Source organism: Streptomyces sp. NPDC006235 (assembly GCF_040613735.1).
Classification (GTDB): Bacteria; Actinomycetota; Actinomycetes; order Streptomycetales; family Streptomycetaceae; genus Streptomyces.
On the sequence record NZ_JBEXSR010000001.1, the window covers coordinates 1 to 110,219 of the forward strand.

General features: G+C 71.6%; 108 protein-coding genes and 5 pseudogenes (1 of these 113 running past the window's edge). 54 read left to right on the forward strand and 59 right to left on the reverse strand.

Annotated elements, in window-relative coordinates; translation table 11 throughout:
- The 5 genes from ABZ192_RS00005 to ABZ192_RS00025 form a co-directional block, all read left to right on the forward strand.
- Window positions 1–1,905, forward strand: a 1,905-nt coding sequence (locus ABZ192_RS00005) for a hypothetical protein (RefSeq protein WP_356922239.1), incomplete at its 5' end; no start/stop codon positions are given.
- A gap of 242 nt (window positions 1,906–2,147) precedes the next feature.
- The gene (locus ABZ192_RS00010) at window positions 2,148–2,708 is read left to right on the forward strand and encodes a TerB family tellurite resistance protein (RefSeq protein WP_356922240.1); all 561 of its coding nucleotides are present in this window, start codon (window positions 2,148–2,150) and stop codon (window positions 2,706–2,708) included.
- Window positions 2,709–2,815: 107 nt separating this feature from the next.
- Window positions 2,816–3,772, forward strand: coding sequence for a class A beta-lactamase (bla, locus tag ABZ192_RS00015; protein ID WP_356922241.1), 957 nt, complete (start codon window positions 2,816–2,818; stop codon window positions 3,770–3,772).
- Between the two features lie 43 nt (window positions 3,773–3,815).
- On the forward strand, window positions 3,816–4,181 hold the full coding sequence (locus tag ABZ192_RS00020) for a DUF952 domain-containing protein (protein WP_356922242.1): 366 nt from the start codon (window positions 3,816–3,818) through the stop codon (window positions 4,179–4,181).
- 21 nt (window positions 4,182–4,202) lie between these two features.
- On the forward strand, window positions 4,203–4,904 hold the full coding sequence (locus ABZ192_RS00025; protein ID WP_356922243.1) for a DUF4328 domain-containing protein: 702 nt from the start codon (window positions 4,203–4,205) through the stop codon (window positions 4,902–4,904).
- Between the two features lie 7 nt (window positions 4,905–4,911).
- Here ABZ192_RS00025 and ABZ192_RS00030 read toward each other — a convergent pair whose 3' ends face one another.
- A complete protein-coding gene (locus tag ABZ192_RS00030) occupies window positions 4,912–5,790 on the reverse strand; it encodes a putative RNA methyltransferase (protein WP_356922244.1) in 879 nt (292 codons plus the stop codon).
- Window positions 5,791–5,982: 192 nt separating this feature from the next.
- Window positions 5,983–7,545 (reverse strand): carbohydrate-binding protein, encoded by a 1,563-nt coding sequence (locus ABZ192_RS00035; RefSeq protein ID WP_356922245.1) that lies wholly within the window; start codon window positions 7,543–7,545, stop codon window positions 5,983–5,985.
- A gap of 169 nt (window positions 7,546–7,714) precedes the next feature.
- Here ABZ192_RS00035 and ABZ192_RS00040 point away from each other — a divergent pair, with 169 nt between their 5' ends.
- Together ABZ192_RS00040 and ABZ192_RS00045 are read left to right on the forward strand one after the other, a co-directional pair.
- The gene (locus ABZ192_RS00040; protein WP_356922246.1) at window positions 7,715–8,734 is read left to right on the forward strand and encodes a cytochrome c oxidase assembly protein; all 1,020 of its coding nucleotides are present in this window, start codon (window positions 7,715–7,717) and stop codon (window positions 8,732–8,734) included.
- The gene (locus ABZ192_RS00045; RefSeq protein ID WP_356922247.1) at window positions 8,721–9,467 is read left to right on the forward strand and encodes a methyltransferase domain-containing protein; all 747 of its coding nucleotides are present in this window, start codon (window positions 8,721–8,723) and stop codon (window positions 9,465–9,467) included. Before ABZ192_RS00040 ends, ABZ192_RS00045 begins: the two co-directional genes overlap by 14 nt.
- On the opposite strand, the gene ABZ192_RS00050 is transcribed toward ABZ192_RS00045, so the two are convergent.
- The 9 genes from ABZ192_RS00050 to ABZ192_RS00090 form a co-directional block, all read right to left on the reverse strand.
- The gene (locus ABZ192_RS00050) at window positions 9,440–9,943 is read right to left on the reverse strand and encodes a hypothetical protein (protein ID WP_356922248.1); all 504 of its coding nucleotides are present in this window, start codon (window positions 9,941–9,943) and stop codon (window positions 9,440–9,442) included. The genes ABZ192_RS00045 and ABZ192_RS00050 overlap by 28 nt on opposite strands.
- On the reverse strand, window positions 9,927–10,418 hold the full coding sequence (locus ABZ192_RS00055; protein WP_356922249.1) for an RNA polymerase sigma factor: 492 nt from the start codon (window positions 10,416–10,418) through the stop codon (window positions 9,927–9,929). Before ABZ192_RS00055 ends, ABZ192_RS00050 begins: the two co-directional genes overlap by 17 nt.
- Window positions 10,415–11,056, reverse strand: a complete 642-nt coding sequence (locus tag ABZ192_RS00060) for a class F sortase (protein ID WP_356922250.1) — start codon at window positions 11,054–11,056, stop codon at window positions 10,415–10,417. Before ABZ192_RS00060 ends, ABZ192_RS00055 begins: the two co-directional genes overlap by 4 nt.
- Entirely contained in the window at window positions 11,053–11,460 is a 408-nt protein-coding gene (locus tag ABZ192_RS00065) for a sortase-dependent protein (protein ID WP_356922251.1), read from the reverse strand. The genes ABZ192_RS00060 and ABZ192_RS00065 overlap by 4 nt, the downstream gene beginning before the upstream one ends.
- A 200-nt stretch (window positions 11,461–11,660) precedes the next feature.
- Entirely contained in the window at window positions 11,661–12,299 is a 639-nt protein-coding gene (locus ABZ192_RS00070; protein WP_356922252.1) for a response regulator transcription factor, read from the reverse strand.
- Window positions 12,296–13,501: a sensor histidine kinase gene (locus ABZ192_RS00075; RefSeq protein WP_356922253.1), complete on the reverse strand. Its 1,206-nt coding sequence runs from the start codon at window positions 13,499–13,501 to the stop codon at window positions 12,296–12,298. The genes ABZ192_RS00070 and ABZ192_RS00075 overlap by 4 nt, the downstream gene beginning before the upstream one ends.
- Before the next feature lie 5 nt (window positions 13,502–13,506).
- Entirely contained in the window at window positions 13,507–15,711 is a 2,205-nt protein-coding gene (locus ABZ192_RS00080; protein ID WP_356922254.1) for an MMPL family transporter, read from the reverse strand.
- Between the two features lie 111 nt (window positions 15,712–15,822).
- Window positions 15,823–17,805, reverse strand: a complete 1,983-nt coding sequence (locus ABZ192_RS00085; protein ID WP_356922255.1) for a glycoside hydrolase family 97 catalytic domain-containing protein — start codon at window positions 17,803–17,805, stop codon at window positions 15,823–15,825.
- Window positions 17,806–17,975: 170 nt separating this feature from the next.
- Window positions 17,976–19,634, reverse strand: a complete 1,659-nt coding sequence (locus ABZ192_RS00090; protein WP_356922256.1) for an alpha/beta hydrolase — start codon at window positions 19,632–19,634, stop codon at window positions 17,976–17,978.
- 711 nt (window positions 19,635–20,345) lie between these two features.
- Here ABZ192_RS00090 and ABZ192_RS00095 point away from each other — a divergent pair.
- The 3 genes and pseudogenes from ABZ192_RS00095 to ABZ192_RS00105 form a co-directional block, all read left to right on the forward strand.
- Window positions 20,346–20,957 (forward strand): annotated as a pseudogene (locus tag ABZ192_RS00095) (transcriptional regulator); the annotation flags it as partial.
- 151 nt (window positions 20,958–21,108) lie between these two features.
- Entirely contained in the window at window positions 21,109–21,627 is a 519-nt protein-coding gene (locus tag ABZ192_RS00100) for a DUF6415 family natural product biosynthesis protein (RefSeq protein ID WP_356922257.1), read from the forward strand.
- Window positions 21,624–22,019 carry a hypothetical protein gene (locus ABZ192_RS00105; protein WP_356922258.1) on the forward strand — a complete coding sequence of 132 codons (396 nt, stop codon included), beginning with the start codon at window positions 21,624–21,626 and terminating at the stop codon, window positions 22,017–22,019. Before ABZ192_RS00100 ends, ABZ192_RS00105 begins: the two co-directional genes overlap by 4 nt.
- 30 nt (window positions 22,020–22,049) lie before the next feature.
- Here ABZ192_RS00105 and ABZ192_RS00110 read toward each other — a convergent pair whose 3' ends face one another.
- Window positions 22,050–23,231: a M20 family metallopeptidase gene (locus tag ABZ192_RS00110; RefSeq protein ID WP_356922259.1), complete on the reverse strand. Its 1,182-nt coding sequence runs from the start codon at window positions 23,229–23,231 to the stop codon at window positions 22,050–22,052.
- 56 nt (window positions 23,232–23,287) lie between these two features.
- Complete coding sequence (locus ABZ192_RS00115) at window positions 23,288–24,841, reverse strand: AbgT family transporter (protein ID WP_356922260.1); 1,554 nt, start codon at window positions 24,839–24,841, stop codon at window positions 23,288–23,290.
- Window positions 24,842–24,955: 114 nt separating this feature from the next.
- Here ABZ192_RS00115 and ABZ192_RS00120 point away from each other — a divergent pair, with 114 nt between their 5' ends.
- Together ABZ192_RS00120 and pip are read left to right on the forward strand one after the other, a co-directional pair.
- Window positions 24,956–25,981 (forward strand): Lrp/AsnC family transcriptional regulator, encoded by a 1,026-nt coding sequence (locus tag ABZ192_RS00120; RefSeq protein WP_356922261.1) that lies wholly within the window; start codon window positions 24,956–24,958, stop codon window positions 25,979–25,981.
- Between the two features lie 39 nt (window positions 25,982–26,020).
- Window positions 26,021–26,989 (forward strand): prolyl aminopeptidase, encoded by a 969-nt coding sequence (gene pip / locus ABZ192_RS00125; RefSeq protein WP_356922262.1) that lies wholly within the window; start codon window positions 26,021–26,023, stop codon window positions 26,987–26,989.
- Between the two features lie 58 nt (window positions 26,990–27,047).
- Here the strand turns inward: pip and ABZ192_RS00130 are convergent, their stop codons facing one another.
- The gene (locus tag ABZ192_RS00130) at window positions 27,048–27,482 is read right to left on the reverse strand and encodes an Rrf2 family transcriptional regulator (RefSeq protein ID WP_356922263.1); all 435 of its coding nucleotides are present in this window, start codon (window positions 27,480–27,482) and stop codon (window positions 27,048–27,050) included.
- A 128-nt stretch (window positions 27,483–27,610) separates the two neighbouring features.
- On the opposite strand from ABZ192_RS00130, the gene ABZ192_RS00135 reads away from it, so the two are divergent.
- Window positions 27,611–28,360 (forward strand): SDR family oxidoreductase, encoded by a 750-nt coding sequence (locus tag ABZ192_RS00135; protein WP_356922264.1) that lies wholly within the window; start codon window positions 27,611–27,613, stop codon window positions 28,358–28,360.
- 67 nt (window positions 28,361–28,427) lie between these two features.
- On the opposite strand, the gene ABZ192_RS00140 is transcribed toward ABZ192_RS00135, so the two are convergent.
- A complete protein-coding gene (locus tag ABZ192_RS00140; protein WP_356922265.1) occupies window positions 28,428–29,780 on the reverse strand; it encodes a BTAD domain-containing putative transcriptional regulator in 1,353 nt (450 codons plus the stop codon).
- A gap of 107 nt (window positions 29,781–29,887) precedes the next feature.
- Here ABZ192_RS00140 and ABZ192_RS00145 point away from each other — a divergent pair, with 107 nt between their 5' ends.
- Complete coding sequence (locus tag ABZ192_RS00145) at window positions 29,888–30,409, forward strand: hypothetical protein (protein WP_356922266.1); 522 nt, start codon at window positions 29,888–29,890, stop codon at window positions 30,407–30,409.
- On the opposite strand, the gene ABZ192_RS00150 is transcribed toward ABZ192_RS00145, so the two are convergent.
- The gene (locus tag ABZ192_RS00150) at window positions 30,406–31,644 is read right to left on the reverse strand and encodes a transposase (RefSeq protein ID WP_356922267.1); all 1,239 of its coding nucleotides are present in this window, start codon (window positions 31,642–31,644) and stop codon (window positions 30,406–30,408) included. The genes ABZ192_RS00145 and ABZ192_RS00150 overlap by 4 nt on opposite strands.
- A gap of 96 nt (window positions 31,645–31,740) precedes the next feature.
- Here ABZ192_RS00150 and ABZ192_RS00155 point away from each other — a divergent pair, with 96 nt between their 5' ends.
- From ABZ192_RS00155 to ABZ192_RS00165, 3 genes are all read left to right on the forward strand, one after another.
- Window positions 31,741–32,127, forward strand: coding sequence for an ATP-binding protein (locus ABZ192_RS00155; RefSeq protein ID WP_356922604.1), 387 nt, complete (start codon window positions 31,741–31,743; stop codon window positions 32,125–32,127).
- A gap of 261 nt (window positions 32,128–32,388) precedes the next feature.
- Entirely contained in the window at window positions 32,389–33,306 is a 918-nt protein-coding gene (locus ABZ192_RS00160) for an amidohydrolase family protein (protein ID WP_356922268.1), read from the forward strand.
- Between the two features lie 196 nt (window positions 33,307–33,502).
- The gene (locus ABZ192_RS00165) at window positions 33,503–34,180 is read left to right on the forward strand and encodes a 2-phosphosulfolactate phosphatase (RefSeq protein WP_356922269.1); all 678 of its coding nucleotides are present in this window, start codon (window positions 33,503–33,505) and stop codon (window positions 34,178–34,180) included.
- A 52-nt stretch (window positions 34,181–34,232) separates the two neighbouring features.
- On the opposite strand, the gene ABZ192_RS00170 is transcribed toward ABZ192_RS00165, so the two are convergent.
- Window positions 34,233–35,405: an epoxide hydrolase family protein gene (locus ABZ192_RS00170; protein ID WP_356922270.1), complete on the reverse strand. Its 1,173-nt coding sequence runs from the start codon at window positions 35,403–35,405 to the stop codon at window positions 34,233–34,235.
- A gap of 103 nt (window positions 35,406–35,508) precedes the next feature.
- Here ABZ192_RS00170 and ABZ192_RS00175 point away from each other — a divergent pair, with 103 nt between their 5' ends.
- Window positions 35,509–36,084, forward strand: a complete 576-nt coding sequence (locus tag ABZ192_RS00175) for a CGNR zinc finger domain-containing protein (protein WP_356922271.1) — start codon at window positions 35,509–35,511, stop codon at window positions 36,082–36,084.
- 3 nt (window positions 36,085–36,087) lie between these two features.
- Here the strand turns inward: ABZ192_RS00175 and ABZ192_RS00180 are convergent, their stop codons facing one another.
- Entirely contained in the window at window positions 36,088–37,116 is a 1,029-nt protein-coding gene (locus ABZ192_RS00180; protein ID WP_356922272.1) for a LacI family DNA-binding transcriptional regulator, read from the reverse strand.
- A 266-nt stretch (window positions 37,117–37,382) separates the two neighbouring features.
- Between ABZ192_RS00180 and ABZ192_RS00185 the strand changes: the two genes are divergently transcribed.
- Window positions 37,383–39,437 (forward strand): glycoside hydrolase, encoded by a 2,055-nt coding sequence (locus tag ABZ192_RS00185; RefSeq protein ID WP_356922273.1) that lies wholly within the window; start codon window positions 37,383–37,385, stop codon window positions 39,435–39,437.
- Window positions 39,438–39,524: 87 nt separating this feature from the next.
- Here the strand turns inward: ABZ192_RS00185 and ABZ192_RS00190 are convergent, their stop codons facing one another.
- Window positions 39,525–40,202, reverse strand: coding sequence for a response regulator transcription factor (locus ABZ192_RS00190; protein ID WP_356922274.1), 678 nt, complete (start codon window positions 40,200–40,202; stop codon window positions 39,525–39,527).
- A complete protein-coding gene (locus ABZ192_RS00195) occupies window positions 40,199–41,446 on the reverse strand; it encodes a histidine kinase (protein ID WP_356922275.1) in 1,248 nt (415 codons plus the stop codon). Before ABZ192_RS00195 ends, ABZ192_RS00190 begins: the two co-directional genes overlap by 4 nt.
- Window positions 41,447–41,635: 189 nt before the next feature.
- Here ABZ192_RS00195 and ABZ192_RS00200 point away from each other — a divergent pair, with 189 nt between their 5' ends.
- Window positions 41,636–42,994: a glycosyltransferase 87 family protein gene (locus ABZ192_RS00200; protein ID WP_356922276.1), complete on the forward strand. Its 1,359-nt coding sequence runs from the start codon at window positions 41,636–41,638 to the stop codon at window positions 42,992–42,994.
- 6 nt (window positions 42,995–43,000) lie between these two features.
- Window positions 43,001–44,137, forward strand: a complete 1,137-nt coding sequence (locus tag ABZ192_RS00205) for a glycosyltransferase family 4 protein (RefSeq protein WP_356922277.1) — start codon at window positions 43,001–43,003, stop codon at window positions 44,135–44,137.
- A gap of 59 nt (window positions 44,138–44,196) precedes the next feature.
- Here ABZ192_RS00205 and ABZ192_RS00210 read toward each other — a convergent pair whose 3' ends face one another.
- Window positions 44,197–44,817: a helix-turn-helix domain-containing protein gene (locus ABZ192_RS00210; protein ID WP_356922278.1), complete on the reverse strand. Its 621-nt coding sequence runs from the start codon at window positions 44,815–44,817 to the stop codon at window positions 44,197–44,199.
- A 157-nt stretch (window positions 44,818–44,974) separates the two neighbouring features.
- Between ABZ192_RS00210 and ABZ192_RS00215 the strand changes: the two genes are divergently transcribed.
- From ABZ192_RS00215 to ABZ192_RS00225, 3 genes are read left to right on the forward strand one after another with little or no spacing between them, the layout of a single operon-like run.
- Complete coding sequence (locus tag ABZ192_RS00215; RefSeq protein ID WP_356922279.1) at window positions 44,975–45,745, forward strand: glucose 1-dehydrogenase; 771 nt, start codon at window positions 44,975–44,977, stop codon at window positions 45,743–45,745.
- 27 nt (window positions 45,746–45,772) lie between these two features.
- Entirely contained in the window at window positions 45,773–47,578 is a 1,806-nt protein-coding gene (locus tag ABZ192_RS00220) for an NAD(P)/FAD-dependent oxidoreductase (RefSeq protein WP_356922280.1), read from the forward strand.
- Between the two features lie 32 nt (window positions 47,579–47,610).
- Window positions 47,611–49,188, forward strand: a complete 1,578-nt coding sequence (locus ABZ192_RS00225; protein ID WP_356922281.1) for a hypothetical protein — start codon at window positions 47,611–47,613, stop codon at window positions 49,186–49,188.
- A 510-nt stretch (window positions 49,189–49,698) separates the two neighbouring features.
- Here the strand turns inward: ABZ192_RS00225 and ABZ192_RS00230 are convergent.
- Together ABZ192_RS00230 and ABZ192_RS00235 are read right to left on the reverse strand one after the other, a co-directional pair.
- Window positions 49,699–51,132: a DEAD/DEAH box helicase gene (locus ABZ192_RS00230; protein WP_356922282.1), complete on the reverse strand. Its 1,434-nt coding sequence runs from the start codon at window positions 51,130–51,132 to the stop codon at window positions 49,699–49,701.
- Window positions 51,133–51,289: 157 nt separating this feature from the next.
- On the reverse strand, window positions 51,290–51,493 hold the full coding sequence (locus ABZ192_RS00235; RefSeq protein WP_010032345.1) for a cold-shock protein: 204 nt from the start codon (window positions 51,491–51,493) through the stop codon (window positions 51,290–51,292).
- Window positions 51,494–51,841: 348 nt separating this feature from the next.
- Here ABZ192_RS00235 and ABZ192_RS00240 point away from each other — a divergent pair, with 348 nt between their 5' ends.
- From ABZ192_RS00240 to ABZ192_RS00250, 3 genes are all read left to right on the forward strand, one after another.
- Entirely contained in the window at window positions 51,842–54,049 is a 2,208-nt protein-coding gene (locus ABZ192_RS00240) for an MMPL family transporter (protein ID WP_356922283.1), read from the forward strand.
- A gap of 108 nt (window positions 54,050–54,157) precedes the next feature.
- Entirely contained in the window at window positions 54,158–55,411 is a 1,254-nt protein-coding gene (locus ABZ192_RS00245) for a sensor histidine kinase (RefSeq protein ID WP_356922284.1), read from the forward strand.
- A complete protein-coding gene (locus tag ABZ192_RS00250; protein ID WP_356922285.1) occupies window positions 55,408–56,088 on the forward strand; it encodes a response regulator transcription factor in 681 nt (226 codons plus the stop codon). Before ABZ192_RS00245 ends, ABZ192_RS00250 begins: the two co-directional genes overlap by 4 nt.
- 6 nt (window positions 56,089–56,094) lie before the next feature.
- Here ABZ192_RS00250 and ABZ192_RS00255 read toward each other — a convergent pair whose 3' ends face one another.
- The 4 genes from ABZ192_RS00255 to ABZ192_RS00270 form a co-directional block, all read right to left on the reverse strand.
- A complete protein-coding gene (locus ABZ192_RS00255; RefSeq protein WP_356922286.1) occupies window positions 56,095–57,267 on the reverse strand; it encodes a serine hydrolase domain-containing protein in 1,173 nt (390 codons plus the stop codon).
- Between the two features lie 97 nt (window positions 57,268–57,364).
- Complete coding sequence (locus ABZ192_RS00260) at window positions 57,365–58,072, reverse strand: response regulator transcription factor (protein ID WP_356922287.1); 708 nt, start codon at window positions 58,070–58,072, stop codon at window positions 57,365–57,367.
- Window positions 58,069–59,250 (reverse strand): histidine kinase, encoded by a 1,182-nt coding sequence (locus ABZ192_RS00265; protein WP_356922288.1) that lies wholly within the window; start codon window positions 59,248–59,250, stop codon window positions 58,069–58,071. The genes ABZ192_RS00260 and ABZ192_RS00265 overlap by 4 nt, the downstream gene beginning before the upstream one ends.
- 62 nt (window positions 59,251–59,312) lie before the next feature.
- Window positions 59,313–59,954: a MerR family transcriptional regulator gene (locus ABZ192_RS00270; protein WP_356922289.1), complete on the reverse strand. Its 642-nt coding sequence runs from the start codon at window positions 59,952–59,954 to the stop codon at window positions 59,313–59,315.
- 191 nt (window positions 59,955–60,145) lie between these two features.
- Between ABZ192_RS00270 and ABZ192_RS00275 the strand changes: the two genes are divergently transcribed.
- Window positions 60,146–61,066 carry a hypothetical protein gene (locus tag ABZ192_RS00275; protein ID WP_356922605.1) on the forward strand — a complete coding sequence of 307 codons (921 nt, stop codon included), beginning with the start codon at window positions 60,146–60,148 and terminating at the stop codon, window positions 61,064–61,066.
- Window positions 61,063–61,215, forward strand: a complete 153-nt coding sequence (locus ABZ192_RS00280) for a hypothetical protein (protein WP_356922290.1) — start codon at window positions 61,063–61,065, stop codon at window positions 61,213–61,215. Before ABZ192_RS00275 ends, ABZ192_RS00280 begins: the two co-directional genes overlap by 4 nt.
- A 16-nt stretch (window positions 61,216–61,231) precedes the next feature.
- Here the strand turns inward: ABZ192_RS00280 and ABZ192_RS00285 are convergent, their stop codons facing one another.
- A complete protein-coding gene (locus tag ABZ192_RS00285; protein ID WP_356922291.1) occupies window positions 61,232–61,669 on the reverse strand; it encodes a hypothetical protein in 438 nt (145 codons plus the stop codon).
- A gap of 175 nt (window positions 61,670–61,844) precedes the next feature.
- Complete coding sequence (locus ABZ192_RS00290; protein WP_356922292.1) at window positions 61,845–62,399, reverse strand: DUF4232 domain-containing protein; 555 nt, start codon at window positions 62,397–62,399, stop codon at window positions 61,845–61,847.
- Window positions 62,400–62,736: 337 nt separating this feature from the next.
- On the opposite strand from ABZ192_RS00290, the gene ABZ192_RS00295 reads away from it, so the two are divergent.
- The 8 genes from ABZ192_RS00295 (at window position 62,737) to ABZ192_RS00330 (ending at window position 69,880) form a co-directional block, all read left to right on the forward strand.
- Complete coding sequence (locus ABZ192_RS00295) at window positions 62,737–63,267, forward strand: GNAT family N-acetyltransferase (protein ID WP_356922293.1); 531 nt, start codon at window positions 62,737–62,739, stop codon at window positions 63,265–63,267.
- An 88-nt stretch (window positions 63,268–63,355) separates the two neighbouring features.
- The gene (locus ABZ192_RS00300; RefSeq protein WP_356922294.1) at window positions 63,356–64,267 is read left to right on the forward strand and encodes a LysR family transcriptional regulator; all 912 of its coding nucleotides are present in this window, start codon (window positions 63,356–63,358) and stop codon (window positions 64,265–64,267) included.
- A 155-nt stretch (window positions 64,268–64,422) separates the two neighbouring features.
- Window positions 64,423–65,604, forward strand: coding sequence for a CoA transferase (locus ABZ192_RS00305; protein ID WP_356922295.1), 1,182 nt, complete (start codon window positions 64,423–64,425; stop codon window positions 65,602–65,604).
- A gap of 19 nt (window positions 65,605–65,623) precedes the next feature.
- Window positions 65,624–66,400 carry a crotonase/enoyl-CoA hydratase family protein gene (locus ABZ192_RS00310; protein WP_356922296.1) on the forward strand — a complete coding sequence of 259 codons (777 nt, stop codon included), beginning with the start codon at window positions 65,624–65,626 and terminating at the stop codon, window positions 66,398–66,400.
- A 6-nt stretch (window positions 66,401–66,406) separates the two neighbouring features.
- Window positions 66,407–67,153, forward strand: a complete 747-nt coding sequence (locus tag ABZ192_RS00315) for an acetoacetate decarboxylase (RefSeq protein ID WP_356922297.1) — start codon at window positions 66,407–66,409, stop codon at window positions 67,151–67,153.
- Window positions 67,150–68,100: a 3-hydroxyacyl-CoA dehydrogenase NAD-binding domain-containing protein gene (locus ABZ192_RS00320; protein WP_356922298.1), complete on the forward strand. Its 951-nt coding sequence runs from the start codon at window positions 67,150–67,152 to the stop codon at window positions 68,098–68,100. Before ABZ192_RS00315 ends, ABZ192_RS00320 begins: the two co-directional genes overlap by 4 nt.
- Before the next feature lies 1 nt (window position 68,101).
- Window positions 68,102–69,295, forward strand: coding sequence for an acyl-CoA dehydrogenase family protein (locus ABZ192_RS00325; RefSeq protein ID WP_356922299.1), 1,194 nt, complete (start codon window positions 68,102–68,104; stop codon window positions 69,293–69,295).
- 162 nt (window positions 69,296–69,457) lie between these two features.
- Entirely contained in the window at window positions 69,458–69,880 is a 423-nt protein-coding gene (locus ABZ192_RS00330; RefSeq protein WP_356922300.1) for a hypothetical protein, read from the forward strand.
- Window positions 69,881–69,914: 34 nt separating this feature from the next.
- Here the strand turns inward: ABZ192_RS00330 and ABZ192_RS00335 are convergent, their stop codons facing one another.
- Entirely contained in the window at window positions 69,915–71,825 is a 1,911-nt protein-coding gene (locus ABZ192_RS00335) for a protein-arginine deiminase domain-containing protein (protein ID WP_356922301.1), read from the reverse strand.
- 480 nt (window positions 71,826–72,305) lie between these two features.
- On the opposite strand from ABZ192_RS00335, the gene ABZ192_RS00340 reads away from it, so the two are divergent.
- From ABZ192_RS00340 to ABZ192_RS00350, 3 genes and pseudogenes are all read left to right on the forward strand, one after another.
- On the forward strand, window positions 72,306–72,767 hold the full coding sequence (locus ABZ192_RS00340; protein WP_356922302.1) for a matrixin family metalloprotease: 462 nt from the start codon (window positions 72,306–72,308) through the stop codon (window positions 72,765–72,767).
- Window positions 72,767–73,423, forward strand: a complete 657-nt coding sequence (locus tag ABZ192_RS00345; protein WP_356922303.1) for a hypothetical protein — start codon at window positions 72,767–72,769, stop codon at window positions 73,421–73,423. The genes ABZ192_RS00340 and ABZ192_RS00345 overlap by 1 nt, the downstream gene beginning before the upstream one ends.
- Before the next feature lie 113 nt (window positions 73,424–73,536).
- Window positions 73,537–73,665 (forward strand): annotated as a pseudogene (locus ABZ192_RS00350) (phosphatase); the annotation flags it as partial.
- 302 nt (window positions 73,666–73,967) lie between these two features.
- Here ABZ192_RS00350 and ABZ192_RS00355 read toward each other — a convergent pair.
- The 4 genes and pseudogenes from ABZ192_RS00355 to ABZ192_RS00370 form a co-directional block, all read right to left on the reverse strand.
- The gene (locus tag ABZ192_RS00355) at window positions 73,968–74,297 is read right to left on the reverse strand and encodes a hypothetical protein (protein ID WP_356922304.1); all 330 of its coding nucleotides are present in this window, start codon (window positions 74,295–74,297) and stop codon (window positions 73,968–73,970) included.
- Window positions 74,298–74,307: 10 nt separating this feature from the next.
- Window positions 74,308–74,826, reverse strand: a complete 519-nt coding sequence (locus tag ABZ192_RS00360) for a hypothetical protein (RefSeq protein WP_356922305.1) — start codon at window positions 74,824–74,826, stop codon at window positions 74,308–74,310.
- 105 nt (window positions 74,827–74,931) lie between these two features.
- Window positions 74,932–75,531, reverse strand: a pseudogene (locus ABZ192_RS00365) (XRE family transcriptional regulator); the annotation flags it as partial.
- A gap of 199 nt (window positions 75,532–75,730) precedes the next feature.
- On the reverse strand, window positions 75,731–77,071 hold the full coding sequence (locus tag ABZ192_RS00370) for a hypothetical protein (RefSeq protein WP_356922306.1): 1,341 nt from the start codon (window positions 77,069–77,071) through the stop codon (window positions 75,731–75,733).
- Between the two features lie 113 nt (window positions 77,072–77,184).
- Between ABZ192_RS00370 and ABZ192_RS00375 the strand changes: the two genes are divergently transcribed.
- A complete protein-coding gene (locus ABZ192_RS00375) occupies window positions 77,185–78,429 on the forward strand; it encodes a molybdopterin-dependent oxidoreductase (RefSeq protein ID WP_356922307.1) in 1,245 nt (414 codons plus the stop codon).
- A gap of 346 nt (window positions 78,430–78,775) precedes the next feature.
- On the opposite strand, the gene ABZ192_RS00380 is transcribed toward ABZ192_RS00375, so the two are convergent.
- The 3 genes from ABZ192_RS00380 to ABZ192_RS00390 are packed head-to-tail and all read right to left on the reverse strand — an operon-like array spanning window position 78,776 to window position 81,017.
- Window positions 78,776–79,540: a class I SAM-dependent methyltransferase gene (locus ABZ192_RS00380; RefSeq protein WP_356922308.1), complete on the reverse strand. Its 765-nt coding sequence runs from the start codon at window positions 79,538–79,540 to the stop codon at window positions 78,776–78,778.
- A complete protein-coding gene (locus ABZ192_RS00385; protein WP_356922606.1) occupies window positions 79,537–80,271 on the reverse strand; it encodes a TIGR04282 family arsenosugar biosynthesis glycosyltransferase in 735 nt (244 codons plus the stop codon). The genes ABZ192_RS00380 and ABZ192_RS00385 overlap by 4 nt, the downstream gene beginning before the upstream one ends.
- Window positions 80,272–80,312: 41 nt before the next feature.
- Window positions 80,313–81,017, reverse strand: coding sequence for a glycosyltransferase family 2 protein (locus ABZ192_RS00390; RefSeq protein ID WP_356922309.1), 705 nt, complete (start codon window positions 81,015–81,017; stop codon window positions 80,313–80,315).
- A 122-nt stretch (window positions 81,018–81,139) separates the two neighbouring features.
- Here ABZ192_RS00390 and ABZ192_RS00395 point away from each other — a divergent pair, with 122 nt between their 5' ends.
- Window positions 81,140–81,880: a response regulator transcription factor gene (locus tag ABZ192_RS00395; RefSeq protein WP_356922310.1), complete on the forward strand. Its 741-nt coding sequence runs from the start codon at window positions 81,140–81,142 to the stop codon at window positions 81,878–81,880.
- On the forward strand, window positions 81,877–82,989 hold the full coding sequence (locus ABZ192_RS00400) for a HAMP domain-containing sensor histidine kinase (RefSeq protein WP_356922311.1): 1,113 nt from the start codon (window positions 81,877–81,879) through the stop codon (window positions 82,987–82,989). Before ABZ192_RS00395 ends, ABZ192_RS00400 begins: the two co-directional genes overlap by 4 nt.
- A 53-nt stretch (window positions 82,990–83,042) precedes the next feature.
- On the opposite strand, the gene ABZ192_RS00405 is transcribed toward ABZ192_RS00400, so the two are convergent.
- The 12 genes from ABZ192_RS00405 to ABZ192_RS00460 form a co-directional block, all read right to left on the reverse strand.
- Window positions 83,043–84,044: an NAD-dependent epimerase/dehydratase family protein gene (locus ABZ192_RS00405; protein ID WP_356922312.1), complete on the reverse strand. Its 1,002-nt coding sequence runs from the start codon at window positions 84,042–84,044 to the stop codon at window positions 83,043–83,045.
- A gap of 96 nt (window positions 84,045–84,140) precedes the next feature.
- Window positions 84,141–84,767 (reverse strand): glyoxalase, encoded by a 627-nt coding sequence (locus ABZ192_RS00410; RefSeq protein WP_356922313.1) that lies wholly within the window; start codon window positions 84,765–84,767, stop codon window positions 84,141–84,143.
- Between the two features lie 83 nt (window positions 84,768–84,850).
- Window positions 84,851–85,021, reverse strand: coding sequence for a hypothetical protein (locus ABZ192_RS00415; RefSeq protein ID WP_356922314.1), 171 nt, complete (start codon window positions 85,019–85,021; stop codon window positions 84,851–84,853).
- 37 nt (window positions 85,022–85,058) lie between these two features.
- The gene (locus ABZ192_RS00420; protein WP_356922315.1) at window positions 85,059–85,415 is read right to left on the reverse strand and encodes a PRC-barrel domain-containing protein; all 357 of its coding nucleotides are present in this window, start codon (window positions 85,413–85,415) and stop codon (window positions 85,059–85,061) included.
- A gap of 348 nt (window positions 85,416–85,763) precedes the next feature.
- On the reverse strand, window positions 85,764–86,117 hold the full coding sequence (locus ABZ192_RS00425; protein ID WP_356922316.1) for a MerR family transcriptional regulator: 354 nt from the start codon (window positions 86,115–86,117) through the stop codon (window positions 85,764–85,766).
- Between the two features lie 455 nt (window positions 86,118–86,572).
- Window positions 86,573–86,884 (reverse strand): SCO5918 family protein, encoded by a 312-nt coding sequence (locus tag ABZ192_RS00430; protein ID WP_356922317.1) that lies wholly within the window; start codon window positions 86,882–86,884, stop codon window positions 86,573–86,575.
- A 46-nt stretch (window positions 86,885–86,930) separates the two neighbouring features.
- Complete coding sequence (locus ABZ192_RS00435; RefSeq protein ID WP_356922318.1) at window positions 86,931–87,233, reverse strand: CBS domain-containing protein; 303 nt, start codon at window positions 87,231–87,233, stop codon at window positions 86,931–86,933.
- Window positions 87,234–87,331: 98 nt separating this feature from the next.
- Complete coding sequence (locus ABZ192_RS00440) at window positions 87,332–88,819, reverse strand: DEAD/DEAH box helicase (RefSeq protein ID WP_356922319.1); 1,488 nt, start codon at window positions 88,817–88,819, stop codon at window positions 87,332–87,334.
- Between the two features lie 198 nt (window positions 88,820–89,017).
- A complete protein-coding gene (locus ABZ192_RS00445) occupies window positions 89,018–89,221 on the reverse strand; it encodes a cold-shock protein (RefSeq protein ID WP_004986771.1) in 204 nt (67 codons plus the stop codon).
- 429 nt (window positions 89,222–89,650) lie between these two features.
- Window positions 89,651–91,195, reverse strand: coding sequence for a fused MFS/spermidine synthase (locus ABZ192_RS00450; RefSeq protein WP_356922320.1), 1,545 nt, complete (start codon window positions 91,193–91,195; stop codon window positions 89,651–89,653).
- Between the two features lie 191 nt (window positions 91,196–91,386).
- A complete protein-coding gene (locus ABZ192_RS00455; RefSeq protein WP_356922321.1) occupies window positions 91,387–91,854 on the reverse strand; it encodes a DUF5990 family protein in 468 nt (155 codons plus the stop codon).
- 29 nt (window positions 91,855–91,883) lie between these two features.
- Complete coding sequence (locus ABZ192_RS00460; RefSeq protein ID WP_356922322.1) at window positions 91,884–92,636, reverse strand: hypothetical protein; 753 nt, start codon at window positions 92,634–92,636, stop codon at window positions 91,884–91,886.
- A 250-nt stretch (window positions 92,637–92,886) separates the two neighbouring features.
- On the opposite strand from ABZ192_RS00460, the gene ABZ192_RS00465 reads away from it, so the two are divergent.
- The 5 genes and pseudogenes from ABZ192_RS00465 to gap all read left to right on the forward strand — a co-directional run bounded on the left by ABZ192_RS00465 (window position 92,887) and on the right by gap (window position 96,043).
- Complete coding sequence (locus tag ABZ192_RS00465; RefSeq protein WP_356922323.1) at window positions 92,887–93,261, forward strand: hypothetical protein; 375 nt, start codon at window positions 92,887–92,889, stop codon at window positions 93,259–93,261.
- A gap of 115 nt (window positions 93,262–93,376) precedes the next feature.
- Window positions 93,377–93,490: pseudogene (locus tag ABZ192_RS00470) on the forward strand (MBL fold metallo-hydrolase); the annotation flags it as partial.
- Window positions 93,491–93,495: 5 nt separating this feature from the next.
- The gene (locus tag ABZ192_RS00475; RefSeq protein ID WP_356922324.1) at window positions 93,496–93,918 is read left to right on the forward strand and encodes a nuclear transport factor 2 family protein; all 423 of its coding nucleotides are present in this window, start codon (window positions 93,496–93,498) and stop codon (window positions 93,916–93,918) included.
- 39 nt (window positions 93,919–93,957) lie between these two features.
- Window positions 93,958–94,914, forward strand: a complete 957-nt coding sequence (locus ABZ192_RS00480; RefSeq protein ID WP_356922325.1) for a helix-turn-helix domain-containing protein — start codon at window positions 93,958–93,960, stop codon at window positions 94,912–94,914.
- Window positions 94,915–95,044: 130 nt separating this feature from the next.
- Complete coding sequence (gene gap, locus ABZ192_RS00485; RefSeq protein ID WP_356922326.1) at window positions 95,045–96,043, forward strand: type I glyceraldehyde-3-phosphate dehydrogenase; 999 nt, start codon at window positions 95,045–95,047, stop codon at window positions 96,041–96,043.
- A 42-nt stretch (window positions 96,044–96,085) separates the two neighbouring features.
- Here the strand turns inward: gap and ABZ192_RS00490 are convergent, their stop codons facing one another.
- The 4 genes from ABZ192_RS00490 to ABZ192_RS00505 are packed head-to-tail and all read right to left on the reverse strand — an operon-like array spanning window position 96,086 to window position 99,791.
- Window positions 96,086–96,952: a sugar phosphate isomerase/epimerase family protein gene (locus tag ABZ192_RS00490; RefSeq protein ID WP_356922327.1), complete on the reverse strand. Its 867-nt coding sequence runs from the start codon at window positions 96,950–96,952 to the stop codon at window positions 96,086–96,088.
- Window positions 96,949–97,785, reverse strand: coding sequence for an alpha/beta hydrolase (locus ABZ192_RS00495; RefSeq protein ID WP_356922328.1), 837 nt, complete (start codon window positions 97,783–97,785; stop codon window positions 96,949–96,951). Before ABZ192_RS00495 ends, ABZ192_RS00490 begins: the two co-directional genes overlap by 4 nt.
- A gap of 43 nt (window positions 97,786–97,828) precedes the next feature.
- Entirely contained in the window at window positions 97,829–98,905 is a 1,077-nt protein-coding gene (locus tag ABZ192_RS00500; RefSeq protein ID WP_356922329.1) for a mannose-6-phosphate isomerase, read from the reverse strand.
- A 43-nt stretch (window positions 98,906–98,948) separates the two neighbouring features.
- Window positions 98,949–99,791 carry an SDR family oxidoreductase gene (locus tag ABZ192_RS00505; protein WP_356922330.1) on the reverse strand — a complete coding sequence of 281 codons (843 nt, stop codon included), beginning with the start codon at window positions 99,789–99,791 and terminating at the stop codon, window positions 98,949–98,951.
- A 198-nt stretch (window positions 99,792–99,989) separates the two neighbouring features.
- On the opposite strand from ABZ192_RS00505, the gene ABZ192_RS00510 reads away from it, so the two are divergent.
- The 4 genes and pseudogenes from ABZ192_RS00510 to ABZ192_RS00525 all read left to right on the forward strand — a co-directional run bounded on the left by ABZ192_RS00510 (window position 99,990) and on the right by ABZ192_RS00525 (window position 104,182).
- The gene (locus ABZ192_RS00510) at window positions 99,990–101,699 is read left to right on the forward strand and encodes an NAD-dependent malic enzyme (protein WP_356922331.1); all 1,710 of its coding nucleotides are present in this window, start codon (window positions 99,990–99,992) and stop codon (window positions 101,697–101,699) included.
- A 75-nt stretch (window positions 101,700–101,774) separates the two neighbouring features.
- Entirely contained in the window at window positions 101,775–103,055 is a 1,281-nt protein-coding gene (locus tag ABZ192_RS00515; protein WP_356922332.1) for a Shedu anti-phage system protein SduA domain-containing protein, read from the forward strand.
- A gap of 580 nt (window positions 103,056–103,635) precedes the next feature.
- A complete protein-coding gene (locus tag ABZ192_RS00520) occupies window positions 103,636–103,986 on the forward strand; it encodes a hypothetical protein (RefSeq protein ID WP_356922333.1) in 351 nt (116 codons plus the stop codon).
- Window positions 103,987–104,021: 35 nt separating this feature from the next.
- Window positions 104,022–104,182, forward strand: a pseudogene (locus tag ABZ192_RS00525) (DUF4839 domain-containing protein).
- A gap of 405 nt (window positions 104,183–104,587) precedes the next feature.
- Here ABZ192_RS00525 and ABZ192_RS00530 read toward each other — a convergent pair.
- Window positions 104,588–105,433: a DUF4394 domain-containing protein gene (locus ABZ192_RS00530; protein ID WP_356922334.1), complete on the reverse strand. Its 846-nt coding sequence runs from the start codon at window positions 105,431–105,433 to the stop codon at window positions 104,588–104,590.
- Between the two features lie 365 nt (window positions 105,434–105,798).
- Between ABZ192_RS00530 and ABZ192_RS00535 the strand changes: the two genes are divergently transcribed.
- The gene (locus tag ABZ192_RS00535; protein ID WP_356922335.1) at window positions 105,799–107,052 is read left to right on the forward strand and encodes a helix-turn-helix domain-containing protein; all 1,254 of its coding nucleotides are present in this window, start codon (window positions 105,799–105,801) and stop codon (window positions 107,050–107,052) included.
- A gap of 491 nt (window positions 107,053–107,543) precedes the next feature.
- On the opposite strand, the gene ABZ192_RS00540 is transcribed toward ABZ192_RS00535, so the two are convergent.
- From ABZ192_RS00540 to ABZ192_RS00560, 5 genes are read right to left on the reverse strand one after another with little or no spacing between them, the layout of a single operon-like run.
- Window positions 107,544–108,008 carry a DUF5994 family protein gene (locus ABZ192_RS00540; RefSeq protein ID WP_356922336.1) on the reverse strand — a complete coding sequence of 155 codons (465 nt, stop codon included), beginning with the start codon at window positions 108,006–108,008 and terminating at the stop codon, window positions 107,544–107,546.
- Between the two features lie 52 nt (window positions 108,009–108,060).
- Window positions 108,061–108,468 (reverse strand): DUF5994 family protein, encoded by a 408-nt coding sequence (locus ABZ192_RS00545; protein ID WP_356922337.1) that lies wholly within the window; start codon window positions 108,466–108,468, stop codon window positions 108,061–108,063.
- Window positions 108,469–108,507: 39 nt separating this feature from the next.
- On the reverse strand, window positions 108,508–108,846 hold the full coding sequence (locus ABZ192_RS00550) for a DUF5994 family protein (protein WP_356922338.1): 339 nt from the start codon (window positions 108,844–108,846) through the stop codon (window positions 108,508–108,510).
- Between the two features lie 59 nt (window positions 108,847–108,905).
- The gene (locus ABZ192_RS00555; RefSeq protein ID WP_356922339.1) at window positions 108,906–109,292 is read right to left on the reverse strand and encodes a hypothetical protein; all 387 of its coding nucleotides are present in this window, start codon (window positions 109,290–109,292) and stop codon (window positions 108,906–108,908) included.
- Window positions 109,293–109,299: 7 nt separating this feature from the next.
- Window positions 109,300–109,602: a hypothetical protein gene (locus ABZ192_RS00560; RefSeq protein ID WP_356922607.1), complete on the reverse strand. Its 303-nt coding sequence runs from the start codon at window positions 109,600–109,602 to the stop codon at window positions 109,300–109,302.
- 543 nt (window positions 109,603–110,145) lie between these two features.
- Here ABZ192_RS00560 and ABZ192_RS00565 point away from each other — a divergent pair.
- A protein-coding gene (locus ABZ192_RS00565; RefSeq protein ID WP_356922340.1) for a hypothetical protein crosses the window boundary here: on the forward strand, window positions 110,146–110,219 show its start. 601 nt of this gene lie beyond the right edge of the window; 74 of the gene's 675 nt are visible here — the first part of the coding sequence; its start codon is at window positions 110,146–110,148; the stop codon falls past the right edge of the window.

The following is a 110,219-nucleotide window of genomic DNA, read 5'->3' on the forward strand; positions in this document are numbered from 1 at the left end:
GTGCTGTATTCGAAGAGCACCGCTGACGACGCGACGGCGTCGGGCGACAGCCCGGTGGGCGCAGCGGCCCTGAGCTTCGTGGCGTTGACCGCCGGCACCGCCCTGACGGGCGTGCCGGCCGCCACGGCCGCCGGCAGCGCGGTCCTCGCCGGGAAGACGTGCACGCCGACGGAGGGCTTCTCCGGCTGCCGGCTGTTCGATCCGACCGGTGCCCGGGAGGAGTTCCAGGTCCCGGCCGGCGTCACGGCGCTGGACGTGCGGGCCTGGGGCCAGGGCGGCGAGGGGACTCCCTTCGCCGGCGGCGGCGCGGGCGGCTACACCGCGGGCACCCTCAGTGTCACGCCCGGGGAGCGGCTGTCCCTCGCCGTCGGCGGCCGGCGCTTCGGTGACGCGCTCGGCGGCGCGGGTGGCGACAAGCACGGCGCGGTCGGCGGCAACAGCAGCGGCGTCCGCACCGGTGACGGCACGCCGCTGCTCATCGCCGCCGGTGGCGGCGGCGGTGGCTACGGCGGCACGGCCGCCGGCCAGGGCGGCCCCGGTGGCGGCGAGCGCGGCCAGGACGACACCGGGTCCGAGCGCGGCGGCAAGGGTGCGGCCGGGACCACCGGCGGAACGGGCGGTGGCAACGGCTCCTCCGGCGCCGACGCGTCCGGGAGCGGCAAGGGCGGTGCGGGCGGCTCCGGTTCGGTTGGTGCGGGCGGAGGCGGCGGCGCCGGTTACGCGGGCGGTGGCGGTGGCGGCGGCACGGACGACGACCGGGGCGCCGTCGGCAGCGGTGCGGGCGGCAGCAGCTACGTCGACGCGGACCGGGTGACCGGCGCGCGGCTGCTCAGCGGCGACCGCACGGTGGCCCCCGCCAAGACGGACCCCTTCTGGCAGCCCGCCGATGAGCGGGTGCGCGGCGGCATCGCCGAGGGCGGCGTGAACACCGAACGCTCCGGCGACGGGCGCATCGTCTTCCAGTGGAAGACCCCCGCGATCGCGGAGGTGACCCAGGCTTCCGGGGCCGGCCAGACCATCCAGCCGGGCGGCGACGCGGATCCGGTGGCCGTGGTGGTCGAGGACAAGGCCGGCAACCCGGTCGGGAACGCCTCCGTCACCTTCACGGTCGAGGACCCGGACAAGCTCGGCGCCTCGTTCTCCATCAAGGACGGCGCCGACACCACCGAGCTGGCCGTGCCGACCGACGCGCGGGGCCGTGCCCGTTCCGCGCCGCTCAGGACGGGTCTCGGCAAGGAGGGCGAGTTCACGGTCCGCGCCGAGGCCGGTGGTGCCTCCACGGTCTTCACCGTGAAGGTGAAGAAGTCGGCCTACACGGTGAGCGTCGCGGGCGGTGACGACCAGCGCGCCGAACAGGGCGAGGCCTTCGAGGAGGCCCTCCAGGCCCGCGTGGTCAGGTCGGGCGTCACGGCACCGGCCGGCACGGAGGTGGAGTTCCGGGTCGAGGACGACAGCGACGACGCCCCCCGCTTCGAGGACGGCGAGCAGGTCGTCCGCGTGAAGACCGACGACTCGGGCAAGGCCACGGCCCCGACCCTGACCGCCGGTGAGGGCACGGGCACGTACACGGTCGCCGCGTCGGTCGGCGACGCCATGGCCCAGTTCGCGGTCGAGGTCGTCGCCGGTCAGGCGTCCGGCTCTCCGTCCCCGAGTCCCTCGACCGATCCGAGCGCCTCGGCCGACCCCAGCCCGTCGCCGAGCGCGAGCGCGTCGGGCACGACCGGCGGCACCGGCTCCTCGACCACGGGCGGCACGTCGACGGACCTCGACAGCGGCAGCCTCGCCTCGACCGGCGCCGGAGGCATCGGCATCCTCCTCGGGGCGGCCGCGGCCCTGGCCACGGCGGGCTTCGTGGCCTTCCGCTTCGGCCCGCGCCTGAAGCTCCGCTCGCGCGACAGCGCGTGACGCGGCGGGGATGCGGCGGTGACAGCGCCTTGACGCGACGTCACAGCGTCTGACAGCACATCACCGCGGCTGCCCGCACCCGATCACCGGGTGCGGGCAGCCGCCGTTCCGGTGGCGAATGAAGCAGACGGTGAGAGAGGGGCGCGTTTTGCGGAACCTTTGCCCGGGGGTCGGGCGTTGATCCGGTGAGCGCGCGGGAGCGGGTTCGCGAGATGACTTCCGACGATTACCGAGGTGACTCCATGGCAGTCTGGGACAAGCTCAAGGACCAGGCCAAGGCTCTCCAGCAGAATCAGGGCGGGCGTGGCGCCACCGCCGGCCACAGCGGCGGGCCCAGTGGGGGGACGCGGTCCGGCGGTGGCAGCAAGGCCCAGCTGATCGGCGTGCTGAAGACGCAGCTCGGCTCGCTGAAGACCGAGCTGAAGAGCGGTGCGTACCGGGACGCGAGCATGGCGGTCTGCGCGCTGGTCGCGGCGGCCGACGGACAGGTGGACCCGGCCGAGCGGCAGCAGGTCGAGTCGATGATCCTGAGCAACGACGTGCTGCAGAACTTCCCGCCGGAGCAGCTGCGGCAGCGCTTCAACAAGCACGTGGACCAGCTGACGATGAACTTCCAGCACGGCAAGGCCGAGGCCATGCAGGAGATCGCCAAGACCGCCAAGAAGCCCACGGAGGCCAGGGCCGTGATCCAGACCGGCATGGTCATCGCCGGTGCCGACGGCCACTTCTCCCAGGCCGAGGCGCAGGTCCTGCGCGAGGCCTGCGCGGCGCTGGGTCTGTCCCCGGCGGAGTTCCAGCTCTGAGTTCCAGCTTTGAGTCCCGGCTCTGATCGGCGACCCGGCTCACCGAACAGGCGGCGGCTCGACCGGGCCGGTCGTCCGCCGCCTGTTCGGTGAGAGGAGCACCACGCATGTCCGTCGACGGGCCCGTCTCGTCCCGCCGCGCCGTGCTGGCCGCCGTGGCGTTACTTCCCCTGGCCGGCTGCGGCACGGGAGGCCGGGAAACCGACCGCGCCGACCGAGCCGCCACGACCAGCCGGCCCGCCCCGGAGCGGAGCAGCCGCACCCCCGCCCCGCCCGTCCGCCGCCCGCGCCTCGCGGACCTGGAGCGCGAGTACGGCGCCCGCGTCGGCGTCTACGCCCTCGCGACCGGCACCGGCGCGACGGCGGTCCACCGAGCCGACGAGCGCTTCGCGTTCTGCTCGGTCTTCAAGGCCCTGGCCGCGGCGGCGGTCCTGCACCACCGCTCCCTCGACGGCTTGGAGCGGCGCGTCACCTACACGCGCGCCGACCTCAAGTCCACGTCGCCGATCACCGGACGGCACGTCGCGACCGGCATGACCCTGCGCGAACTCTGCGACGCCGCCGTCCGCTACAGCGACGGCACGGCCGGCAACCTGCTCATGCGCGACCTCGGCGGCCCCGCGAAGCTCACCGCCTATCTGCGCGGACTGGGCGACAGCGTCAGCCGCATGGACCACTTCGAGCCAGAACTGCACGAGGTTCGCCCTGAGGACCCCGGCGACACCACCACCCCCCGCGCCGTCGCCACCGACTTCCGCGAGCTGCTCCTGGGCAAGGCTCTGCCCGCCGGGGAACGCACCCTGCTGACGGACTGGGTCTCGCACAACGCCACCGCGGTCGGCGCCCGGCGCATCCGGGCCGGGCTGCCCAAGGGCTGGCAGGTGGCCGACAAGACCGGCACGGGCAACTGGGGCAGGGCCAACGACATCGCGATCGTCCGCCCGCCCCGCACCGCCCCGCTCGTCCTGGCCGTCATGACCGACCGGCCCGGCTACGATGCCGAACCCTCCGACGCCCTGATCGCGGAAGTCACCGCACGCACCGTCACGGCCCTGGGGTTCTAGAGCCCCCGGGCCACCCGGACCCCGGGTGGCCTATAACGGGGCCATGATCTACCACTCCGTACCGCTCACCGACTGGCAGGCCGCTCCCGACGGGCCGTACGCACCCGCCTCCCTCGCCGAGGAGGGCTTCGTGCACTGCTCACCGGACGAGCCGACCACGCTCGCCGTCGTCAACGCCTTCTACCGGGACGCGCCCCGGCCCCTGCTGGTGCTCGCCCTCGACGAGACCCGTCTCACCGCGCGGGTGGAGTGGGAGGCGGCGGACCCCGCCCCGCCGCCCGGGGTCGACGCCGGCACCCGCTTCCCGCACGTGTACGGCCCCCTCGACCGGGACGCCGTCGACCACGTCCTGGAGGTGCGGTGGGACGAGCAGGGCCGGGCCGTAGGGCTCGGGGACACGAACGGGTGAGCGGTACGACAGGATGACCCGGTGAGCGATCAGGAACCACCCATCACCGACAAGACCCCCGCCCCCACCCCGGGCCCCGCCCTGCGCCCGGTCCGTGGCGCGGCCCGCTGTGCCGTCGCCGCGCTCGGCCTCGCCGCGCTGGCATGGGTGGCCCGGGCGGTCTGGCACATCCGGCTCGCCCTGACCGGGCAGCCGGCCTCCGGCCCGCCGGACCAGGGCGGCGGCACCCACCGCCCGCTGACCGCCCTGGAGGACTCCTACCATCTGGTCAGCTCCGTGGGCGCCGCCGTCACGGTGGTCTGCGCGCTCGTGTTCCTGAACTGGCTGGACCGCGTGCGCGACAACGCCCGTGCCCTGTCGGGCACGGAGCCGCGGTACGGGTCTCTCTGGCTCCTCCTGGGCTGGATCGTCCCCGTGGTGAACCTGTGGATACCCCGGGGCATCGTCGCGGACGCCCACCGGTCCGTCTTCCCCGACCGTCCGCTGCCGGCCGTCGTGAACTGGTGGTGGGGCCTGTGGCTGGTCGGTCTGGCCGGTGGCATGGGCCTCCTCTACGCCGACTCCACGGACGAGGTCATCGCCCGCGCCTACACCGACGTCCTGCCCCTGCTCGCCGCCGACGCGGTGATCGTGGCGGCGGCCGGGACCGCCGCCCTGATGATCCGCACGCTCACCACGGCACAGCAGCAGCGCCTGGACGAAGCCGCAGGCACCGCCGCTTGAGCGGCTCCTAACGTTCCCGAGGCCGGTACACCGACACGACGAACGAGGCGGTCACCCGCATCGGCACCGCCAACTCCCCGACTCGTCGCCGTAGTTCCGCCTCCCGGACGTGATGCGCGGCCGGACTCATCATCACCAGACCGGCGACGTCCCCGGCGCCGAGGCTCATGACGTACTCCAGCGACTCGGCGCGCTCGTGCCGGAAGCGGTCCGCCAGAGTCCGGCGCAGGCGCTCCTCCTTCCTGGGGTCGACGTCCAGCAGCCCCACGAAGCCGCGCAGTTCGCGCAGATGCCGGTCGCTGGGCGTGACGACGAGCAGCGCGCCGTCCGGCCGCAGGACACGGTGGAACTCCGGCCCGTTGCGGGGCGCGAACACATTGAGCACGAGATGGGCACAGCCGGAGCGGACCGGCCACGGCTGCCAGACGTCCCAGCCGACGGCCTCGGCGCGGGCGTGGGCGCGGGCCGCGGCGCGCAGGGCGTGCGCCGAGCTGTCCAGCCCGAGCCCCATGGCCCCGGGGAGCGCGTCCAGCACCGGCGCGAGGTAGCGGCCGGTGCCCGCCCCGGCGTCCAGCACGACGGCGTCGGGCGGGGCGAGTTCCGTGGCGAGCCGGGCGAGGGTACGGGCGAGCGGGTCGTAGTGCCCGGCCCGGAGGAACGCGCCGCGGCACCTGACCATGTCGGCGGAGTCGGCGCTCGCGGCCCGCCGGTGGCCGGTCAGCAGACTGACGTAGCCGTGGCGGGCGATGTCGAAGGTGTGCCGGGCCGCGCACCGCAGCGCGCCGTCGGCGCGTTCCAGGCCCGAGGGGCACAGGGGGCAGGTCAGGACGGTCAGCAGCCGGTCGGACGGGCGGTGTCGGCCGGTTCCCGCAGGGGTGGTCGGCATGGATGCTCCTCGACAGCTCGGCGGGACAAGAGGCCTCGGCCGGGCTGGATACAGGCGGTGGACGGAGAGTCGTCGGCGCCCGCGAAAACGGCGGGCACGCCGAGGACGGCGACGTGATCGATTCACGTCGCCGTCCTCACCGCGGTGTCAGAGGAAGCAGTGCGGAATGCCGGTGCATGCCATACGGCCAGGCTACCGGCTGCCGCCGAACGTCACGACGAGCCGTCCGTCCGAGCCGAACGACCAGCGCAGGGCCCCGGCGTAGGAGGAGCAGCGGGAGCCGTTCGAGCCGGACCAGAACTGGTTCGAGCTGTCGGAGTTTCCGATGATCCGGTCGTTCGACCCGCTGTCGCAGGAGGTGTTGTTCCGGAACACCGACGTGCTGCCCGAGTCGAAGTTGAAGTTGCGCTGCTCGTTGCCGACGCTCACGTTGTCCGAGATCTGCATCGCGCCGGTGTTGCTGTTGTAGGTGAAGCCGTGTTTGCCGTTCTGGTAGGCGATGCTGCGCCGGACGACGTGGTTGACGCCGATGTCGTCGCCGCCGAGCTTGTAGCCGTTGCGGTCGCCGTTGCCGGCCTGGGAACCGTCGCTGAGGGTGCCGTTGTCGTAGGCGAGGGAGTCCTCGATGGTCACGGCGCCGATGGGGCCGGTGTCCGTCTTGGTGTAGAGGTCGTAGCCGTCGTCGATGTTGTTGTGGGCGACGGTGTAGCGGAAGACGTTGCCGGGGCCGACGGTGAGCTTCGGGGCGAAGCCGTCGGCGTCCTCGCCGTCGGAGTCGACGTTGTCGTGCGACTCCGCGCTGAGGATCAGGTTGTTGGACGGCCACTGGTCCTTGGGCGTGCTGGACAGCGCCCGCGAGAGCTGGAGCCCCGAGTCGCGGTTGAAGCGGGTCACCGTGCGCTCGATGACGTTGTTGCTGCCGCTGAGGAAGATGCCGTTGTCGCCGGCCCGTTCGACGACGACGCCCTTGACGTGCCAGTACGACGCGTTGACGGCGAGACCGCGGTTGGCCGGGTCCTCGCTCTGGGCGGAGAAGTTCAGTACGGGGGTCTCGCCCGGGTAGGCGAACAGTTCCGTGCGGTCGCCGGACGTGCCGTTCCTGCCCGCCGGGATGGTGACGGTCTGGGAGTAGCGGTACGTGCCGCCGCGCAGGTAGATCGTGCCGCCCGCGGAGATGCGGCTGATCGCCGAGGTGAGGGTCGTCGGGTTCGACTCCGTACCGGCCGCGCCGTCCGTGCCGCCCGGGGACACGTACAGGACCGGGCCGGTGGGCTGCGGGTCGCTGCCGCTCGTCTCGACGTCGGCGTAGTCGATGTTGGGCAGGCCGGCGGAGGTGGTCGGGGCGAGCCGGACGGTGTTGCCGCCCGACCGCAGCGGCACGGTGAGCGTCTTGGTCGCCCAGGTGTTCCAGGCGCCGGTGCCCTCGAAGGACGTGGTGGTGACCGTCGTGCCGTTGACCACGACGTTCGCGGCGCGTGCGGAGGTCGTGCCGTTGGCGAAGCGGACCTTCAGGGTCGCCGTGCCGGCGGTGGACGCGGTCACGGTGAACTGGGCGTAGCCGCCCGTTCCGTTGTCGCCGTTGCAGAAGCCGGTGCCGGAGTATCCGGCCCAGTTCGCTTCGATGGCGCCGGCGCAGACGGCCGGCGACGTCTCGGCCTCGTACCGGACGGTCGCCGCCTGTGCCGTGTTCCCGGACAGTGCGACGAGGCTGCCGGCCAGGAGGCCGACGGACGCGATCACTGGTCTCAGGTGCATCTTCGTCTCCAGAGGGTGAGAGCGGACGCAGGGGACTGGCTGGAGTAAGCGCTTTCTGGGAACGTAGAAGCCTGCCGTGAACGCGTCAATAGACGTGTACATGATTCTCATTCATATTCATGAACTCTGGGCCGTCGGTCCCCTTACCTTCGACGGCTACCGTCCGCCCGTGAGCGAACTGTCGGCCGTGTACTTGCCGGAGCTGACCGCCGGGCGGCTGCTGGGCTCCTGGCGGCTGGACGTGCCCGCGCTGCTGCTGGTGGTCCTCCTGGGCGCGCTCTACGGCCTCGGTGTCGCGCGCGTCCGCGGCCGCGGCGGCTCCTGGTCGCTCGCGCGCCTCGCCGCGTTCGTCCTGCTCGGGCTGGGCACGATCGTCGTGGCCACGATGTCCGGGCTGGCCGTCTACGACCGTGAACTGTTCTGGCCCGCCGCCGTGCAGAACGTCGCCCTCGACCTGCTCGCGCCCCTGGGCCTCGCCCTCGGCGACCCGCTGCGGCTCGTGGTCGAGGCGCTGCCGGAGGGCGGTGCGGAACGGGTGCGGCGGGCCATGACCGGCCGGCTGGTCAGGACACTGACGTTCCCCCTGGTCAGCACGGTCCTGGTACTGGCCACGGAACTGACCGTCTACTTCACGCCGTACTTCGCGACCGCGCTGCGCGTCGGCTGGCTGCACGAGCTGATGTATCTCCATCTGCTGGCCGCCGGCTGCCTGTTCGTCCTGCCGGTGCTCACCCGCGAACAGGCCCTGCCCGCCTGGTGCACCCACCCCGTCCGGGCGGCCCTGGTCTTCCTGGACGGCATCGTCGACGCCCTCCCCGGGCTGGTCGTCATGACGCACGGCACCCTGATCGCGGGCGCCTGGTACCTGCACCACGCCCCGCCCTGGTCCCCCGACGTCCACCACGACCAGCAGATCGGCGGCGGCGCCATGCTGGGCATCGCCGAACTGGCCGCCCTGCCCTTCCTGCTGACGATCCTCGCCCAGTGGTCCCGCGCCGAACGCGCCCAGTCGGCGGCACTGGACCGCCGGCTGGACGGCGAACTCACCCCGGCCGCCCCGGAGTCCGGGGACGGACCGGCTCCCGAACTCGTGCGCCCCTGGTGGGAGACCGAGGAGAGCGAAGTGGCGGAAAGGGTGCGACGGCAGGGACGGGGCGCCGGGCAGGCTGACCCGTATGGCGACCTATGACACGCTCGGCACGGCCTACTCCCGGACACGGCGGCCCGACCCGCGGATCGCCGCGCGCATCCACGCCGCGCTCGGCGACGGCATCACGGACGTCCTGAACGTCGGAGCGGGCACCGGCTCGTACGAACCACCCCAGACGGCCCTCGCGGTCGAACCCAGCCGGGTCATGCTCGACCAGCGGCCGCCGGGAGCCGCACCCGGTGTGCGGGCCGTCGCGGAACACCTGCCGCTGCGGGACGACGCCGTCGACGCCGTGATGGCGCTGCTGACCGTCCACCACTGGTCCGACCTCGAGGCCGGGATCAGGGAGCTGCGCCGGGTGGCCCGCCGCCGTGTCGTCGTCCTGACCTGGGATCATGAGGTCTTCCGGGAACGCTTCTGGCTGCTGCGGGAGTACCTCCCCGAGGCGGCCGCGTTCGACGACACCCGTGCCGTGCCCGCCGCCCGGCTGGCCGAGCTGCTCGGCGGCGCACGGCAGGAGACGGTCCCCGTCCCCCACGACTGCACCGACGGGTTCGCCGCCGCGTACTGGCGCCGCCCCCACGCCTACCTCGACTTGCGGGTGCGGGCGGGGATCTCCCTGTTCGCCCAGACCGGCGAGGACGTCATCGCGCCCGGCCTGGCCCGGCTCGCGGACGACCTGACGAGCGGCCGCTGGCACACCCGGCACGCCGGGTTGCTCGCGCTCGACAGCGTGGACGTGGGCTACCGGCTCCTGGTGGCCGACCTCTGATCCGTGTCCGGGGGAGCCGCCGACGGGATCGGCCGGGCCGGGGTCGGTGTCGACGACGTGGTGTGGGGCGCGGCCGTCGGGCGGGCCGCCTCGCCGGGGGCGCCGGGGCGGGTCGTGGCCGGGGCCGGGGCCTCGGACGGAGGCGCCGACGACGGTGAAGGCGACGGCGTCGACGCCGGGGGAGAAGGAGTCGGTGCCGTGCTCGCGGGGGGCGCCATCGGGACCGTCGGGGAGCGGGCGGGCTCCGAGGCCGTGAAGCGGAGGGGGAGGGCGATGAGGGCCGCCGCCGCGCAGCACAGGCCCGCCCCGGCGGCGACGCGCAGCACCCGCCGTCGGGTCGCCCTGCGGCGGACCACCTCGTACTGGCCGGGGGGCGCGCCCAGGTAGTCGGGGGAGGAGGGCCGCAGGATCACCGCGAGCGGGTCGTCGAGGCCGGACTCCCGGTCCTCCGGATCGTCGTCAAGGCGTGTGGTCAAGGCTTCTCCTCAGGTGGGCGCGGAGCAGTTCCCGGGCCGCGTGCAGGTCGGCCTTGACGGTTCCTTCCTTGCGCCCGGTCAGTACGGACACCTCCCGGATCGGCATGTCAGCGTAGTAGTGGAGCAGGATCGGGACGCGGAGTCGTTCCGGGAGCGACTGCACGAGCAGCCGCACCGACGGGTCGGTCTGCTCGGGGTGGGGCCGTACGGCGGCTTCCGAGGTGACGCGGTGCATGGCCCTGCGCTCGCGCTCCAGTTTGCGCCAGTGGTCCCGGACGAGGTTGGCCGCGGTGACGTAGAGGAAACCGCGGGGCTCCTCCACCTTCGTCCAGCGGGCCCAGAGCCGGGTGAACGCCTCCGAGGCGATCTCGTGCGCCGTCTCGTCGTCGTCGACGAGCCGGCGGCACCAGCCGGCCAGGCGCGGGTAGAGGGCGGCGAACAACTCGGACGCGGCCTTCTCACGGGACCGTTTCAACGCTCTCCAGGGGTGTCGGTCTCGGTGCCGCTCAGCGCGGCGAACACGATCACGTTGTCCGCGTATCCGTCGCCGGTACGCGCGCCGCCGCACGTGATCAGCCGCAGCTCCGGGCGGTCCACGTTCCCGTAGACGTCGTCCACCGGAAATCGGGTTCTGGGGACGGTCCGTACCTCCGTGACGGCGAACTCCGCCGCCGTGCCGTTCTCCAGGCGCGCCACGATCCGGTCGCCGCGGCGCAGCTCGGTGAGGCGGCGGAAGACGCCGGCGCCGTACCTGCCGACCGTGACGTGCCCGAGGATCACCGACGGGCCGGTCTGGCCGGGTGTCGGCGAGTGCCGGTACCAGCCCGCCCGGTCGTCCGCCGTCACCGGCGGCACCCGCACCGTGCCGTCCGGGGCCAGGCCCAGCCGGATGACCGGGGTGTCGACGCCGATGGCCGGGACCAGCAGCCGGACCGGGACCGAACGGGCCAGGGGGCGCGCCTGCCCGGCCGGGACCGTCCGGTGCGGGGACCGCGGCCGTGGTGCGGTGGTCCCGGAGTCCGGCGCCGTCCCCTTGGACCCCTGGCCCGCGCAGGCCGTGAGCAGGGACGCCAGCGCCGCCGTGGTGAACGCGCGCCTGGAGAACGCGGTCATGCCCCGGTCGCCCGGCGACGCCGCACGACGACGAACGTCCCGCCGCCCAGGGCGAGCACCGCGGCGGCGCCCGCGCCGATCGCCGTGCCGCCGACGCCGGAATCCGAGGACGCCTCGGTCACACCGGTGTCGGGCGCGCCGCTCGGGACGACGGAGACCTGGTCGTCGCCATCGGCCGGTGCGGGAGTCGGCGCGGCGCTCTCCGCCGGGCGGGCGCCGCTCTGGTCGCGCGTCGGCTCGGCGGGGGCGGCCGTCGGCGCGGCGCTCTCCGCCGGCTCGGGGGTGTGCGCGGCGGCCGTCGGGACCGGGCTCGGGGTCGTCGCCTCGCTCGCGAACGCGGGGCCGGTGCCCAGGAGTACGGCGGTGCCCGCGAGGGCCAGGGCGGTGAGGACGGTTCGGCGCATGGGAACGCTCTCCTTCGTCGGTCCCGCCCGGTGGAGGGCGGGGTGCGTGACGGGTCGAGCGGAGAGACGAGGCGGCCGGGGGGCGGGTTGTAAAGAGCTGGCAAAGTCCGCGAAGCCCCAGGCACGCTGTGCCGGGCCGAGGGCATCCCCGCTGACGGGCGGCATCGGGCCATGACGGCTCGGCAGCTGGACGGCGACGGCTAAGGCCTGTGCAGCAGCCCCCGTTCCATCGCCACTACCACTGCCCTCGTGCGGTCGTTGACGTCGAGCTTGGCGAACAGGCGGAGCAGATGGGTCTTCACCGTGGCCTCGGCGATGACGAGGCGGCGGCCGATCTCGGCGTTGGTGAGGCCGTCCGCGACCGCGTTCAGGACGTCCGCCTCCCGGGCGGTGAGCGGGATCTGGGCGGGCTGGCGCATGCGGGCGACCAGGCGTTCGGCGACCCGGGGCGCGAGCACCGTCTCCCCGCGTGCCGCCGCGTGGATCGCGTCGGCCAGTTGCTCACGGGTGGTGTCCTTCAGGAGGTAGCCGATCGCCCCGGCCTCCACCGCGCGCTCGATCTCCGCGTCCGTGTCGTACGTCGTCAGGATCAGCACCCGGGTGCGGGGGAAGCGCGTCACGATCTCGGTCGTGGTGTCCACGCCGTCCAGGACCGGCATCCGCAGGTCGACCAGGGCGACATCGGGCTCGTGGCGCTCGACGAGGGCGAGGGCCGCGCGGCCGTCGCCGGCCTCGCCGACGATCTCGATGCCGGTCTCGGAGGCCAGCAGGGCCACCACTCCGGCCCGCATGACGGTGTGGTCGTCCACGACGATGATGCGCAGTGGGCTGTCCGTCACGCCGTCGCCCCGTTCTTGGAGGCGGTCGGCGGTATCAGCGCCAGCACCCGCGTCCCGTCGCCCACCGAACTCGTCACCGTCAGTCTCCCGCCCAGCTCCGCCAGCCGTTTGCGCATGCCGTCCAGGCCGAAGCCCGACGACGACTCCACCACGAACCCGGTCCCGTCGTCAGTGATCTCGAGCTCCACGCCGTACGGCTGCCGGGCCAGCACCACCCCGACGGTGGAGGCGCGGGCGTGCTTGCGCACGTTGGCCAGGGACTCCTGCGTGCAGCGCAGCAGCGCGATCCGGGTCTGCTGGTCGCACTCCAGGTCCTCCAGGTCGGCGTCGACGGTGAGGCCGGTGTCCTCCGCGAAACGGTCCAGGGTCCGGCGCAGGGTCTGCGCCACCGAACCGACGGCCGCCTGCCCGGGGCGCCGGGGCGAGCCGACCAGCTCCCGGGCCTCGGCGAGGTTCTCCCGGGCCGTCGACTCGATCGACCGCAACTGCTGGGCGCTGCGCGCCGGTTCGGAGTCGAGCCCGGCCCGGGCCGCCTCGGCCAGCACGATGATCGAGGCGAAGCCCTGCGCGAGGGTGTCGTGGATCTCGCGGGCCATCCGCTCCCGTTCGTCCGCCGCGCCCTGCCGCTGGTGCGCCTCCGACAACTCGGCCTGTGCCTGCTCCAGTTCGGTGATCAGCCGCGCCCGCTCGGCGCTCTGCCCGACCACCGAATGGGCCCACAGTCCGATCAGCGCCCCCACGGCGACGACGAGCACCGTGGACACGAGCGTCTCGGTGAAGAACTCCACGGTCCAGCCGTCCTGCCGCAGCACGGTCGCGGCCAGCGTGGCGGCCGCGGCCAGCCCCAGGAACGTCATCGAGGCCTTCGGCGTCCGCCCGAACATCCAGTAGTGCGGCAGCGTCACCATGAACAGCGCCGCGTAGTTGCCCCGCAGATACGCCAGCCCGCCGAGCGCGACCACCAGCACCGACAGATAGACGTGCGGCCGTACGACCGGATTGGCCGGGAAGCGGTCCAGGACCGCGTACGACAGCACCACCCCGCCCAGCAGGACCAGCGCCACGTACTTGCTCTCGCCGGGCCGGTCGATGGCGACGAGCCCGGCGGCCATCACGGCGAACAGCAGCCAGCACACCGTGTTCCAGCGGCGCAGTGACGTGGCCCAGAGGGCGTCGGGGGTGTCCCCGGCGAGAGCGGTCATGCCGATCAACGTACGTCGACCGCCGGACGGGAGGGAGACCTTTTCTCCGGGGCGGCGGCCGCCCGCCGCCCCGGGCGCGAAGGCCACCAACTCGCCTCGCCCAGCAGCAGCATCGCCGCCGGCAGCACCATCACCCGGACCACGAACGCGTCGATCAGCACGGCCGCCGCCAGGACGAAGCCCATCTGCTTCATCTCGATGATGTGGAGGAAGACGAAGCTGGCGAACACCGTCGTCATCACCACCGCCGCGCTGGTCACCACGCTCGCCGAGGAGCGGATCCCGTCCAGCACGGCCTGCCGCGTGGGCACGCCCGCGAGTGCCGCCTCCCGGATGCGGCTCACGACGAACACCTGGTAGTCCATCGACAGCCCGAACAGGATCACGAAGAGGAACAGCGGCACACGGGACCCGATCGACCCGGTGGACTCGAAGTCCAGCAGCCCCTCGGCCCACGTCCCCTGGAAGACCAGCACGAGCAGACCGAGCGCCGCCGCCGCGGACAGCAGGTTCAGGGCGACGCCGAGCAGCCCGAGCACCACCGAACGGAAGGCGTACACGGTCATCGCGAACGTCACCAGCAGCAACGCGCCCAGCACCAGGGGCAGTTTGCCGTTCTGGTGGGCGGGATAGTCGGCGTAGCGGGCGACGTCCCCGGACACGCCGTACTCGGCGCCGGTGATGCGGCCGACGGTCGCGGGCAGGAAGCCGTCCCGCAGCCGGTCCAGGGAGTCGTACGCCTCGTCCGAGTTGCCGAGGTACGGCACCTTCAGTTCGAGGGTGTGGGTGCGGTCGTCGGCGGAGGCGCGGACCGGCGAGGCGCCGCTGAACAGCGGGTCGGCCTCGGCCCGCCCGGCCACCTCGCGCAGCGCGTCGGAGATCTCCCCCGACCGCGAGGCGTCGGCCCGCACGACGACCTGGTGGGTCACCCGCCTTTCCGGGAACGCCTCGTTGAGCCGGTCGTAGACCTGCATCGCGGGGATGTCGCGGGAGTGTGTGTCCCGGCTCATCTCGGTGATCTTCAGTCCGGCCAGCGGGACGACGAGGGCGAGGAGCGCGAGGACCGAGACGCACAGGGTCGCCAGGGGGTGCCGGGCGGCGGGCCGCAGCAGAGCACTCCACACCCGGCCGCCGCTGGTCCCACCGCGCACGAGGCGTACGGGCTTGCCGCGCTCGGCCCGCCGCAGTGCCCGGTGTTCCGCCCGCCGTCCGAGCTTGACGAGCAGCGCGGGCAGGGCCGTCAGCGAACTGGCCACCGAGACCAGGACGACCACGATGGTGCCGGTCGCGAGGGAGGAGAAGATCACGTCGGAGGCCAGGTACAGCGTCGCCGTGGAGGCGACCACCGCCAACCCGGAGACGACGACCGCGCGGCCCGAGGTCGCGGCGGCCAGCTCCACCAGCGCCTCCGAGGAGAGCCGCCCGCCGGAGCGGGCCCGTTCCTCCCGCTCCCGCTTGAGGTAGAAGAGCGTGTAGTCGACGCCGACCGCGAGGCCGATCATCAGGATGACGTTGGTGCCGACCCCGGCGTCGGGCGACACGTGCGAGACGACCATGGAGAGCCCGACCGCCGCCGCGATCGACGACAGCGCCAGCAGCAGCGGCACCCCGGCCATGGTCACCGACCCGAACACCACCAGCAGCGTGACCAGGGTGACGGGAAGGGTGATCGCTTCCGAGAGCGCCAGGTCGTCACTGCGCTGCTTGTCGACTCCCTTGCTGACGGAAGGGCTTCCGGTCTCCTCCAGCAGCAGCGCGGGGTGGCCCTTCTGCACCGCAGAGGTCTGCGCCACGAGCGCGTCGACCTTGTCCTTCGCGTCCCGCTCCTCGCCCTTCAGCGCCACCTCGACCATCAGGGTGCGTCTGTCCTCGGACAGCAACGGGTCGGCCACGCCCGCCACGTCGGGCAGCCGCCGCATCCGGTCGGTCAGATCGTCCGCCGCGGCCCGGGCGGCGCCCTCGTCGAGAGCACCGCCCGTGCGGGAGGAGATCAGCACCTGCTCGGCGGCCCTGCGCTCCAGGTGCGCCTCGGCCGCCAGGGCCTCGGCGCGGCCGGCCTCGCCGACCCGGTAGTCCGCCGTCGTCGCACTGTTCGTGCCGACGGCACTGCCGGCCCCCAGACACAGGGCCACGAACACCAGCCAGCCGGCGATCGCCCGCCAGGGGTGCCGGGCACTCCAGCGCGCCACCCGCACAGTCAATGAGTTCATGCCCGAAAGCCTGGCTGAGCTGGGCAGTTGCCGGACAGAGGCACTCGGTTGAACCTGCCGTCCACCGGCCGGTGGACGGCGGCCCTGGGGAAAACCCCACCTTCTCCCGGATCAGCTCGGGGCCAGGACGACCGCCTGGCCACCCGCCGGGGCCATCGCCACGTCGAGCGTGTCGGCGGCGGTGACGGTCCGGGTGCCGACCACGACCGGGGTCCGGAAGGGGCTGGTACCCGGGGTGCCGTCGGCGTAGACCGTCGCCGTGTAGGTGCCGCTGCCGAGGAAGGACAGGGGCAGGGGCAGCGTCCTGGACGACTCGTTGGTCATCGCGCCCAGGTACCAGGTGGCGCCGCTGCGGCGGGCGACCGCGATGTACTCGCCGATCGCGCCGGCCAGGGTGCGGCTCTCGTCCCAGGTCACCGGCACGGCGTTGAACCACGGCAGGCCGGGCCAGTTGGCCGGGTTGGCGTACTTGGACGGCTTGTCGTACCAGAAGAGGAAGTTGAGGGGCTGGTAGTAGACGGCGGCCATCGCCATCTGGTGGGCGTTGGTCGTCTTGTCGCGTGACTGGCCGTAGCAGATGGTGTAGTCCATCGGGCCGCCGATGTTGCGGGCGAACGGCAGCGTCACGTTGTGGGTGGCGGTCGGGAACTGCTCGTTGCCGCGCACGCCTTCCAGGCTGATCCAGTTCGGGTACGTCCGCTCGTAGCCGAACGGCCGGACGTCGTCGTGCATGTCGATCAGCAGCTCGTACTTGGCGGCCGTCTTCGCCCAGTCGGTGATCTGGTTGGTCATGGACTGGGTGCCGTCGTTGATGAAGCCGAGCTTGATGCCCCGCACGCCCCAGCTCTTGTAGAGGCCGAAGAGGGAGTCGGCGTCGGTCAGCGCGAGCCGGTTGACGTAGAGGAAGACGCCGATGCCCTTGCTCGTGGCGTACGAGATGACCGACGGCAGGTCGATCGCGGGGATCGGCTTCGTCGCGTCCGGAGTGGTGAACTCCGGGCCGTACCAGCCGGCGTCGTACTCGATGTACTCAAGGCCCCGGTCCACGGCGAAGTCGACGCCCGCCAGGCCGGCGGCGGTCGAGAGCTCGCAGCGGAAGACCTTGCCGGGCTTGATCCAGGAGGTGTCGGTCAGGGCGTTCGGCGGCGCCAGGTTGAGCACCAGCTCGGCGTTGTCGACGAGTTCGGCGTGGGTGGCCCCGATCACCACCGCGCGCCAGGGTGTGGTGAAGGGCGTGGTGACGGTGGAGGTCGTCTCCACCGGGCCGGTGCCGCGGGCGGTGTGCTCCATCAGGAAGGCGGCGAGGGTGTGGGGCTCACCGGCCACGGAACCCAGCATCAGCCGCGGGTAGTCGAGGCGCGAGGACTCGCAGACGCAGGCGATGAGCCCGCCCGTGAGGGTGGCGGTGAGCGGAAGGTCGGTGAGCGGGCCGTTGTCCGTGGTGGATGTGCCGGTGACGGGTATGGAGCCCGGCGCGACCGGCTCGTAGGCGTTCTCGTCGCGGGCGCTGTAGACGGTGGTGCCGGCGGGGAAGACGAACGTGGTCAGCTCGTCGGCGACGGTGGCGGTGCCCTCGCCGAGGAGGAGGTAGCGCAGGGCGACGCCGGTCCGGTACGCGCGGACCTGGACGCCGAAGCGGGTGCCCGAGGCGCGGTCCTCCAGGTCCCAGCGCTGTTCCTGGTAGTGGTCGGTGACGGTCGCGTTGCGGCCGTAGACCGGGGTCCAGGTGGTGCGGTGGGTGCCGTACCGCTCCCGGACCACCCGGACGTCGGCGCCGAGGACGGTGCCGTCGCCGAGCCTGAGGCCCAGGGCCGAGGTGTCGATCACCGTGCGGCCGTTGCGGCGGGCGGACCAGTGCAGGGCGCCGTCCACCAGGGACAGGGTGACGGCGGTGCCGCCCATCCGGGCGGTGACGCTCTCCGGGCGGCCCGGCTGGTCGTCCTCGGCCCAGGCGGGCCGGGTCGTGGCGATCCCGGCCGCGGCCAGCCCGGCGGTGACGGCCGCGCCCTTGAGCACGACCCGGCGGGAGGCGGCCGTCGGCTGACCGGCCGTTCTGTCCGCGGCGGGCTCTTCCCGGTCTCCAGAGGCTCTCATCGTGGGGACCTTCCCTTGCGGTAAGTGGTAGTAACCGGTTTCTGCGAGTGCAGTTCTACGTGCCCGCGCGAGAGGGGGTCAAGACTCGCGAGGCACCGGAAACGCGCACACCCCGGGTCCGGGCCCGGTGAGGCCCGGCACCCGGGGTGCCGCAGTGGGTTCTCGGTCGGTCAGCGCAGGGAGCCGAGGCGGTCCAGGCGGTCGTTCACACCGTTGCGCAGTTCGCCGAGGGTTGTGCCCGGAGGGGCCACCTTCGGTGTGGCGGACGGCGGCTGGGTCTCGTCCGCGCAGGTCGTGCCGCGCGCCGGGACCTTCAGGTCCACCAGGTAGCCGGTGACGGCGTCCGTCGCACAGACGCTGCGCCCGAAGGCGGTGTGGCCCTCGGCCTGGAAGGTGAGCAGCCGGCCGTTGTCGAGCGTGCGGGACAGGGCCACCGCGTCCCGGTACGGGGTGTCCGGGTCACCGGTCGTGCCGAGCACGAGGATCGGCGCGGAGCCCTTCGCCCGGAAGGAACCGTCGTAGCGGCTGGGCTTCTCGCCGGTCCACTGGGCGCACGTGGTGGCGTGCTGGTGGTCGTAGAGCGGCGGGCCGTAGGCCATGGCCGGGCCGAGCAGCGGGGCCAGCTCGGCATTGGTGGTGACCTGCCGCTTCAGCAGGGCCGGGCTGCGCGGGTAGTCCTTGTCGACGCACTCGACCACGATGTTCGGGTTGAGGAAGTCGAAGCTGGCCGGGGACGGCGGCCGGAGCAGGAACGAGGTGGTGTCGCGCTGCTGGGCCTTGCGCAGGGCCTGGCCGAGGGAGGGCCAGATGACCTTGCCCTCGTTGATGTTGAACATGAGGCGGTAGACGACGGTGTAGCCGTTCGCCTGACCGCCGTTCGCGGTCGGTACGGGGTTGGCGTCGAGGTCGGCCTTGAGCTTCTCGAACGCGGCCCGGGGGGCGCCGTCCCCGAACCCGCACGTCTCCTGGTCCGCCTCGCACCAGTCGAGGAAGCGGCTCATCGCGCCGTCCAGGGCCAGGTACTGGGGCCGGTCGTAGGCGTACGGGTGGTTCGCGTAGTGCTCGGGGTCGTATGCGCCGTCGAGGACGAGGGCGCGCACCCGCTCGGGGAACATCGCGGCGTAGACGGTCCCGATGTAACTCCCGAACGACCGCCCGTAGTACGTCAGTTGCTCCTCGCCGAGGGCCTGACGAAGCAGATCGATGTCACGGGCGACGTACCCGGTGCCCACGTACGGCGCCAGCTCGCCCGCGTTGTCCTTGCAGGCCTGGTCGAACGCGGCGCCCTGGCGGACGGCGGTCTCGTAGGCGTCCGGGCCGGGGGCGCCCTTGGCGGCGGTGACGGCCTGCGTGTACGTCGGGTCGTCCCAGCAGGTGACCGCCGAACTGCGCGCGACGCCGCGTACGTCGTATCCGAAGACGTCGAAGGAGTCGCGCAGGGCGGCGGGCAGGCCGGCGTAGTTGCCCCGTACGAAGTCCACGCCGGAGTTGCCGGGCCCGCCGGGCTGGAGGAAGAGCGTGCCCTTCTTCTTGGCCTGGTCCGGGGCCTTCTTGCGGATGACCGCCAGGGTGATGGTCTTGCCCTGCGGGTCGCGGTAGTCCAACGGCACGTCGGCGTTGGCGCATTCGAAGCCGCCCTGGCAGTCGGACCAGGACAGGGACGGCACGGCCGGCTGCCCGTCACCGGGTTCGGGCTGGGTGGCGATCGCCTGGGCGGCGGTTCCGGCGACGGTGAAGGAGACGGCGGCGGCGAGGGCGATCCTCAGACGCGGGAAGCGTCTGCCTGCGCGGGTGCCGGACCTTCTCGGTCCATGGGCTTGCTCGGTCACTGTGGTGGTTCCCCCTCGGGCGCGGCGCGTGTGCCGTCTCCTGTGGTGCGGCTGGGTCGTTGAAGTTTCTAGCTCAACTGGAGGGGTAAGGGAACGGCGATCACTCTTGTGGCCCGCCTTCCACGTGACCTCCCCACTACCCGGCGGTAGTTGCGATCCCGTTCACTTGCGGAACGGTGGAGGGTACGCGGTGCCGCGCCGCCTGGGACCCGCTGCGTACCCTGAGGGCATCCCCGGTCAAGTGCCGGTGCCGGGCAGCCGGTTCACCTACGCGAATTCCTCCCCCACCGAAGGATCGTCCAACGTGTCGCTGTCGAAATCACCCTGGGCATCCTCCCTGCTGCAGCACGGCTGAGCATGTTTCCGGTCCCGGGCTTCGGCATCTACGGCGACGGGGACACGGTCAACGTGGAACTCGTCTCCTCCGAGGTGGACATCACTGACGTGAAGGGGGTCGCCCTTCACCAGAAAGCGTTCGTTTTGCTGCGTGAGAAAACTGCCTACGGTGACGCGGCAAAGGAATTGATGCGGAAGGCCCGGTCTTTCTGGGACGGCGCTTAAGGATTGCCCCGTAACTCGTCAATTCGTGAACGATGGTCGCGTGGGCCGAGCCAGGGCCGGACCGAGGCGAGAGCCGGCCAGTGCCCTGATCGTGTTGACCGCCCCGGCAGGCAGTGCTGGAGGCAGCAGGTGGACAGCATCCCCGCCCACCTGTCGACCGTTGCCCTGGACCGCATGGCCTGGGCCGCCGAGCGTGCCTCGGATCCGTGCCTGGGCGCCGTCCGCCAGTACATGCGTGCGCTCGTCTATTTCCGCGAGGGCGAGTACACGATCGGGCAGCGCCTCGTCACCTCCGGGCACGGCATCGTCAGCCAGGCCGAGGTAACCCGGGAGTCGCTCGCTGTCGCAGGGCAATTGCACCTCGGTGCGTCCGTCATCTCCGCTCGCGCCGAGGACGAGGCGGCTGTCGATCAGCACATCACCGAGGCCGGCGGGATCGCGGAACGCATCGGCGACGCCTCCGATGTGCACTGGCTCTCCTTCGGTCCTGCGAACGTGGCCATGCACCGTATGTCCGCGGCAATCGAGATGGGTCAGTACGACGATGCCCCGAAGCAGGCGCGCAAGATCCGTCTTCCCTCGGCGATCGCAGCATCCCGACGCGCGCACTTCCTCATCGACCGGGCCCGCACGGAGGTGGAGACCGGGCACACCGACAAGGCGTTGGAGCACCTCTTGAAGGCTCCCATCCGTGTCCTGGTCCATCTGTCTCGTCGCACGCCCGACACGCTGAGTCACATGGCCGCGTGGATCGGGCTGTAGGCCTGCGACAACTCTCACCGATCTGTGAGAGTTCCTCACTCACTGTACCCATATGGTCGGTAGTGTGAGACGGATCACCTCGACCGTGGAGGCCCCACCCATGTCCGCGAACGAGCGAGAGCGAGACCAGGACCCACCAGACCTCGCGACCATGCGAGAGACCGCCCGGCGGCTTCTGGGCCCCGACTCCGGGCCGGACGCCCTCCCGCCCGCCGACGCGGAGCTGGGCACACTCATCGCCCAACTGCGCGGCCACCTAGAACTACTGATGCCCGAGGTCGAGCAGGCGGCCGGGCGGCTGCCGACCAACAGCCCGGCCCGCCACGGCGCCTTGACCTGTGCCGGAGAGGCCCGCCGCAAGATCCGCGTCCCCGAACCGAGCCGTGCCCGGCTGAGCGGCAGCGTGATGTACGCCCGTAGGCTCGCCCGCGTCCTGGTCACCCTGTGCGAGCACTACGAGATCGTCAGCGCGGGAGTGGCCGAGACGCCCGAGCAGACCGCGTTCGTGCGCCTGGGGGACCACTGCCTGACGTGTCCGACCTGCCGGGCGATGGACGAGGAGGGCGCGAACCTCGGGCTCCCCTGCGAGATCCACGATCGGCTGTACGACGAGTACCGGGAAGCCCGGGCCCGGGGCCGCCGCCGTCGCGCTGTGGAGGCTCCGGCGTGACCACCGGCGAGACCATGATGCCCGACGCCGGGTTCCGAGAGCTGTGCGAGCAGCTGGTGCGTACTGCGACGTCGCCCCTCGACCGGGCGGCCGTCCAGGCACTGGTCGAGGAGCGGACGATCCTGGAAGTGGCCGCCGTACGGCACGCCCTGATCGTCGACAGCGAGCACGGTCCGACGGCTCACTTCGAAGGGCTGTCCGGGTGGCAGCACACGCTCGGCTTCGACGAGGAGCAGCGCTCGTTCCTCGGCCTGGTCCTGTCGATGGTGGGCATCGGGCTCACCACCGTCGCGTCCGTGCAGGACCTCGACGAACGCCGCCTGCCGATCATCCTGCGGGCGATCCTGCGACTCGCGGGCAACGACACCATCGCCGTCGGCACCCGTATGTAGTCCACCGAGTCGCCCAGTTGACGCCATGCCTCAGCCCCGCAACGGCCCGGCCAATCGCGCCAGCAGGCCCGCGACCAGGGCCGTCTGGGTGGGCACCGTGTCGGGATGGATGAACTCGCCCCGGGCGTGGGCGCCGTCGCCGATCGCGCCCATGCCGCACAGGACGGGCAGGCCGAGGGCGGAGATGAAGTTGGCGTCGCTGGCACCGCCGACCGCGGCGTTGGGCAGGTCGTCGCGGCCCTGGGCGCGGGCGACCTCCCGGGCGAGGCCGAGCAGGGGGGCGGACGCGGCGTTGAGGGTCATCGGCGGCCGGTTCCAGGCGTGGTCGATGTGGAGGCGGACGCGGGGGTCGCTGACCTCGATGGCGTCCAGTTCGGCGTCGACCCGTGCCTGTTCGGCCTCGCTGCTGACCCGGATGTCGACGCGGGCGGTGGCCTGCCCCGCTACGACGTTGGTGGCCGAGCCGCCCTCGATGAGCCCGGTGTTGATGGTGGTGCCCCGGTCGGGGCGGGCGACGGCCGCGGCGGCGACCACGAACTCGGACATCGCGGTGATCGCGCTGGCCCCGTCCTCGGGCGCCAGCCCGGCGTGCGCTTCGACGCCGGTGGCCGTGACCCGGAAGATCCCGGAGCCCTTGCGGGCGGTCTTGACCGCGCCGTGGGCGGTGGGTTCCAGCACGAGCGTGGTGTCGGCCTTCCGCGCGACCTCCTCGATCACCGGCCGCGAGGACAGGGAGCCGATCTCCTCGTCGCCGTTGAAGAGGAACGTGACGGTGGGCACGGGGCCGCCGTACTCCCGGGCCAGCTTCAGGGCCCAGATGCCTTGGGCCAGGCCGGTCTTCATGTCGAAGATGCCCGGCGCGCTGAGCTTCTCCCGGCCGTCGTCGGACGCCTCCGGCTGCTCCCATCCGGCGAGGGTGCCGGTCGGCCACACGGTGTCGTAGTGGCCGACGAGTGCGACGTGCCCGCAGCCGGTGCCGGCGTAGGTGAGGGTGAGGGTGTCGCCGCATGCGCCGCCGGGGTGACGCTGTTCGCGGTCGGGGCGGCCGAGCCGGTGGACGGTCAGTTCGCGCAGGAGGTCCAGGCCGGCGGCGAGGGCGGGCAGGTCGTGGCTGCTGGTCTCGTGGCGGACGAGGGTCAGGATGTCGGTGACGATCTCCGGCGCTACGTCCTGGGCGCGGGCGGTGAGGGCGGCAGCGGGTGTTGCGGTCATGGTCTGCTTTCTCGTACGGAGGCGGGGGCGGCGTTCCTCGGCGGAAGGTGGGGGCGTCAGTTGATGCCGAACGGGATGCCCAGCAGGTACCAGGCCACGAAGAACGCGATCCAGACGACCCAGACGACGGCGGCGATCGGGATCGTGAAGGAGGCGAGCGTGCCGATGCCGGCGGACTTGCGGTGCTGCTGGATGAAGCCCAGCGCCATGACGAAGTACGGGCTCATCGGGGTGACGCAGTTGGTGACCGAGTCCGCGACGCGGTAGACGGCCTGGGTGGTCTCCGGCTCGATGCCGATGAGCATCAGCATGGGCACGAGGACGGGGGCGGCCAGCGCCCACAGGGCGGAGCCGCTGGTGATGACGAGGTTCATGAACGTGATCAGCACGGCGATGCCGACCAGCACGGCCCAGCCGTGCAGGTGCAGGTCGCGCAGTGTCTCCGCGCCTGTGACGGCGAGGATGTCGCCGATGTTCGTCCACTTGAAGTAGGCGAGGAACTGGGAGATCGCGAAGAACAGGACGAGGATCGGCGCCATCGACCGGGTGCCGTCGACCATCGCGGCGATGATGTCGCGTGGGGCGGAGAAGCTGCCGGTCATCCGGCCGTAGACGGTGCCGAGCACGGCGAAGAACACGCCCAGCACGAGTGCCATCCCGCCGATCAGCGGGGAGTCGACGATGCCGCCGTCCTCGCCGCGCAGGGGTGAGGACGCGGGGACCATGGCCAGGGCCGGGAACGCGAGGAAGCCGACAGCGACCAGCCCGGTCACGCGCAGCGCGCGGCGCTGCTCCCCGGTGACCTCGATCGCCTCCAGTTCGCCGGCGTCGAGCGCGGTGACCGGCTCGTCGGGCTGGAGGTCCGAGCGGCGGGCGAGGACCTTGTCGACGACGAGCGTGATCACCAGCGCCACGAGGACGGACGAGCCGAGCCCGAAGAAGTAGTTGGCGACCGGGGTGACGACGTAGTGCGCGTCGATGGTGTGGGCAGCGGCGGTGGAGATCGACGACAGCAGGACATCGGTGGTGGTGAGCGACGGGGAGGCGTCGTAGCCGGCGGATATGGAGACGTAGGCGACGATGCAGCCGAGCACCGGGCTGCGGCCCGCGGCGCGGAATATGAGGGCGCCGAGCGGGATGAGGGTGACGTAGGCGGCGTCGCCGGCGACATGGCTGACCATGGCCGTCATCGACAGGGCGAAGGTGAGGTACCGGCCCGACACCCGCGCGACCATGCGGCGCAGCAGGGCGGAGAACAGTCCGCTCCGCTCGGCGACGGCGATGCCGAACATCACGGTGAGGATGGTGGCCAGCGGAGGGAACGCCGCGAAGTTGTCGACGGCCCCCTCGACGGCCATGGTGAGGCCGTCCTTGCTGAGCAGGCTCTCCACCCTGATGGTCTCGTGCGTGCCGGGATGCACGGCGCTGACGCCGACCGCCGCCAGGACGGCGCTGAGGACGGCGACGACCCCCGCGAGGATCCAGAACAGCCAGAACGGGTTGGGGAGTTTGTTGCCGACCTTCTCGATCGCCGCGAGAACGCGGAACGCGGTGCGCAGGAGTCTCGACTGCGGCTCGGTCGGCTGAGGCTGGGCGGAGGTGGCACTCATCGGTAACCCTTCGTGCTTTCGAGGGATGTTCCTGCGAATAATGGCAGCGGAGTGAGAGATTCTCTAGACCCTGGCTGTAACGGTGGGATTAATCGGCGGTCTAAGGTGGGCGCCATGACCCGCCCTCTCCTCGACGAGCTCGACCGGCGCCTCATCGGAGCGCTGCATCTGGCACCCCGGGCCACCTGGGACGACATCGGCGGGATCCTGTCCGCCGACGCCAGCACCCTCAAACGCCGTTACGACCGGCTGCACGAGGCCCGGATGATCCGCGTGATCGGGCAGGCCGACTGGGGCATGCACACCACGGCGATGCCGGTCCACGTTTTCCTGGACATTACTGGCGAAACGCCGCTTGCCGTCCTGGACCGGCTCCGTGACCTGCCCCACCTTCAGCTCCTGGCGCAGATCTCCGGCGACTATCCGCTCTACGCCGTCGTCCACGCCCCCTCCGAGGCGGCCACCAGCGAGGCGATCGACCGGATGTTCTCCGTCCCGGGTGTCCGCCGCGTCAACGCCCTGCCCGCGCTCAGCACCCTGCGCCGGGGCATCACCTGGGACCCGCAGTTCCTGACCGACACCGAACGGGCTGCCCTGCTCGAACTCACGGGCGCCCATCCCGAGGGCGCCGCCACCGCGACACCCCCGGCCAAACCCCTCAGCGAGGCCGAGCGCACCGTCGTCGCCTTGCTGATCCAGGACAGCCGGGCCTCCGCCGCGAGCATCGGCCGGGCCGCGGGCCTGGCCACCTCCACCGCGCACCGGGTCGTCCGCCGGGTCCTCGACGAGGGGTGGGTCAAACCGCGCCTGGAGATCGTGTCGGAATGGCTCGGCTTCCAGACCCCCTTCATGCTTCGCCTGCGCGTCGCCCCTGGTGAGACCCCCGACGTCATGCACCGCATCGACCGGCTCCCCCAGACCCGGCTCGTCGCCCACGTCGCCAGCGACATGTCCGTCCTCGCCACCGGCCTGGTCACCGACCGCTCCGCCGTGGCGCTCTTCGTCGACCGCGAACTCGCCCGGATCCCCGGCATCCTCACCGTCAGCGTCGACGTGATGCTCGCCGAACCCCGCCGCTACTGGCTGGACCGGGACCTGACCTCAGGGCTCGGCGAGTTCCACGCGCCGCCGCTGCTGTGAACCGCACTGCTGTCATATCCAGGACGAGGAGGTGGGTACATGACCGGGCTCCATCCGCCCATCGAGCCGTACGAGCACGGCATGCTCGACGTCGGCGACGGCAACCGCGTCTACTGGGAGAGCTGCGGGAACCCGGCCGGCAAGCCCGCCCTCGTCCTGCACGGCGGGCCCGGCTCCGGCGCGGGGCCGTTCTGGCGTCGGCTGTTCGACCCGGCGGCGTACCGCGTCGTGCTCTTCGACCAGCGCGGGTGCGGGCGCAGCACACCCGACGCCGCCGATCCGCGGACCTCGCTCGACACCAACACGACCCCTCATCTGATCGCCGACATCGAACTGCTCCGGCAGCACCTCGGCATCGGGGAGTGGCTCGTCCTCGGCGGCTCCTGGGGCGTGACCCTCGCGCTGGCCTACGCCGAGCAGTACCCGGGGCGCGTATCCGAGCTGGTCCTCTTCAGCGTCACCAACACCACCCGCCGCGAGGTCGAGTGGGTCACGCGGGACATGGGACGGATCTTCCCCGAGGAGTGGGCCCGGTTTTGTGACACCGTCCCCGAGGCCGAGCGCGACGGCAGCCTGGTGGACGCGTACGCCCGGATGCTCGCCGACCCGGATCCGGCCGTACGGGAGCGGGCCGCGCGGGAGTGGTGCCGGTGGGAGGACGTGCACGTGTCGACGCACCCCGGGCACCGGCCCGACCCCCGTTTCGAGGACCCGCGCTTCCGGCTGCGCTTCGCCCGTCTCGTCACGCACTACTGGCGGCACGCCGGCTTCCTGGAGGACGGGGTGCTGCTGCGCGACGCCGGGAAACTGGCGGGCATCCCCGGCGTGCTGATCCACGGACGGATGGACATCAGCGGCCCTCCGGACGTGGCGTGGCGGCTGGCCCAGGTGTGGCCGGACGCGCAGCTCGTGCTGATCGGCGCGGAGGGGCACGGGCTGTCGGGCGACGCGACGGCGGAGGCGGTGCTGGCGGCGACGGACCGGTTCCGGCCGGTCGGCACCCCATAGGACATGCTTCCGCCGCTGCGGTGCGCCTCCGCCAACTGGAAGGCGCAGGCGGGGGAGGCTAGCGAGGTGCCGCGAGTACGTCCCGGAGTACGTCCTCGAGCGTGACGCGGGACAGCTCGCGTCTCAGGGTCTCCTCGATGCCCTCGTAGATGCTCTGCATCGCCGGCTGGATGCCGTAACCCACCACGCATCCCTGGTCCGGGGTGGTGCGGTGCATCGCGAACAGCGGGCCGGGTTCCACTGCCTCGTACACGTCGAGCAGGGTCATCGACTCCAGCTCGCGCGCCAGCGACCAGCCCGCGCCCACGCCCCGCCGGGACTCCACGAGCCCGGCCCTGCGCAGCTCGCCGAGCAGCCGCCTGATCACCACGGGGTTGGTGTTCGCGCTGGTCGCGATCTGCTCGGAGGTGGCGACCTCATGGCCTTGGCGCTGGTAGAGACCGATCCAGGCCAGCGCGTGGGCGGCGATGGTCAGCCTGCTGTTGGCGCTCATGGACTCCTCCTCTCGGCCGCAACGCTTTATGTTACGACAGCGCAGTCGTAACAGTTAAGGTTGCAACAGCTTGTCGTAACAATTAGCGTTGCGACTGCCGGGATGGTCAATCAAACGAGGTGAGAAGAATGAGCAAGCCACTCATGGGCAAAGTCGCCCTGGTCACCGGGGGGTCGCGCGGACTGGGAGCCGCGACCGTACGGCTGCTGGCCGAGCAGGGCGCCGACGTCGCCTTCACCTACGTCAGCTCCGAGAAGCAGGCGCAGGCCGTCGTCGACGAGGTGCACGGCAAGGGAGCCAAGGCCGTCGCCTTCCGGTCCGACCAGGCGGACACGAGCCGGGCACCGGCGCTGATCGACGACGTGGTCGCGCACTTCGGCGGCCTGGACATCCTCGTCAACAACGCGGCGATCTCCGTGGCCGGCACGGTGGACGACCCGGACGCCGACACCGCCGCACTGGACCGGATGCACGCCACCAACTACCTCGGCGTGATCGCCGTCATCCGGGCCGCCTCCCGAGTGCTGCGCACGGGCGGCCGCATCATCACGGTGAGTTCCGGACTGGGCTCCCGGGTCGGTGCCCCCGGCCTTGCCGACTACTCGGCGACCAAGTCAGGGATCGAGAGGTACACCATGGGCGTCGCACGCGACCTCGGACCCCGGGACATCACGGCCAACGTCGTGGAGGCCGGACTGATGGAGGGCGGCATGCAACCGCCGGACCCCGAGACCCTCAAGGTCCTGCTCGGCTCGCTGTCCCTGCAACGCATGGGGCACCCCGACGAGATCGCCGCGGCGATCGCCTTCCTGGCGAGCCCCGCCGCGTCGTACGTCACGGGCGCGGCGCTGGACGCCCACGGCGGCTACAACGCCTAGTCCTTCCACCTGCGCCTTCAGGTTGGTGGAGGCTCGCTGCTGACTCCGGTTTCGGAGCGAAGCACTGTCACCGGCCCCCGGCCGACCGCTTGGCACCGCACGTCGCCAGACTGCACCACCGGCGCCGCCCGCTCTCGTCGAGGAACAGCCAGCCGCAGTCCCGGCTGGGGCAGCCGCGGACGGTGAAGCGCCGCGGGTCGGCGAGCAGTTCGCCCGCGCTGCGGGCCACCGCGCAGACGGGCAGGCGCAGTCCGGCTGCGGGCGAGGGCTGCCAGCGTCCGAGACCGTCCTCGCCGCGCGTGAAGACCGACAGCCGCGCGGCGTCCTCCACCGCCGCCGCCACCGCCTTGAACGCCCGGCCGTCCTGCGGATCGGTCAGACAGGCGTACAGGTCCGTGCGCAACCGCCGGGCCTCGTCGAGGACGACGGCGGCCTCGGCCGGCTGCCGAAGGGCCTGGTCCCGCAGCCCGGTGACCTGCCGGTCCTCGATCAGATCGAGGTGGCCGGCCCATACGGCGAGCGTGGCGTAGCCGCGCAGCCACTCCGACCCGGGCAGTGGCTCCCCGCCCCACCCGGCGTAGGTGTTGCAGAACTCCAGCGCGGGGTGTCCGCTCGTACTCCACGGCAGCCACTGGTCGCCGACCCGCACCGCGTAGACGGGCCCGGGGGGCCGGTCGAGCCGGGGGTCGGCGCGCAGCATGCGCTCGTGCAGGGTGCGGAGTTCGCCGTTCGGTTCGACGCCGAGTTCGGTCGTCAGCAGCGTGTGCGTGCTGCGATACAGCTGGAGCGCATCGGCCTGGCGCCCCGCGCGGTACAGGGCGGTCATCTGGGCGCCGACCAGCCGTTCACGGGTCGGGTGCTCTTCCAGCAGCGGCGTCAGGTCCGCCACGACACGGTCGTGCAGACCCATGGCGAGCTGGGTCTCGGCTCGCCGCTCCACGGCGGACAGGCGCAGTTCGCCGAGCGTGCCGCCGAGGCGAGTGCGCAGCCGTTCGTCGGCCACGTCCGCGAGCAGCGGGCCGCGCCACAGCCCGAGGGCCTGGTCGTACAGGCGGATCCGCTCCGCGGGATCAGCGCAGTCCGCCGCCTGCCCGACGAGCCCGGTGAACTCCTGGACGTCGATCGCATGAGGGCCCTGAGGGCCCTGCTCCACGGCGTAACCGTCGTGCCGGGTCTCGACGGACACCCCGTGCGGCCTGAGCGCGGCACGCAGGCGGCCGACGTAGGTGTGGACGGTGGCACGGGCGGCGGCGGGCGGCTCGTCGTCCCACAGCAGGTCGATGAGACGGTCCGTCGTGACCGCGCGGCCCGCGTGCAGCAGCAGGACCCCCAGCAGACACCGCTCCTGGCGGCGGCCGCCCACCAGGACCTGCCGTCCCTCGTGGCGGGCGGCGAACGGACCGAGCAGTTGGAACTCCATGGCTGTCCGGCAGCCTAACGGGAGGCCGATGGTCAGGCTTTGGTCAGAGGCCGGGAAGAGACTGACGCACGCCCCTTCCTTCCACCCGTCTCCGCCCAAGGAGAACCATGCGCCGAACAGCTGTCACCACGCTGGCACTTGCCGCCGTGCTCGTCGGGACGCAGCCCGCGTCCGCGGAGCCGGCGCGGGGCTGGGAACCGGCACCCTCCGCGCCGTGGGACGTCGGCGCCGGTGCGCGGTGCGACTTCCCCGTCCACGGCGAGCCGGTCGTCGACGAGGTGGTGCGGCGCGTGCTGAGCACCTACCCCGACGGCTCCGTGCGGCGGGTCGCGTACCGGGGCGATCTGATCGTCCGCGTCACGAACACCGAGACCGGCTCCTCCTACGACGCCGACGCGAGCGGCTCGGCCGTCGTCGAGCACCGGCCCGACGGCTCCCAGCGGTGGGCCGTGCACGGGCCCGTACTCGTCGGCGTCGGCCAGGGCCAGGGCAGTCTGCCGCGCGGCCTGTACCTCGTCGACGGCGTCTACACGATGGAGATCAGCCCCACCGGATACAAGTCCGTACGCCTCCTCCACGGGACGACGGACGACCTGTGCGCGCACATCGAGTCAACTACCCATCGCTAAAGCGACGGGCTTGCACAACGGGCGCCACTGGCTGTGGTGCTGCGTTTGCGTCCTGCCCCTCCGGCGGGCTTCGGGGGTGGGGCTGGGGCCGTTGACTGGGCCCCGCGTCGCCACAACTCCCACGCGCGGGCGCGGATGTTGCGGGAGCTGTTCCGGTCTGCGTGCGCAACGACGCCGCAGGACCGGCACGCGAACCAGGCCTGGGAGACCCGGTTCGCCCTGTCGATGTGGCCGCACTCGGCGCAGGTACGGGAGGTGTACGCCGGATCGACGTACACCACCGGCACCCCGGCCTTGCGGGCCTTGTACGCGATGAACTGTCCCAGCTGGGCGAAGGACCAGCTGGAGTGGGTGGCCCGTTGGGGCTTCCTCAGCCGTACCCGTTCGCGGATGCCCGTGAGGTCTTCAAGGGCGATTCCCCGACCGGTGCGTTCAGCCTCGGCCACCACATGCTTCGCGATCTTGTGGTTGATGTCTCTGGCCCGCCGTGCTTCCTTACGGCGGCGCTTGTTCAGCCGCCGCCTCGCGGACGGGGTGTGCTTCTTCTGGAGCTTGGTGCGCAGGCCGCGCTCGCGGAGCCGGATCCGGTTGAGCTCACGCCCGGCCATGATCTCGCCGTCCGAGGTGGTGGCGATGTTCACGATGCCCAGGTCGATGCCGAGGAAGTCCACCGGTTCGGTGTTCAGCTCGGCCTCGGGGATGTCGCAGGTGGCGTTCAGGAACCACATGCCGTCCCGGTGCACGAGGTCGGACTCGCCTCTGCGGTACAGCGTGAGCGTGGCCAGTTGCTCGACAGATGCTGTGAAAGCCAGGTTCTTCATCCGCCCGCCGGTGGTCCAGACCGACACCGTCCGGTCGGCGATCTGCCACGAGAGCATCCGGTCGTCGTAGGGCTGAGCACCAAAGGAACGGAAGGCAACGGGCTTCTGCGTGGCGCGGCGGTAGCGCGCTGAGCCGGGACGACCCAGACGGCCCGCCCTCAGGTTCGCCTTCAGCGTGGCGTACGCGTCACAGGTCTTCTTGATCGTGTGCTGGGCCACCTGAGCGCCGAGGTTCCAGCGGGACTTGACCTGCTCGTAGGTGAGCTTACGCAGGGCGAAGTTCTTGAACTCCCCGCGTTCGAAAGCGACCTGGCTCACCCAGGCGGCAGCCTCGTTGCAGGCACGCAGGGTCGCCTCGAGAGCCGCCGCCTGCACGGGCGTCGGCAGCAGCCTGACCTGCACCACCAGCTTCACGATCAGCGATCGTAGACACCCGCACGACACCCCACCGCATGTTCCCTGTTGCTCACCCCATCGAGTGACGCGCGCACTCTGGCCGCAGCCGCCCGAGTGATACCCGGCCGCTACGCGACCGGGCGGACACCCGAAAGCGCGGGCAGGGCCCGGCGCCTGGTGAGTGTCGCGCTGGCCGCCTGGAGTCTGGACGAGCTGGCCGACGACGGGGCCCTGATCGTTTCCGAGCTGGTGTCCAACACGGTCCGGCACGCGCGATGCTGTTCTATTCGCGTCACGGTCACCAGACCCGAGCCGTCGCGGGTGCGCATCGGGGTCGTGGACAAGTCCAAGCGGTTACCGGAATTACGGGAACCGTGCAGGGGCGACGAGAGCGGGCGCGGCCTCGTGCTCGTCGGAGCGCTGGCGAAGGACTGGGGAACCGATCACCTGCCGTGGGGCAAGCGGGTGTGGGCGGAACTACACGGGGAGGAACGCGGCTGACCGGCGAGCGGAGTCCCTGGGTGGGCGACTTGGTCCAGGACGAGATCGCCGGTCGGCGCGGCGTCGCCACGGATGTGCGCGGCGGCGCGGTATGGGTGCTGCGGCCGTAGTCCGGCCCGGGGCAGTGGACCTCGCGGCAGCCCGAGCGCCTGACCGTGGTACGCCCGCGAGGATAGCCGGACGTGGCCGTGACGGATCCCTCACCGCTCTCTCGTGCAAGGGAGTGGACCCGCCGCCTCGCCCGGGCCGATCGTGGGCGGTATGGATGATCACCCTGTGGCGCCAGTCGGTCCTGCCGGTCCGGGTACGGAAGCGGAGGAGGTCCGTCGATTCTGGGGGCGGCTCGGGCTTCCCGGGCTGGTCGACGTGCACACCCACTTCATGCCCGAGCGTGTGCTGCACAAGGTGTGGGACTACTTCGACGCGCTCGGGTCGCTGACCGGCGGGCTGGAGTGGCCGATCACCTACCGGCAGGAGGAGGCGGAACGGGCGGACCTCCTGCGGGAGTTCGGGGTGCGGGCCTTCACCGCGATGCTGTATCCGCACAAGCCGGGCATGGCTCGCTGGCTGAACGGCTGGGCCGTCGACTTCGCCCGCCGCACCCCCGACTGTCTGCACACCGCGACCCTCTACCCCGAGCCGGGCGTCGAGGCGTACGTCCGGGAGGCCGTCGAGGCGGGCGCGCGGGTCTTCAAGGCGCATGTGCAGGTGGGGGCCTACGACCCCGCCGACGACCTCCTCCAGCCGGCGTGGGGGCTGCTGGCCGAGGCCGGGATCCCCGTGGTGATCCACTGCGGCTCCGGGCCCGCGCCCGGCAAGCACACCGGCCCCGAGCCGATCGCCCGGGTACTGGCCCGGCACCCCCGTCTGCGGCTGGTCGTCGCGCACATGGGGATGCCCGAGTACGCGGAGTTCTTCGGCCTCGCCGAGCGGTACGGGGAGGTGCGGCTGGACACGACGATGGCGTTCACCGACTTCAGCGAGAGCTTCATGCCGTTCCCCCGCCGTGCCCTGCCCCGGCTGGCCGCACTCGGCGACCGCGTCCTCCTCGGCTCCGACTTCCCCAACCTCCCCTACCCGTACGTGCACCAGCTCCACGCCCTGGAACGGCTGGACCTCGGAGACGACTGGCTACGGGCGGTGTGCCACGACAACGCGGCGGCGTTGTTCGAGCTGTGAGCGTGTTCCGGAACCCGATGCGCGCCTGGGGTGAACTCGCCCCTGATTTTCCCGAGGTCGATCGGTGCGGTGGAGGCACAGCACCGCAGCGCGGTCGTGGCCGGCCGACCGCACACCAACCCCGATCCTGAATGAATGCGGGACCAGATGTCCTCTTCCGCGTGATCTCAGACGGGCGGGGCTGCAGAATGGCCTGATGGATCATCACTTCGTCGGTATACCGGAGTTGACCGGCGTCCCCCGTGTCGCGGTCGTCATCGACGTCATGCGCGCCTTCACCGTGGCCGCCTGGGCCTTCTCGCGTGGCGTCGAGAGGATCGTCCTGGCTTCATCGGAGAGTGAGGCACTCGCCTTGAAGGAGAGCCACCCGGGCTGGCTGGCTCTGAAGGACGGGCCTCCGGCAGCGGGCTTCGACGCGGTGAACTCGCCCGGCCTGCTCAGGTCACGTGATTTCGCCGGTCGCACGCTGGTGCAGAAGACGACGGCGGGCACCGTGGGCGCCCTGGCCGTCGCGGACGCGCCGCTCGTCCTGTGCGCGAGCTTCGTGGTGGCCGGGGCGACCGCGCGGTTCCTGCGGGCCGGGGATTCCGGTCCGGTGACGTTCGTGGTCACCGGTGAGGACGGCCAAGCCGACGAGGACCTGGCCTGCGCTGAATACATCGGTCGGTCCATGGGCGGGGGCGAGGTCGAGGCGGCCCCGTATCTCCAACGCGCGCGGAATTCCCGTGCCGCGGCCGATCTCGCCGGCGGGCGGCGGAGCGGGTACCACCCGGATGACGTCGAACTCTGCCTGGAAGTCGACCGGTTCCCCTTCGCGATGGTGGCTCGGCGGGAGGAGTCTTTGATGGTGCTCCGTCCGCGCGGAGTCGTCTGAGCACCCGATACCCGCCCTCGAGCCGAGAAGGACTGGCAGTCCAGGTTCACAGTCAGCGATGAGCGGCCAGCACTGCCGCGAGGCCCTCTCGCAGATCCCTGACGAAATACTCGGGAACCTCCAGCGACGGGAAATGCCCCCCGTGCTCGGGCGTCCTCCATCGGACGATCTGCCGGTACCGCTCCTGCGCCCAGGGGCGCGGACACTTCTCGACGTCGCGGGGATACATGGTGAGTGCCGAGGGGACGTCGACCCGGAGTTCGGGGTCCAGCGAGTTGTGGCTTTCGTAGTAGATGCGGGCCGCCGATGCGCCGGTCCGCGTCAGCCAGTACAGGGTGACGTCGTCGAGAACGCGGTCTATGGACAGGGTCTCGAACGGGCTGTCCTCGGTGTCCGACCACTCGGCGAACTTGTCGAGGATCCAGGCGAGAAGCCCGACCGGCGAGTCGACGAGCGAGTAGCCGATGGTCTGCGGCCGGGTCGCCTGCTGCTTCGCGTACGCCGCGCGGTGGAGCCAGAAATCGCGGGTTTCCTCGGCCCACTCGCGCTCGACCGCCGTCAGCCCGTCCGTCGTCAACCCGGGCGGTCCCTCCGCGAACGTCGTGTGGATGCCGAGGACGTGCGCCGGGAACCTGCCGCCGAGGACCGTGGTGATGTTGCCTCCCCAGTCACCGCCGTGGGCCGCGAACGTGCTGTAACCGAGCCGTCCCATCAGTTCCACCCATGCGGCCGCGATCTTCTCGGTTCCCCACCCGGTGGTGGCCGGCTTGTCGCTGTAACCGAAGCCCGGTAGCGACGGGACCACGACGTGGAACGCCGGCGCGTCTGCGTCTTTCGGATCCGCCAGCTCGTCCACGACGTCGATGAACCGGACAATGCTGTCCGGCCAACCGTGCGTCAAGATCACAGGAGTGGCATCCGCGCGCGGGGACCGGCGGTGCAGGAAGTGGATTCCCAGATCATCAAGGGTCGTGCGGAACTGGCCGATCTGGTTGAGGCGCTCTTCGAACGACCGCCAGTTGTACCCGGTGCGCCAGTAGTTCACGACATCGACGAGGCCGGCGAGCGGAACACCCTGTTCCCATCGGCGAGGACCGGGCGCGGCGTGACGGACCGTCTCGGCCTCCGGTAGCCGCGCCGCGGCCAGTCGTGCGCGCAGATCGTCGAGGTCGGCGTCGGTCGCGTGGGCTTCGAATGCTCGTACGTCGCTGGTCGGGCGGGGCATGAGACCTCCTGGCCTTCGCGGAACCGGCTGCGACCCGTCGCGAACCGGCTTAGACGGTTCTAGCAGGCGTCCATGTCGACCCGCAACCAGCTAAGGTGGTTCCATGCGTTCCGGGTTTCCTGACTTCCGCCTCGGCAGCGTGCTGGCGACCAGCTTCACGGGGACTCTGTCGGAGCGTCACGGCGAGGCCGTGGAGCGCATTCCCACTCCGCAGCGACTCGTCGACTGGCTGGCGGTGTACGGCCTCGCCGTGGACTCCTGCACCCCTGCCCAGCTCGACCTCGCCCGGGAACTGAGGGAGTCGATTCACGCCGCCGCGACAGCGGCCGCGCTCCAGGACGCTCTCCCCGCGGCTGCTGTCCACGTCATCAATGACCGCAGCGCTCAGGGTCGGGCCGCGGCGGTCCTGACGCCCGAGGGTGAGCGGCGATGGCAGCTCAGCTCGGCTTCCCGCGTGGAAGACGCCCTCGGCGTGATCGCCGCCGACGCGATCAGCATCATCGCGGGCGAACGCGACGGAAAACTGGCCTTGTGCGCGTCACCGACCTGCCGAGCCGCCTTCTTCGACACCAGCCGGAGCCGCACCCGTAAATGGTGTGACATGAACACGTGCGGGAATCGTCAGAAGAAGGCGCGCTTCCACGCCAACCGGCGCAAAACCACCGGCTCAGCCGAGTGATCGTCACCTCGGGGGGCGGCCGGCCTCAGCAGCCGCCCGGCCTGTGCGTCCCCCAGGCGCCCCCGTGCTCTCCCGCCGCACCAACCGCGTGGGCACCAGCGTCGTCCCGTGTTCCTCCCCGTTCTGCCGCATCTTGCTCAGGACGCCCTCCACGCACAGCCGTCCCACCTCGGCGAAGTCCTGGTGGATGGTGGTGAGGGGTGGGAGGAAGGAGGCGGACTCGGGGATGTCGTCGAAGCCGATGACGCTGATGTCGCCGGGGACGCGCAGGCCACGTTCGTGCAGGGCCCGGAGCAGGCCCAGGGCCATCTGGTCGTTGGCCGTGAACACCGCCGTGCAGTCCGGCTCGTCGGCCAGCAGCAGTCCGGCCCGGTAGCCCGACTCGGCCGACCAGTCGCCCCGGACCAGGGGCGGCGGGACGCGGCCGGCCGCGGTGAGCGTGTCACGCCAGGCGTTGGCGCGGCGCTGGGCGGCGAAGGAGCCCTCCGGGCCGGCCAGGTGCCACACCGTCTCGTGGCCGAGGTCCAGCAGGTGCCGTACGGCGTCCCGCGCTCCGCCCGCCTGGTCGGTGTCGACCACGGTGTAGCGGTCACCGGCGTCCGAGTCGGCCACCACGACCTGCACACCGGGGGGCAGTGAGACCGTCGCCGCGTCCAGCAGGTGGATCTCCATGATGACGATCACGGCGTCCACGGCGAGCTCGCCCAGGCGGGAGAAGGCGCCGTTCACCTCGTCCTGGGTCGGGACGGCGACGGGCAGCAGCGTGACGGCGTAGCCGTGCTGGGCCGCGGAGGTGGCGATGGCCTCCAGGGTGCGGATGTTGCCCATGGTGGAGAGGGAGAAGGTGATCACGCCGAGGGTGCGGAACTCGCCGCGCTTGAGCGCCCGTGCGGCGCTGTTGGGCCGGTAGCCCAGCTCCCGCATCGCGGCCAGGACCTGCCGGCGGGTGTCCTCCGTGACGCCCGGGAAGCCGTTGGAGACACGGGAGACCGTCTGGGAGGAGACGCCCGCGAGCTGCGCGACGTCGGCCATGGAGGCGCCCTGGCGCGGACGGGCCGGACGCCTTCTCGTACGACTCGTGCCCTGCGGTTCTCTCTCGCCGTCCACTGTCCCCACCTGCCCCTCGCCCCCCTCGCCGCGCAGCTGACGCAATTTTCCGTCCGGAACGACTCCTTGACCCCTGAGATTCGGACAGTGTAGACATCCCGCCAGTGGATGTTTACGTAAACATTGCACACAGGCCCCGATCTCTGTGCCCCGCCGGGACGCGCGGACGCAGAAGAGTTGGAGTACTCGGAATGGCACACCGCACCGGTAAGAGAAGGCTCCTCGGGGCCATCGGCATCACCGCCGTGGCGACCGGAACCATCCTGGCCACCAGCACCCTGCCCGCCGCGACCGCCGAGCCCGCCGCGCAGGCGGCCGGCGTCACCGTCCGCCCCGACCCCTCCTACCAGCAGGAGAAGTTCGAGGGCTGGGGCACGAGCCTGGTCTGGTTCGCCAACGCCACCGGCGACTACCCACCCGCAGTGCGCGAGAAGCTCTACAAGCTCCTCTTCGGCGACGAGGGCCTCGCCCTGAACATCGCCCGCTACAACATCGGCGGCGGCAACGCCCCGGACGTCAAGGACTACCTGCGGGCCGGCGGCGCGGTCGAGGGCTGGTGGAAGGCCCCGGCGGGCACCACCCGCGAGGACGTCGACTGGTGGGACGCGGACGACCCGGCGGACTGGAACAGACACGCCGACAAGACACAGCGCTGGTGGGTCGACCGCATCAAGAAGGACATCACCCACTGGGAGACCTTCAGCAACTCCCCGCCCTGGTTCATGACCGAGAGCGGCTACGTCTCCGGCAACTTCGACGCGGGCAAGGACCAGCTGAAGCCGGAGTCCGTGGAGGACTTCGCCAAGTACCTGGTGGGCGCGACCGAGCGGCTGGAGAAGGCCCACGGCATCAAGGTCGACACGCTCGACCCCTTCAACGAGCCGAACACCAACTACTGGGGCACCAAGCTCGGCCCCGACGGCGAGCCGACCGGCGGCCGCCAGGAGGGTGCACACATCGGCCCCGAGCTGCAGCAGAAGGTGATCCGCGCCCTGGCCCCGGTCCTGAAGAAGTCCAAGTCGAACGCGGAGATCTCCGCGATGGACGAGACGAACCCCGGCACGTTCGCCACCAACTGGAACTCCTATCCCCAGGAGGTCCGCGACCTGGTCGACCAGATGAACGTCCACACCTACGGCACCGGCCAGCGCACCACCGTCCGCGACCTCGCCAAGGCCGCCGACAAGCCGCTGTGGATGAGCGAGGTCGAGGGCGACTGGGGCGACGGCCAGAGCTTCACGGACATGCGGCCCGGCCTCGGCCTCGCCCAGCGCATGGTCGACGACCTGCGCGAACTGGAGCCCAAGGCCTGGGTGTTCTGGCAGCCCGTCGAGGACTACGACAACATGAAGCCGGGCGGCGAGTCCGCCAAGGGCGGCAACTGGGGCGAGATCCAGCTCCCCTTCAGCTGCACCTCGAAGGACACCCTGAAGTCCTGCCCGATCTACACCAACACCAAGTTCGACACGGCCCGCAACTTCACGCACTACATCAAGCCCGGCGACCGGCTGATCAAGACGAACGACACGTCCAGCACCGCGGCGGTCTCCCGCAAGGGCGACGCGGCGACGGTCGTCCACGTCAACAGCGCCACCGAGTCCCGTGAGGTCACCCTCGACCTGTCGAAGTTCGGCAGGGTCTCCTCGCACGCCACCGTCACCCCGGTGGTGACCAGCGCCGACGGCAAGCTGGCGAAGCAGAAGGCGGTCCGGGTCTCCGGCAAGCAGGCCACGGTCACCGTGCCCGCCCAGTCGGTGACGTCCTTCCTCGTCAAGGGCGTCTCCGGCGTCGCGAAGGACGCGGCCGAGCTGCGCAAGGGCCACGCCTACCGGCTGACCGGCGTCCAGAGCGGCAAGGACCTCACGATCGCCGGCAACGGCACGGGCCTGGTCATCAAGAGCGCCAACGCCGCCGACCCCAGCGGTCAGCAGTGGCGCGTGGAACAGATCCGCGGCAAGGACAACCGCAAGCGGTACGTCTTCACCGAGACCGCCTCGGACAAGCGCCTGGCCGTCCGGAACGGCGCCCTGGTCGCCGAGCCGGACGAGGGCCGCCGCGACAAGGCCACCGAGTGGATCATGTCCTCGACCGGTGACGGCACCTGGACCCTCGTCAACGCCGCCACCGGGCAGCTCCCGGACGTCGGAGGCCAGTCCACGAACGAGGGCGCCTCGGTCGGCCTCTGGCAGCCCAACTCCGGGTCCAACCAGCGCTGGAAGGTGACGGAGGTGACGGACACCCCGTAGCCGCGCGCCCGCCCGCTACGACGCCCCCGGCCTGCCGCACCGCATGGTGACGGCGGGGTCGGGGGCGTCGTGCCACTCCACCCGCCCTCACCCGCCCTCCCTGGGCGTCACCAGACCCGCCTCGTACGCCACGATCACCGCCTGGGCCCGGTCGCGGAGTTCCAGCTTGGTGAACAGGCGGTTGATGTGGGTCTTGACCGTGTGGTCGGTGATGGTCAGGCGCTCGGCGATGTCCCTGTTGGACAGGCCCTGGGCGATGAGGAGGAGGACCTCCGCCTCGCGGGCGGTGAGGCGGTCGAGGAGGGACGTGGGGGTGGTGACGGGGCGGCGGGAGGCGAACTCGGCGATGAGGCGGCGGGTGATGCCGGGGGCCAGCATGGCGTCACCGGCGGCCACCACCCGTACGGCGTGCAGGAGTTCGGGAAAGGTCGCGTCCTTCAGCAGGAAGCCGCTGGCACCGGTCGCCAGCGCGTCGAAGACGTACTGGTCGAGGTCGAACGTGGTGAGCATCAGCGCCTTGGTGGCGCCGTCGGTCTCCCTCAGGATCGTGCGCGCGGCTTGGATCCCGTCCAGTCCGGGCATCCTGATGTCCAGCAGGGCCACGTCCGGCCGGTGAGCCAGGGCGAGGGCCACGGCCTCTTCGCCGTCCGCCGCCTCGCCCACGACGTCGATGTCGTCCTGGGTGGACAGCAGGTTCACGAACCCCGTGCGGACCACCGCCTGGTCATCGGCCACGATCGCCCGGACCGGTTTCCCCGCTGTCACTCGTCCACCCCCGCCGCGAAGCTCTTCGCACCCGCCCGCACCGGAAGCCCGGCCTCGATCAGGAAGCCGCCCCCGGGACCGGCGGGCCCGCAGGCCAAACGTCCGCCGAGCAGGTTCGCACGCTCCCGCATGCCGCTCAACCCGTGCCCGCCGGAGCTGAGTCGGGGGCTCCCGGGGCCGGGGCCCGGGCCGTCGTCGGCGATGTGCAGCCGGACCTCGTCCTCCTCGTAGGTGAGACGGATGTCGACCGCGGCGCCCGGGGCGTGCCGGCGGGCGTTGGTCAGGGCCTCCTGGACGATGCGGTAGACCGTGAGTTCGAGGGAGGGCGTGAGCACCTCGGGGCGGGTGCCGGTGGTGTGCAGGGTGACCTCTCCGCCACCCGACCGGTGGGTCTCCAGCAGCGCGCCCAGGGAGTCGAGCGTCGGTTGCGGCACGACCGGTGCCGCCTCCTCGGACCCTGCCTCGTCCGCGCGCAGCACACTCAGCAGCCGGCGCAGCTCGGTCAGGGCCGAGCGGGCCGACGAGGCGATCTGCTGGAAGCCGTCGCGGGCGGGCGGGGACAGGTCGGGCGTGGTGTAGGTGGCGCTCTCCGCCTGGACGGCTATCACGGACACCGAGTGCGCCACGATGTCGTGCAACTCCCGTGCTATGGCCGCCCGTTCCTGGGCGGCGGCATGTCTGCGCTCCATGGCGATCAGTTCCCGCTGGGCCGCCTCGCGCGCCCGCCGGGACTCCTCCCGGCTGCGGGTGGCGTCCGCGACACCGACCGTCGCCAGCACGCCCACGGACAGGACGAAGGACTCCGTGAAGTACGACAGCGTGCCGTCGGCGCCGACGGCGGGCGCCCGGCCGCCGAGGTCGTACACGCCCATCGCCACATGGCCCACGTTGACCAGCAGCGAGCCGGTGACCGCGGCCGCGGCGAGCAGCGCGGGGTGCAGGACGCGGTGGCGGGCGAGCGTGTAGAGGCCCATGACTCCCGCCACCGCCACCGTCATCAGCAGCTCGGGCCGGAAGAGGAAGTCCAGCAGCGCCGCCGGTACCACCAGGAGCCCGGTGCGGGGCTCGCGCCGCCGCCACAGCAGGGGGAGCACCACGAAGGGCAGGGTGGCCAGGACCGTCGTCGAGGTGACACGGGAGTGCACGACCTCGGCCGCGGCCAGGAGGACCAGCAGGATGCCGCTGACGTACGGGTAGCGGGGGGAGCGCGGCCATGCGAGGGGGCGCAGGGACGACTGACGCATGCCCACATTGTCGGCCGGGGCGGTCCGGCCCGCGTCACCGTACGGGTTGATCCGGGTGGCGGGTGAGTACCACGGGTCGACCCCCAGGACCGGTGCCCGGTGTGACGCTTCCCGGCCGCGCCTTGCGAAGACTTGCCGGACGGAGGAAGGACGGCCGGCCGGTCGGCAAGGGACGGCAAGGGGAGTGCCATGCAGGGGAGTTCGCGAGGACCGCTGTTCGGCTCGGCGGCAGCCGTGCGGACCGCCGCCCCGGCGGGCCCCGCCGGTCCCGGCCCCGTCCGCGTCCCCATACCCCTTCCGCCGTCGCGGCGGAGCCCCGGCCGCCGCCGGGAGACCCTGTGCTGGGCCGCCTGTGCCGTCTTCGCACTGCTGCTGTGTCTGCGGACGACGCTCGTCCCGCACCAGGTGTGGGGCGCCTGCGCCACCGCTGGATACGGTCTCGCCGCGCTCGTCGCCCGGCTCTCCGCGCGGCCCTGGGGCCCGGCGAGCGCGGCCGTGGCCGCCGTCGGGTCCGTCCTGGTGCCGCTGATGCTCCTGGTCGCCGACGGGACACGGCAGTTGGAGGTCACGGTCGTCGAACGGTCCGGCCGGCTGCTGCTGGACTCCGGCACGCCGTACGTCACGGACCCGGCCCAACTGCGGGAGTACAACCCGTACCTGCCCGGCATGGCGCTCTTCGGGCTGCCCCGGGCCGTCCTCGGTGACGTCCCGCTCGCGGACGCCCGGCTGTGGTTCGCGCTGGTGTCACTCGGGGCCATGGGGGCGGCTGCCGTGCTGTGCGGGAGCGCCGGGCGGTCGCCGCGCGGCACCGTCCCGGGCCCCCACCCGGCCCGGGCGCTCCTCTGGCTCGCCGCCACCCCCGCCGTCGCCCTCCCGCTCGCCGTCGGCGGTGTCGACCTGCCCGTCATCGCGCTGATGTGTCTCGCGCTCGCCCTCGCGGGGCGGGGCCGCCCCGTCGCCGCCGGGCTCGCGCTCGGTGCCGCCGCGTCGCTGAAGTGGACGGCCTGGCCGGTGCTGCCCGTCGGGCTCGCCCTGCTCGCGGTGACCGCAGGGCGGCATGCCGCCGTACGGGCCGGTGTCACGGCCGTCGCTCTCGCCGTACTCGCGGTGCTGCCGGTCGCGTTCGCCGACCCGTGGGCCTTCGCCGAGCACGTGCTGCTCTTCCCGCTCGGCGAGGGAGACACCGGCTCCCCGGCGGCCAGCCCGCTGCCCGGGTACCTGCTGGCGACGTACGTGCCGGGGGGCTTCGCCGTCACGGTGACGGCGCTCGCGCTGAGCGCGGTCGCGGTGGCCGCGTCCCTGGTGACGTGCCCGCCGCGCAGCACCGTCGCCGCCGCCGACCGGCTGGCGCTGGGCCTCGGGATCGCCATGTGCCTGATCCGCGCCACCCGTTTCGGATACGTCGTCTACCCGCTGGTGCTGCTCGGCTGGTTCCGGCTCGGGCCGGCGGGGCCGGCGGTGGCCCGAGCCCGGGTCACCGAGGGGCACCGAGGCACACCGACCCGCACCCGCACCCACCCGCTCACCGCGAAGCCGCCGGAGGACTGACCGACCATGCCCCGCACGCTCGTCGTCAGCAACGACTTCCCGCCCCGGCAGGGCGGCATCGAGACCTTCGTCCACGCCATGACGGTCCGCTTCCCGCCCGGCCGGGTCGCCGTCTACACCTCCGCCGCGCCGGGCGACCGGGCCTACGACGCCCGGCTGCCGTTCCCCGTGGTCCGGGACCGCAGCCCCGTGCTGCTGCCGACCCGGCGGGTCACCGCCCGGGCGGTGGAACTGGCCCGCCGGTTCGACTGCGACAGCGTCTGGTTCGGGGCCGCGGCCCCGCTCGGTCTGATGGCGGGCGAGCTGCGGCGCCGTACACAGGTGCGGCGGCTGGTCGCCACGACGCACGGGCACGAGGTGTGGTGGGCGCGCACGCCCGGGGCCCGCGCGCTGCTGCGCCGCATCGGCGCCGGGGTGGACAGCGTCACCTACCTCGGCTCGTACACCCGGGCCCGGATCGCCGCCGCCGTCGGACCGGAGGCGGCGGCGCGGATGCGGCGGCTGGTGCCGGGCGTCGACGCCGACGTCTTCCAGGGCTCCGAGGCGGCGGCGGCCCGGGTGCGGGAGCGGTACGGCCTGGGTGAGCGGCCGGTGGTGCTGTGTGCGGCGCGCCTCATCCCGCGCAAAGGACAGGACGCGCTGATACGGGCCTTGCGCCTGGTGCGCCGCAGCGTGCCCGGCGCGGTGCTGCTGCTGGTCGGGGACGGGCCGCACGCCCGGGCCCTGCGCCGGCTCGCGGCTGCCGAGGGACTGGCCGGGGCGGTGGTCTTCGCGGGCGGGCACCCGCACGAGGAGATGCCCGGCTTCTACGCCGCCGCGCAGGTGTTCGCGATGCCGTGCCGGACCCGCAGGGCGGGCCTGGAGGTGGAGGGCCTCGGGATCGTGTTCCTGGAGGCGGCCGCCGCCGGACTGCCGGTCGTCGTCGGCGACTCGGGCGGGGCGCCGGACGCCGTACGGGAAGGGGAGACGGGGTTCGTGGTCGACGGACGTGACGTACGGGCCCTCGCCGGCCGGCTCACGCTGCTGCTGGACGATGCGCGACTGGCCCGGGACATGGGCGGCAAGGGCCGGGCGTGGGTGCGCGCGGAATGGGGCTGGGACAGGACCCACAGGCACCTGATGTCCCTGCTGGGGGTGGGCTGAGGCCGGCAGGCACCGACGGACCGGGCACGGGGCCCCTGCCGAACTCTCTCCGGGAACCCTCAGGCCCGCTCAACCACGTCGATCATCCGCAGCGCGCGCGTCACGGTCTCCGCGAACGACGGGCCCGCCGAGCCGTCGGAGCGCAGGGCCCAGTCCTCCACCGCGATGCGCATCGCGGTGTTCAGCACGCCCGCTTCCACCCGGACCGCGAGATCACCGGCCGGCCGGCCCGTGCGCTCGGCGATCATCGCGGCGAACGCGGCCTCCGCGTCGTGGTGCGCCTCCAGCCACACCGCACGCAGCCCGGGCTCGTCGCGGCCGAGCCGCAGCAGGTCGCGCAGGGCCCGCACACGCGGTGAGGTCTCGTCGTCGAACCGGAGGCTCAGGATCGCCTCGGCGAGCGAGGCGTGATCGCCCCCGCAGTCCCGCAGATGGTCCGTCAGCAGTTCCAGGCCCGTGGTGAGCAGGGGACGTACGCACTCCTCCTTGGAGCGGAAGTACCGCCACAGCGTGCGCGTCGACACCCCCGCCGCGGAGGCGATGTCCTCCGCCGTGACCGCCGCCACGCCCTTGGCGGCGAAGAGCCGGACCGCCTCCTCGGCGATCTCCATCCGCGTCTCGGCGCGCCGCCGCTCCGTCAGGGGTGGCCGCCCGGTGGCCCCACCCGATCGTCCGGCCATGCGCCCTCCTCGACTTGCCCCGCCACTCTATTTTACGTCGCGCCACGTCTATCTGGCGTGAAATGACCACGTGGCACATCGCGTCTTTATGTCGCACTGAGACAAAAACCAGTACTGTGCCCGCACGCCGGGCCAACGCGACGAGCAGAGGAGCGCCATGGGTGCCACGGGTCTGTCAGGCAAGAGCGTCATCGTCACCGGAGCCGCCTCCGGCATCGGCCGCGCCACCGCCCTGCTGTTCGCGGCGGAGGGAGCACGGGTCGTGGTCGCCGACCTGAACGCGGAGGGCGCCAAGAGCGTCGTCGGGACCATCGAGTCCGACGGGGGCACGGCCGTCGCCGTCACGGGCGACCTGAGCGAGCGCGCCGTCGTCGACGCGGTCGTGGCCGCCGCGGTCGACACCTTCGGCGGCATCGACGTCCTGGTCAACAACGCCGGTGTCATGGACAGCATGTCCGCCGCGGCGGACGTCACCGACGCCGAGTGGGAAAGGGTCCTGCGGATCAACCTCACCGCGCCGTTCCTGCTCACCCGGGCCGCGCTGCCGCACATGATCGCGGCGGGCGGCGGCGCCATCGTCAACACCGCGTCCGAGGCGGCGCTGCGCGGCAGCGCGGCCGGCACGGCCTACACCGCCTCCAAGCACGGCGTCCTCGGGCTCACCCGCTCCCTCGCGGTGATGTACCGCGACCAGGGCATCCGCACCAACGCCATAGCCCCGGGCGGCACGGCCACCGACATCACCGCCGACGTCCACATCGACCGGGAGGCCCACGGACCGGCCGTCGTCGGACGGCACTTCGTCAACATGGGCCGCCTCTGCGAACCGGAGGAGCAGGCCGCCGCCGTCGTCTATCTCGCCTCCGACGCGGCGAGCAGCGTCAACGGCGTCGTCCTGCCGGTGGACAACGCCTGGGCTGCCGTCTGATCGCCCTACGAGAGGAAGAGGCCACGCATGTCCACCGCCCACACCTCCGTGCCGGCCCTGGACTTCGACCCGGACGCGCTGCGCGAGCGGTACCGGGCCGAGCGCGACCGGCGGATCCGCCCGGACGGCAACCGCCAGTACCGGCGCACCACCGGCGAGTACGGCCACTTCGACGAAGACCCGTACGCCGAGCCCGGGTTCACCCGGGAGCCCCTGCACGACCACGTCGAGGTGGTGGTCGTCGGCGGCGGCTTCGGCGGCCTGCTGACCGGGGCCCGGCTGCGCCAGGCGGGCCTGGAGAGCGTCCGGATCATCGAGAAGGGCGCCGACTTCGGTGGCACCTGGTACTGGAACCGGTACCCGGGCATCCACTGTGACATCGAGTCGTACGTCTACATGCCCCTGCTGGAGGAACTCGGCTACGTCCCGAAGTGGAAGTACGCGCCGGGTGAGGAGATCCGGCAGCACGCGCAGGCGATCGCCCGGCACTTCGGCCTCTACCGCGACGCCTGCTTCCGGACCCAGGTGAGCGAACTGCGCTGGGACGAGGGCGAGTCCGCCTGGACCGTCACCACCGACCGCGGCGACCGCATGACCGCACGCCACGTCGTCGCGGCCACCGGGCTGCTCAGCCAGCCCAAACTGCCCGGGATCGAAGGCATCGAGACCTTCAAGGGCCATAGGTTCCACACCAGCCGCTGGGACTACGGCTACACCGGCGGCGACGCGAACGGCGGACTGACGGGGCTCGCCGACAAACGCGTCGCCCTCATCGGCACCGGCGCCACCGCCATCCAGGTCGTGCCGCACCTGGGCCGGGACGCACAGCACCTGTACGTCTTCCAGCGCACCCCGTCCTCCGTGGACGTGCGCGGACAGCGCCCCACCGACCCCGAGTGGGCCGGCTCGCTGGAGCCCGGCTGGGCGCGGCGGCGCCGGGACAACTTCCTCGCGGTCGTCACGGGGGCCGGGGCCGAGGAGGACCTGGTGGCCGACGGCTGGACCAGCACCGCCCGCCTCCAGCAGAAGCTCATCCCCACCGACGGCTTCACCGGCCTCACGCCCGAGGAGCGCGAACGCCTGGAGGAGATCGCCGACTTCCAGAAGATGAACGAACTGCGGGCCCGGGTGGACGCGATCGTCGAGGACCCGGCGACCGCCGAGAAGCTCAAGCCCTGGTACCGCTACATGTGCAAGCGGCCCACGTTCAGCGACGGTTACCTGGAGACATTCAACCGGCCGAACGTCACCCTCGTGGACACGTCCGACCACGGGGGCGTGGAGCGCGTCACCGAGCGGGCCGTCGTGGTCGGCGGGGTGGAGTACGAGGTCGACTGCGTCATCTTCGGCACCGGTTTCGAGGTCGGCGTCTCCGGGCTGCTGTCCGGACAGCTCCCCGCGTACGGCAGGGACGGCGTGGCCCTGCTGGAGTCCTGGCGGCGGACCGGCCCGAGGACCCTGCACGGCTTCTACAGCCGCGGTTTCCCCAACCTGTTCATGCTCGGCTCGGTGCAGTCCGCCAGCTCCGTGAACTACGTACACGTCCTGGACGAGCAGGCCACGCACGTCGCCGAGGTGATCGCCGAGGCGCGCAGGCGCGGGGTCCGGTGCGTGGAGCCGACGGCCGAGGCGGAAGCCGCCTGGGGGGACACGATCCGCGCGAAGTCCGTGGACCTGTACGAGTTCCAGTCCGAGTGCACCCCCGGCTACTACAACGCCGAGGGCATGCCGAGACCCCGCAGCGAGTCGTACGGCGACGGCCCGATCGCGTTCTACGAGCTGATCCGGCGCTGGCGTGCGGAGGGCGGCATGGGCGAGGTGCTGGGCTCGTGACGGGGCGTGCGAGCAGGCAGGAAACGAGTGGCGTGCGCAGCACCCGCTGGCAGGCCCGCCGTCTCAACCCGCCGAACCCGCTGTGGGGTTCGAACGGTGTGGCGTTCGGCCCCGACGGGCGGCTGTACGTCGCGCAGTTCCTCGCCGGGCAGATCAGCGCCGTCGACCCGGCCACCGGGGACGTCGAGGTCGTGGTCCCGCCGGACGGCCCGGTGCAGTCGCCCGACGACCTGGCCTTCGGGGCGGACGGGTCGATGTACATCGCCGACCTCGTCCCCGGCCGGGTGTGGCGCCGCAGCCCCGAGGGCGAGTACGGACTCGTCTCCGACGAGGTGAAGGTGCCCAACGGCATCACATGTGTCGGCGACCGGCTCTTCGTCAACGAGATGCGGATGAACGGCCGGCTGCTGGAGCTGTTCCTCGATGGCGGCGACCCGGTCGTCCTGACCGACGGGCTGGCCCTCGGCAACGCCATGCAGCTCGGCCCGGACGGCTGCCTCCACTACCCGCACATGGTCAGCAATCAGGTCTGGCGCATACCCCCCGACGGCGGGGTGCCCGAGGTCGTCGCCGAGGGCGTGCACGACCCGGTCGCGGTCCGCTTCGACCAGGGCGGCGTCCTGCACGTGCTCTCGCGCGGCCCCGAGGGCTTCGTCACCCGCGTCGACCTGCACGGCACGGGCTCCCGCTCGCTGGTCACCAGCGGGGTCACGGGCCTGGACAACGCCGCGTTCGACGGGGAGAACCGCATGTTCGTCTCCAGCTTCGCGAGCGGCGGCATCACGGAGCTCCACCCCGACGGACGCACCCGGCCCGTCGTCCCGCGCGGCCTGGACGGCCCCTACGGCGTGACGATCGACCTCGGTGGCACGGTGTACGCGGCGGACCACTACCGGGTGGCCCGCCCGGAGGAGCCCGACCCGCGGGCGTCGGGCGACGTGACGACGGAGATCCTCCAGCCCTTCGTCCACGGCATCACGGCCGACGGTGAAGTCCTGCACACGACCTCGCAGTTCGGCACGGTCCAGACCTACGACCCCGCGACCGGCACCACCCGCACCAGGGCGACCGGCCTGAACCAGCCCCTGGGCATCACGACCCGGCCCGACGGCACCCTGGTCGTCGCCGAGACGGGCGCCGGCCGCGTCCTCGCCATCGACGGGACGGACACGGTCACGGTCCTGGCCGAGGGCCTCGACCATCCCGTGGACGTCACGCTCGACGCCGAGGGCCGCTGCTACGTCAGCGATGACCGGCGCGGCGTGGTACTCCGCCTCGACGGCGAGCCGGTGCCGCTCGCGGACGCCCTCGGCGCCCCGCAGGGCCTCGCCGTCCAAGGCGACGAACTCTTCACCGTGGACACCGCGCACCGCCGGCTCTGGTCGATCTCCCTGACGACGGGCGACACCCGGATCGAGGCGGAAAACCTGGCGGTCGGCCCCCCGCCCGGGTCCGCGCCGCGCCGGCCCCCCGCCCTCTTCACCCACGGCCTCCCCGGCGTGGCCCCACGCTTCGCGGGCCTCACCGCCGCCCCCGACGGCTCCCTGCTCCTGTCGTCGAACGGGGAGGGAACGGTGCTGCACCTGTCACCAACGCGCACCACCACCTGACACAGGCCACACGACGTCCGCTCCTATACGGAAGGGCGCTGAGGAGGGCCGTCGCGAGCAGCGAGGCGGCGGCGCCGGGAGGACCTGCCGCGCGCCGGGCGTGAACCAGTGCGCGCGGGGCCGCTCAACCCCCGCACCGGTCGGCCTCCCTGACGACAGGTGACACCCACGTCGAGGCGACGACCTGACGGTCGGCAGCCGACCGGGGGCCGCGCTGCGCCAGGCTTCCGCTCCCGGGAGGCATCCGCGGAGGGACCCGGCGAGCGCTCCGGGGGAGCGGTCAGCGGCGGCGCCGGGAGGGGGTCCTTCCGCGCCGGGCGGAACCCGTTGCGCGCGGGCGCCGCGTACCGTCGCCGTAACCCGGTCCCCCCGACGACGGGCGCCCCCGCCGCGTCGAGGTGGAAGACCTGGCGGTCGGCAGCCCGCCGGGGGCCGTGCCGGGTCGGGCCTCCGCCGGGGAGGATCCGCGGAGGCATCCGCGGAGGGACCCGGCGAGCGCCCGCGGAGCGGTCAGCGGCGGCGGCCCCTGGAAGGCCTGCCGCGTCGGGCGCGCGGGGCCGAACCCGTGCGGGTGGGGCCGCTCTCGGAGGGCGGCGGGGTGAGGACGACGGGCACGCCCGAGGGGGCCTGCGCGCCGGTGATGCGGGTCAGTTCTTCCGCGCCGGAGCGGACCCGGGTGACGCGCGGGGTGATCCCGGCGTCGGCCATCAGGCGGGCCGTCTCGCGGCGCTGGTGGGGCAGGACCAGCGTGACGACGGTGCCCGACTCGCCGGCGCGGGCGGTCCGGCCGCCGCGGTGCAGGTAGTCCTTGTGGTCGGCGGGCGGGTCCACGTTGACGACCAGGTCGAGGTTGTCGACGTGGATGCCGCGGGCGGCGACGTTGGTGGCCACCAGCACCGTGACCTCGCCGTCCTTGAACCGGGCCAGCGTGCGGGTGCGCTGCGACTGGGACTTCCCGCCGTGCAGGGCGGAGGCGCGCACCCCGACGGCCAGCAGCTTCTTGGCCAGCCGGTCGGCGGCGTGCTTGGTGTCCAGGAACATGATCACGCGGCCGTCGCGGGCGGCGATCTCCGTCGTGGTGGCGTGCTTGTCGTCGTCCTCCACGTGCAGCAGGTGGTGCTCCATCGTGGTGACCGCGCCGGCGGACGGGTCGACCGAGTGCACGACGGGGTCGTGGAGGTACGTGCGGACCAGGCGGTCGACGTTGCGGTCCAGCGTGGCCGAGAACAGCAGCCGCTGGCCCCCGGGCTGCACCTGGTCCAGCAGGGCGGTCACCTGCGGCATGAAGCCCATGTCGGTCATCTGGTCGGCCTCGTCCAGCACCGTGACGGTGACACGGTCGAGCCGGCAGTCCCCGCGGTCTATGAGGTCCTTGAGCCGGCCGGGCGTCGCGACGACGACCTCGGCGCCGCCGCGCAGCGCGCTCGCCTGGCGGCCGATCGACATGCCGCCGACGACCGTGGTGAGCCGCAGGCGCAACGCCTGGGCGTAGGGGGTGAGGGCGTCGGTGACCTGCTGGGCCAGTTCCCTGGTGGGGGTGAGGACGAGGGCCAGCGGCTGCCGGGGCTCGGCCCGCTGCCCGTCGATGCGGGCCAGTACGGCGAGACCGAAGGCGAGCGTCTTGCCCGACCCGGTGCGTCCGCGGCCCAGCACGTCCCGGCCGGCCAGGGAGTTCGGCAGCGTCGCCGCCTGGATGGGGAACGGCACGGTCATGCCCTCGGCGCGCAGCGCGGTCAACAGCCGCTCGGGCAGGGCGAGTCCGGCGAAGTCGTCGACGGCGGGCAGCGCCGGCGTGAGGGTGGCGGGCGGCGCGAACTCCCCGCCGGGCGCGGTACGGCGCCGGGGGCCGCCACGGCCCGCACCGGCCGTACGGGCGGAGACGCTGCGGCCCGCCGCCTTACGGGCGTGCGGCGAGCCGTTGTTCTTGCGAGCGGTGCGATCCAAGGGGATCCTTCCTCGATGCGGCACACGTATCGGGGAATTCCCGGCAGCCGGGAGGGGCCGCACCAGGATTCGCAACACTGAGCCGGGTTTTGGATGAGAACGAGGCTGGGGCCCGCACCTCACGGTGCGGGCCCCGGTCACGTCGGACGCGTCAGCGTCAGGCAGGGACGATGTTCTCGGCCTGCGGGCCCTTCTGGCCCTGCGTGACGTCGAAGGTAACCTTCTGGCCTTCCTGAAGCTCGCGGAAGCCGGAGGTGGCGATGTTCGAGTAGTGGGCGAACACGTCAGGACCGCCACCCTCCTGCTCGATGAAGCCGAAGCCCTTTTCCGCGTTGAACCACTTCACAGTGCCAGATGCCATGCTGAATCTCCCTTTGGGGGACAAACCCGAGACCCGCACTTTACGGACTCGGAGTTGCTGAAATGATCACCCTCGGAGAGATCCGAAAATCCTCGAAAACTAAAAAGAGTGCTCGTCGACGAAGGTCGATAGAGCACTCGAAGTCTCTGGGAACCAAAACTGCAACAACAACGACGGTAGCACAGGCCGCGTCGGATGGCCCGGGAATCTCGTACCCGAGGTGTACGGGAGGCCCGCTCGTACTGCGTGGCGAGTAGCCGGGATTGTCGGCAGCCGCACGACGACGGGACGGCACGCCGCCGGAGAGCCTTGGCAGACGATCGACACCGGATGTGGAGACCTGCTGCCGTGGCGACTTTTCTGTACCGAGTGGGCCGACTGGCCTTCCGGCGACGTTGGTACGTCGCCCTGGTCTGGGCGGCCGTGCTGGCCGCCGTCGGGCTCGGCGCCCTCAGGGCCCCGGGCGCCGGCGACGAGGGGTTCTCGATGCCCGGCATCGAGTCCCAGAAGGCGTTCGACCTGATGGAACAGCGCTTCCCCGGGGCCACGGCCGACGGGGCGACCGCCCGGGTCGTGTTCATCGCGCCCGGTGGCGAGAAGGTGACCGCGGCCGAGAACAAGCAGGCCATCGAGAAGGCCGTGACCGGCCTCGGCGACGGCACGCAGGTCGCGAGCGCCGTCGACCCGTTCCGGGCGAAGGCGATCAGCAAGGACGGCTCGACCGCCTTCGCGACCGTCACCTACAAGGTCGGGGCGGCGGACCTCAGCGACGCCAGCCGGACCCATCTGGAGCGCGCCCTCGTCGAGGCCCGGGACTCCGGGCTGACCGTCGAGGCGGGCGGCACCGCGCTGGAGGACAACGCCGGACCGGGCGGCACGGCCGAGGTGACAGGCGTCACCATCGCCGCCCTCGTGCTGCTCGTCACCTTCGGCTCCCTGGCCGCCGCCGGGCTGCCCCTGCTGACCGCCCTCATCGGCGTCGGCGTCAGCATGGCCACGATCCTCACCCTGTCCCAGGCCCTCGGCCTGTCCACCACCACCGGCACCCTGGCGATGATGCTGGGCCTGGCCGTCGGCATCGACTACGCCCTGTTCGTCGTCTCCCGCTACCGGGAGGAACGCGCCAAGGGCCGGGCCCCGCAGGAGGCCGCCGGACTCGCCGCCGGCACGGCCGGGTCCGCGGTCGTGTTCGCCGGGCTCACCGTCGTCATCGCGCTGGCCGGGCTCGCCGTGGTCGGCATCCCGATGCTCACCAAGATGGGTCTGGCCGCCGCCGGAGCGGTCGTCGTCGCCGTACTGATCGCGCTGACGCTCGTCCCGGCCTTCCTCGGCTTCTGGCCGAACGCCGTGCTCACCCGGCGGGCCCGCAAGAGCGGCCGGATCGAGGGGAGCGACGGCGACAACGGCGGCAGCCGCTGGGCCCGGTTCGTACTGCGCCGCCCGATACCCGTCCTGCTCCTCGGCACCGTCGGTCTCGGCGCCCTCGCCCTGCCCGCGGCGGGCCTCCAGCTGGGTATGCCCGGGGACGAGGCCAAGCCGACTTCCACCACCGAACGCCGCGCCTACGACGCGCTCGCCGAGGGCTTCGGGCCGGGCTTCAACGGACCGCTGACCGTCGTCGTGGACGGCAGGGGCGTCGCCGACCCCAAGGGTGCGGCGGGCGAGATCGCCCGGGAGATCGGCGCCACGAAGGGCGTGGTGTCCGTCTTCCCGGCCCGCTTCAACGACGCCGGTGACACCGCCGTCTTCTCCGTCGTGCCGTCCACCGCGCCGACCGACGAGAAGACCAAGGACCTGGTGACGACCATCCGCGGCGAGCGGCCCGGCATCGAGTCCGGCACCGGCGCGAGCTTCGAGGTCACCGGCACCACCGCGATGAACATCGACATCGCTGAGAAGGTGCAGGCCGCGCTGGTCCCGTATCTGACCGTGGTCGTCGGCCTGGCGGTCGTGCTGCTGCTGGTGGTCTTCCGGTCCCTGCTCGTCCCGCTCAAGGCGGCCCTCGGGTTCCTGCTGTCGGTGCTGGCGTCCCTCGGCGCGGTCGTCGTGGTGTTCCAGCAGGGCCACGGCGCGGAACTCCTCGGCGTGGAGCAGACCGGACCGATCATGAGCCTGATGCCGATCTTCCTGGTGGGCATCGTCTTCGGCCTCGCGATGGACTACGAGGTGTTCCTCGTCTCACGGATGCGGGAGGCGTACGTCCACGGCGAGTCGCCCGCGCAGGCGGTCACGTCCGGCTTCCGGCACAGCGCCCGGGTGGTCGTGGCGGCGGCCCTGATCATGATGGCGGTGTTCGCCGGGTTCATCGGCGAGAGCGACTCCATGATCAAGATGATCGGGTTCGGCCTCGCCTCCGCCGTCCTGTTCGACGCCTTCGTCGTCCGGATGGCGATCGTGCCGGCCGTCCTCGCCCTGCTCGGTGACAAGGCCTGGTGGCTGCCGAAGTGGCTGGACCGGGCGCTGCCCCGCGTCGACGTGGAGGGCGAGGCCCTCACCCGGCCGGAACGGGAACCGGCCCCTGACCCCGTGCCGGACCCGGAGCCGGCGCGCGCCTGACGAACCCGCACCCAGGGCCGCCCGTGGCGAAGGACACGGGCGGCCCCTCGGGCGTTCCCGCCCGACGTCGACCACGATGGTCCCCAGCCCATCCCCCCGGAGAGCCCGATGAATATCACCCTGGAGCGGCGCTACGCGGATCGCCTGGAGGAGTTCTCGGCCCGCCACGCGTTCCTGGTCGATCTGGCGATGGTCCTGGCGCTGATGGGCTGCGCGGCCCTCGGCGGCTCGCTCACCCTGCCCAGCGCCGACCCGCCGGACCAGGACAAGACCGCCACCGTCCTCATGGGCGTCGCCTGCCTCGTCCTGCTCAAGCACCGCACCCACCCGCGCACCGCCGTCGTCGTCGCCGGGGGCTGCACGGTGGCAGCGGTCGCGCTCGGCTATCTGGTCACGCCGCTGCTGCTGGCCCCGGTCATGGCGGCGCTGTACTGGCTCGCCACCCTCACCGACCGCCGGACCACCCGCGTCTACGGCATCGTCACCATGCTGGCGGTGATCGTCGCGGCCGTGTTCTCCCACTCCATGGACCACCTGTCGCTGCTGCTGAGGACGATCGGCCCGTTCTTCTGGCTGATGCTGCCCCTCGCCGCCGGCAACATGACGCGGCTGCGGCGCGCCTACCTCCAGGCCGTGCAGGCCCGGGCCGAACACGCCGAGCGCACCCGGGAGGAGGAGGCCCGGCTGCGCGTCACCGAGGAACGGATGCGCATCGCCCGCGAGCTGCACGACGTCGTCGCCCACCACATGGCCCTGGCCAACGCCCAGGCCGGCACGGCCGCGCACCTCGCCCTCAGCAACCCCGAACAGACCCGGAAGATCCTCACCGATCTGACCGGCACCACGTCCTCCGCGCTCCGGGAGCTGAAGGCCGCCCTGGGCCTGCTGCGGCACAACGACCACGAGGACGACACCGGCCCCGGCTCCACGGCGCTGGAACCGGCCCCCGGCCTGGCCCGTCTGCCCGAGCTGGTGTCGGCGTGCGCGTCGGCGGGTCTGGAGGTCACCGTCACCACGGAGGGGGAGCCGCAGCCGCTGTCACCCGGTGTCGACCTGACGGCGTTCCGGATCGTGCAGGAGGCGCTCACCAACGTCACCAAGCACGCCACCGCCGAGGCCGCCCGCGTGCGCCTCGCCTACACCGGCACCCGCCTGCTGATCACGGTCACCGACGACGGCACCGGCGAGCCGGTGGCCGAGGCCCCCCAGGGCCGCGGGTTCGGCGTCATCGGCATGCGCGAACGCGCCCACTCCATCGGCGGCGAACTGTGCGCCGGCCCCCGCCCCCAGGGCGGCTTCGAGGTCACCACCGCCCTCCCGCTGCAGTCCACCACCCACCCCGCCGAAGGAACCACGCCATGACCATCAGGGTGCTGCTCGCCGACGACCAGGCCCTGCTGCGGGCCACCTTCCGGATCCTCATCGACTCCTGCGCGGACATCGAGGTGGTCGCCGAGGCCTCCGACGGCGCGGAGGCGGTGGAGCTGACCCGCGTCCACCACCCCGACATCGTCCTCATGGACATCCGCATGCCCGGCACCGACGGCCTCACCGCCACCGCCGAGCTCTGCGCCGACCCGGAGCTGTCCGCCACGCGCGTCCTCATCCTCACCACCTTCGAGACCGAGGACTACGTCGCCCAGGCGCTGCGGGCCGGTGCCAGCGGTTTCCTCGGCAAGGACGTCACCGCCGACACCCTGCTGGCCGGGCTGCGCACGGTGGCCTCCGGCGAGGCGCTCCTGTCACCCGCCGCCACGCGCTCCCTCATCACCCGTTTCCTCCTGGCCCCCGCCCCCGGCACCCATCTGGCGCCGCCGGAGCGCCTCGCCGACCTGACGGTCCGCGAACGCGAGGTGATGGCCCTGGCCGCGGAGGGCAGGTCGAACACCGAGATCGCCGAGGACCTCACGCTCAGCCCGCTGACCGTCCGCACGCACATCCACCGGGCCATGACCAAGCTGAACGCCCGCGACCGTGCCCAACTGGTCGTCATCGCCTACCAGACGGGCCTCGTACGGGCGGCTCCGCCGACCGTGTGAGGGCTGTTACGGCCGCCCGTACACCGCCACCATGATGTTCTCCGCCACCTTGTTCATGTCCTGGCCCTTGGCGTCCGTGGAGTTGACGCTGTAGACGAGGGTGCGCGAGCCGTCGCGGGTGGAGGCGATGGCCGCGTTGTAGCCCCAGCGCCCGCCCGTCTTGCCCCACACCTCGCGGCCGCCGAGCACCTTCATCGACAGGCCGACGGAGTACGCGGCCGGCTCCCCGGTTTCGAAGTCGGTCACCTGCGGCAGCGTGAACATCTCCTCCAGGAGCGGTCCGCGCACGACGTGGCCCTGGAACAGGGCCTTGGTGAACCGTTCGAGATCCGCCGTGGTCGAGATGATGTCCCCGGCCGCCCAGCCGTCCGTGGACCCCCACACGGACACGTCGCGCAGCCCGGTCGTGCCGTCGTCCAGCCGCATGATCTGGTAGCCGTGGTTGTGCCGGCCGGTGATGCGCGGGTTCTTTCCGGGCAGGTACGTGTCGTGCAGCCCGAGCGGGCGCAGGATCCGCCGGGCGACCTGACGCTCGTACGTGTCACCGGTGACGCGCTCGATCAGCAGGCCGGTGATCGTGTAGCCGATGTTGAGGTAGTGCTGCCGCCGGCCCGGCGCGAACTCGGGCTTCTTCGCGGTCGCCGAGCGGACCATGTCCCGGGGGTCGTGGACCCGGAAGCGGTCGGCGTACCACTCCTCGACCGTGGTGCCGGGGACGTCGGGGGCCGGGATGCCGTGCGTGTGGTTCAGGAGCTGCCGGACGGTGACGTCCCCGTACGACGCCGGGATCAGCTCCGGCAGGTAGGAGCGGGCGCTGCGGTCCAGGTCCAGTCTGCCCTCGGCGGCCAGGTGCAGGGCGACCGCCGCGGTGAAGACCTTGGTCACGGAACCGGCGCGGAAGCGGGCGCCCGGATCGGCCGGCCGGCCGGTGCGCAGATCGTGCACCCCCGAACTGCCCCGCCAGACGCCCTCGTCGCCTCCGACCCGCACGAGGGCGGCGGTCGCGTCGGCGCTGGGAAGGCCCGCGATGGCGGCGGCGAGTGCGGGGTTCTGGGGCTGGGCGGTCAGCTGGGCGAGGGCCCGGTCAGGGGGCGTGGCGGCTGCGGCCGGGAGGGCGGACGGTCCCGCCACGACGCCCGCGAGGAGTACGGCGGCCAGCAGGGAAGCGGTACGGGGCATGGTCAACTCCGTGGGTGTGAGCCGGTGTCGTGGGTACGGCTCCATCCTCGGGACCGGCGGTGCCGGGCGGATCGCCCGCGCAGGGGGTCTCGGAGGGTCAGGTCTTCGCCGACGTGGGGGAGGGCCCGGCCCGGTCCGCTCCCCCGGGCGGGGGATCCCCGGCCGCGACGAGCCCGGTCTCGTACGCGCAGATCACGGCCTGGATCCGGTCGCGCAGACCCAACTTGGCCAGGACGTTGCCGACGTGCGTCTTGACCGTGTGGTCGCTGACCACCAGCTCCGCGGCGATCTCGGCGTTGGACAGGCCCCGGGCGAGCAGCAGCAGCGTCTCGCGCTCCCGCCCGGTCAGCACGTCCAGCCGGGCGGCGGGCCGCGGGTGCCTCGTGGAGCGCGTGTACTGCTCCACCAGACGCCGGGCCACGGAGGGCGCGAGCAGGGCGTCGCCCCCGGCGACGACCCGTACCGCGTGCACGAGATCGTCCCGGCGGACGTCCTTGAGCAGGAAGCCGCTCGCGCCCGCGTGCAGTGCGTCGTACACGTACTCGTCGGAGTCGAAGGTCGTGAGCATCACCGTCCGGCAGGCGCTCGCGGCGCTGATCGCCCGGCAGGCCTCGATCCCGTCCATGCGCGGCATGCGCACGTCGAGCAGCGCCACATCGGGGGCGTGCCGCCGCACCGCTTCGACGGCCTCGGCCCCGTCGCCCGCCTCCGCGACGACCTCGATGTCCGGCTGGACGTCCAGGATCAGCGCGAAGCCGCTGCGCACCAGCTCCTGGTCGTCGGCGACCACCACCCGGATGGTCACCGCCCGGCCTCCACCGCGGCCGTCACGGGAATCCGCACCCGCACCTCGAACCCCCGCCCGTCCGCTGCGCGCCCGGTCACCGCGCTCCCTCCGAGCGCCGCCGCGCGCTCCCGGATCCCGACGAGCCCGTGCCCGCCCCGGCGGCCGGCGCCCCCGGTCTGCGGCCCACGCCCGTCATCGGTTACACACACGCTCAAGTCGTCGCCCCCATAGGTCAGTTGTACGGTGACGGTACTGGCACCGGCGTGCCGGACGGTATTGGTGAGGGCCTCCTGCACCACCCGGAAGACGGTCGCCCCGACCGCCCCCGGCACCGGCCGGACGGCCCCCGCGGTCCGGTACACCACATCCAGCCCACTCCCGGCCCGCACCCGGTCGCACAGACCGGCCAACTCCACGACCCCGGGCTGTGGTTCGCGCGGTCCGGTGCCGCCGCTGTCGTCGTCACCCTCACGCAGCACCCCCAGCATCCGGCGTAACTGCGTCATGGCGTCCCGCCCGGTAGCGGAGATGGCGTCGAATGCGGCCTCGGCCCGCTCCGGCGCGGCCCGCACGGCCACCGGTCCGGCCTCCGCCTGCACGATCATCAGGCTCACGGCGTGGGAGAGGATGTCGTGCATCTCCCGTGCGATACGGGCTCGTTCGCGGGCGGCGACCTGCTCGGCCGCGACGCGGTGCGCCCGCTGACGGGCGTCCGTGAGCCGCCCGAAGACATAGGCGGCGGCGACCACGAAGACGGAGAAGGTCAGTTCCCGTGCCGACCGGGTGTTGAGCCACACGCCCCCCGGCACGGCGGCCAGCAACACGAGCCCGGTGACGAGCCGTTTGCGCGCGGGCGACAGTGCGGCAATGGTGTACACGACCACGAGCCCGGTGTACGGCAACGGCTGCCCGGGCCCGTTCACGGCCAGCTGGTACAGCCCGTTGGCGGCCAGCACCGCGAACAGCACGGCGACGGGGGCGCGCCGCCGCCAGACCAGGGGCAGCACGGTGAGCGTGCTGAGCCCGTACGCGGCCCAGGTCGCCGGCGGCGCCCCGGCCGCCCGCGGCACGACGAACGGCATGGTCATCGCGGCCTGGACCAGGAGCGCGACACCGATGTCGACGAGGAGCGGATTGGCCGCCCCCAGCTCCCGCCCGCGCTCCCACCACTCCTGTAAGCCCCCGCGTATGTCCATAGGGAGTACACGGTAACGACCCCCGGCGCGGGGCACCGGGAGTCCTGCAGGCGACCTGTCGGCTAGCTCGTCCCGTCCTCCGCCCCGTACAGCCTGGCCGAGGCGTCGACGTGGGCCAGGCGGCGCAGTGCGCTGAACACCGCCTCGCCCAGGACCGTGCCGATGACCACGCCCTCCACGATGTCCTCGACCGCGACCCGCCGGTCCACGTACGCGAGGTCGGCCCGGGCCACCTGTTCGGCGGCTTCGGCGTAGGTGTCGAGGAGTTCGGCGAAGGTTCCGTGGCCCAGCCGGGTCAGGGCGGCCAGGGCTCTGGAGAGGTCGGCGGCGGCGGGGTTCGAGGCGTGGGTGCGCCAGCCGCGTCGGGAGATGAGGTCGGACACGGTGGCGCGGGCGTCCGCCGCTTCGGCGTCGTCCTGGTCGGCGGGCGGGCCGCCCATGCGGTCGGCTGCCGCGCCGAGCACCTTGTGCAGGGGGCGGTCCGGGTCGTCGACGGCCGCCAGGACGTCCGCGATCTCCGCCACCTTCATGCCGCCGACGTCGAGCAGGGCGCGGATCAGCCGGAGCCGGCGTTCGTGTGTCTCGTCGTAACTCGCCTGGTTGCGGCTGGTCAGCTCGCCCCCGGGGAGCAGCCCTTCACGGACGTAGTACTTGATCGTCGGCACCGGCACCCCGGTCTTCCGGCTCAACTCTCCGATGCGCAACGCCGGTTCACTCCTCGAAATCCGCCCTGCCCGTGGGACCGGCCCTTGCCGACCCGGCTCCCATGATAGATAGTGGGGCTATCCGATAGCGGATAGTGCCGCTATCCATTCACAGGTCATCTGACTCAGGGGTGGGCATGGAGTTCTTACGTACGTCCTGGCACCGGCCGCTGGTGGTGTTCTCGACCGCGATGGCGGTCATGGCGGTCGTGTCCGCGGTGGGAATCGTGGTCGACGACCGTGTGCTCGTGGGGGCGCCGATCTGGGCCAAGCCGTTCAAGTTCGCGGTGTCGTTCGTGGCGTACTGCCTGTCGCTCGCCTGGATGCTGTCGCTGCTGCCCGACCGGCGGCGCGTGGGCTGGTGGGCGGGGACCGTCGTCGCGCTGGCGAGTCTCGTCGAGATGGTGATCATCACCGGGCAGGTCGTCCGCGGCAAGCGCAGCCACTTCAACCACGAGACACCGTTCGACGAGGCGCTGTTCAACGCGATGGCCGTCACGGTCGTCGTCCTGTGGGCCGGCACGCTCGTCGTCGCCGTGCTGCTGCTGCGCGCCCGGATCGCCGACCGGGCGTCCGCCTGGGCGATGCGCTCCGGGATCCTGCTGGCGCTGGCCGGGGCCGCCGTCGGCTTCCTGATGACTCAGCCCGCGCCGGGGCAGCGGCGCGGCGTCTCCGAGGTGGTCGGCGCGCACAGCGTGGGCGTACCGGACGGGGGTCCCTCGATGCCGCTGACCGGCTGGTCCACGACCGGCGGTGATCTGCGCATCCCGCACTTCTTCGGCATGCACGCGCTGCAACTCCTGCCGCTGCTCCTCATGGCGCTGACCGTCCTCGCACCGCGCTTCTCCCGTCTCGCCGACGAACGCGTCCGGCTGCGTCTCGTCCTGCTCGCCTCGGGCGCGTACGCGGCGGTCTTCGCCCTGCTCCTCTGGCAGGCGTTGCGCGGCCAGTCGCTGATGCGTCCGGACGGGGCGACGCTGGGGGCGGCCGGGCTGATCCTGCTCGCCGTCGCTCTCGGGGCGTACGGGGCTCTGCGGACGGGCCGGACCTCTCCTCCCCACGGGGTGACGGAAGCGGCAGGTGCTCCCGCCCCTAAGGACCTCGTGGCATGACCGGGTTCCTCTTCGATCTCTCCTTCCTCGGGGCCGACCGCTCGCATCGCAGGGTGATCCTGCTGTCGCCGTTCGGGCTGCTGGTGTTCCTGGGAGTGCGTGCGGTTTTCCCGGCCCGGGCCGCGCTGCGGCGGATGCGGCGGGCGTGACGGGCCGGGCGGATGGTCACCGTCGGACGACCGGGCGGAACGCGTCCCGTACGCCCGACTTGGACGTCGAGACGAACTGGTCGCCCGGTCCCAGGTCGTACATGTAGTACTTGTAGCGCGCAGGACCGGTCTCCACGTCCGCCGGCGTCCTGGAGAGGTAACCGAGGGCGCGGGCGTGGGCGAGCATCCCGGTCTCGTCGTCCGAGTCCCGGATCTCCTTCAGATCCGCGGCGCTCTCCTCGCGCAGGTTCCGAAGCGCGACCGTCGACTCGCACATGTCGCCGACCCACTCCACGAGTTCGGACGGCGGCGACGCCGACGAAGACGGCGACCGGGTCGGCTTCGGCTCGGCCGAGGACGGGGCGGCCTGGTCGTCCGTCCCGCCCTCCCCGCACCCCCCGACGGCCAGTACCAGCCCGGCGACCACGACCGCGACGCCCCTGTTCCCGCCCATCCGACGCCCCCTCTCCGTGCTGCTTGCCCTTTCCGGCGAGCCCAGTTCAGTCGCGACACGGTTTGTTCGGCCACCTGGTTCCGCTGCCCGAACAACGCGTCCGGGAGGACTTCGGCACGTGCTCCGCGTCCCACGGCACCGCCACCACCGGCGGTGCCGTGGGACGCCGGTCGGCTCAGCCGAACAGCGCGTCGTACACGTCGCTCTGCCAGTACGTGACGAAGTTGGCGCTGTTGAAGTACACGCCGCCGTCGGGCAGCTTCAGCGTCGCGCCCTTGCCGAGCGAGCCGTTCAGGTTCTTGTTCGAGAAGTCCACGCCCAGGGTCTTGGCGATGTGGCCGTCGTCGCCGTCAGGGCTGGAGGTCCCGATGCCGGCGTATCCGGACTCGCCGGGAGCCAGGGTCACCACGGCCTGGGGCTTGCTGGAGTCCAGCCACGGGACGGGAGCCTGGGCGCCGGCGCCGGCGGCCAGGTAGGGGGCACCGTAGAGGTTGCAGGGCTTGGTGCCGGTGTTGGTGGCCGTCAGCAGCAGGGTGTTGATGGGCCGGGAGACGTCCTCGACGGTCAGTTTCGTGTTCGCCGCGGTGCAGTCGACGGTCGCGGCGGCCTTCTGCGGGGTGGCGGCGGAGGCCGTCTGGCCCGCGGCCTGGACACCGACGAGCGCGAAGGCGGCGGCAGCGACCAGGGAGGAGGCGGCCACGCGGGTGGTGAAGCGCTGTGCGATACGCATGCGATGAACTGCTTTCTCTGAGTTTCGAGTTTCCTGCGTTCCGAATTTCCGGAACGATGTCCTCCGGTTCATGGGCGTCGACCGGACAGATGCGCGGCCGGAACCGGAAGGTGGGATCGGCGTCGCCGCCCTCGAACGGGGCGGCGGGCTTCGATGTCCCAAGCCTGTGCCACGTTTCGTCCCATCCGCCATTCCATTGGGATCTTTGGAACGCTGGAATGGCAGCACCGGCTCTGACCAGGGAGAACGTCCCACCCGTGGGACGCCGAACGGGATGGGGGACGGGTGGTGGAGGTGCTGACGGACCGACATCGGACGGTTGTGCGACGATCCCCGCGTGAATGATCTACGCGTACGCCCGGCCACCGAGGCCGACCTGCCCACCCTCGTCCGCCTCCGCGACGACGCGGCCCGCTGGATGCTGGCCCGCGGCATCATCGGGCAGTGGCGGCCCGGGGAGTTGGGCGAGGAGCACTTCCGCCGGGTCATGGCACACGGCGAGGTGTGGCTCGCGGAGGGCGGCGGGGGCGTCGGCGGAGCCTGGGAGTTGTGGTGGGAGGACGAGGACGCCTGGGGACCGCAGCCGCCCGTGGCCGGGTACGTGCACCGGCTCATGGTGGACCGGGACACCGCCCCGCCCGGGACAGGGCGACGGCTGCTGGAGGCCGCGGAACGCCGGGTGGCCGAGGCCGGACGGGCCCGGGTCCGTCTGGACTGCCTGGCGGACAACGCACAGCTCAACGCCTACTACCGGGCGGCCGGTTACCGCGTCGTCGGCCACAAGCAGGGCAAGCCGCAGCCGGGCGGGGCGCCCAAGTCCTTCACGCTGATGGAGAAGGAGCTGATGCAGAAGGAGCTGCTGGAGTAGGAGCTGATGGAGGAGGGACTGCGGTGCCCCACGGCCCCCGGCCCCACGGCCCCCGGGACCCCAGGCCGCAGCGGTTAGGGTGAACCGCGTGGAGCTCCTGCACCTGCGCTATTTCGTCGCCGTCGCCCAAGAACTGAACTTCTCCACCGCGGCCCGCAAACTGCACATGGCCGCTTCCCCGTTGAGCCGGCGGATCAAGGACCTCGAGAACGAACTCGGACACCGGCTGTTCGACCGCGACACCCACCATGTGCGGCTCACCCCGGCCGGCAGCGTGCTGCTGCCGATCGCCCGCGGGGTCCTGGAGCAGGTCGACTCCATCCAGTGGCGGCTGGACGAGACGACCCGGCCGCGCCGGACCACCCTGCTGCTCGGTGTCCCCAGCGGCATCCATCCGGACCTGCGCGCACGCATGGCCGCCCTCGCCGAGCGGGTCGGCGACCGGTTCGAGATCAAACGCTGGCCGGGCGGCACCGAGCGGCTGGTCGACGCGGTGTGCGACGGCAGACTGGCGCTGACCCTGGCCCGGCTCCCGGTCGGCGGCGACCCGGCCCTGGAGCAGCTGCCGGTGATGTCGGAGCGCCTCGGCGCGGTCGTGCCCAGGGACCGGTTCGCGGGGCGGGAGTCGATCGCCCTGGCCGAACTGTCCGGACTCGCCTACGCGGGTTCGCCCACGGCCGTCACCAACGCCTATTTCCGCGGTCTCGACCAGCAACTGGCCGAGCTCGGCATCAAGAAACGGATCGAAATCGGCAGCGCCACGTTCGAGGGGGTTTCCGAAATAGTGTCCAGCGGCCTGGCTTTCTCGATTTCCATGCTGGATCCGCGGAGCCCCGTGCAGAATTACCGTCTCGACAATGTGACCGTTCTGCCCTTCTCGGATTTCCATCCCCGACTGGAGACCGGTCTGCTCTGGCGCAAGGACCGGGCGCGCGGCGGTGACCTGGAGGAAGTCGTCGCAGCCGCCCGCGAGATCTTCGCCGAGCCGCTTCACACCTGACCCGCAAAAGTATTCACAAAAGGCGGTATGACCACTGCGGTCATACCGCCTTTCGTCTATTGGTCACTCCATTTGTTTCCGTTCTCCAGGGCCTCCTTGCTAACTTAGTTTCCAGATACACATACATGGCGAAGCGAGGAGTTGAAGGAAAAGCGATGACGGACATCACGGACACCGCCACCGGCCCCCTGGAAGGCATCCGCGTGATCGACCTGTCGACCGTGGTGATGGGCCCCTACGCGGCCCAGATCCTCGGCGACCTGGGCGCCGACGTGATCAAGATCGAGTCGCCCACCGACACCGTGCGCGTGGGCCACTACCGCACCACACCGGGCATGACCCCGCTGAACCTCAACGTCAACCGCAACAAGCGCAGCGTCGCCCTCAACCTCAAGGACGACACCGACCGCGAGCGGGCGCTGAAGCTGATCGACACCGCGGACGTGCTGATCACCAACATGCGGCCGGGCGCACTGCACCGCCTCGGCCTGTCCTACGACGACATCGCCGCCCGCAACCCGGGGCTCGTCTACGCGCACGCCCAGGGCTTCCGCAGCGACTCGGACCGGGCGGGCAACGCCGCCTACGACGAGACCGTGCAGGCCGCGTCCGGCCTGGTCGACATCGCCGACCGCGCGCTGGGCGAACCCGTCTACCTGCCGACCATCATCGGCGACAAGGTCTCCTCCCTGACCATCGCCTACAGCGTGCTCGCCGCCCTGCTGCACCGGAACAGGACCGGGCAGGGCCAGCTCGTCGAGATCCCGATGACGGACACCCTCATCGCGTTCAACCTGGTCGAGCACCTGGCGGGACACACCCACGTGCCCGAGACCGGCCCCACCGGCTTCGCCCTGTCGATGCTGAAGGGCCACAAGGCGGTGCGCACCAAGGACGGCCTGGCCTGCGTCATGCCGTACAACCCGCAGAACTACCGGGACTTCTTCACCGCCGCCGGCCGCCCCGACCTCGCCGAGGACCCGCGAGTGAACGGGGACGCCATCGACAGCGCCGACCACGAGGACCTCGCCGCGCTCCTGGAGACCTGCGCCCAGGCCCTGACCACCGATGAGTGGGCCGAGGTGTGCGCCAAGCACAGCATCCCCATGGCCCCGGTGCTGGAACTGGACCGCGCCCACGAGGACCCCTACGTACGCGACGGCCACCTCCTCGACACCGTCGAGCACCCGACCGAAGGCACCGTCCGCACCATCGGCATCCCGCTGCGCTTCTCCGCCACGCCCGGCTCGATCCGCCGCCTGGCGCCGGTCGCCGGCCAGGACACCGAGGACGTCCTCGCCGAGCTCGACACGGCCGCTGACCGTCCGACCGTCTGACCGTCACAGGAGGACAGCCATGAGCACCCCCACCACCCCCGTCGTACGCACCGAACGGATCGGCTCCACCCTGCTGCTCACCCTCGACCGCCCCGAGGCACGCAACGCCGTGAACGCCGCGGTCGCCGCCGGCCTGGCCGGCGCACTGGACGAACTGGATGCCGACCCCGAGCTGCGGGCCGGCGTCCTGACCGGCGAGGGCGGCACGTTCAGCGCCGGCATGGACCTCAAGGCCGCGCTGCGCGGCGAGTCGCCCGAGGTCGAAGGCCGCGGCTTCGGCGGCCTGACCGAGGCCGAACCGGCCAAGCCCCTGATCGCCGCCGTCGAGGGTTACGCCATGGGCGGCGGCTTCGAACTGGCCCTGGCCTGCGACCTGATCGTCGCTGCCGAGGACGCCCGGTTCGGGCTGCCCGAGGTCAAGCGGGGCCTGATCGCCGCGGGCGGCGGCGTGATCAGGCTGCCCAAGCGCGTCCCGCACCACCTGGCCATGGAACTCCTGCTGACCGGCGAACCCGTCGACGGCCGCCGGGCCGGCGAACTGGGCCTGGCCAACCGGGTCACCGCATCCGGCCAGGCCGTCGCCGAGGCGCTCCGGCTGGCCGAACGGCTCGCGGAGAACGCCCCGCTCGCGCTCGCGGCCGTCAAGCGCGTCGTCCGCGCCGCCGACGGAGCGCCCGACGCCGACGCCTTCGCCTTCCAGCGCGGGGAGATGAAGACCCTGATGGCCTCGGCGGACGTACGCGAGGGCATGACCGCCTTCGCCGAGCGCCGCCCCGCGCGGTGGACGGGACGGTGAGCCGCCATGCTCGACGAGGACGTACGGCAGCACCTCACCACCCCGCTCACCAGCCCGGCGTACGCGCCGACCGTCCCGCGCTTCACCGACCGTGAGTACCTCAACGTCGTCTACCGCACCGACCCCGACGCGCTGCGGGCCGTCGTCCCCGAACCGCTGCGGATCGGTGAACCCCTGGTCCGGTTCGAGGTCATGAAGATGGGCGACGTCAGCGGCTACGGCCCCTACACGGAGGCCGGACAGGCGATCCCCGTCGGCTTCGAGGGCGAGCAGGGCGAGTACCTGCACGCCATGTACCTCGACAACTTCCCGGCGACCGCCTCCGGCCGCGAGGTCTCCGCCTACCCGAAGGTGCTCGGCTCGCCGTCGCTCACCGTCGACTCCGGCGCGCTCGTCGGCACCCTCGACCACGGCAGCCTGCGGGTCGCCACCGCGACCATGGGCTACAAGCACCACGAGCTGGACCGGCGCGAGGCCGAGGCCCAGATCACCGTGCCGACGTTCATGCTCAAGACGATTCCCGGCTACGACGGTCTGCCCCGGGTGCAGGAACTCGTCCGCACGCGCATCACCGACGTCACCGTCAAGGAGGCCTGGACCGGGCCCGCCCGGCTCCAGCTCTTCGCGCACGTGCTCGCCCCGCTGGCCGATCTGCCGGTGCTGGAGGTCGTCTCCGCGAGCCACATCCTCACCGACCTGACGCTGTCCGGCGTCGAGCCGGTCCACGACTACCTGAAGGGAGCCGCGTCATGACCCGCACCTTCCGTACGGCCGCGGTGATCGGCGCCGGGACCATCGGACTGTCCTGGACGGCCCTGTTCGCCGCGCACGGCCTGACCGTCCGGGTGAGCGACCCGCGACCGGACCTCGCCGAGGCCCTGGACGAGACCCTCGCGCAGTGCGCGCCGCATCTGGCCGCCCGCTGCCTGGACGTGACGGACCTCGCCGGCCGGGTGCACATCGCCGCCGATGTCACCGAGGCGGTCGGGGACGCGGACGTCGTCCAGGAGAACGGCCCCGAGCGCGTCGAGTTCAAGCAGGACCTGTTCGCCGCCCTGGCCCGGGAGGCACCCGGCCACGCGCTGCTGCTCAGCTCCTCGTCGGCCATCCCCTCGACCGAGTTCACCAGGGAACTGGCGGACGAGGACGCCGCCCGCGTCCTGATCGGCCACCCCTTCAACCCGCCGCACCTCGTCCCGCTCGTCGAGGTCGTCCCCGGCGAACGCACCGGCCAGGACGCCGTACGGGCCGCCGTCGACTTCTACACCTCGGTCGGCCGCACCCCGGTCGTCGAACGCAAGGAGATCCCCGGCTTCGTCGGGAACCGGCTGCAGAACGCCCTGAGCCGCGAGGCCGTGTACCTCGTCGAGCAGGGCGTGGTGACGCCCGAGGAACTCGACACGGTGATGACCAACTCGCTGGGCCTGCGCTGGGCCACGGTCGGGCCGTTCCTCGGCTCCCACCTGGGCGGCGGACCGGGCGGCTACCGGCACCTGGCCGAGCACATCGGCCCCTCGATGAAGCGCATGTGGGCGAGCCTCGGCACCCCGTCGCAGCAGGAGGAGCAACAGGAACGGCTCATCGCAGCCGTGGAACAGGCCTACGGCTCCGCCCCGTACGCGCAGCTCACCGCGACGCGCGACCGCAGGCAACTCGCCGTCCTGGCCGCCCTGGACAGCGCCGACAAGGAGGAGAACTGAGATGACCACCACGCTCGAAGACCAGCTGGTCGCGGACTTCTACGCCTACGAGGCACTGCTGCCCGACGAGGAGCGCAAGATCCTCCTCAAGGCCCGCGCCCTCATGCGCGACGAGATCAGGCCGCTGGTCAACCCCCACTGGGCCAAGGGCGAGTTCCCCCGGGAACTCGTCGGCGTCTTCCGCGACAGCGGCCTCGCCGGCCTGCCCTACGAGGGCTACGGCGAGCACCGGCCCGCCGTCTCCAACCTGCTCAGCGGCATGCTGGCGATGGAACTGAGCCGCACCGACGCCTCGGTGGCCACCTTCTTCGGTGTCCACAACGGCCTCGCGATGTACTCCGTCCACTCCGGCGGCGACCAGGAGCAGCGCGACCGCTGGCTCCCGGAGATGGCCGCGATGGACAAGATCGGCGCGTTCGCCATGACCGAGCCGCTCGGCGGCTCCGACGTCGCGGGCGGCATGCGCACCACGGCCAGGCGCGAGGGCGACACCTGGGTCCTGAACGGTGCCAAGAAGTGGATCGGCAACGCGACCTTCGCCGACTACGTCGTGGTGTGGGCTCGGGACGTCGACGACAACCACGTCAAGGGTTTCGTCGTCGAGAAGGGCACGCCCGGCTTCGAGCCCGCGAAGATCGAAGGCAAGCTCGCCTTCCGGATCGTGGAGAACGCCGAGATCACCCTCACCGACGTGCGGGTGCCGGAGGCGAACCGCCTGCAGAACATCAACTCCTTCCGCGACGTCGCCGAGATCCTGCGCGCCACGCGCAGCGGAGTGGCCTGGCAGGCGCTGGGCGTCATGACCGGCGCCTACGAACTGGCCCTCGACTACGCCCGGGAGCGCCGCCAGTTCGGCCGCCCGATCGGCGGCTTCCAGCTCGTACAGGACCTGCTGGTCAAGAGCCTGGGCAACATCACCGCGTCGTGGGGCATGCTGGCGCAGCTCGCCCGGTTGCAGGACGCCGGTGTCTTTCGCGACGAACACTCCGCCCTGGCCAAGGCGTTCGTCACCGCGCGGATGCGGGAGGTCGTGGCCTGGAGCCGGGAGATCTTCGGCGGCAACGGCATCCTCCTGGACCACGACATCGCCCGCTTCTTCGCCGACGCCGAGGCGATCTACTCCTTCGAGGGCACCCGCGAGATGAACACCCTGATCGTCGGCAAGGCGATCACGGGGCAGAGCGCCTTCGTGTGACGCGGACCAGCGGACCAGCCGGGTCCGGACGAAGCAACCCCAGGTCTTGGACCTGGGGTTTCGTCATGCTCTGGGGCGTCGCCCGACTGTCCGGTTCGAGTGTTTCACTGAACAGCTGTGAGTGGGACCCTGACGAGCACCCTCGGGGAAGGAAGCACCGGCATGATCGAGTGGAGGCCGCTGGGCGCCGGAGCCAGGCCCGTTCCGAGGCCCGTGGCGACACCGCTGGTGTGGGCCGGGGCGTTCGGCGGCGCGCTGGTGCTGGTGGCAGTGCTCAACGCCGTGGTGGGGACCGGCCGTCCGGGACTGGCCCTGCTCGCGCTGTCCCTGCTGGCCGCCGTGCTGGGCCTGTGCGCCCGCTTCACGGCGGCCCCCGGCACGGCCGTCCTGTGCTGGCTGTTCCTCAACGGCTTCGCCATCCCGCCCGCGGGCACCCTCACCTGGGCCGGCCCCCGCGACACGACTTGGCTGGCCTGCCTGCTCACCGCCACGCTCGTCGGCACGTCCCTGGCCCGCGTCGCCCACGCCCGCGCTGCCTACCGCCGCCTGGCACCCGGGCGGGGCGACGGACCGTACGGCTCCTGACCGTCCGGCTCCGCCGCCCGCTCCTCATGACGGATCAGCGCGCCGGGCGTTGCCACCACGCGGCCGTCGCGTCGCGCAGGGTGTTGGTGCCGCAGTGCACCTCGCCCATGCCGAGGTGGTACGTGTACCAGTCGTCGATGTACGACACCTTCAGGCCGACCCGCTGGTAAGCGGCGGTGACGGCCTGCGTGAAGATGTCCTTGCCGCCGATGACGGGCCCCCACTGGCGCGGGGCGAGGTAGCGGTCGCGGCCCAGGAGCACGCCGTTGACCGCTCCGGGAACGTACGCGCTGGTCATCACCGTCGCCGCGGCCGCCGCACGCGAGCCGGCCGGGTTCTCGGCGAGCCACTTCTGCTGGCCGCGGTCCCCGAGGCTGTCCACGAGGTCGGAACCGGCGCCCATGCGCGTCAGACGCGGCACGGGAATCTCGTCGCCTTCGGCGGTCATGACCTCCGACTCGCGGGTGTACAGCGCGGGCACCCGCACGGTCTCCCCGTCGGTGACGCCCGTCTCCCGCTTGAGGATCTCCAGGTTGGCCGCGATGCGCCGCGCGGCCATCTCGTTGTCGGCCACCAGATGCTTGGAGGCGAGCGCCTGGTCGATGGTCTCCTTGGGCGCCGGACTGTCACTGCGGCCCGGGACGGAGAACATCTTCGTCTTGCCGTGACCGTCGCGCTTGGCGTCGCGCAGCAGCTTCAGCCCCGCCTGCGGGTCGGCGACGCCGAGGCGCCAGCCGCGCGGAGTGTCGGCGGGCAGGAACTGCACGAACTCGTCGACGTGCCCCACCCCCAGCCAGGAGGTGTCCAGCAGCAGCGGATCCTGCAACCCCTGCGACTTGAGCATCGTCCGCATCACCTTGGACGGCCGCGCCCCGCTGTCCTTGCGCTCGCCCATGATGATCCGCCCGGCCGGGAACGAGCGCCCGCCGTGCGCGTAGGGCGGGATGGTCTCCAGGTTCCCCATGGAGTTGAGCGACCAGTCGTCGGGCTCGGCCCGATCGGTCACCTGCACCACCCCGACGTCCCGGCCGCGCACCTTCTCGAACAGCTCCCGGCCCGCGTCCCGGTCCGGCTGGGCGGACCGCAGCATCACGCGCATCACGTGCCGCTCACCGCCCGGCCCGGTCATGCTGACGTAGGCGGGTTCGACGAAGTCCTGGGTCCAGGGGTCGGCGTACTTCTTGAATTTGACCAAAGGCGCGGTGATTCCGGCCTTCTTGACTTCCTTGCCGAGCTCGGCGACGAACTTCTGCTGAAGACGGCTGTACGTGCCCTGCCCCTGGACCTCGGTCACCATCACCTGCTGGGTGTTCTGCAGGTGATGGTGGGTCAGCAGCGGCGCGACGCGCAGGGTCACGGCGTCGGAGGTGGACTCCTGCCCGGACGTCACCGTGAGCCGGACCACCGCACGGCCGTCCCACTTCGCGCTGTCCCGGACGACGTCGGTGCCCTCGACACCGAACTCCACACCGGACCGCAACTCGGCGGCGGACAACCGGGTCTTGGACGTCACGAGGACCCACTTCCCGGAACGCTTGAGGAAGAGGTGCGTGTGCTTGCCACCCGTGGTGACCTTCAGGCTGCCCTTGGCGTCCTTGCCCACCTCCGGCATCGGGACGGAACGGACCCGCGCGAGGTCGTCGGCGTCCGCGCTGCCGTTGACCTTCGTGTCGGAGCCGTCGTTGCAGGCGGCCAGCTTGGCGTCGGACAGCGGTTTGCCACCGGGCCCGGTCACCGGGCACCGCTTGGTGTCGTCATCGAGATTGGGCAGATACACGGCTCCACGCTCGACGGACCAGCTGTTCTCACCGGCCTTGTCGCTGCCGCCCGTGACATCGACCCGTCCGTCACGGTTCACATCGGCCCGCAGATCGGCACGCCCGCCCGCATCAGCGGCGACGGCCGGCCCCGCCAGCACGGATCCCGCGGCGGCGAGAGCCAGCACGACGGACCCGGCCGGGTACAGGCGCAGGCGGGAAGGTCTACGTGTACGTATACGCGTACGTGAACGCACAGCATGTTCCTCTCGGTTGGGGGGTTCGCTGTGCAAGAGGAGGAACAGAGGCTGTGCGTTCACTGTGGGGCGGGAGTTACTCCACCGTCGATCGCGTGGCCACGCGCGAGGTTGTGTCGTGATGCCGGAGATCACCCTCGATCGACGCGCCGACCGACGGTCTGTGCGCATTCCGTTGAGCAACAGAATCTTTCATTCCGGTATCTTTCATTCCGCCACGCGTACTCGAAAAGAATTGCGAATTGACCTTGATGCGATAAGGATGGGGCGCGGTGTGCAGGGGGCGCACCGGTAATCGCATAGGGGGATTGGCGCGTGACGAATCGTCGGCAGGTACGACGGCGTAGAGCCGCCGGCCTGGCATTGGCATCGTGCGCGGCTATCGTCGCCGGGGCTCTGGCGCCCGCGCCCATGGCGGCGGCCGCCGACTCGCGGGGCAGGTCGTCCGTCGACGACGGAGAGATCCGCTGGGAGGACGAGACCAAGTTCGACGACGCACGGAAATGGGCTGCCACGGCCTGGTACAACGACCAGTACAACCTCAAGAAGATCAAGATCGCCCCGGACGCCTGGAACACGATCACTGACCTGGAGTGGAAGGATGAGACCCGGAAGGACGTCACCTGGGTCGCGCAGTGGCGGGGGCGCTCCGGTGCCGACGCGATCGTCATGAACAAGGCGTTCCTCGACGGCGGGAAGAAGTACGGCAGCAAGTCATGGCGGCGCAAGGCAGCCGCGCATGAGATGGGCCACGCGCTGGGTCTCGACCACAAGGCCAACGGCACGCTCATGTCGAAGTCGATCGGCTACATCCCGTCTAACGCCCGGCCGACCGCGACCGACCGCAACGCCTACCACCGACTCTGGGACTGATGACCTTGAAGCGGAAAACCGTCCTCATCGCCACCGGCGCCGCTCTCGCGGTGGCGGTCGGCATCGGCGGCACAGTTGTCTACCAGGAGGTCAACGAGCGCAACGAGGCGGCCACGACGTCGCACGCGTCACTGACCTACGAAGCGGACTTCTCCGACGACGCCAACCTGGCCGGCGCCGCCGAGGACCTCTTCTACGGCAAGGTCACCGCTCTCAAGGGCCAGAAGGACCTGGGCATCGGTCCGGAGAGCCAGTACGCCGTCGAGGTCCAGCGCGTCTTCAAAGGCGATGTGACCGGCGTCGTCGTTGTCAACCAGCAGGGCGGCAAGGACGAGAACGGAGACATCGTCAACCTTCCCGAAGGCGATGCCTTGCTGGAGGTGGGCAAGAGGTATCTGTTCGCCACGAAGTACAACCCCGACCTCAGGTTCAACACCGTGATCCCCGTCTTCGGGGACATGCCGATCCCCCACACCGAGGCCGCCGCTCCCGGTCTCCCGGACGCCAACGGGGACGGAAAGCCCACCATGTCCGACCGGTGGACAGCCGCGGTGCAGAACCAGAACGACCTGTCGACCGCACCGCCGGACGAGGAACCCACCGAGGAACCGGCCGAGGACCCGACCCCGGAGCCCTCACCCACCAACGGCTCCTGACCCGACGGACCCCGGCCCGTGAGCACTTTCGCTCCCGGGCCGGGGCCCGCACCGACAGAGTGAGCACCGGGGCAGGGCGCGGCAGTCGGCCTTGGCCGTCACCCTCAGGGCTTCTGGGTCCGCCGTTCCCGAGAGCGCCGGGATTCCGCGCCGTGGATCTGATGGCCCACCATGAGCTCGTCGACCGGTTCCGGCCGCGCGTCGTATCCCCGACGCTGGCACTGGCTTGGGTCGCCGGCCAGGCAGGTGAACACCGCGGCGACGGGCACGATGCCGCGCGTGACCGCCCAGACCGCGCGCTTTGACGAGATGCGTACCTTCTTGGAGTCGGACCCGCTGCAGTGAGCGCAGACGGCTCGGGCTCGGGCGGGTCGCCGACGAGGTCCCGGTCACCCGCAAGACGCTGCTCGAGCTGCTCGAGCCGCCGCCGCCCGCGCCGCCAGGCCCCGAGCTGCCGGACCGTCCGGCCTGCGAGCAGACCGTGGCGGTGTTCGCCGCGGCCGGCCCGCTTGCCGTACGGACGTCAACACCCGCACCGACCCTCTCAGTCCAGCCGCTTCCCCATGCGCGCTGAAAACTTCTCCGTGTCCTTCGTGTGCCACCACTCGAACAGGTGGGTGCGCACAAGGAACCCGAGGTAATCCAGGGTCTCCTCGGAGAGGTCTCCGCTCACCAGACTCGCTTCCTGCCCCTGGTAGTCGAGGGAGACTTCCCAGAGCTGCCCCGAGACGCCGATCCGGATTTTCAGAAGCAATTCAGGGAAGACGGATGGCACCTGCACCTCAAGGACTTCAAGAGAGGTTCCTCCTCCCTCGCTCTGCAGTCCTGAGAGTTTTCGGGTGAGTGCTTCCCTTACTTGCTCCGGGGTGGCCATATGGGTCCTCTCAGCACTTTGCCCCTGCGCCCGCTGACGTCGCAGCCACCGTCGCGGTTGTGTACTCCACCGTGGCCGTAATGACTCCCTGGGGTGTCAGACCGCCCGGCTTCCCTCCGAGGGGGCCCTTGTTGACGACCACCTTGAAGTTCTTCCTCGGCGGCTTCGAGGAACAGCCGGTGCCCACCTTGTAGCGGTAGTACACCCCGGGCGTCCGCTCGTAGCCGTTGAAGAGGGTGTCGCTGATCTTGTTCTTGAAGCTCGTGCTCCAGCGTCCGCGCTCAACTATGTGGTTGTAGCCCCAAGTCTTCGTGCCGCAGCGCAGAGGCATCTTGCTCGGGCCGATATAGAAGGTGTAGGCGACCTTCGAGTAGTGCTTCGACTTGCAGGGGTTCGACGCGCTCACCGCGGCTGCCGCGGGGGGCGTCTCGGTGGATGCGTTCGCGGGCATGGGCGCGGCCAGCAGGATGGTGGCTCCTGCTGCCGCGATGAACGTCGCGGTGGACTTGCGGAAGTACGTAGCGCGCACGCGTCTTCTCTTTTCGATGCGGGATGTGCCTGTGTGTCTCCTGTGGGCCTGCTTATGCTCTCCTTCTGAGATTTACGATTGCAAGGAAACTCGGCGTGACCATGTTCACGTTCTGGAGTGGAACCGATACGCTGAGCTGCTCATCTTGCTCGGAATGTCCTGTTCCCGCAGTGCAGCTACCAGTTGGTGTCCTTCCCTGGCCCCGCGACGGAGGAGAACGGCTGCCGTGGTGTGGAGTTCGTTCCAGGAGTGGGGGCGGCCGATGGCTGTTTGCCAATGGCGTAACTGCAGTGCGGCCATGCCGCGTTGGAGGGTGAACCGGATTTCGCCGTAGAAGTACATCCACGGTGGTTCGTCCTCGGGGTGTTCGGCGGCCTGGTTGATGAGAGTCTGTGCTTCGTCCAGGAGACGTTGGGCGTTGTCGGCGTCGCCGCCGAGGGCGTGGCCCCGGGCGGCCATCTGGGCGGCCATGCCCTGGACGCCGAGGGAGGTGCCGGGCGCGGACCAGCGGGCGGCTTCGGCAAGTCGTACGCATCGGGCCCCGCGTCCGCCGGACCAGGCCATGTGGGCCTTCATGCTGAGGGTCGTGGCGGCCATGTTGGGGTCGCCGGCTTCCAGGGCCCATTCGTGGCTGCGGTCGTACCAGGCCAGTGCGGCCGCAGACTGGCCCTGGTCCTGAGCCATCCAAGCGAGGAACTGGGCGTTCCGTCCGTGCCCTGTGCGACCACTACGAGAACGACGACCACCAGTGCCCGAACGCCCCCGAGCGAGCCGCTTACCTGCACATGCTCCTGCACTTCCCCGGGTGCCGGGACTGCCGGAACGTGGACGACAACGGCGAGACCATCGACAGGTGCCCGACCGGCGACCGGCTCTACGAGGAGTACCGACGGGCACGGCAGAGTCACCACCCCGTCAACAGCAAATGATTGAGCAGCAACGCCAGCACCACCTGCCCGGTGAGCCACGCACGCGGGTGGGGAAGCATCGCGCAGGACGGGAGGAGCCATACCGCGAAGGGGAGCCAGATGCGTTCCGTTTCCGCCTTGCTCATGCCGGACAAGTCGGCGATCAGCAGGGCGAGCAGGGCCGCGGCGATGAGGAGTGCGAGGCGGGTCTCGGCCGCCCGGTCGGGCGTGGCGGCGCGGCGGTGGATAGGCACCGCACCGGTCCGCCGCAGACCCGCCGCCGTAGCCGGCCCCGTGATGAGCACCGTGCAGGCCAGGTTGGCCCAGACCCAGTAGCCGTAGGGGCGGATGCCGCCCGCGCCCTGGTGGTAGCGCGTCACCAGCAGGCGGTACGCCTCCCACCAGTCGAAGCCGGCGAGCGTGAACGCCGCTGGGACCACGGCCAGTCCGGCCAGGAGTGGCACCAGCAGGGCGGGGCGCTCCCGGATCCCGTGCCGGCCGAGTACCAGTACCGCCGCCGCGATCAGCGCGACGAGTGTGAGGCCGTAGGAGAGGTAGCAGGTCAGGCCGAACAGCAACCCCGACGCCCCGGCCCACGACAGCGAGCGCCTCGTGACCGCCAGGGCGAGCAGCGCCACCGCCCACGCCGCCACCGCCGCGAAGTACGCGTCGGCCGAGGTGCCCATCCACACCGCCGCCGGGGCCAGGACGAGGAAGGGGGCCGCCCGGCGTGCGAGGGTCTCGTCGGCCAGGGCACGGATCGTGACCAGTACGGCGACGCAGGCCGTCGCCCCGACGGTGATGCACCACATGCCCGCCCAGCCGCCGCCCCGCAGCCCGACCCGGTCGAGCAGGACGAAGGTGAGGGTGGCCGCGGGCGGGTGGCCGGCGATGTGGGCGGGCCAGTTGTCGGGGGAGTCCAGGAGGATGTGCTGGGTGAAGTCGCGCAGGGCTGCCGGGATGTCGTGGAAGCGGTCGATGACCTGGAGGTACTCGTAGCGGGTGGTGAGCCGGCGCGCGATGCCCCGGTCCCAGCCGTCGATCAGGGCAAGGGAGAAGATCCACGCCGTGGCCGCGCCCCAGGTCGCAGGGAGCAGAGTCCGCCAGGGGAGCCGGGCCGCGAGGGCGGGGCCGTACGCCACGGTGGCGATCGCCAGGAGGACGGCCACCGGGGTGCCGGGGCCCAGGTGGGGGCCCCAGGACGCCAGCAGCGGGGGCCAGTCGACGAACAGCGTGCGGCTGGTGTCCTGGATGTGGCGGCCGACCAGGACGGCGGCCGTCACCAGCAGGGCAGCGGCCACGACGGCGTACAGGTCACGGCGGAGGGAGCGGGTCACAGCGGAACGCTAGGCCGACGGGGCGGGCACGGACCGCCGTCCGGGCCGGACGTCAGCGTTTCGTCATGGGTTGCGCACCCTTTCACGGGGTGGTCCCGGCCTACCGTCAGAACATGCCCGACCTCGACGCCCCACGGTGGTCCCCCTCCTCGCCCGGCTTCTGGCGCAGCCCCCTGCGCGGCCCCTGGCTCACCTCCGTGCTGGGCCTCGTCCTGCTGGCCGGCATCACTGTGCTGTTCGTGACGGGCCTGGTCTCGTACGCCGCCTACAACCCGGGCCTGTCGCCGGTGAACGACAAGACACCGGACAAGGGGATCCTCGGCTTCTACCTCTTCGCCTGGCCGACGAACCCGCACTGGCTGTACCGGCTCAACCAGGGCGTCCACGTCACCCTCGGCTTCACCCTGATCCCCGTCCTGCTCGCCAAGCTGTGGTCCGTGATTCCCAGGCTGTTCGCGCTGCCTCCGGCCCGCTCGCTCGCGCACGCCCTGGAGCGGATCTCGCTGCTGCTCCTGGTGGGCGGCGCGCTGTTCGAGTTCGTGACCGGTGTGCTCAACGTCCAGCTCGACTACGTCTTCCCCGGCTCCTTCTACCCTCTGCACTTCTACGGAGCGTGGGTGTTCTTCGCCGCCTTCGTCGCCCATGTGCTGCTGAAGATGCCCACGGCGCTGCGCAACCTGCGGCACCTGCGGGAAGAGAAGAACGACCTCGTGACTCCCCGTCCCACCGCGCCGACCGTGTCCCGTCGCGGTGCCCTGTGGTTCGTCGGGGGCGGCTCGCTGCTGCTGTTCGCTACTACGGTCGGGCAGAACTTCGACGGTCCGCTGCGGCGCACCGCCCTCCTCGCACCGCACGGCGGCGGCGAACCCGGCAGCGGCCCGAACGGCTTCCAGATCAACAAGACCGCCGCCTACGCCGGGATCGACACGGCCGAGACGGGCGAGGACGCCTGGCGGCTCGTCGTGACGGGGCCCGCGGGCACGGTCCGTCTCAGCCGCGCCCAGCTCGCCGGGCTCCCCCTGCACAGCTCGGCGTTGCCCATCGCCTGTGTGGAGGGCTGGTCGACGTCGGACCAGTGGTGGCGCGGGGTGCGGCTGCGCGATCTCGCGGCGCTCGTCGGCTACGACGCCGACGATCCGCCCGACGTGTTCGTCGAGTCCCTCCAGCGGCGCGGTGCCTTCCGCAGGGCCGCCCTGCGCGCCAACCAGGTCGCCGACCCGCGTTCCCTGCTCGCCCTGTACGTCAACGGCGAGGAGCTGTCCCCCGATCACGGCTACCCGGCACGGATCATCGTGCCTGCGGCACCCGGAGTGCTGAACACCAAGTGGGTGGCCCGGATGACGTTCGGAGACCTGTGATGCGCCGCCCACGACTGACGCTCCCCCCGAGTCTGGCGCGCCGCCCGCCGCTCCCCGTAGGAAGCCCCTTCCAGCTCCTCCTGCTCGCCTGCTCGTTCGCGCTCGCCGCCTACGCGGGCGTACGGCTGCTCGCCGGTGACTGGTTCGGCGTGGCCCTGTGGTTCGTGGGCGCGGCGCTGCTGCACGACCTCGTGCTGCTGCCGTTGTACGCGGCCCTGGACCGGGCGGTCGTCCGAGGGCTCGGCGCGCGCCGGGAGTGGGTGCCGTACGTGCGCGTACCGGCGGCCCTCTCCGGGCTGCTGCTCCTCGTGTGGTTCCCGCTGGTCAGCGGCATGGTGGAGCGGCGCTACCGGTCCGCCACGGGGCTGCCGGCGGACGTGTTCCTCGCCCGCTGGCTGCTGATCACCGCCGTCCTCTTCGGCGGCTCGGCGCTGCTGCTGGCGGTGCGGCTGCTGCGGGTGCGCAGGGCGGCGAAGCGGCGGCCGTCGGCCGTCCACTGACCGGCCCGCGTCCAGCCTCGGGCGTACCGGAGCAGGGCGGGCGTGCCGAGCCGTGCCCAGGGGAAGGGGTCGCCGGCGCCGCGTGCGTCCGTGCGGCCGACGACCCGCACCTGGGCGCGTTCGTCGATGTCCACCGGCGCGGTCTCGGCGATCAACAGGCCGCCGGGGCGCAGGAGCCGGGCCACCCGGTCCAGCAGGGCGCGCGGGTCGCCGCCGATGCCGATGTTGCCGTCCATGAGCAGGACGGTGTCCCAGCGGCCCTCACCGGGCAGCGGTTCGAACACCGAGCGCCGCAGCGCCTGGCCTCCCGTCCGTACGGTGTGGTCGACGGCGGCGGCGCTGACGTCGATGCCGAGGACGGCCCGGCCCCGGGCGGCGAGTTCCACCACGAGCCGCCCGGGGCCGCATCCCACGTCCAGCACGGCCCCCTCGCACCGGTCCAGTACGCCCCGGTCCACCGCGTCGGCCCGGGCGCACCAGCGCTCCACCTCCAGCGGCAGCAGCCAGCCGTCGGCCAGCCGCAGGAACAGCGGCCCGTGACCGGCACGCAGGGCGTCGGCGTAGGGGTCGGCGCCCGCCCAGGCGACGGCGGTGGCGGGCGGGGCGCTCATCGGGGCCCGGCCGGGCGGGAGACCGGCGCCGCAGACCGGGAAGGCCGCCCCGCGATCCCGTTCGGACGGGAGGCCGGCGCCGCAGACCGGGAAGGCCGCCCCGCGAACCCGTCCGGACGGGAGGCCGGCGCCGCACACCGGGCCAGCCGCTCCGCGAACCGCCCGGCCGGGGCCAGCGCGGCGACGGCGTGGGCGTCGGCCGCCGTGTCGACGTCGCGCAGGCGGGGCAGGTCGCGGACGTGCAGGCCCGCCGCGACGAGCCGGTCCCGTTGGACGGCCCCCGTCGTGGCCGTCGACATGGGAACGCCCCGCAGCAGGGCGGGGTCGGGACGGGCCAGGCCGAGGGCCCAGAAGCCGCCGTCCTCGGCCGGGCCGAACCAGGCGTCGCAGCCGGCGAAGTCCACGGTGAGTAGCTCCGGCGTCACCTGCGGGGTGTCCATGCCGATGAGCAGGGCCGGGCCGGCGCAGTGCGCGAAGGCGTGCGCCAGCCGCTCGTCGAGACCGCCCGCGCACTGCGGTACGACGTCGAAGCCGGGCGGCAGCCAGGGGCCCGGCTCCCCGTCGAGGACGAGGACCCTGCGGCCGGCCGGGGCCGCCGCGACCGCGTCCAGGGTGTCGGCGAGGGACGCCTCGGCGAGGGACGCGGCCTGACGGGGCGTGAACGGCGGAGTGAGCCGGGTCTTGACCCGGCCGGGGCGCGGCTCCTTGGCGATGACGAGCAGGGTGGTCATGAGTGGGGTGGTCATGAGTGGGGTGGTCACGAGCGGGGTGGTCACCGGGCGCTCCCTTCCACGGCCGGAGTCCCGCCGGGTGCCTCGCCCAGCACCCGGCTCATGTCCCGCACGGCCTGCCAGGTGCCGCGCCATGTGCCTGTCACCTTCGAGGCCCCGGTGCGCGGCAGATACGGCACGTCGTGCTCGGTGATCCGCCAGCCGGCGTCGGCCGCGCGCACCACCATCTGGAGCGGATAGCCGCTGCGCCGGTCGGTGAGGCCGAGGGCGAGCAGCGGCTCGCGGCGGGCGGCGCGCAGGGGACCGAGGTCGTGCAGCCGCAGCCCGGTGCGGCGGCGCAGCATCCGCGCGAGGGCGAGGTTCCCGGCCCGGGCGTGTGCGGGCCATGCGCCCCGGCCTTGCGGACGCCGCCGCCCGAGGACCAGGTCGGCCCCGCCGCCTCGCACCTCGCGCACGAAGGGGACGAGGAGCGACGGGTCGAGGGAGGCGTCGCAGTCGCAGAAGCACACCACGTCGGCGGTGGCGGCCGTCAGCCCCGCGTGGCAGGCCGCGCCGAAGCCCCGGCGCGGCTCGTGCACGACGGTCGCGCCGAGTGCGCGGGCGACCCGGTCCGAGCCGTCGGTGGAGCCGTTGTCGACGACGAGTGCGCGCCAGCCCGGCGGGATCCGTTCGAGCACCCAGGGCAGGGCCTCGGCCTCGTTCAGGCAGGGCAGCACCACGTCGACGTCGGAAGATGTCGTCGTCACGGTCTCACCCTACGAACGCGAAAGGGACATTCAGGACTTCGGCTTCTTACGAAACGCGGACGTCGGCGGCGAGGACGCGTCCGGGCAGGCCATCACCGGCCGCCCGGTGCGACGCTGGAGCCATGCAGCAGCCCCATCAGCAGGAGCAGACCCCCGGCGGGTCCCCGCGGGTCCTGGTCGTCGACGACGACCCGACCGTCGCCGAGGTCGTCGCCGGGTATCTGGACCGCGCCGGCTACGTCGTCGACCGCGCCGACGACGGCCCGGCCGCCCTCACCCGCGCCGCCGCGCACTGGCCGGACCTGGTCGTCCTCGACCTGATGCTGCCCGGGATGGACGGCCTGGAGGTGTGCCGGCGGATGCGCGGACAGGGGCCGGTCCCGGTCATCATGCTCACCGCCCGCGGCGACGAGGACGACCGCATCCTGGGCCTGGAGGTCGGCGCCGACGACTACGTCACCAAGCCCTTCAGCCCCCGCGAACTGGTGCTGCGCGTGGAGTCGGTGCTGCGCCGCAGCCGGCCCGCCGTCCCCGGGCACCGGCTGGGAGCGGCCGGGCTCACCGTCGACCCGGAAGCCCGCCGGGCCACCAAGAACGGCACTGAACTCGCCCTCACCCTCCGCGAGTTCGACCTGCTCTCCTTCTTCCTGCGGCACCCGGGGCGGGCCTTCGCCCGCGAGGATCTGATGCGCGAGGTGTGGGGGTGGGACTTCGGTGACCTGTCGACCGTCACGGTCCACGTCCGCCGCCTGCGCGGCAAGGTCGAGGACGACCCGGCCCGGCCGCGCCTGATCCAGACCGTGTGGGGCGTGGGCTACCGCTTCGACCCCACGGGAACCCCCGCAGAGGAGGCCGGATCGTGAACGACACGCTGCTCATCGCCGTGTACGCCTTCGCCGGTGCCGCGGCCACCGGCCTGGCCGGAGCCGGTGCGCTGCGCCTGATCCGGCGCCGCTCGCTGACCGCCTCGCTCGCCGTGGTCGCCGCGGTCGGGATCGTCGCGATGCTCGCGGGCACGCTCGCCGTCGCCTGGGCGATGTTCCTGTCGCCGCACGACCTGTCCGTCGTCACGACCGTCGTCGCCATGGCGGCCGTCGTCTCCCTGGCCACGGCGCTGCTGCTGGGCCGCTGGGTGGTCGCCCGCAGCCGCGAACTCGCCGTGGCCGCACGCTCCTTCGGCGACGGCGGGGACTTCGCCGCCCCCGCCGGCCCGACGACCGCCGAACTCGACCACCTGAGCCGCGAACTGGCCGCGACCAGCGCCAGACTGGCCGAGTCCCGGGAGCGGGAACGCGCGCTGGAGGCCTCCCGGCGTGAGCTCGTCGCCTGGATCTCGCACGATCTGCGCACCCCGCTGGCCGGACTGCGCGCCATGTCGGAGGCGCTGGAGGACGGCGTCGCCGCCGACCCCGGCCGCTATCTGAAGCAGATCCGCACCGAGGTCGAGCGCCTCAACGACATGGTCGGCGACCTCTTCGAACTCTCCCGCATCCACGCGGGCGCGCTCGCCCTGGCCCCCAGCCGGATCTCCCTGTACGACCTGGTGGGCGACGCGCTGGCGGGAGCCGACCCGCTCGCCCGGGAGCACGGGGTGCGGCTGGTGGGCGGCCGTATCGAGCCGGTGCCGGTGGAGGTGGACGGCAAGGAGATGAGCCGGGTGCTGGGGAACCTGCTGGTCAACGCCATCCGCCGGACCCCGGCCGACGGCACGGTCGCCGTCACCGCGGAACGCTCCACCGAGGGCGTGGTGCTGTCCGTGACGGACGGCTGCGGCGGCATCCCCGACGACGACCTGCCCCGCGTCTTCGACACCGGCTGGCGCGGCACGCACGCCCGGACGCCCCCGGCCGGAGCGGGTCTCGGCCTGGCCATCGTCCGGGGGATCGTGGAGGCGCACCAGGGCCGGGCCACCGTACGGAACATCCCGGGCGGTTGCCGTTTCGAGGTGGTGCTGCCCGCCGCCGCTTCGTAACACGGGCAGCACCACCGGTCTTTGCGAGCCGGACCCCGATCGAGGCCGGGCTCCTACGCGTCCCGCATCCCGGCCCGCGCGAACTCCGCCATGCCCTCCTCGAAGGCGACCTGCGGCTTCCAGCCCAGCGCGTCCCGCAGCCGTGCGGAATCGGCGGTGATGTGCCGTACGTCCCCGAGCCGGTACGCGCCGGTGACGACGGGTTCGGGCCCGCCGTACGCGGCGGCCAGCGCCCGGGCCATCTCGCCGACGGTGTGCGGCTCGCCGCTGCCGGTGTTGTACGCCGTGAGCACGCCCGGGGCGGCCTCCGCCTCCAGGGCCACCGCATCGGCCTGCGCCACGTCCCGGACGTGCACGAAGTCCCTGCGCTGCCGCCCGTCCTCGAACACGCGGGGTGCCTCGCCCCGGGCGAGCGCCGAGCGGAAGAAGGAGGCGACACCGGCGTACGGGGTGTCGCGGGGCATGCCGGGCCCGTACACGTTGTGGTAGCGCAGCGACACCGCCGACCCGCCCGTGCAGCGGGCCCAGGCCGCGGCCAGGTGCTCCTGGGCCAGCTTGGTCGTCGCGTACACGTTCCTCGGGTCGGCCGGGGCGTCCTCGCCGACCAGGCCGGGGACGAGGTCCGCCCCGCACACCGGGCACGGCGGCTCGAACCGGCCGGCGTCGAGGTCGGTGACGGCACGCGGCCCGGGCCGGACGACCCCGTGCCGGGGGCACGCGTACCGGCCCTCCCCGTAGACCACCATCGACCCGGCCAGCACGAGATGCCGTACCCCGGCCTCCGCCATGGCGGCGAGCAGTACGGCGGTCCCGAGGTCGTTGTGGGAGACGTAGTCCGCCGCGTCGGCGACCCCGTCGCCGAGCCCGACCTTCGCGGCCTGGTGACACACGGCGTCCACACCGGCCAGGGCACGGCCGACGGCGGCGGAGTCCCGCACGTCGTCGGCGGCGTCCTCCCGCACGTCGAACACGACCGTCTCGTGCCCGCGCTCCCGGAGGGCGGCGACCACATGGGACCCGATGAACCCGGCACCGCCGGTGACCAGTACGCGCATACGGCCACGCTAGGCCCGCGACCCCGCCGCACCAGGGGAGCGCGCCCGCACGTCACGACTCCGTAAGGTCGACCACGGGCGCGGTCACGGCCACGGTCACAGCGACGCGGTCTCCGAAGCGGTCGCCCACGCGAACCCGTCCGGGTCGGTGAAGGGCCCGGCGTCGCTGTTGACGGTGAGCCGGTGCGATCCGGTGCCGTCGGGAGAGACGCCGACGAGCTTGGCCAGGCCCCGGCGCTTGTACAGCGCCAGCTTGACGGCGCCCGACCCGGTGTCGAACTCGACGTACTTGCTGCCGAAGCTCTTCGCCACGGGGAGGCCGTGCTCGACGTAGAACCGCTTGCTCCCGGCCATGTCCGTGACCCCCAGCAGGAGCACGATCTCGTCGATCCGCCGGGTGGCCGGGCCGGTGTCCTTCTTCGACGACGACGCGATCTGCCAGATCGTGCCGTCCGGTGCCTGCACGACGCCCCCGTAACCCCACAGCGACTTGGCGGCAGGCTTCAGCGTCGCGGCACCGGCGTCCACGGCGGCCTCGACGAGGGCGTCGACGTCGGCCGGCTGCGAGACCACGAGCGAAAGGGTGAACCCGCGAAAGCCGGCCGTCGGAGCCTCGGAGTCCCGCACGCGCACCTGTCTGTCCAGTCCGAACGCGCTGCTGTAGAAACGGCGGGCTGCGTCGGCGTCGTCCACTTCGAGGGTGATGGATTCGATGGAAGTCATGCCACCGACGCTAGGCCCGGCACGCGACCCGCGCTTCTCGATTCCTGACCGGACCGGGAACCCGTCAGTAAGACCTCTCCGCGTCAGCGCACGGGCCGTCGCCCCGCGCGCCGGGACACGCGGACCGCGAAGAAGATCACGTCGACGGCGAACACCACGATGCCGATGGCCAGGAGATAGTCCAGGCCGTCCGCTGCCACGCCGATGATTCCCAGGGCGACGGCCGCGAGGACGATCAGAAGGAAGAGTGCCATCACCGCGACCACCTCTCCTGTGCCACGTGCCCGCCGGTCACCCGCGGGCGAGCCGGCGTTCGCCTCCCGCCCCAGCCCGGTACGTCATGCCGTAGTGCTGGAAGATCTCCGCCTCCCGCTCGGCCGCCAGGACGTCGTCCGTCCCGATCGAGGGGGCCTTGCGCACCTGTCCCCTGGCGTAGGGCACCTTGACGTAGCCCGGTCCGAGAACGGCGTCGTCAAGGGGGACGAAGACCAGGCGCCGACGGCTGGGCAGCCCGGTCCGGACGGTGGCCACGGCCGGTTCGTCGGTGGCGGTGTCCACGTAGACCGCTTCGAGTACACCGATCTTGTGCTGCTTCGGGTCGACCACCTCGTGGTCGCGCCATTCACGGATGTCGGCTGACCGGATCATGCCGCACCCCCTGTCTGGTTCGCCCAATTCACCCTACTCCCGCACGGGCCGGAGTACGGCGGGGAGGACGAGGAGTTTCCGTATTCCGGAATTCTGACGGGTTGTTCCCGCTTGAACGCGGCGCTGAAAGCGAAGGCGTTGGCGCGACCTGAGCTACGTCCCCCTCCCACCGGAGGCGTACGTACGACCACGTCCGTTCAGGCGGCCTGGCCTCGCTCGGCGACGGTGTCCGGAAAGTATTGGGCCGGCACTCCCCGGGACTTCTCGGAGTACGCCGGCACTACCGCCCGGCAAGGTCTCTGGGACACGTGGCCTTCCCCGGCCGGGACTCCTCACCCGCCCGGGCGATCAGCCGGATTCGGCCACGGAGCCTTCGGGCGTGTCGTGCCCGGCGCGGCGGCGGTACTCGGCGTTGATGCGCTGAGCTTCCTCGAGCTGGTCCTCGAGGATGACGATGCGGCAGGCGGCCTCGATCGGGGTGCCCCGGTCGACGAGTTCGCGGGCGCGCGCGGCGATGCGCAGCTGGTAGCGGGAGTACCGGCGGTGTCCGCCCTCCGAGCGCAGCGGAGTGATCAGCCGGGCCTCACCGATGGCCCGGAGGAAGGCCGGGGTGGTGCCGAGCATCTCGGCGGCCCGCCCCATCGTGTACGCGGGGTAGTCGTCGTCGTCCAGACGATCGCTGAGCGGGGTATCTGCTGTCATGTCACCTCGTAGTGCAACGCACGCGTCGAGGGGCCCTGGTGCCGTACGGCACCAGGGCCCCGAAGGAAATTGAACACCATCTGTCGGCCCTAATGCTGCGCCGACCTTCTGTTTCCGCTACCGGCCCTGCAGGAGGGGGGGTGCGGGGATCGCGGCTGCGTGACCGGGGACCACCTTCCAATCCGGGGTCTTGCGGTACCCGGCCGAGCGCTGCTCGGGCCGGGCGATCCTGATGGCGTCTGCTCCTCCGTCCTTCTTCGATCAGTGATCCGTGTCAACGAGAAAAAGGCTAACTGCGACGCAGCCCAATGTCTACTCTGACAAGAGTAGATTTTCGTTCGCTGGAGGCGCACATTGCCGATGGTCCGCAAGGGGCGGGACGACGACGAGGGCCCTGCCGACGCGCGTCGGCAGGGCCCTCATCGGGATCGGGGTGGGCGGTGGTCCGCCCGTCGTCATGCGTCCAGGGGTGCGGCGCCGAGCAGTGCCGACGCGGTCTGGAGCGGGGTGGCGACGCGTACGGGCGCGGCCTCGGGGTGGGCGTGGCAGGTGAAGCCGAGGCGGGTCATGGCCCGGACGACCTCGGCGGCGGTGAAGTCGCGGGGGTCCTGCCGGGTGAGGACCTGCCCCACCTGCTTGGCGGGGTAGCGGCGGCGACCGATGGTCACGGACTCACCCGTGACGAGCTCGGGCGTGATGCCCTTCAAGGAGGCCAGCACCCCGTTCTTGGTCAGGTCGAACGGGTACCGGGCGATGACACAGCGCATGATGCCCCTCAGGGAGAAGGAGGACGGGCTGACCGGGTGAGGCGGATCAGCTGGAGAGGGCGAGGACGCCCGGGGTCCGGTGGTGCTCCCGGAGGGCGGCGATCCGGGGGACGGGCGAGGCGAACGGTCCGCCGAGGACGTCCCGCAGCCGGGTCCGGTCCGTGTATGCGGCGCTGCCGCGGTGCACGGCGAGTTCGGCCCGGGTCACCGAGCCCGTGCACTGGTCGTCCGCGTCGCACAGCAGGAGGTGGTCGACCCGGGCGCCGGCCATGACGGACAGGGCGACCTCGACGGTCATGTCGTCCCGGACCCTGGGGCCGGATCCGTCGATGCCGTCTCTCACGGTCACGGAGCAGGGGTCCGCCTGCCGGTGCTGCGTCTGAACCGGTGTCAAAGCTGCCTCCTCGGAGAATGGTGAGCTACGGGCCCGACTGCCGGTCGACGTCACTAGGCCGCCGGGTTGTAGGCGGGCCGCTGTGCGGTGCGCCGCCCCGCCTGCCCGGTGGGGCGCCCCCGGGAGGGGCGGCGGCCCCGGGAGGAGGGGGCTCCGGAGGACGTGCCACGGCGGGGATGGGCCGGGGCCGGCGCGGTCATGACGACCGGGACACCGGACGGGGTCTGGGCGCCCGTGATCCGGCTCAGCTCCGCTTCACCCGAACGCACCGGCGTGACCTGGGGGGTGATGGCGGCCGAGGCCATCAGCCGGGTCATGCCGCGGCGCTGGCCGGGTGTCACAAGGGTGACGACACTGCCGGACTCGCCGGCGCGGGCGGTCCGGCCGCCGCGGTGCAGGTAGTCCTTGTGGTCGGTGGGCGGATCCACGTTGACGACCAGGTCGAGGTTGTCGACGTGGATGCCGCGGGCCGCGACGTTGGTCGCCACCAGCACCGTCACATGGCCGGTCTTGAACTGGGCGAGGGTCCGCGTGCGCTGGGGCTGGGACTTGCCGCCGTGCAGAGCCGCGGCGCGCACACCGTTGTTCAGCAGGTGCTCGGTCAGCCGGTCCACGGCACGCTTGGTGTCCAGGAACATGATCACCCGGCCGTCCCGCGCCGCGATCTCGGTCGTCGTGCGGTGCTTGTCCGCCTCGTGCACGTGCAGCACGTGGTGCTCCATCGTGGTGACCGCACCCGCCGACGGGTCGACGGAGTGGACCACGGGATCCGACAGGTAGGTGCGGACCAGGCGGTCGACGTTGCGGTCCAGGGTGGCGGAGAAGAGCATCCGCTGGCCCCCGGGCTGCACCTGGTCGAGCAGGGCCGTGACCTGCGGCATGAAGCCCATGTCGGCCATCTGGTCGGCCTCGTCGAGGACGGTGATGGTGACGTCGTCCAGCCGGCAGTCGCCGCGGTCGATGAGGTCCTTGAGCCGCCCCGGCGTCGCGACGACGACCTCCGCACCGGACCGCAGCGCACCGGCCTGCCTGCCGATCGACATGCCGCCGACCACGGTGGCCAGCTTCAGCCGCACGGAGCGGGCGTACGGGGTGAGCGCGTCGGTCACCTGCTGGGCGAGCTCGCGGGTGGGGACGAGGACCAGGGCGAGCGGCTGCCGGGGGGCCGCGCGCCGGCCGGCGGTACGGGCCAGCAGCGCCAGGCCGAAGGCGAGGGTCTTGCCCGACCCGGTGCGGCCGCGGCCGAGGACGTCACGTCCGGCGAGCGAGTTCGGCAGGGTCGCGCCCTGGATCGGGAACGGCACGGTCACGCCCTCGTGGCCGAGCGCGGCCAGCAGCGGCGCCGGCAGGGCGAGGTCGGCGAACGCCTCGACGGCGGGCAGCGCCGGAGTGGTCGTCACCGGCAGCGCGAACTCCCCCTGGGGAGCGGCCGGCCGGCGGTCGTAGCCCTTGGAGCGCCGCGGCGCCCCCGAGCCCTTGGTGGCAGCGCCCCGGGAGCGGTCGTAGGTGCGGGGCGTGCGGGTGGTGCGTGCGCGGTTCAAGCGGAACCTTCCTCGATGTGAGCTGGTAGGCACGTATCAAGGAATTTCCGCAGCAAAACGAACGGCGCAGAGAATCGCGAGAACGAGCCTGAGAGGGTGGGCGCGGCGTTCTTGTCACGCGCCCGGAAAAGCAGCGAGCTGGGGCCCGCACCCCAAGGTGCGGGCCCCAGCTGCGAAATATGCGTTGCTGCCGCGATGTCAGGCGGGAACGATGTTCTCGGCCGTCGGGCCCTTCTGGCCCTGGGCGATGTCGAAGGACACCTTCTGGCCTTCCAGCAGCTCACGGAAGCCCTGGGCAGCGATGTTCGAGTAGTGGGCGAAGACGTCGGCGCCGCCGCCGTCCTGCTCGATGAAGCCGAAGCCCTTTTCCGCGTTGAACCACTTCACGGTGCCAGTAGCCATGTTAATTCTCCTTCGGAGACGATGTTCGGAATTCGCCCTGTGCGGATTCCGCGTCGCCGTGCTGATTACCCCGTAGGAAAATGAACCTTCTGGCAACCACACCTGCAACTGAGATCGACAGTAGCATGGCGCGACCGGCCCTGTACGGAGCACGATTTCCGGCCCGTCCGGCGATCGAGGAATACTCGCCGGGGGCCGCGCCAATTTCTCATCTCGCAAAAACAGATATTGGCTCAGCGGGGCTGCACTGTTCCTGCCACCGCCTCGGCCCGCAACGCCATGACCTCCCCCGATGCCCCATGGGCCGCGGCCGTCACCCTCAGCGCGGGGGACGCCGTCAGACGTGCCGGGACGCCCTGATCGCGAGGAAGGTCACATCGGCATACGGGTGACAAGCCGGAGGGGCGGCCCGGGGCGCCGATGTGACCGTCACCCGCTGCTCCCCGGACTGTACGGCTGGAGGAGCTGGTCCACGGGTGCGTGGTCGTCGGTGAGCAGTCGGGCGTCGCCGATCCAGGAGGCGAGGTCGTCGCCGGTGGTGATCTTCCAGCTGGTCTGCCGCGCGTCCAGCGCTCGCTGGGTCGCGCGCGGGTCGAACGGCCGGTCCGAGGCGATCACCACCAGATTGCCGCCGTGGGAAGTGGCGGTCGGGTCGAGACCGATGTCGGTGGGTTCGCCGACGAGGGCGACGTGCTCGAAGGTCTCCCTGAGAGTGGCCAATTCGGCACGGGCGAAGGCCAGACCACCGTGATCGATGAGGTTGGCGACGTACAGGCCGTCCTCCTTGAGCACTCGCCGTACGTCGGTCATCGCTTCGACCGTGGTGAGGTGCCACGGCACGCTGACGCCCCCGAAGGCGTCGCCGACGACGAGGTCACGACTGCCGGCGTCCAGCCGCCGCAGGCCGAGCCTGCCGTCCTCGACGCGTACGTCGATACCGGCGTCCGGCCTCAGGCCGAGCCGGTCACGGTCGATGCGCACGACCCCGCTGTCGATCTCGGACACCAGGCTGCGCGTCCCGGGCCGGGTGGCCGCGAGGTAACGGGGAAAGGTGAGCCCGCCCCCGCCCACGTGGTGGGCGGCGAGTGGCTCGCCTTCGGGGAAGGCGGCATCGACCACCGCCGCGATGGCGCGCACGTACTCGAACTTGAGGAAGGTCGGGTCGTCGAGGTCGACATAGGAGTGCCGCAGGCCGTCCAGGACGAGTGTGCGGCCGCTGTCCCGGTCGGGGTCCGCGACCACCCGTGCGCAGTGGTACCTGGTCTCCGTGTCGCAGGCACCGGGCGCCACCGTGGTGGCGAGGCCGCCGGCCACGACCACGAGTGTCAGGGCAGGGGTGCCGCTCCACCCCCGTGCGCGCCACTCGACCACCGCCGAGCCGGCCACCAGCAGAATGCCGAGGCCGATCAGTATGCCGCTGACCGGCAACCGCGAGACGAGGACGAAGCCGGTGAGGACGGTGCCGACGATGGCGCCGACGGTGCCGACGCCGGACAGCCGGCCGACCACCGTTCCGGTCTCGGCGAGGCTGGTGAGACGCAGCTTGGTCACGAGCGGCGTCACCGCCGAGAGCAGCGCGCCCGGCACGAGGATGGTGAGCGACGCGATCAGGAGGAGCACCGCCGGCGCCCACTCCGCACTGGTGCGCAGCACGGCGGGGGTGAGCGCGACGACCGCTCCCGACACTCCGAGCGAGGGGCCCAGGAGCCGGCGTGGATCGACCTGGTCCGCGATGCGCCCACCCAGCCAGGAGCCGAAGGCGATCGCGGTGAGGGCGATGCCGATCACCATCGTGCTGGTTTCGAGGGTGAGGCCGAGGTAGGGAGCCAGCAGCCGCAGAGAGACGATCTCGACCACCAGGACCGCGGCCGACGACCCGAACACCAGCGTGGCGGCGGCACGGGAACCCAGGCCGTGGTGGTGAGGCGTGCCCTCGGCGACGGACGAGGAAGACGATCCGGTCACGGGCGACATCCTTCCATGGGCGCGGTCGAGGGCCGAGGTGCACGACCGCGGCGAAGGCGAGCGCACGGGCGGGCGATGCGGCGAGCGTGTCTTCGACTCGCGGACCGAGAGACAGGCCGGTGCTCCGTCGACGAGGGGACGCGGTCCGAGAAGCGGCCGCCCCGGCAACTCGCCGCGCCGGGAGGCTCTGCCGGGGCGCCCTACTCGGCGCGGGCGGCGGTCCAGGTGATCTGCGGAGGCTCGACGCGTCCGCACCGGGGCCCGCCCTGCGGGTCGGTCAGGCCGAGGTGTCCGACCAGCAGGCCGTCGCGTGCTGCGGCGGCGAGTACGTCGGCGGGGACGGCGTCGAGCATGAGCTTGGCGCGGCGGAACATCGTGAAGGTGCCCGAGTCGTCGACCGTGCCCCACGACAGGTAGACGAACCGCCGGCCCAGCCGGTCCTGCACGTAGGGGCCCTTGATCTCGGTGCCGGTCGGCGAGGGGCTCGTGGTGCACTCCAGGGTCCAGGTCGCGGACGGTGCGTCGCCGGGCTGCGGTGCGAGGAGTTCGGCCGGACGGTCGCGGCGTTGCACGGCGACGTGGAGGTTGCCGTAGGCGGGGACCCTGCCGTCGGCGGAGGCAGGGCCGGTGAGGCCGGGCAGGTCGACGGCGTCGATGCGGATGCGCATAACCGCCATCATCTCCCCGTTTCCCTGGCTCAGTGGTCGTCGCGGATCGTGGTCGCGATGCCGTTGCTGATGACGACCTCGGCGCTGACGCCCTTCTTGGCGGCCGTCTCCAGCTCCGCCTCGGTGCACTCGGTACCGCCCTGGCCGCCCTCGCCCGTGTTCGTGTCACCGCAGATGTCGCCGTAGCCCCAGATCTTCGTGTCCTCGGCGACGAAGAACTGCTGCTCGGTGCCCTTCAGGTCGGAGACCGTGTACTTGCCCGGCGCCAGGTAGGAGACGTTGCCGAACCAGGTGCCGTCGACACCCTTGCCCTGGTTGATGCCCTCGATGACGGTCGAGTCCCGCTGAGCGGCGCGCCGCTCGGTCACCAGGGTCGCGATGCCGTTCGTCATCTCCACGTCAGCGCTCACGGCGGCCTTCTTCGTGGCCGTCTCCAGCTGGTCCGGCGTGCAGGGCGCGTCCACCTTGGACCCCGCGTCGCCGCATATCGTGCCGGCGCCGTGGACCTCGGTGTCGTCGGCGACCAGGAACTGCTGGTCGCCCTTGCCCGGCACGGACACGATGTACTTGCCCGGGGCGAGATAGGTGACCTTGCCGTTCTTGAACGAGCCGCTGACGCCCTTCGAGTTCTTGGCGTCCGAGGCCTTCTCGGCGACCGCCGCCGTGCCCGTGCCGCTGTTGCCCGACGAGTTGTCGGTGCTGTTCTGGCATGCCGTCATCAGCAGCCCGGCGGTGATCGCGGCGGTGGCGACGACGGCCTTGCGCAGGTGGCGGTTCTTCACGGGAGGTTCCTTCCGAGTCGGGGTGGAGCAGGTCTGTGCTGACTAGGAGGAGCCCCGAAGCCCCCGGGTCGCGCCCGTCGTGCCTTCAGGACACCGCCGTGGCACGGCCGTGACAGGGCAACACATCGGCTGTGGACGGCGGTTCGCCGACGCGCCGCCTTGCGTCACGGGGCTCACCACTGCGGCTTCGGCGCAGTCTCTTCAAGCCCGCGGGGGTTCCGGGAGAGGCAGCTGAATAAGATGTGCACTTATGTCGAACCCTGATGAGCTGCTCGTCGCCATCTCCGCCGCGGTTGAGTCCGAGCGAAGCAATCAGATGTCACTGACCGTGGTCGTCGGCGGCGCCGTCATCACCGGCCGTCTGGCCCCCGAGGCCGTGTGGCGCGAGCGGGTGGCGGACGTCCTGAAGGACTCGGAGCGGCTCGGCCCGTTCGCGGACGTCTTCGCTCACGGCCCAGGCGAGAACCGGCCCGACCGCGACGAGGCGCCCACGCACCTGCACTTCCATCTCGCTCGGATCCTGCAGGGCAGCCTCGGGATCCCCGAGACGGGCGGGATGTACCGAGTCGCGATCAAGGACGTCAGCGCCTGGACCGTGGGCGACTTCAGCTACATCGACCGCTGAGTCTTCGGCCGCCGAGTCACTGAACCCCCGGGGGCGTGAGCGCCCGGGGTCGCACCGGGCATGATCGGTGGATGCATGGTGTGGAGGCCCAGTCGGGCGGTGGGAACGGGGAAGAGCCGACGGCGCCGCGCTGACCGAGGCGCTCGTCAGGCGCTACCCCGACCACGGCATGCTGATCGCCGCGCAGATCGGGGCGAAGGTCGCCAAGGGCGAGATGAAGTGGGGCTGAGTCTCATGACCTGCGAGCTCACCGACCTCGTGACCTCCACGGCCCCGGCGGACGTGGTCCGCCGCCAGTACCTGGCCTGCGCGGCCGGCGACCTGGAGGCCCTGCGCGCCACCCTCGCCCCGGACGTCGAGTGGACGGAGATGGCCGGCTTCCCCCTCGCCGGCACCTACCGCACCCCCGACGGCGTCATCGCCAACGTGATGGAGAAGCTCGGCCAGGACTGGGACGGCTGGACCGCGCACGACGACACGTACGTCGTCGACGGGGAGAACGTCGTCGTCCTCGCCCGCTACACCGCGGCCGACAAGGCCACCGGCAAGCCGATCGACGTGCGCGTCGCCCACCACTTCGTGGTCCGCGGCGGCCTCATCGTCCGCTTCGAGCAGTTCACCGACACCGCCCTCGTCCGCGACGCCATGCGGGGGTAGGCACAACGACGCGGGGCGGCACGGCCGTAACCTCTTCCTGTGCCCGCCCCCCGCCTGCATCGCGTCGCCGTCCTCGTGCTCGAGGGTGCGAAGCCGCTCGATGTCGGCATTCCGGCGCAGGTGTTCACGACCCGCGCGAGCATGCCGTACGAGGTGCGGGTGTGCGGGGCGACACCCGGTCTCGTGACCGGCGGCGACGGCCTCGCGTACTACGTCGCCCACGGCCTCGACGCGCTTGACTGGGCCGACATCGTCTTCGTCCCCGGCTACCGGTTCCCGGACCGTGAGGATCCGCCGCAGGCCGTCGTCGAGGCACTGATCGCCGCCCACGACCGGGGCGCGCGGCTCGCCGCCATCTCGACGGGTGCCTTCGCGCTCGCCGCCACGGGCCTGCTCGACGGCAGGCGCGCCACGACGCACTGGCACTACACGCGGGCCCTCATGGCCAGGCATCCGCTGGTACAGGTCGACGAGAACGTGCTGTTCGTCGACGAGGGCAGCGTGCTCACCTCGGCCGGCGCCGCCTCCGGCCTCGACCTGTGCCTGCACATCCTGCGCGGCGACCTCGGAGTCGCCGCGTCCAACCACGCGGCCCGGCGTCTGGTCGCGGCCCCCTACCGCAGCGGCGGCCAGGCCCAGTACGTGCCGCGCAGCGTCCCCGAGCCGCTCGGCGAGCGGTTCGCCGCCACCCGCGAGTGGGCGCTGCACAAGCTGGGCGAGCCCCTCACCCTCGACATATTGGCGCGACAGGCGGGGGTCTCGCCGCGCACGTTCTCCCGGCGCTTCGTCGAGGAGACCGGCTACACGCCGATGCAGTGGGTGATGCGCGCCCGCATCGACCTGGCCCGCGAGCTGCTGGAGCGCTCCGAGCGCAGCGTCGAGCAGATCGCCGCCGACGTCGGGCTCGGCACCGGCGCCAACCTGCGCCTGCACTTCCAGCGCATCCTCGGCACCACACCGAGCGAGTACCGGCGCACCTTCACCCGGGGCGAGTAGCCCCTGGGCGGCGCGTGGCGGGATCCGGCGTGGCGGGCGTGGCGGGATCCTTTTGAACCATGGCGATCCCGCCACTGTCAGCGGCGCGAGCCGCGGGCGAGCCTGGTGGGGAAGGGAAGGGACACCACTCATGACTCGCATCGCCATCAACGGATTCGGCCGCATCGGACGCAATGTGCTGCGCGCCCTGCTGGAGCGCGACAGCACCCTGGAGGTCGTCGCCGTCAACGACCTGACGGAGCCCGCCACGCTCGCCCGGCTGCTCGCCTACGACAGCACGGCCGGCCGGCTCGGACGGCCGGTGACCGCCGACGGGAACGCCCTGGTCGTCGACGGCCGCCGGATCACGGTGCTGGCCGAGCGCGAACCGGCGCAGTTGCCGTGGGCCGAACTCGGCGTCGACATCGTCCTGGAAGCCACCGGCCGCTTCACCTCGGCCAAGGCCGCCCGCGCCCACCTCGACGCGGGCGCGAAGAAGGTCCTGGTCAGCGCGCCGTCGGACGGCGCCGACGTCACACTCGCGTTCGGGGTCAACACCGAGGCCTACGACCCGGAGGCGCACACGATCGTCTCGAACGCCTCCTGCACCACCAACGCGCTCGCGCCGCTGGCCGCGGTCCTCGACGAACTCGCCGGTATCGAGCACGGGTTCATGACGACGGTGCACGCCTACACGCAGGAGCAGAACCTGCAGGACGGTCCGCACCGCGACGCCCGCCGCGCCCGCGCCGCCGGCGTCAACATCGTGCCGACCACGACCGGCGCCGCCAAGGCGATCGGCCTGGTGCTGCCGAACCTCGACGGCAAGCTGTCGGGCGACTCGATCCGCGTACCGGTGCCGGTCGGCTCGATCGTCGAACTCAACACGACCGTCGCCCGCGACGTGACGCGCGACGACGTGCTGGCGGCGTACCGCACCGCGGCCCAGGGGCCGCTCGCCGGCGTCCTCGAGTACTCGGAGGACCCGCTCGTATCGTCCGACATCACGGGCAATCCGGCCTCGTCGATCTTCGACTCGGCCCTCACCCGCGTCGAGGGCCGCCACGTCAAGGTGGTCGCCTGGTACGACAACGAGTGGGGCTTCTCGAACCGCGTGATCGACACACTGGAGCTCCTCGCCACCCGCTGATCGCTGTTTCCCCCTGTTCGTCCGGACCGCTCCCGCCCGCGCTCAGCCGGCCCGCCAAGCCGACTCGAGGGCCGTCCGGTTGGCGCGCAGGAGCTCGTCCAGGTCCGTCTCGTAGAGCGAGTCCGGCACGTCGTCGGAGAAGATCTCCAGGACGCAGGGGCCGCGGTAGCCGACGCCGTGGGCGGCGCGCAGCAGTCGGCCCACGGGGATGTCACCGGTGCCGACACTGCGCCGGTCCATCCGCGAGCGCGGTGTACGCCAGTCGCTGACCTGGAGCAGGAACAGGCGGTCGGGAGCGTCGGCGAGGTGGGGGACGAGGTCCGGGTCCTGCCACAGGTTCCACAGGTCGAGGCAGACGCCCACGTTCTCCCGGTCGACCTCCTGGACGATGTCGAGCGCCTGCCGGTAGGTCCAGAGGGCGGTTTCCACGTTGAGCAGGACGGGGTTGAGGGGCTCCAGCGCGATGCGCACGCCGTGGTCGGCGGCGATGTCCGCCAGTTCGCGGTGGTGGCCGACGACCTGGCGGATCGCCTCATGCAGGTTCCCGTCGGGCGCCGGCCCGGTGTTCGTGACGAAGGCCGCGCCCGGGGCGAACGGTGCGATCAGCTCCAGGCTGCGGCGGAAGCGGTCCAGCCGGTCGCGCCGGGCGCCGGGGTCCGGCTGGGTCTCGCTGGGGAACACGGTCCGTACGAGGGGCTGGACCGAGCTGATCGGCAGTCCCGCCTCGGCGACGGAGGCGAGTTGCGCCTTGGCGCGGTCATGGTCGTCGTCGAGCTTGGTCTCGCACAGCTCGATCGCTTCGACACCGAGGTCGGCGTAGTGCGTCAGGTCCTCCTCGAAGGACCAGGGCATGGTGGTGAACTGGTTGACGCCGTAGGGGAAGGCGAACGGAGGCGTGGGGCTGTTCATGCGAGCACCTCCGTGTCGATCTCGCTACCGGTCAGGAAGCCCGTGACCGTCCGGTGGAACTTCTCCGGCTCGTCGAAGAACAGCGCGTGGCCGCTGTGCTCGAAGAAGACGGTCCGGGCATCGGGCAGCGCCTCGCCGACCCAGGCGGGGCCCTGCCACGGGAACACCTGGTCCCGACGTGCGACCAGGACCAGGCTGGGCAGCCGGAGCGTGGGCAGCAGGTCGCGCCAGTCGTGGCGGGTGTGCTCGGCCATCAGCGCGTTGCGGGCGGACGCGGGTGACTTGGCCATCTCGGTCAGGAGCAACTCCCTCTCCGGCGGGGTGGGTTCGGTGGCGAAGACGGTGCGGATCTGATCCTCGTCGAAGGCCGGGGGGTCGCAGGTGAGCTGCGTCTGCAGGGCGGCCAGGGAGGGTTCGTCGTAGCAGGTGGCGTGTGCGTGCGGCCAGTCCGGTGCGTAGTACTGGCGGGGTGCCTGCTCGACGTACACCGCGCGGGCCAGGCGGTGGCTGCCGAAGAGTTCGAGATAGCTCCAGATGACCGGGCAGCCCAGTGACCAGCCCAGGACGGTGACCTCGCGCAGGTCGAGTGCTTCGAGGAGGTCGAACAGGTCTTTGGCCAGCCTCGGCACGCGGTAGCCGTGGCGGGGTTTTCCGGAGTCGCCGTGGCCGCGCAGATCGACGGTGATGACGCGGGAGTGTTCGGCCAGGGCGTCGACGTTGCGGGTGAAGAAGCGGCCGCTGAAGCCCCAGCCGTGGATCAGGACGAGCGGGGGGCCGGTGCCCTGTTCCTCGTAGTGGAGGGTGACGTCGTCGCTGGTGGTGATGGTGCCCATGGAGCTCCTTCTGCGTGCTTTCCGCGTGCTTCCCGCGTGTGTTCTACGTGCGTGGCTCGGTGAGGCCCTCACCGAGCGCGGCCACGGCGGCGGCCCCGTGCCCGGCCGCGAGCAGCGGCGTGCGGATGTCGTGTTCCAGGTCCGGCAGGTAGCCGAGGAGGACATCGGCGGGCCCCTCGATCCGTACGCGGCCCAGCGCCGCGGGCAGCAGCAGGCTCCGGGCTCGCCCGAGCCGCTCGGACCGGCCACCGGACTCCACGGTGACCGGGGCACCGGCGTTGCTGACGACCAGCGCGGTGGAGAAGTCGTGCACCAACGGGGCCGTGGTGCCCGCCCGCCACCGCTCCAGGGCGAAGTACGGGCCTGCGCACAGCACCGTGCGCTGCACTCCGTCGTCGACCTGGACGCTCAGGCCGGAGTGGAACTCAGGGCGTGGATCGGGACGCCACTCGTCGAGCAGCCGCCCGAGGTTGGTGTGCCACTCCTCGTCGTCCAATGCCGAGCCGTCCTCCATGTGGCGGCGCATGGCGTGCTGCTGGATGTCGGAGGTCTGCTCGATCTCGTAGACGAGGGTGCCGGGGCCGAAACTGTGCAGGGTCCCGCCGGGCACGTAGACGGTCTGCCCGGCCCGCACCGGAAGCCGGCGCATGACCGCGTCGAAGTCCTGTGCGAGCAGGGCCCGGTGCAGCGTGTCCCGGTCCACACCGGCCTTCACTCCCACCAGGGCGGTGGCTCCCGGGGCCGCGTCGAGGACGTGCCACGCCTCGGTCTTGCCGTGGGGCTCGCCCTCCAGCCGGCGGGCGGTGTCGTCGTCGGCGTGCAGATGGACCGGGAGGGCACCGGTGCCGTCGATGAACTTGGTCAGCACCGGGAAGCGCGGGCCGCGCCACCCGCGCCCCACGAGTTCGTCGGGGTGCTCCTCGACGAGCCGGCGCAGCGGCCGGCCGGCCGGCGAGCCGTCTGCGACCCGTGCTCCCTCCCCGTCCACATCGCTGACCTCCCAGGTCTCGGCGACCGGGCCGTCGGGCAGGCCGGTGCGGCCCAGCCGTTCGGCGAGGGCCCGGCCGCCGAAGACGTGCTGCTTGACCGGGGTGGTCAGCCGCAAGGGGTACCAGTCCACGGTCACTCCTGAGTGCTGAGGGGGATGGTTCCCTGGCGATGTGTCAGAGAATGGGCTGGCCGCCGGTGACGGCGATGCGCGCGCCCGAGACGTACGCGGCCTCGTCCGAGGCGAGCATCACGTACACGGGGGCGAGTTCGGCCGGCTGCCCGGCGCGCCCCAGAGGTGTCTGGCCGCCGAAGTCCTCGACCTGCTCGGGCGGCATCGTGGCGGGGATCAGCGGCGTCCAGATGGGCCCCGGGGCGACGCTGTTGACCCGGATACCCCGCTCGGCGAGCGACTGGGACAGGGAGCCGACCATGTTGGCGATGCCCGCCTTCGTCGCGTTGTACGCCAGCAGGCCCGGCGGCGGCGAGTCGGAGTTCACCGAGGTGGACGCGATGATCGACGCACCCGACTTCATGTGCGGCACCGCCGCCTTGCAGAGGTGGAACATGGCGCTGAGGTTGGTCGCCAGCGTGTGGTCCCACTCCTCGTCCGGGATCTCCTCGATCGAGTCCCGGAACATCTGGAACGCCGCGTTGCTGACCAGGACGTCGATGCGGCCGAACGCCTCGACGGCCCGCGCCACCACCTCCCGGCAGTGGGCGGGATCGCTCAGGTCACCGGACACGAGAACCGCCGTGCGGCCGGCCTCCTCCACCCAGCGCGCCGTGTCGCGGGCGTCGTCCTCCTCCTCGTCCAGGTGCGAGAGGAGCACATCGGCACCCTCGCGGGCGTAGGCGATCGCGACGGCCTTGCCGATACCGCTGTCACCCCCGGTGATCAGCGCTGCCTTTCCGGCCAGGCGTCCCGAGCCGCGGTAGCTGTGCTCACCGTGGTCGGCCTGGGGCCGCAGGTCCGCTTCGGAGCCCGGGGGCTGTTGCTGCTGGGCGGGCTTGGACATGGGGAAATCCCCCTCTTCTCTCATCGCGGGGATCGCTGCACCGGCTGGAGGCGGTCGCGCCGCCGTACCCGAACGAAGGGCTGCGTCAATGTGCGGCAAAGGGATGGGCGCCGGTGCGCCTGTCACGCCGACCGGGGTACCCGGGGCGCCTGGCCGGAAACCAGCCCCTACGGCAGTCGTACGACGCAAGGAGATCCGATGGCCCCGCCCAGCAACCGCGCACAGAACGAGCACGAAGAGAGGGGGAAGGGCCACGCCGGGAAGGGCCACACCAGCCGCGGGCAACCGGACGGTCACGCACTGCTCACGGACCCGCTGCGCAACAAGGGCGTCGCCTTCACCCAGGAGGAACGGGAGCGCCACGGCCTGGTCGGGATGCTCCCGCCCGCAGTCCTCTCTCTGGAGCTCCAGACCCGCCGCGCCTGGGAGCAACTGCAGGCGCAGCCGGACGACTTGGCGAAGAACGTGTACCTGGAGCAGCTCCACGACCGCAACGAGGTCCTCTATTTCCGGCTGCTCTGCGACCACCTCACCGAGCTGCTGCCGATCGTGTACGACCCGACCGTGGGCGAGGCGGTCAAGCGCTACAGCCACGAATACCGGCGCCCGCGCGGCGTCTATCTCTCCATCGACCGGCCCCAGGACATCCGCCCGGCGTTCCATGCGCTGAACCTGGGCCCCGACGACGTCGACCTGCTGGTGGCCACCGATGCGGAGCAACTCCTCGGCATCGGCGACTGGGGCGTCGGCGGCATGCAGCTCGCGGTCGGCAAGCTGGCGGTCTACACCGCCGCCGCGGGCATCCACCCGGGGCGGGCCGTCCCGGTGATGCTCGACGTCGGCACGGGAAACCAGGCGCTGGTCAACGACCCGCTGTACGTGGGCAACCGGCACAACAGGGTGCGCGGCGAGGCGTACGACGCGTTCGTCGCCGCCTTCGTGGAGGTGGTGGGCGAGCTCTTCCCGCAGGCGCTGCTGCACTGGGAGGACTTCGGCCCCGGCAACGGCCGCCGCATCCTGCAGCAGTACGGCGAGAAGATCTGCACGTTCAACGACGACATGCAGGGCACCGGCGCGATCACGCTGGCCTGCGTCATGAACGCGACACAGGTCACCGGCACGCCCATGCGGGACCAGCGGATCGTGGTCTTCGGCGCCGGGACGGCGGGCGTGGGCATCGCCGACCAGCTGCGCGATGCGATGGTCCGCGACGGCCTGGACCGCGAGGAGGCCACCCGCCGCATCTGGTGCCTGGACCGCCAGGGCCTGCTGCGGCAGTCCACCGAGGGACTGCGCGACTACCAGCGGCCCTACGCGCGCCCCGACGACGAGTGGCCCGACGACCGGCCGGCCGACCTGGCAGGTGTGGTGGAACGTGTGCACCCGACCGTCCTGGTGGGAACCTCCACCCGGCACGGGGCCTTCACCCGGGACGTGGTGCGCTCCATGGCCCGCCACGTGGACCGGCCCGTCGTCCTGCCGCTGTCCAACCCCACGGAGAAGATCGAGGCCATGCCGGAGGACGTGCTGCGGTGGACCGGCGGCAAGGCCCTGGTCGCCACCGGCATCCCGGTACCCCCGGTGGAACTGGACGGCACCACGTGCGTCATCGGCCAGGCCAACAACGCCCTCCTCTACCCCGGCCTGGGACTGGGCGCCGTGGTGGCCCGTGCCGAGCGGATCACCGACGGCATGCTCCAGTCCGCGGCGGAAGCCGTTGCCGGCCTCACCGACCTGTCGGAACCCGGCGCCGCGCTGCTGCCGGAGGTGCAGAACCTGCGCACCTCCTCGGCCGTGGTGGCCGCGGCCGTCGCCCGCCGCGCCGCGGAGGAGGGCGTCGCCCGGGCCCGCCTCGACGACGTGATCCAGCAGATCCAGGACGCCATGTGGCAGCCCGAGTACGGCTGACGGTCGGGCATTGTCAGTGCCCGGTCCTAGGGTGCCCGGGTGGCGACATTTCGATCGGGCTTCACCCTCTGGCAAATGGTCCGGGCGGCACGCGAGCTCACTGAGGATGCGCGTGTCCGGGAGCGCGTCGATGCGGTGCTGGACATCATGGGTGGCCTCGGTGGGACGTACGGCAAAGGCAGGCCCTTGGTGGACGCCTTGGAGGATGTGGCCCAAGAGGCAGTCCGCCAGGGTGACTTCGCACTCGCCCAGCGCTTCCAGCGTTTCGCTGCCTATGCCGGAGGCGAACTGTTCCTCGAAATCCTGGAGCACTACTACGACGACGAGGCTCGGCGACGCAGCGAGGAAGGCATGCGGAGGATGATCGCCTTGGGCGCCGACAGGGCGGTCGCCGCCCTGGACGTCCTGTGCCGCGACCAGCCCGACGCGACAGCGGCGGACGCCCGTGACCTCTTCCGAGGCATAGCCCAGTCCGCTGATCACCTGGGTCTCGGGGACGGCGAGGGCGGAATCCAGCTCTCCACCCGGGAGGTGCGGCGCCTCCAGCAGTACGGGCACATGGAGGTGGTGCTGCGCAACCTGCCCCGGCCCGCCTCCGCCGAGGCCGCACGGATGATGAGCGACGTCCTGGCTGACGTCGATGCGGGGATGCTGACTCAGTTGCTCGAACTGAGGGCCAGGCAGGCCGGCTTGGCGGCCCTGCGTGCCGTGGTGGAAGACCCGGAGAGCTCCGAGACCGCCCTCCACGCGTGCCTGAAGAACCAGGAGTGGATCTTCGGCGGAGCCTACGTGGCCGAGCTGGCACGCAGGCAGTACACCCCGGACACCATCCTCGACATCCCGCTTCTGCGCGGCGACGGCTCACTGCACGTCGTGGAGCTCAAGCGCGCCGACATCAAGGACCTGGTCATACGACGCTCCGGCCACCTCATGCTGGGTGCCCCGGCGCACCGTGCGGTCTCCCAGGCGCAGAACTACCTCCGGACCATGGACGAGAACCGCCCGGACATCCTGGCCGGGCACGGAGTCGACACACGGCGGGCGTCGGCGACGGTCGTGATCGGACACCCGCGATACGTGACCGGAGACGTCACGTCTCAGGAGATCGCGGAGACGCTGCGGACCTACAACACGCACCAGGCCCGCATCGAAGTGATCACATACGAGACCTTGCTGGAGTCGGCCTCCCGCATGCTGGCCTTGTCATCGGCACGGCAGGACGCAGACGAGGGCGAGGAGCCTGCTGGACCTCGGCTCCTTACCCGGCCTCCCTGCCGCCCGCGAGCCGACGACGCCACCAAAGGTCGGAGCGCCACTGCCGACGGTCGGCGAACGGGTCGGGAAGAGTGCGCTTGAGGTACACCCTGTCCAGAGAGACCACTTGGCGCCCCAGCTCGGCACGAGCTCGGACAGGCAGCTGCTCCAGGACCAGCTCGAGCACGTCGCGGGCGTGCCTCACGTCGTCAAAGGAACAGCCGCGGCACGAGCACTCCGCGTGCTGCGGATACAGGGGCCGACGTCCAGGCGGTTCCAGAAAAGCTCGGTACCGCCGCAGCGCACGGTCCGTGGCACCGGGATGGACGTAATAGTCGGCCGACAGCCTCTCTACTCGATGTATCGCGAGGCTCGTGCGGCCGGAGAGCCCGTGGATCCGATCCGGCGGCGGACCCTCCGAGCTGCGAGGACCGTGCTGCTCGACGCGCAGGACGCCAGGCCGTCTACGCGGCATCGGCCTTTCGGTATGCAGTCATGGACGTCATCATGCCAGCACCCATGCGCCCGGAGTCAGGAGCAACGGGACAAGCCTTAGGCGGCCACCTGTCCCAGCCCAACGACGATGGTGGCCGGCACGAGGCTCAACAGGTGATGTCGAGTTCCTCGCGAAGCCCCATAGGCTCGCGAGGCAGTTGGTATGAGCAGGCCACTGGGGGGCCGCATGACCAACAAGATCAAGTACGAGTACCAGAGCGTGCGGACAGTTCGCGGCACGGACGGCTTGGTGATCTCGCGGATGCAGAAGGACGGCAGGGAGCTCGCGGAGCAGGCCCAGGGCACGCTTCGCTCCACCGGCGCTGCCTCTGCACTCAGCGGCGGAGGCGAGGAGAAGGGCGAGTCGGACAAGTCGACAGCCGCTGCGAGCGAGAAGCCTTCCGTTTCGCCGATCCCGACCGCGGCCGAGTCGGCTGCCACTGAGGTGATCACGTCTCAGAACACCCCGGAGTTCGCGGCGCTGCTGAAGGCGGACTACTGCGACGACGCGAATTGGGCTTCGCGAACAGGCTCGTAGGCCAGACGGTCGCGTTCAACGGCTCGATTGTGAACATGGCGCCCAGCGGTGACTACGACACCCGTTATGACTACCTCCTGGGCCCAGGCGACAAAGGACCGAACACGACAAGTTCCGCTTTGTCGCCGAGGTGGGCGAATTCAACGCGGACCAGTGCCTCTTCCTTCTCGACCCGGTCTCGACGGAAGTCCGGTAGAAGCTAGTTGCCGGGAAGCTGTACATGGTCGCTGTGGAGCCTGGCAGACGGCAAGCAGAGGTGGTGGAGCTGACGCGCAACTCCGCTACTTACAGAACGTCCGGATAGCTTCTGACCTGGGCATACGTGCGATGGTGCAGCTCCGGGGCGCGCAGGAACGCACCGTTGTTGACCGTGGTTATCGGGTCTTATGGGCACGCCGTCGGCTCGGGTTGTCCCCTGATCCGGGCAGGTCCGCGAGGTCGGCGGCCGTCGCGGCGTGGTCGAGGCCATGTGCCAGGCGTGCTGCCCAGAGCAGCCCGAACAGAAAGGGCTGCGACAGGATGTGCCCGAAGGGCACGTCTCAGGCTCGCCGCGGCCCGGGAGCAGCCGGGCCGCGGCGAGTAAGTGACCTGCGGGAGGGGCTCAGCTCCCGGTGAGAGAGATGGCCAGGTCCGTGATGTTCAGGGGGAACTTGGCCTTGGCGGCGTCGGCCACGAGCGTGGCCTCGCCGGTGAAGAGGTTGACGCTGTAGAGGGAGGGCCTGTTGGCGCCGGAGGCGGCGAGAGTGGCGAAGGCGGCGTTGCTGACCGTCTTGCCGCCCGACAGGGTGCTGAAGATGTCCATGCCGGCGTTGATCTGCGCGTCGATGCCGAGGCTGCCGGTCGGTGCCAGTGTGCCGTTGTTGGCCGGGGACTGGACGAGGACCTGGTCGCTGGTCGTGCTGATGTCGAACAGGGTGGTCGCGGTGGCCCCGTTGAGGTCGTTGTTCGTGTAGGCGGCGGCGGAGACGCCCTTGGTCGTGCCCTCGATCGGCGGGGTGGTGAGGTTCAGGTCCTGGACGGTCGTGTGGTCGTTGAGGTTGTGCCGCAGGTTCTGGCCGTTGTCGCTGATCACACGCAGCCGGTCGGCGGCCGGGTTGAAATCGACGCCGAAGTTCGTGCCGTGCAGTGTGTACTGGAGCTGGGACACCTTGGTGATCACGACGTCCGTGGTGGTCGGCGGGGTCTCGATCGTGTAGATGCCGCCCTTGTTGCCGACGCCGTACATCAGGCCGTTCTGCACCCGGAAGTCGATGCCGATCAAAGCCGTGTCGCCACTGAGCCCGACGACGTCCCTGACCCAGTCGAGCACGTTCGGCCGGTCGGTGGTGAACGTGGCCATCTGGGTGCCGTCACCTGTGATCCCGAACGCGCGCAGGCTGGGAGTGGCGGCGGTAGCGGCCGAGCCACTGCCCGGCGTGCTCAGCATGAGCGCTGTCGACGTGGCCATGACCGCCACCGCCGCCGCGATTCTCTTTCTCGTTCCTGCTTTCATCGGTGTTTCCCTCCCGTTTGAGCAAGCACCATGGAGTGGCGCGCAGATGAGAGATTTCCGTACCGATTCCCGCGCTGATCCGGAGCGGTGGCCGGAATGATTGCTGTGGTGTTCCCCCACGGGCTGGTACGCGGTTCCCATTAAGGCCAGTTCACAGTGTCTCCACAAGTGGAGCAGGCAATGGAAATGTCCCGATCCAAGGATTTTGCGCACTGTGACAAAGTGCCCCAGACGCGGTCGTCTCCGATGTGCGCAGAGTGATAAATGCCGTCCGGATTTCCCCTGTCGGCTTCTTCGACCGGAAGGGCATGCTCGCGCCCATGGGGAGCTTCTTCGCCGAGTTGGCCCGGCAGGCGTCGGCCAACGCGCGCCGGGAGGTCGAGGCGTACGCGCGCGAGATCCCGGAGTTCGGGTTCCTGGACACGAACTCCCGGGCGCGGGCCGAGACGCTGGAGTACGCGTTGTGGCTGCGGCGCCGTACGGTCGAACTGTCCCCGGACAACAGCGCGTTGAGCGACGACGACCTCGGCTACATCGCGGCGATCGGCGAGTCGCGGGCCGCAGCGGGGATGCCGCTCGATGCACGGCAGCGGGTCCTGCGACTGCACACCTCACTCATGCTGCGTGAGATCAACGAAGCGACCGAAGCTCAGCGCGGCGTCGGCGTCGACGAACTCATGCGGATGATGAACTGGTTCGCCCCGCAGGGAGAACGCGGTATCCGTGCCTACAGTCAGGGATTCGTGACGGCGCTGCGGCACCGTCTGCCGTACGTCGAGCATGCCGCCCTGCTGGCCAGGTCGTTGCTGAACGGAGACCCCATATCGACGGAACTCGCTTCGGCGCTGGGCATGGAACTGCCCGAGCGCTGCGCGGTGACGGTGATCCGGGTGGCGGACCGTCCCGCCGGCGATCGCGACCTGGAAAGCGAGATCGAGGCGCTGGTGAAAACCCACCAGGCGCCGATCACGTGGTGCCCGGGCAGTGGAAGCAGGAACGGTGAGCTGATTGCCCTGATTCCCTTGCATCCCCCCACACCCGAGGCGTCTGAGGGGCCCAGTACAGCCGAGACCGTACAGTCGCACTCCGTAACCGACCTCCTGCCCGAACTCGTATCCGATCTCGTACAGGACTTCGCCCAGGCTCTCGGTCGCCCCTGCGCCGCCGGCTCCGCCACCTCACCGCTGTCCGAGGTTGCCGGCGCCCTCGACCTGGCCCGGCGGATCAGCAGGGCGGCGCCGCTGCGACGGGCGTCCGCTCGGCTGCGGCCGCACACCGTGTCGGACGTGTTCGTCGAACTCGCCGTTGCGGACGCGCCGTTCGTCGACGAATGGCTCCACGCCGTGGGCCGGAGCCTGCGGCCCGGTCCGGACCTCCTTGTCACGCTTGACGCGTACTATCGCCACGACATGCACCGCGGCGCCACGGCGGCAGCCCTCAACGTCCACCCCCGCACCCTGGACTATCGCCTCCGCCGGGTGCGGGAGCTCACCGGCATCGACCCCGGCTCGACGCGCGGCGTGCGCATTTTCAGCTCGGTCGTCACGCGGCGCCTGTCGGGAGCGTGGCACTGAACCGTGCGATCACCCAGTGCCGAGACGGGCAGCTGGAGGGCCCGGACTGCCGAGAGCTAATGATGCGGTGATGGTGCGCGACCGGCTCACCGGTCTAGACAACAAAGAACCCCGGGTCTCTGACCTGGGGGTTTCACGTGGAGGGGGTGACGAGAATCGAACTCGCGCTCTCAGCTTGGGGAGCGACGGCGCTTGCGGGGGTGCGTCGTGTCTGACCTGCGCCTACGCGGTTTGCATCCCCATGCCTTCAGCTTGGATCGCACCGTAATTGACCGTAGTTCTTCGCTCATGCGCATCCGGAGAGATTGTCCAGTAGAAGCTGCTGGCGAGTGCAGGCGAGCGCCGATGACCGGGCCTTGCCGACGTGTGTAGGCAGGACAAGGCCACCTTGACGGTCATTGTCGCCGCAGACCACGTGGTCTGGACGCGTCCATGTAGTCGACCCCGGTCGTGAGCGGACTCCGCCTGATGTTGCTGCATCTGAGCTGATGTCAAAGGCTGGTGTCGATCAGGATCTGCTGGGCCTGCTTGGGGTTGCCGGATCGGACCGCTTCTGTCATCGCGGCTCGCGCCGCCTCGGGGGGCGTGCCGGGTGGGACCACGAGCAGGGAGAAGTGGTCCTGGTCCCCTCGGGTCACGAGCGCGGTGTCGTCGCCCACGGAGAAGACGTCGATGTGCACCACACGGTCGTCGACGGTCATCCGCGTCGGCATTTCGTCCCAGGCCGCGGAGTCCAGGCCGATCCGTGTGATCGGCCCGAGGCGCTCGGCCAATGCGCTGACCAGGCCGGGCAGTTCGGCGGCGAGATTCCTGGAACGGGGCCACCACGCACCGTCGAGGATGCTCCGGCGTTCGTGAGTGGTGGTGAGCCGCAGGAGCGCCGTTCCGGGACGCATGGATTCGTGTGCACCGTCCGCCAGCAAACCTGCCGGAGGCGGGGAATCGGGATCGGGCATCGTGCTCACCTGCCTTTCGGGGCCTCCTCGCGTCCACGCTACTCCTGGCGCGTCAGGCGCGGTCGCCGAGCACGGCGGTCATGATCGGTTCGGCCGCCTCCTCGGTGGTGTCGGGCGGCACGACCAGCAGGTCCCAGCGGCCGTGGCCGGGGGCGAGCAGGACGACGGTGTCCGGGGCGTGTGCTGCGACCGCCTTCCGCAGTCGTACGACCTGGTTGGCGACGAACATCCGGCCAGGTGCCGCGGACCAGGCCGCTCCGTTCACCGTGACGCCGGCGATGTGTCCCCAGGCGCGCGGCAGTGCGGCGAGCAGCTGCGGAAGCTCCGCCAAGAGGTCGTACGAACGTGGCCACCACACCCCGTCGAGGCGACGCGGCAGCGCGCTGTGGGGCGCGAGCCGCAGGCGGAGGAGAGGGCGGATGGACGGTGCGGGCGGTGCGGGTGTCGCTGTGGTGATCATGGTGTTTCCTTCGACGGGTGGTGGCGCGGTGGGTTCGGGTCAGGCCCGGCGGGCGGCGAGCCGGTCCGATGTGGGCCGGCGCACGGCCTTCACCGTGTGCCCGGGCACGGGCAGGTCGCAGGGCGTCGCCGGCCAGGTGTCGCGGTGGGACGCCATGCGCGACACGCGTCCTCGCGCCGCGTCGAACGCCTCGGTGAGCGCGGGCAGCTCGGCCATCAGGTCATCGGTGCGGGGCCACCAGGCCCCGCAGAGGGGGCCGGGCGGGAAGGTCGGCGGGCGCAGGGCGAGCCGGGCAGGGCGCGGTGACGTGCGTACCGGGCGGCTGGGGGCGCGGTCGCCGGTCCTTCGCGGTGGGCCCGTGCCGGTGTGCTGGTTCATGGTCGCGGTTCCTGTCCTCGGGCGGCCGTCCTGCGACTGCCGGTGCTGCTGGGCCGGCGTCAGCCAGGCTCGTCGGTGTGGGCGCGTCGTGCCTGGGTGTGGCTGGTGGCCAGCCAGGGCGAATAGGCAACGGGCTCTTCGCTGACCTGCCCGGTGTCGACGGTGAGATGGAGCAGGGTGCCCTGCCCGTCGGGGCCCGCCGGGTAGCTGCGTGGCTCGTCGCAGCGGAGGTTCCGGCGCAGCAGCTGCGCCACTCGTTGGGCGATGTCGGGGCTGGCGGCGATGATGCGGACCTCCGCGAGGTCGCCCAAGGAGAGATCACCATCGGCGGTCTCGAACGCCGGCGGATCTTCGCTTGTGTCGTGGGTGCTGCCGGTGCCGGTGCCTTGGCGGCGGCTGCGGCGGAGCGGCGCGGGCATGGACGTGACCTCTCTTCTGTCGGCCATTTCGGCCTCAACGTCCCGCGGTGTTCCGCTGGTTGTGCGTCGTCCGTTCCCGGTGGCGGCGCGGCCGGAAGCGCCCCCGCCCGCCGTCGCGATGGTCGCGACGCTCGTGACCGGCGGAGGGGGTGGAGTGCGATGCAGGCGGCGGGGTGGTGCCGGCGGCTCGGTCGGCGGCGGCTGGGGGGCCGGGAAGGAAGCGGCTGTAGGAACGCAAGGCGATCCTTTCGCTGTGCGCGGAGTTGAGCCGGTGGATCACGTACGCTCCCGCGGCGATGAGCACGAGGAACGCGGCAATGGTGAGGGGGATGTCCATGGCGGTCACGACCTGACGGTCGGTCGAACGCGAGAAGAGCTTGGGAGGAGCGGGCCCGCCGTCCCTCGGGCGCGTGGTGGCGCATTGGTGCCGGTGGTGCCGGTGGTGCCGTTCGTGCTCGTGGCGCCGGTGGTGAAGAGCTGCAGTACGGCCCTGCGCGGGTCGGGCTCCGGCCACGCTCGGGCGGCGGAGAAGGAATCGAAGGCCGGGGCCATCGTGCTGACCTGTCTCCGGAAGCTCCTGCGCTGCGCGAGGCTTCCGACGAAGTGTCTCGCCGAGGACGAGACCAGCGCGGAAGCCGGTGTGCGACATGCCCTCGGTACCTCCACCGTACTCCCGTGCGTCCTCAGCTGTCGGGAAGCGGACGGAACCGCCGCACCCGCCTCGGCGTTCTCGTCCACCGTCGGTCCCGAAGGGGGGCGCGGCCGCGGGAGTACGGTTGAAGACACCGAGGGCGTCGCGCGCCGACTCCGACACCGGTGCCGCTCTCGGCGACCGACGACGCCGGGCCGGGTCCGTCCGTGCCCGAGCAGGGCTTGCCTCATGACCGTGAACGTGCCGGCTGCGCCGACGACCACAGAACTCCTCGGGCGTCCCGTCGGTTCGCACCCGCCCGC

What these genes read in the sequence shown, in the direction of transcription:
- ABZ192_RS00245 (WP_356922284.1), top strand. Translation starts at nt 54,158, where the DNA reads ATGAATATCACCCTGGAGCGGCGCTACGCGGATCGCCTGGAGGAGTTC.
- ABZ192_RS00010 (WP_356922240.1), top strand. Translation starts at nt 2,148, where the DNA reads ATGGCAGTCTGGGACAAGCTCAAGGACCAGGCCAAGGCTCTCCAGCAG.
- ABZ192_RS00420 (WP_356922315.1), bottom strand. Translation starts at nt 85,415, where the DNA reads ATGATCCGGTCAGCCGACATCCGTGAATGGCGCGACCACGAGGTGGTC.
- ABZ192_RS00450 (WP_356922320.1), bottom strand. Translation starts at nt 91,195, where the DNA reads ATGTCGCCCGTGACCGGATCGTCTTCCTCGTCCGTCGCCGAGGGCACG.
- ABZ192_RS00560 (WP_356922607.1), bottom strand. Translation starts at nt 109,602, where the DNA reads ATGGACATCCCCCTCACCATTGCCGCGTTCCTCGTGCTCATCGCCGCG.
- ABZ192_RS00550 (WP_356922338.1), bottom strand. Translation starts at nt 108,846, where the DNA reads ATGAACCAGCACACCGGCACGGGCCCACCGCGAAGGACCGGCGACCGC.
- ABZ192_RS00250 (WP_356922285.1), top strand. Translation starts at nt 55,408, where the DNA reads ATGACCATCAGGGTGCTGCTCGCCGACGACCAGGCCCTGCTGCGGGCC.
- ABZ192_RS00345 (WP_356922303.1), top strand. Translation starts at nt 72,767, where the DNA reads ATGACCTTGAAGCGGAAAACCGTCCTCATCGCCACCGGCGCCGCTCTC.
- ABZ192_RS00430 (WP_356922317.1), bottom strand. Translation starts at nt 86,884, where the DNA reads ATGCGCTGTGTCATCGCCCGGTACCCGTTCGACCTGACCAAGAACGGG.
- ABZ192_RS00085 (WP_356922255.1), bottom strand. Translation starts at nt 17,805, where the DNA reads ATGAGAGCCTCTGGAGACCGGGAAGAGCCCGCCGCGGACAGAACGGCC.
- ABZ192_RS00035 (WP_356922245.1), bottom strand. Translation starts at nt 7,545, where the DNA reads ATGCACCTGAGACCAGTGATCGCGTCCGTCGGCCTCCTGGCCGGCAGC.
- ABZ192_RS00315 (WP_356922297.1), top strand. Translation starts at nt 66,407, where the DNA reads ATGCTCGACGAGGACGTACGGCAGCACCTCACCACCCCGCTCACCAGC.
- ABZ192_RS00455 (WP_356922321.1), bottom strand. Translation starts at nt 91,854, where the DNA reads ATGCGCATCCGCATCGACGCCGTCGACCTGCCCGGCCTCACCGGCCCT.
- ABZ192_RS00465 (WP_356922323.1), top strand. Translation starts at nt 92,887, where the DNA reads ATGTCGAACCCTGATGAGCTGCTCGTCGCCATCTCCGCCGCGGTTGAG.
- ABZ192_RS00170 (WP_356922270.1), bottom strand. Translation starts at nt 35,405, where the DNA reads ATGCCCCGCCCGACCAGCGACGTACGAGCATTCGAAGCCCACGCGACC.
- ABZ192_RS00285 (WP_356922291.1), bottom strand. Translation starts at nt 61,669, where the DNA reads ATGGGCGGGAACAGGGGCGTCGCGGTCGTGGTCGCCGGGCTGGTACTG.
- ABZ192_RS00475 (WP_356922324.1), top strand. Translation starts at nt 93,496, where the DNA reads ATGACCTGCGAGCTCACCGACCTCGTGACCTCCACGGCCCCGGCGGAC.
- ABZ192_RS00255 (WP_356922286.1), bottom strand. Translation starts at nt 57,267, where the DNA reads ATGCCCCGTACCGCTTCCCTGCTGGCCGCCGTACTCCTCGCGGGCGTC.
- pip (WP_356922262.1), top strand. Translation starts at nt 26,021, where the DNA reads ATGACCGGGCTCCATCCGCCCATCGAGCCGTACGAGCACGGCATGCTC.
- ABZ192_RS00160 (WP_356922268.1), top strand. Translation starts at nt 32,389, where the DNA reads ATGGATGATCACCCTGTGGCGCCAGTCGGTCCTGCCGGTCCGGGTACG.
- ABZ192_RS00495 (WP_356922328.1), bottom strand. Translation starts at nt 97,785, where the DNA reads ATGGGCACCATCACCACCAGCGACGACGTCACCCTCCACTACGAGGAA.
- ABZ192_RS00180 (WP_356922272.1), bottom strand. Translation starts at nt 37,116, where the DNA reads ATGGCCGACGTCGCGCAGCTCGCGGGCGTCTCCTCCCAGACGGTCTCC.
- ABZ192_RS00060 (WP_356922250.1), bottom strand. Translation starts at nt 11,056, where the DNA reads ATGACCGCGTTCTCCAGGCGCGCGTTCACCACGGCGGCGCTGGCGTCC.
- ABZ192_RS00355 (WP_356922304.1), bottom strand. Translation starts at nt 74,297, where the DNA reads ATGGCCACCCCGGAGCAAGTAAGGGAAGCACTCACCCGAAAACTCTCA.
- ABZ192_RS00130 (WP_356922263.1), bottom strand. Translation starts at nt 27,482, where the DNA reads ATGAGCGCCAACAGCAGGCTGACCATCGCCGCCCACGCGCTGGCCTGG.
- ABZ192_RS00075 (WP_356922253.1), bottom strand. Translation starts at nt 13,501, where the DNA reads ATGACCGCTCTCGCCGGGGACACCCCCGACGCCCTCTGGGCCACGTCA.
- ABZ192_RS00520 (WP_356922333.1), top strand. Translation starts at nt 103,636, where the DNA reads ATGACCAACAAGATCAAGTACGAGTACCAGAGCGTGCGGACAGTTCGC.
- ABZ192_RS00325 (WP_356922299.1), top strand. Translation starts at nt 68,102, where the DNA reads ATGACCACCACGCTCGAAGACCAGCTGGTCGCGGACTTCTACGCCTAC.
- ABZ192_RS00375 (WP_356922307.1), top strand. Translation starts at nt 77,185, where the DNA reads ATGCCCGACCTCGACGCCCCACGGTGGTCCCCCTCCTCGCCCGGCTTC.
- ABZ192_RS00320 (WP_356922298.1), top strand. Translation starts at nt 67,150, where the DNA reads ATGACCCGCACCTTCCGTACGGCCGCGGTGATCGGCGCCGGGACCATC.
- ABZ192_RS00290 (WP_356922292.1), bottom strand. Translation starts at nt 62,399, where the DNA reads ATGCGTATCGCACAGCGCTTCACCACCCGCGTGGCCGCCTCCTCCCTG.
- ABZ192_RS00220 (WP_356922280.1), top strand. Translation starts at nt 45,773, where the DNA reads ATGTCCACCGCCCACACCTCCGTGCCGGCCCTGGACTTCGACCCGGAC.
- ABZ192_RS00200 (WP_356922276.1), top strand. Translation starts at nt 41,636, where the DNA reads ATGCAGGGGAGTTCGCGAGGACCGCTGTTCGGCTCGGCGGCAGCCGTG.
- ABZ192_RS00100 (WP_356922257.1), top strand. Translation starts at nt 21,109, where the DNA reads ATGCGAGAGACCGCCCGGCGGCTTCTGGGCCCCGACTCCGGGCCGGAC.
- gap (WP_356922326.1), top strand. Translation starts at nt 95,045, where the DNA reads ATGACTCGCATCGCCATCAACGGATTCGGCCGCATCGGACGCAATGTG.
- ABZ192_RS00545 (WP_356922337.1), bottom strand. Translation starts at nt 108,468, where the DNA reads ATGATCACCACAGCGACACCCGCACCGCCCGCACCGTCCATCCGCCCT.
- ABZ192_RS00165 (WP_356922269.1), top strand. Translation starts at nt 33,503, where the DNA reads ATGGATCATCACTTCGTCGGTATACCGGAGTTGACCGGCGTCCCCCGT.
- ABZ192_RS00555 (WP_356922339.1), bottom strand. Translation starts at nt 109,292, where the DNA reads ATGGCCGACAGAAGAGAGGTCACGTCCATGCCCGCGCCGCTCCGCCGC.
- ABZ192_RS00140 (WP_356922265.1), bottom strand. Translation starts at nt 29,780, where the DNA reads ATGGAGTTCCAACTGCTCGGTCCGTTCGCCGCCCGCCACGAGGGACGG.
- ABZ192_RS00110 (WP_356922259.1), bottom strand. Translation starts at nt 23,231, where the DNA reads ATGACCGCAACACCCGCTGCCGCCCTCACCGCCCGCGCCCAGGACGTA.
- ABZ192_RS00310 (WP_356922296.1), top strand. Translation starts at nt 65,624, where the DNA reads ATGAGCACCCCCACCACCCCCGTCGTACGCACCGAACGGATCGGCTCC.
- ABZ192_RS00210 (WP_356922278.1), bottom strand. Translation starts at nt 44,817, where the DNA reads ATGGCCGGACGATCGGGTGGGGCCACCGGGCGGCCACCCCTGACGGAG.
- ABZ192_RS00115 (WP_356922260.1), bottom strand. Translation starts at nt 24,841, where the DNA reads ATGAGTGCCACCTCCGCCCAGCCTCAGCCGACCGAGCCGCAGTCGAGA.
- ABZ192_RS00425 (WP_356922316.1), bottom strand. Translation starts at nt 86,117, where the DNA reads ATGACAGCAGATACCCCGCTCAGCGATCGTCTGGACGACGACGACTAC.
- ABZ192_RS00280 (WP_356922290.1), top strand. Translation starts at nt 61,063, where the DNA reads ATGACCGGGTTCCTCTTCGATCTCTCCTTCCTCGGGGCCGACCGCTCG.
- ABZ192_RS00175 (WP_356922271.1), top strand. Translation starts at nt 35,509, where the DNA reads ATGCGTTCCGGGTTTCCTGACTTCCGCCTCGGCAGCGTGCTGGCGACC.
- ABZ192_RS00410 (WP_356922313.1), bottom strand. Translation starts at nt 84,767, where the DNA reads ATGACTTCCATCGAATCCATCACCCTCGAAGTGGACGACGCCGACGCA.
- ABZ192_RS00505 (WP_356922330.1), bottom strand. Translation starts at nt 99,791, where the DNA reads ATGTCCAAGCCCGCCCAGCAGCAACAGCCCCCGGGCTCCGAAGCGGAC.
- ABZ192_RS00030 (WP_356922244.1), bottom strand. Translation starts at nt 5,790, where the DNA reads ATGCCGACCACCCCTGCGGGAACCGGCCGACACCGCCCGTCCGACCGG.
- ABZ192_RS00185 (WP_356922273.1), top strand. Translation starts at nt 37,383, where the DNA reads ATGGCACACCGCACCGGTAAGAGAAGGCTCCTCGGGGCCATCGGCATC.
- ABZ192_RS00515 (WP_356922332.1), top strand. Translation starts at nt 101,775, where the DNA reads ATGGTCCGGGCGGCACGCGAGCTCACTGAGGATGCGCGTGTCCGGGAG.
- bla (WP_356922241.1), top strand. Translation starts at nt 2,816, where the DNA reads ATGTCCGTCGACGGGCCCGTCTCGTCCCGCCGCGCCGTGCTGGCCGCC.
- ABZ192_RS00530 (WP_356922334.1), bottom strand. Translation starts at nt 105,433, where the DNA reads ATGGCCACGTCGACAGCGCTCATGCTGAGCACGCCGGGCAGTGGCTCG.
- ABZ192_RS00415 (WP_356922314.1), bottom strand. Translation starts at nt 85,021, where the DNA reads ATGGCACTCTTCCTTCTGATCGTCCTCGCGGCCGTCGCCCTGGGAATC.
- ABZ192_RS00215 (WP_356922279.1), top strand. Translation starts at nt 44,975, where the DNA reads ATGGGTGCCACGGGTCTGTCAGGCAAGAGCGTCATCGTCACCGGAGCC.
- ABZ192_RS00540 (WP_356922336.1), bottom strand. Translation starts at nt 108,008, where the DNA reads ATGCCCGATCCCGATTCCCCGCCTCCGGCAGGTTTGCTGGCGGACGGT.
- ABZ192_RS00065 (WP_356922251.1), bottom strand. Translation starts at nt 11,460, where the DNA reads ATGCGCCGAACCGTCCTCACCGCCCTGGCCCTCGCGGGCACCGCCGTA.
- ABZ192_RS00380 (WP_356922308.1), bottom strand. Translation starts at nt 79,540, where the DNA reads ATGAGCGCCCCGCCCGCCACCGCCGTCGCCTGGGCGGGCGCCGACCCC.
- ABZ192_RS00235 (WP_010032345.1), bottom strand. Translation starts at nt 51,493, where the DNA reads ATGGCATCTGGCACTGTGAAGTGGTTCAACGCGGAAAAGGGCTTCGGC.
- ABZ192_RS00490 (WP_356922327.1), bottom strand. Translation starts at nt 96,952, where the DNA reads ATGAACAGCCCCACGCCTCCGTTCGCCTTCCCCTACGGCGTCAACCAG.
- ABZ192_RS00265 (WP_356922288.1), bottom strand. Translation starts at nt 59,250, where the DNA reads ATGGACATACGCGGGGGCTTACAGGAGTGGTGGGAGCGCGGGCGGGAG.
- ABZ192_RS00195 (WP_356922275.1), bottom strand. Translation starts at nt 41,446, where the DNA reads ATGCGTCAGTCGTCCCTGCGCCCCCTCGCATGGCCGCGCTCCCCCCGC.
- ABZ192_RS00385 (WP_356922606.1), bottom strand. Translation starts at nt 80,271, where the DNA reads ATGACCACCCTGCTCGTCATCGCCAAGGAGCCGCGCCCCGGCCGGGTC.
- ABZ192_RS00080 (WP_356922254.1), bottom strand. Translation starts at nt 15,711, where the DNA reads ATGAACTCATTGACTGTGCGGGTGGCGCGCTGGAGTGCCCGGCACCCC.
- ABZ192_RS00510 (WP_356922331.1), top strand. Translation starts at nt 99,990, where the DNA reads ATGGCCCCGCCCAGCAACCGCGCACAGAACGAGCACGAAGAGAGGGGG.
- ABZ192_RS00135 (WP_356922264.1), top strand. Translation starts at nt 27,611, where the DNA reads ATGAGCAAGCCACTCATGGGCAAAGTCGCCCTGGTCACCGGGGGGTCG.
- ABZ192_RS00330 (WP_356922300.1), top strand. Translation starts at nt 69,458, where the DNA reads ATGATCGAGTGGAGGCCGCTGGGCGCCGGAGCCAGGCCCGTTCCGAGG.
- ABZ192_RS00145 (WP_356922266.1), top strand. Translation starts at nt 29,888, where the DNA reads ATGCGCCGAACAGCTGTCACCACGCTGGCACTTGCCGCCGTGCTCGTC.
- ABZ192_RS00445 (WP_004986771.1), bottom strand. Translation starts at nt 89,221, where the DNA reads ATGGCTACTGGCACCGTGAAGTGGTTCAACGCGGAAAAGGGCTTCGGC.
- ABZ192_RS00020 (WP_356922242.1), top strand. Translation starts at nt 3,816, where the DNA reads ATGATCTACCACTCCGTACCGCTCACCGACTGGCAGGCCGCTCCCGAC.
- ABZ192_RS00275 (WP_356922605.1), top strand. Translation starts at nt 60,146, where the DNA reads ATGGCGGTCATGGCGGTCGTGTCCGCGGTGGGAATCGTGGTCGACGAC.
- ABZ192_RS00305 (WP_356922295.1), top strand. Translation starts at nt 64,423, where the DNA reads ATGACGGACATCACGGACACCGCCACCGGCCCCCTGGAAGGCATCCGC.
- ABZ192_RS00395 (WP_356922310.1), top strand. Translation starts at nt 81,140, where the DNA reads ATGCAGCAGCCCCATCAGCAGGAGCAGACCCCCGGCGGGTCCCCGCGG.
- ABZ192_RS00120 (WP_356922261.1), top strand. Translation starts at nt 24,956, where the DNA reads ATGACCCGCCCTCTCCTCGACGAGCTCGACCGGCGCCTCATCGGAGCG.
- ABZ192_RS00205 (WP_356922277.1), top strand. Translation starts at nt 43,001, where the DNA reads ATGCCCCGCACGCTCGTCGTCAGCAACGACTTCCCGCCCCGGCAGGGC.
- ABZ192_RS00405 (WP_356922312.1), bottom strand. Translation starts at nt 84,044, where the DNA reads ATGCGCGTACTGGTCACCGGCGGTGCCGGGTTCATCGGGTCCCATGTG.
- ABZ192_RS00340 (WP_356922302.1), top strand. Translation starts at nt 72,306, where the DNA reads ATGGCGGCGGCCGCCGACTCGCGGGGCAGGTCGTCCGTCGACGACGGA.
- ABZ192_RS00535 (WP_356922335.1), top strand. Translation starts at nt 105,799, where the DNA reads ATGGGGAGCTTCTTCGCCGAGTTGGCCCGGCAGGCGTCGGCCAACGCG.
- ABZ192_RS00045 (WP_356922247.1), top strand. Translation starts at nt 8,721, where the DNA reads ATGGCGACCTATGACACGCTCGGCACGGCCTACTCCCGGACACGGCGG.